Origin of the sequence: Pseudomonas sichuanensis, from assembly GCF_024749065.1 — a bacterium.
Taxonomy (GTDB): Bacteria; Pseudomonadota; Gammaproteobacteria; order Pseudomonadales; family Pseudomonadaceae; genus Aquipseudomonas; species Aquipseudomonas sichuanensis.
On sequence record NZ_CP087185.1, the window covers coordinates 2,726,897 to 2,842,239 of the forward strand.

Below are 115,343 nucleotides of genomic sequence, written 5' to 3' on the forward strand. Positions count from 1 at the left end.
CTGACCCAGCCCAGCGCCCCGCAGTTGCTCAGCGCCACCGCCATGCGCTGGCCGCCGGGGGTGTGCATGTGGCGCCAGGGTGCGGCGCGCAGCACCGGGCGCAAGGCATCGAGCAGGGCTTCGACCTCGCCCAGGGCGAAGTCGGGCAGCAGCACGGTATGGCTGGCCAGGCGTTGTGGCTGGGAGCCGAACAGGTCGAGGTCGGACTGGATCATCAGGTGGCGGCCGAGCAGGCAGGACAGGCGGCCAGTGTAGCGCTGTTGCCAGGTGAGGGAAAAAGGAACCGCGGCGCCAGGGAGAGCGGACACCGCAGTTCAAAGGGGGAGCGGGTCAGTGCTGGGTGACGGTGGCCATGTTGGTGTTGCCGTACTGGGTGATGCTGGCGGTCTGGCTGGCACCGGCTTGGTCGACGAAGGCCTGGTTGCCGTTGCCGCCCTGGGTCACGTAGGCGACGTTGACGCCGTCGGTCTGTTTGATGGTGGCCTGGTTGCCGCTGCCGTACAGCTGGTAGGTGTAGCTCTGGTTACCGCTGCCGGACTGGTCGATGTTGACGATGCCACCGTTGCCGGCGGAAATGCCTTCGGCGTAGTTGGCGGTACCGCGCTGGTCGGCAATCAGCAGGTTGTCGCTGCCGTTCTGCTCGAAATACAGCTCGTTGTTGGTATCGGCCTGTTTGGTCTCCATGGTGTTGCGGTTGCCGTTCTGGCTCAGCTTGGCGAACTGGCCGGTGTCCTTCTGGTTGAGGTTGACGCTGTTCTGATTGCCCACCTGGCGAATCTCGGCGCGCTGGTCGTTGCCGAACTGCCCACCGGATTTCTCGCCCTTCCAGTTGCTGGCCAGGATCTTGTTGCCGTTGCCCTGGGTGGTGATGGTCAGGCTGTGGTTGTCACCGGTCTGGTAGGTGAAGTGCAGGTTGTTGTTGCCGGTCTGCGTGATGCTGGTCACCGACTGGTTGGTCTCGAACTGGTCCGACCAGCTGGCGTTGGCGCGGCCGTTCTGGCTCAGGGTGGCACTGTTGCCCTCGCCGAAACTCTGGTCGATGTAGCCTTCGTTGAGCTGGCCGGTCTGGTAGACGCTGGCCTGGCTGGCGGTCTGGTTGTCCTGCCACACCTCCACGGAATGGCCGGTGCCGTACTGGTCGATGCCGATGGTGCCGCCGAAGCCGTTGCGCTGGTCACCGTAGGCCCAGTTTTCCCGGCCCTGCTGGTAGATGGCGATGTCGCCGTCCTGGTGGGTGAGGTGCTCGGCGGCGGCCTGGTTGTCGTTGCCGCTCTGGTTGATCAGGCTGCGGTTGTTGCTGCCGCCGAACAGTTGCTCGATGGTGGCGTCGTTGCGCTGCCCCGATTGCTGGGTGGTGGCCTGGCTGCCGAGTTGGGTGTCCTGCCAGATCACCGAGCGGTTGCCGGTGCCTTCCTGCATCTGCAGAGCCTGGTTGTTCTCGCCCACTGACTGGCTGGCGAAGGCGTCGTTGAGGGTGCCGCCGGACATCTGGGTGATCTGGCTGCCGTTTTCGAACAGCTGCTCGGCGTAGCCGGCGTTGAGCGAGCCGGTGGCGATCTGCTGGATATCGCTGGTGCTGTTGTCCTGCACGGCCATGTGGTTGTGGTCGCGGCCGGTCTGGCTCTGGCTGGCCGAGGCGTACGAGGCCTGGGTCTGTTTCACTTCGGCGATGTTCTTGTTGCCTTGCTGGGACTGGGTGGAAGTGCTGTCGTCGGCCATGACCTGGCCGGCCAGCGCCAGGACAATGGCGGCGCTCAGGGGGGCGAGCTTGTACATGGTGAAGCCTCCTGCGGTTTCGATGGCGTTAACGGTATTGGGTGATGTGCACTTGCTGGCCATTGCCGGCCTGGGTCACGGCGCTGGTCAGCCCCGTGCCGCTCTGCTCGATGGTGGCGGTGTTGTGGTTGCCGATCTGCTCGATGGCGGCCGTGTTGCCGCTGCCGTTCTGGCGGATCGACGCGTTGTTGCCGTAGCCCTGTTGGTTGATCGAGGCCATCAGGTCACTGCCTTGCTGCAGGATGTACGCCTCCTGCGCGCCCCCGGCCTGGACGATCTGGCCCAGCAGGGCCACACCGTTCTGGTCGAGGGCGGCACGGTTGCCGTTGCCCTGCTGCTCGATCACCGCCACCTGGCCGGCAGCGCTGGGCAGCAGCCGCAGCACCAGCGGCTCGCCCAGGTCGTTGCCGGCCGCGAGGTCGGCGTTGTCCATCAGATCGTCGGCCCAGGCCTGGCCACTCAGGGCCAGGCACAGCAGCAGCGGGGACAGGCGTTTCATGGCGCGCTCCTTTGGCTTACTGCACCACCACGTTGACGGTGCGCGTGGTGCCCTGGCTGCTGGTCACGGTTGCCGTAGGCGCCGCCGTCGGTACCGCCGTGGTGCTGTTGCTGACGGCCAGGCGCCAGCGGCCGGTGACCGGCACGGTGGTGGTACCCAGGGTCTGCACGCCGGTGGTGGTGGTCACCCGTACGGTGATGGTGTTGCCGGTGGTCACCGATGAGGTGCCGCTGATGTCCCAGTTGTAGCGGTTGTTGGAGCGGGCCGTGACCGTTGCCGCGGTGACCGCGAAGGTCTCCTGGGGTGGCCGTGGCGACACCTGCACGGTGACCGTGCCAGGGGTGGACAGGGCGCCGATCGAGTCACGCGCGATGTAGGTGAAGGTGGTGCTGAACGCTGCGGTGACCGTGGCCGGGGGCGTGTAGGTGATGGTGCTGCCGTTGGTGCTCACCGTGCCGCGCCCGGCCGGGATCGGCTGGGTGACGCTGGCGATGGTCAGCGGCAGGTTGCCCTCCGGGTCGGTGTCATTGGCCAGGGCGTCGATGGTCAGGGGAACGCCCAGGGTGGCGACACTGTCGGCCACTGCCGTGGGTGCCCGGTTGGGCGCGACGTTGACGGTTACCGTGGCCGGGTCCGACTTCAGCCCCTTGGCATCCATGGCGCGGTAGCTGAAGGTCGCCACCAGCGGGCTGGTGGCGCCGGCCGGTGGTGTGTAGGTAACGGAAGTGGTGCCGTTCATCACCACGCCGCCCAGGCCGGTGCCGGGTTGGGTGAGGTCGCTGATGGTCAATGGCAGGTTGCCGTCCGGGTCGCTGTCGTTGGCCAGCAGGTTGAGGGTGACCGGGACGCCGACACTGGTGCTGCCGCTGTCGGCCTGGGCCAGCGGCGGCTGGTTGCCGGCCGAGATCGGCGCGTTGCCGACCACCACCACCGGCTCGACGTCGCTGCCGCCATGGGCGGACTTGACGGTGATGCTGGCGGGTGGCTGGTTCAGATCGTTGACCGTCAGGCTTTGCAGCACGCCGGCCTTGGACATGCGCCCGTAGCCCTGCACCACCAGGTCTGGCACTGCCACCTCGTCGCTGGAGCGGGCCTCGACCAGCAGGCGCTTGGTGACCCAGTCGTAGCGGGCGTTGGTGACCCGTACCACGTCGCTGAGCTTGCTCGACACGGCGGTGGGTTTGGTGGTGCCGCCGCTGCTGCTGGCGGTGACCACCACCACCGGCGGTGGCGCGGCCTGGCTCAACTGCTGGCTGAAGAACAGCCCGTTGTTGTCTGGCAGCAGGTTGAACTGGCAGGGCGAGGGTGGCGAGCCGACCAGCGCCAGGCCATTGCGCATGCATACGCTGGCGGTGTTCGGGGCCTTGGCGAAGACTTCGACGCGGGTGCCGACGCCGCTACGTGAATAGGTGGCGCGCTCGAGGGTGACCGGGGTCTGGGCGCGTTGGTCGAGGACCTTGCCGGAGACCGTGAAGACGTTGGTCTGGATCGTGCCCGCCGGGCCTTGGATGCGCACGAAGTTGGTGTTGTTCGGGCTGCCGGTCACCGCTTCGGTGGTGTTGGGGTCGCCGACGAAGGTTTCGGTGGCGCCGGTGTCCGGATTGACTTCGGTGTACGGGCCGCCGACACCGCGCAGGAACGGGCCGATGTTGCCGTTTAGCGCACCACTGAAGTTGCCTGGGGCACCGATGCCGATGTCGCGGGTGATGTTGACCGCGCGGCGGCCCACCTGGTTGGCGGCGACGGTGACGGTTTCCACGCCATAGGGGTGGGTGATGGTGTAGGTGCCTGCGGTGGGTATCGAGGCGCGGATGCGGATGCGGGCGAAGCTCTGCTGGTCGCCGTCGACCGGGTTTTCGGCGGCGAAGGCCGCCTCCACGCCGGCCACATAGACTTCCAGCTCGTAGCCACTGTTGCCTACTGCAGGGATCGAGGTCTCGGCGAGGAACCAGAACATCTCGGGCGGCCAGTTGTCGGGGAACACCAGCGGCAAGGTGTCGTCATAGACCCCAGGCTCCGGCAGCAGGGTGCACATGTAGGCCGGGGCGCCTGGCGCACCGGGGAAGCGGGTACTGGTGGCACGCGACTGGCACAGCTCCAGCGACAGGTTGGTGGCGTCCTTGTACCACATGGGGTAGCCCCCGGTGGCGAAGGTGTAGGGGCCCGGGTCGACCTCGGTCAGCACGGCCCAGGCCGCGCTGCTCACGCTGAGGCTGAAACCGGCGGCGCACAGCGCCCGGCGTGACCAAGTATTCATGCTGCCTCCTGGAAGTCTGTTCATGGCACCAGCACCACGGGTTCGCTGTCGCTGCCGCCATGGCTACTGCTGACTTGCACCGTGGCCGGTGGTATCGGCGTCAGCCCGGTGGTCAGGGATTTCACCGCGCCGCTGCCGCTGAGGTTGCCGATCAGCGCGCCGTTGCCGGTATGCGCGGTCAGGGCTGGAGGGCTGGTCTCGTCGCTGCTGCTGGCCACCAGGGTCAGCTGGCCGCTGCCCAGGCTGTATTCGGCGCGGCTGATCACCACCAGGTCGGTCAAGGGCATCGGCGTGGTGGTCGGGGTGCTGGTGGCGATAGCCAGGCTGTTGTCGGCGGTGACCTGCAGGGTCACTGGCAGGGTGGGGTTGAGCACGGACTGGGCATACCAGCTGCCGGTGCCGTTGGCTTCGCCCAAGGCCAGTGCCGGGGTCTGGCTGCTGAGGGTGACGGTGGCCGGCGCCGGCGGCGCCATGACGAACACATCCTGCTGGGCGCGCAGGTTGCCGTTTTCGGTATGCCGGGAGTAGGTGCTGCGCTGCGGGATCAGCGGGGTTGGCCGGTTGACCTCGGACAGCTTGCCGGACACGCTGAAGACCGTGGTGCGCAGGTCGATGCCGTTGGGGCCTTCGATGCGCACGAAGTTGGTGTTGAAGGGGCTGCCAGTGACCGGCTCGTCCAGGTTGGGGTCGCCGATGAAGCGTTCGTTGCCTTCGGTATACGGGCCGTTGACGCTACGCAGGAACGGCCCGACATCGCCCTTGAGTGCGCCACTGAAGTCGCCCGCACCGGCGATACCGATGTCGCGGGTCATGTTGATTGCCCGGCGCCCGCCAGCCGGCACGTCGAACACTTCGACGCCATAGGGGTGGGTGACGGTATAGGTGCCTGCCACCGGGACATCGACGCGAATGCGCACCCGGGCGAAGCTGACCTGGTCGCCGGCGATCGGCTCTTCGGCGGCGAATGCCGCTTCGATGGCCGTGCCAAAGCTCAGGTCGATACCGCGGGCGGCGTCGACGATCGCGGCATCGGCGGTGAACCAGAAGGCTTCGTCGGGGAAATTGGTGGGGAACACTATGGGTTGGGTGTCATCGAACACGCCGGGGGTGGGCAACAGCGTGCACATGTAGGCTGGCGCGCCGGGCGCACCGGCAACCCGAGAACTCACGGCCTTGGTCAGGCACAGGTCGAGGGTGCGGCCATGGCTGTCCTGATACCAGGCTGGGAAGCCGCTTGCGGGCGCGGGTGGGTAGGGACCGGGGTCGACCGCATACAACGCAGCCTGGGCCGGTAGCTGGAGCAGGCCGGCGACGATCGCGATGGCCAGCGGACGGGGTGTCGGTCGGTGCATGAGTCGATTCCTCCTGCAAACGGGCCCATGGGTTGGGGCGTCTGGGGAGGAGTCGGCAAGTGTTGTGCCAGGTTGATCGAGATGCTCTGCAAGCCTTTAACGGCAGGGCCTGCAGCCTGTATGGCCATCAACATGCTGGGAAACTCGGGTGGGCAGCTGGCCCCAGCTTTGGGGAATCGGGGCGTGCACTGGCGATGCTTCACAGGTCTTCAGACATGCACCAAGGCGGGCGCCGCCTCTTTCACAGGACTACATCGCCCGAAACAGATGTGGGAGCTGGCTTGCCAGCGATGCGCCGCGCGGGCGGCGCTCGATCTTGAGGGCGCTGCAAGAGTGTCGCCATGCACCTGGTGGCCCACATCTGATCCCAGGGCGGGCGCTGGGCGCCACACTGTTGGCCCTGAAAATTAGTATTCGGTGATGACCACTAAGTGCTTGTCGGGATATCGCTTGATGGCTGCCAAGTGCTCGCAGGTATTTTTGCAGCGCCTATGAAATCGAGCGCCGCCCGCGCGGCGCATCGCTGGCAAGCCAGCTCCCACATTTGTTTCGGGCCAGTTACTTCTGTGGCTTCATCGCTGTCCGCCTTGTTGGCATGGCGCTACATCGAGGTGGGCGCTGTTACTGCGCCTTTCAGCGCTCGCGCATGAAGAACCCGGCCACGTACTTGCGGAAGGTCTCCAGGCTCTTGAAGTCGGCGTAGCGCTTGAAATGCTCGGTGTCCGGCTCCGGGCCGACCGGCTGCTCCAGCAACGACACCGACAACACACGGTCATGGTCCGAGGTGAGCACCAGTTCATCCATTACCTGGCCGCCGATTACCGGGCGACGCATCAGCACCTTCACGCCTTTGCCGGCCATCCAGTCGATCAGCGACACCAGCGCCTTGAGCGGTTCGCGCTCCTCGTCGCGGTACACCGGGAACAGCTGTGCGCGCGACAGCACCGGCACGCTGGCCACGTGGATCATTTCGTAGAAGTGGCTGCCGGCAGTGGCCGGCGAATACAGCGCCAGGGCCAGCAGTGGGCCGCTGGTGCGGTTGCCACCCCAGTACTGATGGTGGCCCTGGAAGTCGAAGCCGTCCTCGCTGCGCGCATTGATCACCTTGCGCCCCTTGATCTGCTCCACGCAGTCGAGCAGCAGGCCATGGCGGCGGTGGTTGCCGAACACCGTGGCTTCGCGCAGGCGGGCTTTGAGCATCATCATGTGCTTCATGTCCAGCCGCGTTTCCAGGTAGTTGCTGGCCGGCACCCGCTCCAGCAACGGGTAGCGAGCGGCCACGCCACGCAGCTCGGCGAACTGGGCGGTGAGGTCCTTCTTCAGGTGGGTGGCGTAGACGTTCAGGCCGCTGGCCTCGATCCAGGTCAGCAGCAGCGACAGCAGGCGCTGCTGTTCACGGCGCTCGCCGGGTGTGCGCGGGCTGGCTTGGCTCGCTTCGCGCTCATCGGCACGGCGGTAGTCGCCGATCAGCCGCAGGGGCGTATCCGGGGCCAACCAGGCGGCAGGTTGGTTGGCTTCCTCGCTACGCTCGGCGGCTTCGCGTTCATCCTTGCTGAACGGGCAGCCGGGGGCGTGCTCGGGGGTGTCGGGGTTGTTGCGCAGGAACAGCGTGCCGGTGCTGCCGTTCAACGAGATGTTGAGCACCGGCAAGGCATCCTTGCGGCAGTCGCAGGCCAGCCACTGGTTGGCGCCGCGCACTTTCATCAGCCACTGGTTGGCCTGCAGCAGTCGGGGGCCGGCGAGGGTGCCGTTGACGAAGCCGACCAGCAGCTCTTCTTCGGCGGCGGTCAGGCTGCGCACTTGCGCGGCGGATTTTTCGATGATTCGCATTGAGGGGCAGCTCCAAGCTACGAGCTGCAAGCTTCAAGCAAAGCCGCGTGGGATTCAACTTGAAGCGTGCAGCTTGAGGCTTGCAGCTCAATTGCCGCCGAACATTTTCGCCGCGCGGGCGCGGATTTCCTCGACGCTCAGGTCTTCCTTGTGGGTAGAGATGAACCACATGTTGTTGAACGGATCCTTCAAGGTGCCGCTGCGGTCGCCGTAAAACTGGTCCTTCACCTCGCTCAACTGCTGGGCGCCAGCGGCGATCGCCTGGGCGAAGACCTTGTCGCAGTCCTCGACGTACAGGTGCAGGCCGACGGCGGGATGCTCGATGGTCTGGCTCGGCTTGAGGGTGTTCGGCATGTCGCAGGGGTCGCCGAGCATCAGCGAGGAATCGCCGATTTTCAGTTCGGCATGGCCGACGCGGCCCTGGGGGTCTTCAAGGCGGAACATCTCGACCGCGCCGAAGGCCTTCTTGTAGAACTCGATGGCCTTGGCGGCGTCCTTGATGCCGAGGTAGGGGGTGATGCTGTGCTGGCCTTCGGGGATGGGCTTGACTGCCATTTGCGTACTCTCCTTTCACCTGGGTGGGCCATGTGCGCGTTGCGCCACGGTGGTGACTTAGAGTCGTACAGGCGGGCAGGAAATCGACCTGAGGTTTAGATCGATTGCCTATAAAAAACGCGCCGCCCCCGCGTTATGCAAACGCGGGGGCGGGGCGTCGATCAGAAGATGTAGTCGGTGGTGAGGAAACTCGACTGCCGATTGCGGATGATCTCGCTGATCAGTTCCTTGTTCGCCTCCTGGAACCGGGTCGCCACCAGCGTGCGGATGGAGAACACCCGCAGCGCGTCATGCACCGACAGCGTGCCCTCGGCGCTGTTCTTGCGGCCATTGAACGGGTAGGTGTCCGGCCCGCGCTGGCACTGGGCATTGATATTGATGCGGCCAACCTGGTTGGCGAAGGTGTCGACCAGCGCGCCGATGGTGGCGGGGTCGTTGCCGAACAGGCTCAGTTGCTGGCCGTAGTCCGAATCGAGCACGTAGTCGATCACGGTCTGCAGGTCACGATAGGGCACCACCGGCACCAGCGGGCCGAACTGCTCCTCGTGGTAGACACGCATGTCCTGGCTGACCGGGTAGAGCAGGGCGGGGTAGAAGAACGAACCACGGCTGAGGCCACCGCCTTCATTGAGCACCCGCGCGCCTTTGCCGGTGGCATCGGCCACCAGGCCGTCGAGGTAGTCGAGCTTGCCCGGCTCGGGCAGTGGCGTCAGCGCCACGCCCGGCTCCCAGGGCATGCCGGGCTTGAGCGCGGCGAGCTTGCGCTGGAACTTGTCGAGGAACGGCTCGACCACGTCTTCATGAACGAACAGGATCTTCAGCGCGGTGCAGCGCTGGCCGTTGAACGACAGCGCGCCGGTGACCGCCTCTTCGACGGCATTGTCCAGATCGACCTGGGGCAGCACGATGCCGGGGTTCTTGGCATCCAGGCCCAGCGCTGCGCGCAGGCGGTGCGGGCGTGGGTGCAGCTTTTTCAGGTCGGCGGCAGCCTTGTGGGTGCCGATGAAGGCGAATACGTCGATCTTGCCGCTGGCCATCAGGGCGCTGACGGTTTCGCGGCCACGGCCATAGATAACGTTGATCACCCCGGCCGGGAAGCTGTCGCGGAAGGCTTCGAGCAGCGGGCGGATCAGCAGCACGCCGAACTTGGCTGGCTTGAACACCACGGTGTTGCCCATGATCAATGCCGGGATGAGGGTGGTGAAGGTTTCGTTGAGCGGGTAGTTGTAGGGGCCCATGCACAGCGCCACGCCCAATGGCGCGCGGCGGATCTGGCCGAGGGTGCCTTGTTCCAGCTCGAAGCGGCTGGAGCGGCGGTCGAGGTCTTTCAGGGCGTTGATGGTGTCGACGATGTAGTCGCAGGTGCGGTCGAACTCTTTCTCGGAGTCCTTGAGGTTCTTGCCGATCTCCCACATCAGCAGCTTGACCACTGCCGTGCGCTGTTCGCGCATGCGCGCCAGGAAGGTTTCGACATGCTGGATGCGCTCGGCCACGCGCATCGTCGGCCAGGCGCCGCGGCCCTTGTCATAGGCCTGGACCGCGGCGTCCAGTGCCGTGAGGGCGGTGTCGGCGTCGAGCAGAGGGGCGCTGCCGAGGATCACCTGGCGCTCGCCGTCACTGTGCTTGAGCCACACCGGGCTGCGCACCGTGGCCAGCGGGCCGTCCCAGTGCCTGAGTTCACCGGCCACCAGGTAGTCGCGTTGCTCCAGGGGCTCGCCCAGGCGCCATTGCGCGGGGATGTCGTCAGGGGTGGGGAACAGCGAGTCGAGCAGACGTTCCATGGGGCTAGCACCTCTTGTATTTGGCTGGGTGAAACGCTTCAGCATGCGAGCATGCACCCCGCGCAGGAAAAAAACCAGTCTGGCTCAACATTGCCCGGGGTGCGCCGATACAGGATGAATCGACTCCGATGTCAGGCCTATGACCAGCAACAATCGCCCCGCACTCGATGACCCTTTGCCCGAACAGGGCGCCCTGCGCCGCACCCTCAATCGCATGCTGCCGGTAGGTTTCGCCGTGGTCGGGATCGGCCTGTCCATGGTGCTCGGCCACCTTGATGCCCAGCGCGAGCAGGCCGAGCAGGTGGCCAACCTGGCCGCGCGCCTGTCCGGTGTGCGCGGGGCGCTGGAGGCGCAGTTGCGCGCGGCGTTCAGCGAGGCCGAGGGCATCGCCCAACTGATCAGCGCCGACGGCAGCATCAGTGTCGAACATTTTCACGGCATGGCCCGGGATGCCTTGGCTTCGGTGCCTTACATGCGCCATATCGCCCTGGCGCCGGGTGATGTGGTGAGCGATGTCTACCCGCTGGAGGGCAACGAGCGGCTGCTTGGCCTCGATTACCGGCTTTTGCCGCTGCAGTTTCCGCTGCTGGTGTCGGCGCGTGACCGGCAGGCTCCGGTGCTGGCAGGCCCGCTGCAACTGCTGCAGGGTGGCCGGGGGCTGATCTACCGGCGGCCGATCTTCGTCACCGGCAAGCGCGGGGTGAAGTTGTACTGGGGCAACCTCTCGGTCGTCGCCGACATCGATCGCCTGCTGCTCACCGCCGGCCTGCGCCCGGAGGCGGGCTTCGAACTGGCAGTGCGTGGCAGTGATGGCAAGGGCGCCGATGGCGAGGTGATCTGGGGGGATGCGCAGTTGTTCGAGGCGCCCCAGGTTAAGATCAGCGTGGACGTGCCGGGCGGCCTCTGGCAACTGGTGGCCGCGCCGCGTGGCGGCTGGTCGGCGCTCAATCTGTTTGCCTCGCCGCTGTTCCTGTTTGCCTTGACCACCACCGGCCTGTTCAGCCTGTTCGTCGCCCAGCTCAACCGCAAGCAGCGCCTGCTGGCGCTGCGTAACCGCGAGCTGCGTCAATACCAGGCCCAGCTGGAGCGGCTGGCCCACTACGACACCATCACTGGGCTGCCCAACCGCGTGCTGTTCCTGCAGCAGTTGAGTGCGGCCATCGAACAGGGCCATGGCCTGGCCGTGCTGATGCTCGATATCGACGGTTTCAAGCAGGTGAACGACAGCCTCGGCCACCCCATGGGCGACCTGTTGCTGCAGCAGGCCACCGCGCGTTTCCTGCAGGAACTGGACACGCAGGACCGGGTTTGCCGGCTGGGCGGCGACGAGTTCGTGTTCATGCTGCAGGGCACTCAGGGCCAGGTCAGCCACCAGATCCGCGCCGTGCTGCGTTGCCTGCAGCGCCCTTTCGACCTCAACGGCAATGCCAGCCTGGTCACCGGCAGTATTGGCCTGGCCTGGTCCCCGCAGCATGGCGAGGACGCCGACAGCCTGCTGCGCCACGCCGACACCGCCATGTATGCGGCCAAGGAGAGCGGCCGCAACGCCTGGCGTCCGTACCACCCGGACATGACCGAGCGCCTGCAGCAGCGCCTGGAGCTGGAGCGCAACCTGCGCCGGGCCCTGGAATACAACGAGTTCGAGCTGTGGTACCAGCCCAAGCTCGACCTGTTCAGTGGTGGCCTGGAAGGGGTCGAGGCGTTGTTGCGCTGGCGCGACCCGCAACACGGTCTAGTGTCTCCGGGTGAATTCATTCCGTTGGCCGAGCGCACCGGGTTGATCATTCCGTTGGGCGAGCGGGTGTTGGAACTGGCCTGCGCGCAGTTGGCGCAGTGGCGAGCACAGGACCTGCTGCCCGGGCCGCTGGCGATCAACGTGGCGGCGCTGCAGATCGAGCGCAGCGACTATGTCAGCGCCCTGGCCTGTGCCCTGGAGCTGCACGGGCTGCCGGCCAACCTGCTGGAAGTGGAGATCACCGAGAGCCTGCTGATGGAGAGCCAGCAACAGGCCTGCGCAGTGCTGGCGCAGTTGCAGGCGATGGGCGTGGCCACTGCGGTGGACGACTTCGGCACGGGTTATTCGTCGCTGGCCTACCTGCGCGCGCTGCCGATCGACCATTTGAAGATCGACCGCGCCTTCATCAAGGACCTGCCTGGCGACGACGACGCGGTGGCTATCGCCCGGGCGATCATCGACCTGGGGCATGCCCTGGGTTTCAGGATTACCGCCGAAGGGATCGAGACTCAGGAGCAGTACGACTTTCTGCGCAACGCCGGCTGCGACCAGGGGCAGGGCTTCTTGCTTGGCCGGCCGATGCCGGCGCCGGCATTGCAGCACTGGCTGGCCGAGCACCGCGACCGGCGGCGCCCGGCCAGGGAGTGAGGGACGCCGCTGCAGGTTGCGCTACATGGGTAGCTCAAGAATTCGCCAGGCGGCCTGGCTCATCGCGTAGTCATGCATCACCGGCTCGGCGTCGATGCGCTGCAGGCGCCGCCAGAGTTCCTGTCGCGCAGTATCCGGGTCATTCATGTAGGTATCGTTGACAAGAACGGCGCGCAGCCCGCGTCGGTAGGCAATGGGCAGCCGCTGCCAGATCGCCTGTTGGGCGGCATTGGTGCCCTCGAGAAGTTCTTCGTACTGGTAGTCGGCCACCAGCAGATCGATGCCATGCGCCTGGTAGTACGCATCGATCTGGCCCTGCACTGTCGGCGTCAGCCAATTGCTTTCCAGCTCCATCGCACGGGCGACGTGCTCCGGGAACACCACCCCCTGCGGCAGGGCCGTGAACTGGTTGTCGGAGAGGTCCAGCACTGACAGGCCGATGCCGCCGTTTTCTTCGGTAGGCGTTGACAGGTTGTCCAGCCCCTGTGGCAATTGGGTGAGGCTGGCATTGTCCAGGCTCACCACTTGCAGGCCACGCAGGTTGCCGATGTCGGGTGCGCGCAGCAGCGGGTTCTCGGAGAGGTCCAGGTGCAGCAGGTTGGGCGAGCGCTCCAGGCGCGCCTGGGCCAGGTCGTCCCAGGTGATGCGGTTGCCTTGCATGTCGAGCGAAATTAGCCGCAGTGGCACGGCCAGCTCCGGCAAGGCCGCGAATCGGTTGTCCCGCAGGTGCAGGCGCTCCAGCAGTGGGAAGCGCTCGAGGAACTCCGGGTGCAGCCAGCTCAACTGCGGGTTGCCACTGAGCTCGAGCTCCTCGACGTGCCTGAAGTCATCCGGTAGCGCGAGGCTGGCGATATCCTCGTTGGTCAGTTCGAGGCCCGCCAGGTCGAGCGCCTGGATGCCCAACTGCGGGGCGATCGGGCTGGGTGAGTCGCGGTGCCAGGCGTCGATGATCAGGCGCACGGCCCGCTGGCGCCGGGGTGAGCCGGCCGACCATTCGGCCAGGTCGTCGCGCAGCCGTTGCAGGCGCGCTTCCAGCCTGCCTAGCGCGATTTCCGGGGTAATGCCCTGGCGGTGCCAGCGCGACAGGTCGGCATGGAACTGTTGGTCATCGCTGCTGGGGTACAGACGCCGGTAGCGTCCACGGATGGCGCCACGCAGCAACGGCGGCGAGTAGCCGCCGCCTGCATCGCCGCCGCGCAGCCCGCCCTGTCGCCACCGCGCGGGAGCGCCGCCCCAGAGCCTTCTGGCCAGGCCCTGCCGATCATCCTGGGCCAGCGCCAGCACCTGCTCGCGCAAACCTTCGGCGCCCTTGATGCGCAGCCCCAACGCCTGTAACCGGGCGCTGGAAAAAACCTCGACCAGTGCGCGGCACAGGTCTTGATCGATCGTACCGGCTACCGGGCGCTCGCCGCGGTAAGCCTCATACCCTTCGGCGGACTTGATCAGGGTGTAGCGTTCGCTTGCCTGGCTGTCGCCGATGGTGCGCAGTACTGGTCCTTGGGGGCTGCCAGCGCGCAGTTCCAGGCGCAGCGTCGAGCGGCCGGCCATCCGCTCGACGCACATGAACAACAGGCGCTCGCTGTCGGTTGAAGCCAGGCGTGGTAACCACACGCCTTCCAGGGCACGGGTGAGGGGCAAGGCGCTTGCCACCTGGCGGGCGGCATTGTCGAGCCAGGCCGGCAGTTGGCCGGTGCTGCGCTCGCTGGCCGCCAGCCTGGCGACCAGGCGTATGGCCAGCGGCCGGGTCAGGCGTGGATGGTCGATCAGCAGTCGATCGACCAGCGGGTCAGCTGGGCTGGTTGGGTTGTAGTAACCCTCGAACAGTGGCGCGTGGGTGAGGGTGGCGTCCTGCGCCATCCGGACCACGGCCTGTTGCTCGGCACGCAGGCGTGCAAGGGTATCGGCCAGCAGCGGCGGGGCGGGCCTGGAACGCAGGTGAACCTGGCGCAGGGCGTCTTCGCTCAGGCCGCACACCTGGGTGGCCCGGCGCAGCTCATCATCAGTGAAACCAGTGAACTCCGGCCCCAGGCGCCGTATCAGGTAGACCAGGTCCCAGTCCTGGGGCTGTTCGTGCTCGGCATGCCAGGCGCCTTCGCCATTGTGCTCAAGCAGTGGCTGATAGGCGTCGTTGCGCTCCGGGTGGACAATGCGCCAGCGCTTGAGCTGTGGGTCGAGGCGCTGTTCATACAGATGCCCGTCGATGCGGATGAAGTACCTGCCGCCATGTTCGAACTGCCCGCTGGCGTTGGCTTGCAGCGTTTCGGGCAAGGCCATCGGGCTGCGGTAGGGGGCAAGCTCCGGGCGCCACAGCCGTCGGCTGCCGTCGGCCACTCGCACCTGATCGAGGCTTTCCATCAGCGGGCTGTTGAACAGCTTCGGCAACACCTTGCCGGCCACATGCAGGCCACCGATCAAGGCCAGGTTGAGCCCGACGGCCTCAAGGTGACGCATGGCCAGCTGGCGATCGCCGATGTTCCATGCCTCATAACCCTCGTAGGCCTCGTCCAGCAGTTGGCAGGCGATGACGGCAAGCATCAGGGTGCCGACCCCGGGGACAAAAAAGCCGGCAACGGTCAGTACATCCATGCCAAGGCTCAGCCACTCGTCGAGACGGCGCTTGCGCGCCTGCGCGTCGGCATCGGCGGTCGGGACTGCCAGCAGGCGGGCTTCGGCCTTGAGCCGGGCCAGGTGCCGATCCTGAAGGAAACCGAATACTTCGGCAGACACCGGAATGAGGGTAAGGTGCAGGTTCGCCGGGCTGGCACTGACCCAGGTCTGGTCACTGAGGCCGAGGCCGCTGGCGTCGAGATTCTGGCGCAGCAGGTCGAGGAACTGTGCGTGCTGGTCAAGTGACAGGTAGGCCAGGAAGCGCCGGCGGGCTTGTGGCTCGATCAATAGTTGCGCCAGCGCGGCCTCCACTGCTTGCTGATCCTTGCATGGTTGCAATGCCGGGCTGTGCCCCGGCAGGTATAGCAGCAGGCCGGCCTTGCCAGTGTCGATCAGCAGCACCTCATGCAAGGGGATGCCAAACAGCGTGAGCGTCCAGCAGTTGCCGGGGTCACCGTTGAGCAGGCGCTCCACTTCATCGCGGGCGTTGCCGCTGAGGGCATGGCGCAGGTAGCCGACATCGGCCTCCACCCGCAGACGGTCGCGCTGCACCGTAATGGCCAGGGTACGTAACCGTGCCTGTTCGCTGCCGTCGAAGATCTGCTGCAGGTGCTCCTGGTAACGTTGGCCCAGGTCAAGTTGCCTGCAGCTGCTGGCAAAGGCCTGGGGCGTGAGGGGCAGGGCGTTGACCTGATAGGCCTCGGATGTCATCTGAAACGCAGCACCTGGGGTATCGAAACCGATTGGCGCGAAACCTTCGACGGTGATCGGCTGCACGCTGATGTCGGCTGGGGCAGCAATGGCACTGTGGCTGTCGAACGACTCATCGCCGGCAAAGTTGAGCAATGCCGCCTGCAGCAGGCTGTGCCGTTCGCTGCTGTACAGGAAGCGGCTGCCGAGCCAGGACCACTGGCGTTGCACATGCAGCAGCTGGGTGTCACGTACGGGTGCAAACATGCCGTCTTGCGCAAGCTGTGCCTGCAGCAGCGGCTCGCAGAATTCGCTTATTTGCTGCAGCCCCTTGAGAGCGCGGGACAAGGCCTGTTGCGAGCGTGTCAGGCGGCTCTGGCTGGCCAGCAGGGTTTCGCGCAGGTCGGGGGGGGGGCATTGTTGAACCAGTCGGCCTCGGCCCCGGGTAGGCCTTGGGCGGGTTCCAGTGCGCCGCGCAGGGTTTGCCAATGTTCGTCTGGTAGCGGTTGGGTCCAGCCAGGAAGCTGTTGTTCGAGTAGCTGTTGATGCGGGTTGATATCCGGGTAGGGCATGCGCTGACTCCTGTTCGATCGAGCGAACAGCAGGCACCGAAAAGAATCAGCGGAAGCGGTAAATAGCTACTGACGGGGGCGATAGGCAGGCGGACCTGAAGACACTGTGCTTGGATATTAAATTGGCGCCAAGGAATACCTGGCCTTGATATCAATGTGCCGCTTGCAAAGTGATTTTCTTGCACCTTTAATTGTTTCTGAATGTGAATGCAGTTAATGACTTTATAAGTGTTGAATATCAGATAGTTAGGTTGGCGCTTCAAGCACTTAAGCGGTTCTCTTCAGGTGTGTCCATCCGACAACAGCAAAGGACGTTGACGCGCGATGAAACAGTACTTGGCGGCTGTTGCCCGTAAATTCATATCGCCCTCCATGCGTTATGAACTCAGGAATGTATCAAACAAGTTACGCGATTTTCTCGGGCGCGCCTGTTTTTGGCGCTGGGAAATAGCCAGGTTTCGCCTGCAACAGGAAAGCCCTTACGAAATTCTGTACATCGGACGCAAGCAGCGCCGGGAGATGGCCAAATTGCTCATTGGCGGCAAGGGGCAGGGCAATGCGCCCGCCGCCAACGAGCCAGTGCAGCCTGCAGCCTCGGGGCACGTGGTGGTGGTGAGCGAGATGCCGACCACAGGCGCCTTGAACGTACCGCATTACCTGAGCGCCGTGGTGCCGTTGGGGCGCCCGCTGGAGGAGATCACCGCGCGTTACGACAGTGAGTTGCGCCGCAGCATCCGCAAGAACCGGCCGCTCTATCAGATGCGCCAGACCCTGGACGATGACGAAATCGCCATGGCCGATCGCGATCTGCTGCGCCCTTACGCCTCGGCACGGCAGGGTATTCATGCCGCGCAGTTTCCCACCGACGATGTGTTCCGCCTGGCCAAGGGCGTCGGCCGGCTCGACCTGATCACGCTGGAGGGCGAGGTGGTTGCCTGCCACCTGGGGTGCGAGATCACCCGTGGCGGCAAACGTTACTGGAGCACCCTGCGCTTCGGATATTGCGAAGCGGTGTTCGCGGACGCGAAACGCCTGCGTGAGGTCAACTCGATCACCACCTACATGGCCCTCGAATGGGCCCTGGAGCAGGGCTACGACTATTACGACATCGGCCTATGCGTGGCGCGGCCGGATGACGGGCTGCTGAAATGGAAAAGACGGCGCGGTGGGGATATCGATGGCCTGAACAACCACGCGTACATGTTTGTCCGGCTGCCCAAGGCGGGGGTTGCCCAGTTTCTCTGGGACACACCTTTGTTTGCCGTTGAGGGCAACAAGCTGACGCTGCACCTGGGTGTGCCTGACGGGCCAAGCGATGAGGAAGTTGCCAGTCGATACCATGAAATGGTGTTCGGCGGCCTGCACAAGATCTACCTGTATGGCGCAAAAGGCGCGGGTGAGCAGTTTCTGGAAAACCTGCGCAGCCGTTACGCCAGCGTGCAGACACCGCCGACCATGGAGCGTGTCGTGTCCAGTTAAGTTTCAGGGTTCCACGCGCATGTTGCGCCAAGCCAGTGACGCTGTGCTCAAGCAGGGGGGACATCATGGGAAGTGGTATTTCTAATTTCAGCGCACCGCCCACCCGACATAACACCTGGACGTTGGCTGCGTACAAGAACATGGCCAGGAAGCGCCTTGGGCGCAAGCCGGACATCGACCTTAAAAGTATTGCGGACAAAAGCTGGGACATTGCCCCCGGGGAGTCCACGGTTTCGCCAGCGGCCTTCTATCTGCCAGGCCAGCTGGAGCGGGTGACCGGCTGGGAGGGCAAGCGTTTCTATCCTTACGTCCATCCCGCACAGACCATGGAGGGCGGGGTGTGCATCGAGCAGGGCGCAACCCGTGGCTACCTGATCAAAGACGCCTGGCTGGTCGACGGTGCGCTCTACAAGGGCAATGCCAGCCATTGGTTGTCGCGAAAACCCAGCACCTTTCCACGGATCAGCGTGGACCACGAGATCGAGCGTGGCGCCGTTTATTGCACGCAGAACGGCAATTCGTGGTTTGGTACCTGGCTGATGGAAGACTGCGTGACTTATGCCCTGGCCTGTGACGAGGGGGTGCCGGTGACCACCGCGCCGTCGGCGCGATTCCCGCTGTTCACCCAGGCCCCGGCCTATGAAGACTGGCTGGACATGCGACCGCTGCGCCTGCACAGTGCGTTTTTCCGCGAACTGGTTTTGTTCGACGACCACTGCAACAACCGCAGCCGGCATGCCCGCTACCGCGCGATGGGCGAGAAACTGCTGGCACATGTGGATGCAGCGCCCCACCCAGGGGTGTTCATCCTGCGTGGCGGCGATGGCGATTTGCGCTTGTTGCGCAATGAAATCGCGGTTGCCGAGCACCTGGCCAAGACCCGAGGCTTTCGCATCATCGACCCGCTGCGTGCCGATGTGCCGAGTATTGTCGCCGCCTGCGCGGGGGCGCAGGTGGTGATCGGCGTCGAGGGCAGCCAGCTGGTGCATGGCGTCAACGTGCTGCAACCAGGTGGCTGCGTGCTGACCTTGCAGCCGCCGAACCGGTTTGTCAGTTACTACAAGTACCTGACTGACCGCGATCACCAGCATTTCGGTTTTGTGGTCGGGTTGCCAGAGGGTGATGGCTTTCGGATCGATGTGGCAGAAGTGGAGCGCACGTTGGACTTGATGCCATTGTGAGCATGGCCCTGCGCTGATGCCGGTGGCTATGCAAGCGGGGGCGTTGATGTTTTGACTGTAAGCCGAACCATTAGCATTAGGCTTCTCATCGATGAAACACCTTAGCCGCTGCCTGGTCGCTTCAGGGACTTGATGGGCCCTTCAAACACTTTTGTGGTAATCCGAAAATAGCCGAAGTTAAACACCTTTCGCAGCCATTCGCTTGGGCTGTATCAATGCCAAATCTCTGCATATTTCATCTGGCGAGAAATTGACATGCACAGAGGTCTTCGATTGAGATTTATTATGGTGTCGGATCGTTGACGTAATATCAATGTGCCCATAAGCTCAAATTCAACAGCGATACAGTCTTTGTTCCCCAACAATAACGTTCATCCTCTTGTGCAGGAGGGGATTATGCGCTCGACACTCTTCATTAAATCGATTTTTCTGTTGGTCCTTTTGAGCGGCGCCGCACGGGCAGCCGATTCCTATATGAGCCATGCCAGCGTTATTCCTTTGGCGACGGCGGGTTGGCTGTTTGCTTTTGCGGTGATCGGTTTTGTTGCTGTTGCCAACAGAAGTAAAATTTGAAATGTGTCAATGAGTTGCGTGTGCCCTCTGTAGTTGTTTTAAAAGTTGCAATGCTTTTTGGTAATAAGCCAGTAAATTGACAGGTGAAATCTGTTGTTGGCGGCCCTGGCATCCTACAGAAGCTTGTCAATTTTCCTACCATTGCTATATTCCAGTAGCCGGCGAGCCGGACGCTGAGGTGTCAGCGTTCAGGCGCAAGACGGTACTGGCTTCCAGGATGATCGGGGCCATCGCGGCGGTGGTTGTCGCCGCGACCAGAGCGAGATGTAGTGCGTTGTTCTCAATCAGTGCTCTTTGCAGGCCATCAGGCCGGAGGGACCCCATGGTACGTCTAATGTCTGCTGTGCTGTGCGTGCTGATGCTGTGGTCTGGTGCCGGCCGTGCTGACCCATCCGCTACCCCCTATCTGCTGAGCCCTGGCGACCGGGTGATGATCTCGGTCTGGCAGGAAGAAACCCTGCGCCAGGAAACCACTGTCCTGCCTGATGGCAGCATCACCTTCCCGTTGGCGGGGCGGGTCAATGTGGCCGGGCTCGACCCGACCGCTGCCGCGCAAAAGATCAGCGCCGGTTTAAAGGCATACCTCGCCGAGCCTAATGTCAGCGTCGTGGTGACCGGTACTGCCGGCAATCTCGTCTATGTGCAGGGCAAGGTGATCAAGCCCGGCCCAGTGCCCATGGCAGGCCCCACCGCCGTGTTGCAGGCGCTGAGCATGTCGGGTGGCCTGGACAAATTCGCCGACGAAAGCGCCATCAAGGTCATTCGCGGTACGGGCGCGACACAAAAGGTTCTGCCGGTGCGTTACAAGGATCTGGTTTCCGGGCGTGACCTGTCTACCAACTTCCAACTCCAGGCGGGCGACACACTGGTCGTTCCCTGATCTGTCTGACTCAATATTAAGACCGCATAGTGCCAATTATTCGAACAACAAGCTTTGCAACGGCAATCATGATGATGCCGTTTTCCGGCCTGGTACAGGCCGCCAACTGGCAGTCTTCGGTCGTGGTTCCCACGACCGTCGAGTACGACAGCAACCCGCTGTTGCTGACGTCTGACGAGAAGGGTGTTATGCGCACACTCATCGAGCCCACTTACAACCTTGTCGGCACTTACGGCCGCGACCAGGTGAACCTGGGGCTCGGCGTGCATGTGCTGCGCTCGTCCGACACCAATGTGATGGGCAACCGTGAAGACCCCGATGTCAGCCTTGGCTGGCAACGCGATACCGACAAGGGGCGCTTCGGGCTCAAGGCGCAGTATGTCGAAAGCTCGACGCTGTCCGGCAGCGTCCTGGACACCGGTGTGGTGACCACCGACGGCACCCAGAAGATGACCCTGCTGACGGGCACCTGGACCCACGCCCTCACCGATCGCACCACCCTGGACAACCAGACCACCTACTCCCACGCCCGTTATGACATCACCACGCTGACGGGCTACGACGAGTATGCCAACGCCACTACCCTGACCTACGCCTGGAACGCCCGCACCGATGTGTTCACCGGCCTGCTGGTGCGCCGCTACGAACCCGAGCAGACCGACACGGCGCGGGCCACCAACAGCTATACCCCGACAGTCGGCGTGAAGTACCAGCTGACCGACCGGCTTGAAGGCACCGTGCACGCTGGCGTCAACCAGGTCTCCGGATCCGGGGGCGGGCGCCGTGGCGAAGGCGGGGTGTTGCTCAACTACAACGGTGAGCGTGCCGATGCCAGCTTCAGCGCCGAGCGCAGTACCGTCGCCAGCGCCGAGGGTGGTTTCGCCGAACTCGACATGGTGCGCGGGCTGTGGAGCTATGCCGTGAGCGAAACCAACCGTGTGGGCCTTGAAGCGTCCTGGCAGGACAGCAAGGGCCAGACGCCGAACACCCTGCAGACCTACAGCGCCTGGGCCAGCCATGAGTTCTCGCCGTTCTGGGACCTGCGCCTGTCGATGATGTACAAGGAACGTCAGCAGGACAACGTGCCGGATGCAGTAGCTACGATCATCGGATTGACCCTGACCTACAGACTCCCTGACCTTTGACTTTCAGCGTGGGCCCGCCATGAAGACTGAATACGAGATGTCCGTCAAAGATTACCTCGCCATCATCAAGGACCGGGCCCTGCTGCTGGGGTTGAGCATGATCGTCATCCTGGCGGTGACGGTCGGGATTGCCCTGACGGTGCCGCCCACCTTTCAGTCGACCGGCACCATCCTGGTGGAGTCGCAGCAGATCTCGCCAGAGCTGGTTTCGGCGAACAACAACAGCTTTGCCGATGAGCGCATCGAGGTCATTCGCCAGCGCGTGATGACCCGCGAGAACCTGCTGCAGATCATGGACAAGTACGGCTTGTTCAACGACAAGGGCCACCAGCTCAGTGAGTCGGACAAGATCGACCAGATGCGCAACGCGATCCTCGTCACCACCTTAAGCACCTTCGTCAAGGGGCGCGGCGAGACCACGGTGGCGTTCAACGTCTCGTTCGAGCACAAGCGCCCGGAAGTGGCCAAGGAAGTTGCCACTGAACTGGTCACCTTGTTCCTCAACGAGAACATGAAGCAACGCACCGAGCGGGCCAGTGAAACCACCGAGTTCCTCACCCAGGAAGCCAACAAGCTCGGCGCCGAGCTGGCCACCCTGGAGAACCAGCTCGCCGATTTCAAACAAGCCAACGCCAATGCCTTGCCCGAGAACCAGGCATTGCGCATGAGCATGCTGTCGCGCTCGGAGCTTGAGTACCGTGAAGTCGATCGCGACTACAAGAGCGCCCAGGAAGAGCTGCGCTACATGGAGCTGGAGCTGTCGGCGGCGAATGCGGGGCTTGCGACCAAGACCGATGGCGCACGTTCGAGTGCCCCCGACCAGATGCAGGACCTGCCCAGTCTCAAGGCAGAGTACGCCCGGCTGCTGACCCGCTACACCCCAGCGCACCCGGATGTGCTGGCGATCAAGCGCAAGATCGATGCGCTGCAGGCCAGCGGCAGCAAAGCCAACGCCGCCTCGGGCGTGAGCCTCGACGTTGCCCGGGCCCGGGCCAAGCTGGTAGCGGCCCAGGACCGGATTGCCTCGCTGGCCGAGCAGAAGCGCCAGCTGGGCAGCAAGATCGAAGGTTACGAAGCGGAGATTCTCCAGGCCCCGCAAGTCGAGCGCGGCCTGGTCACCCTGATGCGTGACCATGACAACGCGCGCAAGAAATACGAAGAGATCCGCGCCAAGGAAATGGGCGCGAAGATCACCGAAAGCCTGGAGCAGGAAAACAAGGCCGAGCGCTTCGTGTTGCTTGAGCCACCGCTGATGCCGGAGAAACCGGTAAAGCCCAACCGCAAGAAAATCGTCGCACTGGGCCTGGTGCTCGCACCTGCAGGTGGCGGGGCGTTGGTGATGCTGCTTGAGTTGCTCAATCAGCGGGTGCGTGGTGTCGGCGCCCTGGAGAGCGTGCTTGGCCGGCGCGTGCTGGTGGCCGTTCCATTCATCTCTACCCAGGCTGAACAGGCGAGACGCAAGAAGTTGCGAGTGTGGGGGATCATTGGCGCGTTGGTGATGGCGTTGGTCCTGCTGCTGCTTGTGCATCTGTTCTATATGCCGCTGGATCTACTACTGTTTAAAACTATGGCGCGGTTTGGCTAGGGAGCGCAGCAATGGACAGGAATACGCCAGCAATAGGCAAAGGCCTTCATCAGGTTCCACCTACCGAAAAACTGCCGGCACCGCTGGTTCAGCGAACCGACGTGCTTGGCCCGTTCGACTATGTGCAAACCAAGGTGGTGCCGCTGCGCGCGGAGCACCTTGAGCGCCATCGGATCGTGGCCTACAACAAGAACTCGAACATGAACTGGGCGTTCGACCTGCTGCGCACCCAGGTGCTGCAGACCATGGAAGAGAACGGCTGGCGCACCCTGGCAATCACCTCGCCGACGCCCGCGGCGGGCAAGACGGTGCTGGCGATCAACCTGGCCATGAGCATCGCCCACCACACCAACAAGACTGCACTGCTGGTCGATTTCGACCTGCGCCGGCCACGGGTCGGCAGCACCCTTGGCCTGCCTATGGATCGGGCGCTCAATGACCTGCTGGCCGACAAGGCGGGGCTTGAGGAGGTGCTGGTCAACCCGACGTTGCCACGTTTCGTGGTGTTGCCGACCCGGGAACCGATCCCGATGTCCACCGAGATGTTGTCCTCGGCCAAGGTGGGCAACCTGATCAACGACCTGCGCGATCGCTACGAGTCGCGCATCTGCATCTTCGACCTGCCGCCTTTGCTCAGCTCGGATGACGCGATCACCGTGCTGCCCAAGATCGACTGTGTGCTGCTGGTGGTCGCCAATGGCGTGAACAGCAAGAAGGATATCGAAGACTGCCTGTACCACCTGGCTACCGCCAACATGATCGGTGCCGTGTTGAACAAGGCCGAGCCCGAGACCCGCGACTATTACTGAGCAAAAGGGTGAAACGTACCCCTGGGGTCAAACCCAGGGGTATTTTTTTTCCCAGTTCCAGGCGTGACTCACGATTGCCTCAAGCGAGCTGTAGACCGGTTGCCAGCCGAGCAGCTGCCTGGCCTTGCCGGCATCGGCCACCAGCCGCGGCGGGTCGCCTGGGCGGCGCGGCGCGTCCTCGACGCGGACCTCGCGCCCCGTCACATCGCGTACGGTGTCGATCACCTGCTGCACGGAGAAGCCGAAGCCGTTACCCAGGTTGAGCGCGGTGCTGGCGCCACCGGCAACCAGGTAGTTCACTGCCAGCGCATGGGCCGAGGCCAGGTCGGCCACGTGGATATAGTCGCGAATGCAGGTACCGTCCGGGGTGTCGTAGTCGCGGCCGAACACGGTGATGGCGGGGCGACGCCCTGCGGCCGCTTGCAGGATCAAAGGGATAAGGTGGGTTTCCGGCTCGTGGCGCTCGCCACATTCACCCTCGGGGTCCGCCCCGGCGGCATTGAAGTAACGCAGGCACACCGAGCGCAACCCGTAGGCGCGGTCGAAGTCCTGGAGCACCTGTTCCACCATCCATTTGCTGCAGCCATAAGGGTTGATCGGCGCCTTGGGGTGTTGCTCGTCGATCGGGATATATTGCGGGTCGCCATAAACAGCGGCGGTGGAAGAGAAGATCAGCCGCCTTACCCCGGCGCGAACCATGGCCTGCAACAGCACCAGGGTCGCCGCCACATTGTTCTGATAGTACCTGCCAGGCTCTGTGACCGACTCGCCCACCTGGATGAACGAGGCGAAATGGAACACCGCATCGAAGGTGTATTCGGCGAACAGGGCATCCAGTGCAGCTGCATCGGCGATGTCGAGTTCCACCCACTTGACCTGGGGCCGTGTGGGCGCAAGGTCAGCCACCACCACGTCATGCCCCTCGGCCAGCAAGTGCTTGACCATGTGCGAACCGATGTAGCCTGCACCACCGACCACCAAGAACTTCATGCAAACCTCCTGGAAGCTGCTGCCCGTACGGACGTCCCTTTACGGCAACCGGGCGCGCCGGTTGCCGCAACAGGCCTTTGCAGACTCTAGATGGCTATTTGAGGAACAGCCAATTGGACATGCGCTGGCCATCGAAGCGGATGTTGTAGCGCCCATTTTGGTAGTCCGCCGGCAACTGTGTTTCTTCCCCATCGGCATTGCGCGCGAACAGTTTCAAGCCTGGCAAAGCCTTGACGCTGAGGGTGCCGGCGAGGGGTTCGACATGGAAGGGTGTCTTGTCATCCTCGCGGGGCACCGCGCGGGAGCCCAGCGAGATCAGCAACGACCGCGACTGACTCAATGGCTTGGCATCGAGGCTTTGCACCGCAACGCTGGCATAGGGGGTCTGTAGCTGGGCCTGGATGTTGCTCAGTTGGATTGACTGGCCACCCAGCCAACCGGTGGCGACCTGGGTCAGGGCGGTATCGATGGTGTATAGCCCTTTTTGCCAGTTGCGCCTGAGCTCGCCGGTGTCGCTGCTGGACTCGCTGGCGGTGGCGAGCAACAGCGACTGGTCTGGGTCATGCAGCACTTTCGCATCAGCCGGGATCACACTGGGCTGCAACCACGGCAGTTGGGGTGTGGCTGGCATGGCGATCTGCAGCCGGCCTTTCTCCCAGGCCGTGCGCAGCAGGGCCGAGTTGTTTGGGCTGATGGCACGGTTATAGAGAGTCTCGGGCGTGGGTGCGAACACGTAGCGGGTGGTGGCCTTACGCACATCCCCGCGTCGGTAGAGCAGGGCAGCGGCGGGGAGGGTGGCAAGCAGCGCCGGGTCGTTGTAGGCGTGCCAGTTGTCGGCGGTGCGCCAACCTTCGATGAATTTCTGCTGGCTGTAGGCGTACTGCATCAGCCCGTCCCAGCCCTGGTGGCTGGCGGTGCCGGCGATGTACAGCGGCAATGAGTGGCGATCGGGGGTGGGGAAGGGTTCGGCGTTCCATTCGGTCACCGTCATGGGCTTGCCGACCACCTGGGCCGCCGCAAGCCAGTCGAGCATGCCGTCGCTGGTCAATGGGTTGCGCTCCAGTTGCCCGCCGCCGCCATAGCTGTGGGCGTCGATCACATCACCCGTGGTCAGCGCCGGCAGCGCGCTCAGGCCATTGCCACCCCAGGTGCTGGTGGTGACGATCGGCACCTTTACGCCAAGCCCGCGCAGGTGCTGGATCATGTCGAGGTCGAAGCGGTGTTCCAGGTCGTTGAGGAACAGCTTCGATGGGCCTGGCAGCCAGGTCATCTGGATTTCGTCGACATTCAGGTGTTGGCGCTGGGCGAAGGCCTTGGCCTGGTCCTCGAACAACTTGTAGTGCCTGGGCACGTTCTTGTCTTTCAACAGGGCATTGCCGAAGTGCTGGGTGATGTCGTTCTCGTTGGTGATCAGCACCGCGGCGACCGCCGGGTCGTCCTTGTAGGCCAGGCCGGTATACGGGTTGACATGGGTCAGGTACTGCTCGGCGAAACCTTTCATGGCCTGCTGCAGGGTGATGTTGACATAGGCGTAGCCCTTGAGCCCTGCGGCGCCGTGGGTCTTGGGCAGCTCATCGAAGCCATAGATGTCATCCGCCGGGGTGATCGGGCGCTCCACGTGCAGGTCCAGCCACACATAAATCCCTTGGTCTTTCAGGCTCTTGATCCACAGGTCAAGCTTGCGCAGCGACTCGGCATTGAGCTGGCGCGTGTCGCGCAGGGCGGTCATGTCGCCGAAGATGTTCGGGCTGACCCAGGGCGAGTCGTGATGATGCAGGCGCACCAGGTTGAAGCCCAGGGCCGAGAGGCGCTCGGCCTGCACCTTGATCTCCTCGTCCGGGGTGCCGAACAAGGCGTAGGCCGTCAGGTTGGTGCCCCAGAAGCGTGCCGGCGTGCCATCGGCAAACTGCAACTGCTCGCCTACAGCCTTGACGAAGCCACGCTTGCCCGCCGGTATTTCCGGCGCGTTGAGAAACGACAAGTCGACCGGTGACTTGCGCCAGTCGAGTTGGTCGTCGGGCCAGCTGGCAGGGTCGACCATGCCGAAGCGCTCGGTGGGTGTCGGGCCGATGGCGATGTCGCCACTCACCTGCAGTTGCGCCTTGACCTGCTGGCGACCGGGCTCGATCGCCTCGCTGTAGAAGAACGCCCGGACTTCGCTGGGATTGCCGCGTTCGAAATACACCCTGGCCAACGCCGGCTCGAAGCGCATTTCCAGCCGACGCCCCTGCGCATCATTGCCCCATGACCAGCCGCGATTGCCGGGCAACAATTGCGGGGCGCCCATCTCTCCGGCGACCAGTGCCGGGTCGAAATGGAAGACCATGCCACCGCCCATCACCTTGGACTTTCGGCTATGGGCATCCAGGTCGAAGTTCCAGGCCAGGGTGCGTTCGCCGGGCCTGCTGATGTCCGCCCTGAGGTCGAAGTCCAGGTCCTTGTTCTTGCCTTCCAGGGTGTAGTGGTAGGGCGCGTTGACCTTGAGCGCGGCGTAGAATCCGGTCCAGTCCCAGTCAGCGCCCCAGAAATCGAACTTGGCGATCATCGCCGGCCCGCCGCCGCGGGTCACGGTCGGCAAGCCGTTCTGTTCCTCCACCTTGACCGTCCAGGCCGCAGCATGTGCCGCACAGGGAAGAATCATCAGGCCAGCAAGGAGCGTAACCCGCAGCAACGGGCGCAGAGCAGATGACTTCATTGTCGTTACCTGGGTTGGAGGCCGCGTTGGGCAATGGTTGCGGGTTGGGCCGCACGAAGCCTGCGGACCATCTGCATGTAGGCCACGCTCAGCCCGGCAACGGACCAGTACACCACGGGGATCACCGTGATGCTGCTGACCGTGAAGATGATCACCAGGATGCCCACCAGGGTGGCCAGCAGCGCCCGCCCCAGTTGGCGTTGTTCGTCATCCTTGTCCGGGAATGCCAGCATGGCCTTGCGAACCCCCCGCAGCACGCAGACGAAGAAGGCCACGAACAGTCCCAGGCCCACCAGGCCAACCCTCAGCGCAAGGTTGAGGTAGGTATTGACGATGTCGATGATGCCGTCGCCCTGGATCATCGACTGCATTTCCGGGGTATTGCGAAAATCGAACGAGCCGAACAGCGGGTTGCGCTGGATGACGATCCACGAGTTGTCCAGCAGGCGCTCGCGGTAGGTGATGTTCTCTTTTTCCAGGTTGCCGATGAACGGCAGCATGTCGAGCACCTTCTCGCCCCCCGGCACCACGGTCAGCAGCGGGATGGCCAGCACGCCGGCGACGGCCAGCAGGCTGAGGCGCTTGACCGCGCCCTTGCCGGTGGCAATGAACACGGCAACGATGATCGCCGCGCCGATCCATGGGCCGCGCGACAGAGGTGCGACCAGCCCGGCCGCCAGCAACAGCGCGCCCATGGCACGCTGCAAGGGGCTGCGCACATAGCTCTGGACGAACAGGAACAGGCCGATCGCAACGCTGATGACATAGCCCAGGGCGATGGCCTGGCCGGTGGTGACGCTGGCGCGCAGCGAGCCGCCGCGGCTCAGGTAGCTGGCCATGCTCCACTGCACGCCCATGGCCTCGAGCAGGGCGTTGTACAGCAGCCAATGGCGGACGAACTCGGCCACGCCGATCAGCGCCAGGACGAAGCCGGCCAGCACGAAGGCCAGCATGGCGTCCTTGAAGTCGCTGAGCTGGCGCAGGGCACGGCTGGCCACGTAATACGGCAGGAATACGTCGATATACAGGTAAAGCGCCTGGCGCAAGGTGTCGGTAAGGGTGGTTTCGCGCAGGTACAGCGCGCCTATCAGGACAATGCTGGCGGCCAGCAGGCGGTCGGGCCAGAGGCGCCCGAAGCCAGGTGTGTCGGCCTGCCTGCGCAGGGCCAGGGCTGCGGGCAGCAACACGCACAGGGTCAGCAGCCGGACGTGGTTCAGGTCGAACAGGTAGTTGATCACCCCGAAACCAGGTATCGGCACCGTGGCGGGGGGCATCACGAACAGCAGCATGAAGAACAGCGCCATGATGTTGCGCTCGCGCCTTCCTGCCAGGTACATGATGACCGCCGCAGCCCCGGCGTAAACCCAGAAACTGTACGAGAAGAAGGCCAGCAGCGTCAGGGCGAACCACAGGTTGCGCCGCCGCTTGAAATCGCGCTCGGGAATCAGGTCGCTGGCGGGGCCGCGTGCGAGCACGAACACCACGGTGGCGAGGAACAGAATGACGATCAGTGCACGAAAATGTTCAGGCATTGGCAACGGCACCTATCCGCTGGTAGAGGACAGCTAGCATCATGGCTAATTGAAACTATAGTGACTTCTTAGACATCCAGTCAGGGATTGAAGCCATGCCGTCTGTTGAAGTGTCTGCATCGGTGAGTCTTCGCAAGCGTGCATTAGGGGCCGGGGCCTGGAACCTGGTGTCGTTGATCGCGTCGCAGGTGATGCGCCTGGGCGGCAACCTGATCATGGCCCGTTTGCTGTTACCGGAAATGTTCGGGGTGATGGTCATCGCCACCACCGTTTCGGTACTCCTGCACTTGCTCTCCGATGTCGGCCTGCGGCAGAACATCATCCAGAGCCACCGTGGCGACGACCCGCTGTTTCTCAATACCGCCTGGAGCGTGCAGATCGTCCGTGGTTTCGTGCTCTTCGCGCTGACCCTGCTGCTGGCCCTGGCGTCCTGGTTGGCCCAGTTGGGCAACCTGTGGCCGGCAGACTCCACCTATGCTGCGCCCGAGCTGCCAGTGGTGCTGGCGGTGACCGGTATTTCGGCGGTGATCTACGGCTTCCAGTCAACCAACATAGATGTGGCGGTGCGTACTTTCCAGCAGAAGCGCGTGGTACTGGTGGAGCTGGCATCGCAGATCGTCGGGCTGGTCGTGATGCTGGTGATCGGCTACTTCACCCGCTCCATCTGGTCGCTGGTGATTGCCGGCCTGGCGGGCGCCCTGACCGGTACGTTGCTGGGCCACCTGGTGTTTCAGGGCCCGAAGAACCGCCTGCAATGGGACCGCAGCGCACTGAACGAACTGGTGGTGTTCGGCCGCTGGATCCTGTTGTCCTCGATCGTAGGCGTGCTGGCCATGTACGGCGACCGTATGTGGTTCGGCGCCAGCATGAGCGCTGCCGAGCTTGGGGTGTATTCGATCGCCGTGCTGATTCTGGGCTCGCTGCAGACCGGCCTGTTGAAACTGGTCGGCACGGTGGCGCTGCCGGCGTTCAGCGAGGCCGCCAGGGCCGGTGACCATGAGCGGCTCAAAGCGCTGTATTACCGTTTCAGGTTGCTGGTGGACCTGGCCATGCTGTTCACCTGTGGCGTGTTCATCACCGCCAGCCCACTGCTGATCGGCTGGATGTACGACGAGCGCTATGCTGGCGCAGGCACTATGCTCAGCATTCTGTCGCTGTCGTTCTTTACGCTGCGCTACACCCTGGCGCATCAGATCTGGATCGCCCAGGGGCTGACCAAGTACCAGGCCATGGACAACATCATCCGCCTCGTTGCGCTGTGGCTGGGGTTGCCGCTGTTGCTGGCCATCGGTGGCGTGCAATGGGCTATCTGGGGGGTTGCCCTGCACACGTTCCCGACCTTGGTACTGATTGTGTATGTCAATCTCAAGCTCGGTATCTTCAGTATCAGGCGCGAGCTCATGGTGTTACCGATGATCGCCGTTGGTGCACTGTTCGGTGAGTTGGCAACGCGTTTCTTCAACTGGCTTTGAACCCCTTGTAACAACGCGCGGTGCCCAGGCGTCGGCGACAGCGGTTTACCTGGTTTTGGCACAACAATGGTGGGGGCTGGGGATCATGGGCAAGCTTGTGTTTTTCACGCAGCTGTCGGGGCGCAGGGTGTTCTTGCGCAACTGTGCCGTGCTGGGTATCGGCGCAGTGGTGTTCGGCAAGACGGTGGCCGAAGGGCCTGTCACCCCTCCCGCTGATCCTGTCGGCAACGGTGCCCCGGGCGGGTTCGTGGTCATCAACGGCTGGGTCCTGCCTTCGGGCTATTTTCGGGACGGGCAGGCATGATCCGCGACTACCAGGCGCAGAAGACCCTGCGCGAGGACTATGACGTCTGCATCATCGGTGCCGGGCCCGCCGGCATTACGCTGGCGCTGCGCCTGGCGCAGTCTGGCTGGAAAGTGGTGCTGGCCGAGGGGGGCGGGCACGACTATTCGCCGCGCTCGCAGGCCCTGTACCAGTGCACCTCGACCGGCCTTGAGCTGTACCCCCATGAAACCCGCCTGCGCTACCTTGGCGGCACCTCCAATCACTGGGCAGGCCGTTGCCGTCCGTTCACGCCCTCCGATTTCGCGGTCCCGCCCCCAGGCGATCTCCCTGGCTGGCCCATCGCCTATGCCGAGGTGGAGCCATACCTGGCAGCGGCCATGGAGATTGTCGACCTGCCGCAAGGCGCACAATTCCAGGCAGAGAACGCTGGGCTCAAGGGCGGCGACTTCGAGCCGGACAAGTTCCTGCTCAGCCCGCCGACGCGCTTTGCGCAGAAATACGCTGCAGCGCTCAACGATACCGCCGGGCTGGACGTCTTCATCAACTGCAACTGCGTCGACCTCGAGTTCGAGCAGGCCACGGGACGCCTGGCGGCAGCGGTGGTGTCCGACTATGACCTGCAGCGCCAGCGGCTGGTGGCCAAGCACTTCATCCTGGCGACGGGGGCACTGGAGAACGCCCGGCAACTGCTCAACAGCACGTCCCTGCGCAAGGCAGGCGTGGTCACTCAGGATGGCCTGGTGGGGCGCTGCCTGATGGAGCACCTCAACGTCGAGATGGGCACCTTCATCCTCGAGGACGGCCAGACTGGCGAGCCGCGCCAGTACTACACCAGTGATGCCTTCGTCAGCGAATACAAGGCCGGCAAGGGCAATGTCTCGGCCACGGTGCTCGATGAAGTGCGCACCTTCGGCCGGACCGCCGAGGTCAAGCACTTCCTGGAAAACCTGCTCTGTGAGATGAACCTTGCCCACAAGGTCAACTTCATCGCCAATTTCAGCTGCCCGGGCGAAGGGGTGCTCAGCACCATGATCGAACAGTACCCCAATGCGCAAAGCCGGCTCTCGCTGCTCGAAGAGAAGGACGAACTGGGTGTGTCCAAGGCCAACGTCAACTGGGTGCTTACCGCAAACGACCGCCACACCATCCAGTGCATCGGCAGCGAGCTGGCCAAACAGTTCGTCGACACAGGCCTTGGTTTCGTCAGGCTGAACGAGTACGTGTACGACGCCGCGATACCGCTGAAGATGGAGCCTCACGCGCACCATATGGGCACCACACGGATGGCTGCCTCGGCGCAGTACGGTGTGGTCGACCGCGACTGCAAGGTATTTGGCACCGACAATCTTTATGTCGCCGGCAGCAGCATCTTCGCCACCGGCGGCGCCTCCAACCCGACCATGCCGCTGTTGCAGTTCGCCCTGCGGTTGGCGGATCACCTCGATGAAAGGCTGAAATCGGCGCGCGGTGCGCTCACCTGAGCAGTCGGCGCGGTGTCAGGGCAACAGCAGGGTGGGTAAGGGAGTGAGCGCGGGGCGGTCAGCATCAACAAGAACGAGACCGTATTCGCCTCAGGGACAGTCCAGGATCGCTTCACTTGCGAGGCTAGCAGCATGTATGGATGGATACGCAAAGCATTGGCCAACTACGCCAACTCGACCGGGCGCGCCGGCGCGACCTACAAGAAGTTCTGCAATCCGAATGCCCGTGACTGGGGCGCTTACCTGACCCGCTGGGGCCAGTTCTATTCCGTCGGCAGCAACGTCCATATCAACCCCGGGTGCAACGTCACCGACCCACGCCTGGTACGCCTTGGCAGCAACGTCGGGTTATCGGATTGCACGTTGATCGGCCACGACGGCGTGGTCGCGCTGATCGAGATCTGTTACGGCAAGCAACTCGATTCAGTCGGTTTCATCGACATCCGCGACAACTGTTTTATCGGCCACGGCGCAATCGTGATGCCGCGCGTGACCATCGGCCCGGACTCGGTGGTTGCCGCTGGGGCCGTGGTCACCAAGGATGTGCCGCCCGGTACCGTGGTCGGTGGCAATCCGGCGAAGTTCATCTGCACCACCGAGGCGTTGATCCGGCGCGTCGAGGAACGCTGCGCCGCCTACCCCTGGATAGACCTGGTCAAGCAGCGCCAGGGTGCCTATGACCCGGCATTGGAGCCGGCCCTCGCCGCTGCGCGGGGCCAGTACTTCTTTGGGGATGGCAGCAATGGCTAGCAAACCTGTCGATGTGATGGTGGTCAACTTCAATACCGCCGGCTTGCTCCAGCCGATGTTCGACGCCCTGCGCCAGGCCGACGGCGACAAGTTGGCGAGTTACCTGGTGGTGGACAACGCCTCGGTCGACGATTCGGTCGAGCGCCTGGCCAAGGTCTGCCCCGAGGCCGTAGTGGTCAGCAACCAGAAGAACGTCGGTTTCGGCCGGGCCAACAACCAACTGCTGGCGCACCTGAACGGCAAGTACGCGTTGCTGCTCAATACCGATGCGTTCGTCGCCAGGGACTCCCTGGACAAGACCCTCGAGTACATGGACGCGCACCCGGAATGCGGGGTGCTGGGCGTACGCCTGGTGGGGCGCGACGGTGACCTGCAACCCAGTTGTCGCTACTTCCCGACCCCCTTGAACGTGTTCGTGGCACGCACCGGGCTCGGGCGCTTCTTCCCGGGGTTGAAGATGGTCGACGAGATGAACTGGGACCACGGCTCGGTGCGCGAGTGCGACTGGTTGCCTGGCTGCTTCTACCTGGTGCGGCGCGAGGTGCTCGACCAGGTGGGCCTGTTCGACCCGCGCTACTTCCTTTACTACGAGGAAGTCGACCACTGCAAACGGGTCAAACAGGCCGGCTGGAAGGTGGTGTTCTATCCCCACACCACGGTGGTGCACATCGGCGGGGAAAGCTCCAAGTCGGTCGCTGAGCTTGAGGCGGCCAGCCGCCAGATATCGGCCTACCAGATCGAAAGCGAACTGCTGTATTTCCGCAAGCACCATGGGTTGGCAGGGTTGGCCCTGCATATGGCGCTGGTGACCCTCGGTGATCTGGTGCTGGCCCTTAAGGCTTTGTTGAAAGGGCGGGGGCGGGCAGCCATCACGGCTTGTTGGCGGCATTGTCGGGCCACCTGGGCACTGTTGTTCGATACCCGTTTCGCAAGCCAACCCACAAGGTAGGTGATGCCATGTTCGAGAATATTCGTGCCGATCTGCGGGCCCATGGGGGCGACTGGGGCGCCCAGGGCTTCTGGGTGTTGCTGGTCTATCGTTTCGGGCGCTGGCGCTACGGGGTGCGCCCGGCGTTGCTGCGCAAGCCGCTGTCGCTGGTCTACAAAGTGCTGTTCAAGTGGGTGCAGATACTGACCGGCGTCGAGCTGCCCTGTGAGGTGCAGATCGGCCGCAACTTCGTCATCGACCACTTCGGCGGCATCATCATCAGCGGCTATGCGCGTTTCGGCGACGATTGCCGGATCCGCAACGGCGTGGTGGTGGGGTTGAAGAATGTCAGCGAGCCGACCGCGCCGGTATTCGGCAACAACGTCGATATCGGCGCCGGCGCCAAGGTGCTGGGCAACATCCGCATTGGCAACAACGTAGTGATCGGCTCCAACGCCGTGGTGCTGGTGGACGTGCCGGACGACTGCCTGGCGGTCGGGGTGCCTGCGACCGTCAAGGCGCGCAAGCCCGCCGAAGCAGAGCCGTGCTCATGAGGCAGGCAACACTGCCCAGCGCCAGCAGGAGGGCGCCATGCTGACAGGGATTGGCGTTGTAGTGATCGGCCGCAACGAAGGCCAGCGCCTGCAGCGCTGCCTGGCGTCACTGGCCGGTTGCGCGCAGCAGGTGGTGTATGTCGACTCGGGCTCGACCGACGGCTCGCAGGCCTTGGCCCAAGGCCTGGGCGTCGAGGTGCTGGCGCTGGACATGACCCGGCCCTTTACCGCCGCACGGGCACGTAACGAAGGCTTCGCCTGCCTGCAATCTTTGTTGCCGACACTAGGCTACGTGCAGTTCGTCGATGGTGATTGCGAAGTCATGGACGGCTGGCTGCAGCAGGCCTGCGAATTTCTCGATGCACGGCCGGAAGTGGCGGTGGTGTGCGGTCGGCGCCGCGAGCGTTTCCCGCAGCATTCGGTCTACAACCTGCTGTGTGATCTGGAATGGGACACACCGGTGGGCGAGGCCCGGGCCTGTGGCGGTGATGCGTTGATGCGTGCCGATGCGTTCAGGGCCGTGGGCGGCTTTCGCGCGGGGCTGATCGCCGGGGAAGAGCCCGAACTCTGTATTCGCCTGCGCGGTCGCGGCTGGAAGATCTGGCGCCTGCCCGCCGAAATGACCCTGCACGATGCCGCCATGACCCGTTTCAGCCAGTGGTGGCGGCGCAGCCTGCGCGCAGGCTACGCGTTCGCCGAGGGCGCCTTCCTGCATGGCGCGCCGCCTGAGCGGCATTGGCAGCGTGAGTCGCGTCGTGCCTGGCTGTGGGGGCTGGGCATACCGCTGGCGATCGTGGCTGCGTGTGCACTGCTGGGCGGTTGGGGGCTGCTGCTGTTGCTGCTCTACCCGCTGCAGGCCGTGCGCCTGGCGCGCCGTGGTGGCCGCTCGGTTCGCGAGAACTGGCTGCAGGCGGTGTTCCTGGTGCTGGGAAAGTTCCCGGAGATGTTCGGGCAGGTGCGGTTTCTGTTGAACCGGTTCACTGCCGGCAAGACGGTGTTGATCGAGTACAAGTGAGAGGCCCATGGCGTTCAGATCGTTACTCAAGAGTGTGCTCACTTTGCAACCCGGCTATTCATTGCGGGCGTTGAACAACAAGTTCAAATTGCTGGTGCTGATCATCACCCAGTGGACCGACCTGCGGCCGTTCCTGCGGCACATGGAAGCTGCGCTGGGCAAGGAAGGCTTCGACAAGCTCGGTGTCGATTGCATCGGCATGGTGCAGTGGCCCTATGTCAGCAAGTGCTGGTCGGTGCGGGAACGTCTCGACGCCGTGGCTTCGCACTACCAGGTGGTGACGGCGCAGTTCCCGACCCTGTTGCTGCTGGGCCGGGACGAGCGGCGGACACTGTGCGATCTGTCAGGCATTTCTGCCGACTGCACCCTGGTGCTGGACCGGCCGATCTGGTTCAAGCGCGAAGGCGAATTGGTGCTGAACCTGTTCCAGGGCGACCTGCGCGTGGCGTCACTGGCCTTCACCCTGCAGCGCACGGCGGCGGGCCTTTGCTTGTTCATCGGCGCGGTGCAGGGCATCCACAAGGGTATCGACAGCGAGCGCTCGCTGGCCATTTACCGCGACCTGACCAAGGACTTCGAAGGGCTGCGCCCGCGCAGCCTGCTGCTCGAGGCGCTCAAATGCCTGGCCAGGGCGGTCGGGGCTGACGGCCTGTATGCGGTGGGCGACGCCTATCGGCACCATCGCCATCCCTACTTTGGCGCCGAAAAGTCCCAGGACCTGGCCGCCAACTACGACGCCATCTGGCTGGAGCATGGCGCAGTACCCAGCGAGCGCGAAGACTTCTTCAGCCTCCCGCTGGCGGCGGCGCAACGTGCGGCGGAGGACATAGCGCCGAAGAAACGCGCCATGTACCGCAGGCGCCAGGCCTTGCTCGAGGCGTTGTTCGCGCAACTCGAAGCGGCGCTGGCGGCCGGCGCGGACCCGCTGCAGGTACATCGGCAACGGCTGGGCTATGCCCTGGTGTTGCAGGAGGCCAGTGCGCCGACAGCCGCGCATTCGTGGTTGGCAAAGGCTGCGGGGTTGTTCCGTCAGGCCCTGCGCGAACCCCGGGCCGACCAGCGTTTTGTGGCGTACATACGCAAGGCCGGGCTGTATCCGACCTTGAGAAAGACCTGGCGGGAGCTGTTGCGCCATGGCCCGGCGCTGCTCTGGAAACCACCCGCCGAGCAGCGTCACGACCTGCCCCTGGACGCCCCTGGCGTGGCGGCCAGTACGCTGTTCCCCGGGCACGTCCTGATGATTTGCGAGAGCGACCCAGTACAAGCGCTCGATGGCCGCCCTGCGCAACTGCGGCAAATGCTGGTCGAGCTCGGCTACACCTGCACGGTGGCGGATTGGCGCAATCCGCAAGACTGCCTGAATGCCCTGCAAACCTGTGCGGCGGTCATCCTGCACCGTTTGCCTTACTGCGCGCAGTTGTCGAGGCTGCTCGAAGACGCCAGCCGCCTCAAGGTCACCTCTTGCTGGGATACAGACGAGTTGATCTTCGACCCGCAGGCGTATCGCCAGGGTAACGACCTGAACGGCTTGCGTGACACCGACGTGGGCAAGCTGATGGCGGCCGTGGCCCTGCACCGGCAGGCACTATTGGCGTGCGAGTGCGCGATAGCGTCGAGTGCGGTGCTGGCGGCGGCGATGCAAGAGGCGGGGGCCCGGCAAGTCACGGTGGTCGAGTGCAGCCAGCAGTTGGGCCAGGTCTTCCCGGCCTTATCCGGCGTTCGCCCACGCAGGCTGCTGTCGGCGAACATCTTCTTCGCCCCCAGGAGTTTCGGTGGCGCCACGGTCGTCGCCGAGCAGATGGCGCGGTTGCTGGCGGCCACTTCGCCCTGGCAGCAATTCGTGTTCACATCGCTACCGACGACCGACACGCCCGCCTACAGCCTGTTCCGGTACCAGGCGCAGCAGGCTGCGGTGCTTGGCATCGGCCTGCCTGACCAGCGTTCGGCCCTTGAGGACTTCGAAAACCGCGCAACCCTGCCGCTGTTCGACGCCGTGCTCGAGCGCGTCGCCCCGGACCTTGTGCACCTGCACTCGATCCAGGGGCTGGGTGCGCTGCTGGCCGAAAGCTGTGCGCGGGCGGGCATACCCTTCGTGGTGACCTTGCATGATGCGTGGTGGATCTGCGGGCGCCAGTTCATGATCAACGGCCAGGGGCAATACTGCGGGCAAACGCGTATTCGCGCCGAAGTGTGTGCCGCCTGTGTCGAGGATGCGCCGCTGAACGCCTACCGTCAGCAGGCCTTGGCCACCACCCTGCGCAAGGCCAGCCTGCTGCTGGCGCCAAGCCACTTCGCCCGCGACCTGTACGTGGCCAATGGCTTCGATGCGGCGAAGATCCGCATCAACCGCAACGGCATCCTCGCCCCCGGCGCGGGCTACCACAAGCAGCCGGGGGCATTGCTGCGCTTCGGTTTCGTCGGGGGCAACACAGCGATCAAGGGCATCAACCTGATCACCCAGGCGTTTGCCGGGCTACCCCGCTCGGACTACGAACTCAAGGTGGTCGACAACCTGCTGCACCTGGGTTTCCGCTCGTTCAACCGGCACAGCGTGAAGATTCCGGGCAGCGTCAGCATCATCCCCGGCTACACCCAGGACGACATCGACGCGTTCTTTTCCGGCATCGACGTGTTGCTGTTCCCGACCCAGTGGAAAGAGACCTTCGGCCTTGCCGTGCGCGAAGCGCTGGTGCGTGACGTCTGGGTAATCAGCACCGACGCGGGGGGCACGGTCGAGGACATCGTCGATGGCGTCAACGGCACCATCATTCCGTTGAGCTCCGACCCACGGTATCTGCGCGAGGCTCTGGCCGATGCGCTTGAGCACCCGGAGCGCTTTGCGCACCCACACAACGCGTTCAAGGGCAGCATCACGCTGTGCAGCGACCAGGCCCTGGAGCTCCAGGGCATCTATGCGGACGTCATCGCGGGCACTGCCACGGCAGACCCTGCGCCGTCAGCCATGAAAAGCCTGAAGTAGAGGGCCGGGTGCCGCCGGGGGCGGCCCAGCTCATTCATCACGCGGGTATGGACTCGGATTCCTATGCGCATTGCTTATTTCATCAATCAGTACCCCAAGGTCAGCCACAGTTTCATTCGCCGTGAAATCCTCGCGTTGGAGCGCCAGGGTTTCGAGATTCAGCGCATTGCCTTGCGTGGCTGGGATGCCGAACTGCAGGACGACGAGGATGTGCGCGAGCAGGGCAAGACCCAGTACGTACTGCAAGGCGGCGTGAAAGCCCTGCTCAAGCCCGCGCTGCAGGTGTTGCGCCAGCAACCCGGGCGCTTTTTCGCAAGCCTGTGGCTGGCCCTGCGCCTGGGCCGGCGAGCTGACCGGGCATGGCCCTACCACTTGATCTATCTGGCCGAGGCATGCCGTGTGCTGCAGTGGCTGCAGGCGTCGGGCGCGGTGCATGTACATGCGCATTTCGGCACCAACTCGACCGAGGTGGTGATGCTGGCCCGCGCCTTGGGGGGGCCGGCCTATAGCTTTACCGTGCATGGCCCCGAGGAGTTCGACAAGCCGCAGTTCCTGCATATGGGCGAGAAGGTGCGGCGCGCCGCATTCGTCGCTGCGGTCAGCTCTTACGGGCGCAGCCAGCTGTTCCGCTGGGTGGCGCACGAGCACTGGGGCAAGGTCAAGGTGGTGCACTGTGGCCTGGAGCGCAGCTTCCATGATGTGCCCGCCGTGGCTGTACCCAGCGCGCCGCGGCTGGTGTGTGTTGGTCGGTTGTGCGAGCAGAAAGGCCAGTTGCTGTTGCTAGAGGCCGCACGGCTGCTGGCGGCGCAGGCGGTGGAATTCGAGCTGGTGCTGGCTGGGGATGGCGAGATGCGCGAGCAGCTGGAAGCCCTGATCGCCCGGCACCGCCTGCAGTCGCAGGTGCGTATTACCGGCTGGATCAGCAGCGCACAGGTACGCGAGGAGATCCTCGCCGCCCGTGCGCTGGTCTTGCCAAGCTTCGCCGAGGGCTTGCCGGTGGTGATCATGGAAGCCATGGCCTTGCGCCGCCCGGTGCTGACCACCTATGTGGCGGGTATCCCCGAGCTGGTAACCCCAGGCGAGAACGGCTGGCTGTTCCCGGCGGGGGCCGTGGAGGAACTGGCCACGGCCATGGCCGATTGCCTGGCGCAACCTGCGCAAGTGCTGCAGCGCATGGGGGAGGCGGCGTACCAGCGCGTGCTGCAACGCCATGATATCGATACCGAAGCGGCCCGGCTGGCCAGCTACTTCAAGGCATCCGCATGATCAACCTATTGAGCTGGCTGTTGGGCGCCGCGGCGCTGCTGATCCTGTTACCGGTGCTGGTACTGTTCGTCCAGGTGTTGCTGGGCTGCCTGCCCGCCCGGCCGCTGCCCATGGCCACCGGCAAGCGGGCGCGGGTGGCGGTGCTGGTGCCGGCGCACGACGAGGCCTCGGTCATTGCTGCCACCCTCGCCAGCATCACTCCGCAACTGGCCGCAGGTGACCGCCTGTTGGTGGTGGCGGACAACTGCAGCGATGACACCGCCACGCTTGCCCGGCAGGCGGGCGCGCAAGTGGTCGAGCGCCAGGATGATCGATTGCGGGGCAAGGGCTACGCACTGGATTTCGGTGTGCGCTACCTGGCGGACGACCCACCGCAGGTGCTTATCGTCATCGACGCCGACTGCCTGGCGGACGCGGGCGCTATCGAGCGATTGACGCGTTGCTGCAGCGAGACTGCGCGGCCCGTGCAAGCCCTCTACCTGATGCATGCGCCAGCAGGTGCCGGGCTGAAGGTACAGATCGCCGAGTTCGCCTGGCGGGTGAAGAACCTGGTGCGCCCGCGCGGTTGGGCGTGGTTGGGCCTGCCTTGCCAACTGATGGGCTCGGGCATGGCGTTGCCATGGCGCGACCTTGTACTGATCGACCTGGCGCACGGCCACCTCGTTGAAGACCTGAAGATGGGGCTGGACCTGTGTCGCAACGGCAAACCACCGCTGTTCTGCCCGCAAGCGCAGGTCTACAGCCAGTTTCCGAGCAGTGACGAAGGCCTGGCAATACAGCGTACTCGCTGGGAACACGGCCACCTCGGCGTACTGCTCGCTGACGCCCCCCGGCTGCTGCTGAGCGCGTTGACTCGACGCAACGGGCGCCTGTTGGCCATGGCCATCGACCTGATGGTGCCGCCGCTGGCCCTGCTGGTGCTGACATTGATGGCATTGCTGGGCCTCACGTGGTTGGCGTATGCGCTGTTCGGCATGTTGTTGCCGGCATTGCTGGCCACGCTGGCCATGGTTCTGCTGGGTAGCGCGGTGCTGCTGGCCTGGCTGCGCTTCTGCCGTGAGCAGATGCCCTTTTCGGTGTTGCTGTATGCCCCTTGTTACGCGGCGAAGAAGATCCCGTTGTACCTGGGGTTTCTGGTGCGACGCCAGGTGGAATGGGTACGTTCGAAACGGGATGACAGCTGATGACGGATCGTACATGGCAACGGCGCTGGGCCACTGTCGTCGACAAACTGCAGGTGGTGGCTGACGCAGCTGATGAGCAACGGCTGCTCGACACCTTGTTGGCCCCGCAAGCACCCACTGTGCTGGGATTCGTCAATGCCCACGCCATGAACCTGATGGCGGGCAACGGTGAATTCTACAAGGCGCTGGTGGCCGCCGATGTGTTGCTGCGAGACGGTTCGGGCATGGGGCTGCTGTACCGCCGGCTGGGCCTTGCGCCAGGGGTGAACATGAACGGTACCGATTTCATCCCCCGTGTGCTGGCGGCCTGCAAAGGCCGACGGGTTGCCCTGTGGGGCACCCGGGAGCCTGCCCTGGCCCAGGCGGCGCAGCACTGCGAAGCCCGCTTCGGGGTGCGGCCGGTGTCGGTGCACGATGGCTTCGCCGACGTGGAGACCTATCTGAGCCTTGCCCGCGAACTGCAACCCGAGGTAATCGTGCTGGGCATGGGCATGCCCAGGCAGGAGCTGGTTGCAGCCCGGCTGGTGGCCGTTGCCGGGCCATGCCTGGTCGTGTGCGGCGGGGCGATCCTGGACTTTCTGGGGGGAGGGGTGGAGCGGGCCCCAGCCTGGGTGCGACGGCTGGGCATGGAGTGGCTGTACCGCTTATTGAAGGAACCCAGGCGCTTGTTTGGCCGTTATGTACTGGGTAACCCCTTGTTTGTTTTGCGCACCCTGGCCTGCAGCAAGGCGCGTGGCACAGCCGGTTCCAGTGTGCCGGGCAGTGAGCCCTGATCCGTCTTAATGGTGGCGCGCCGCAGCGATGGCGCAGTACTGCTACAGTGATATCAATCGCCGCCAGACAGCAAAAACAATAAACAGGCGAAGCATCAGCCCCTGAATGAACGCCATCCTGGTGGCCGGACGCTCAGGCGGGCTCTTGAATCAGGGGGGCTTGCCGCATGCAGGGATCGATAATGCGCGCTCATGTTTACGCCATCCGTGGCACCTCAATCACAGCAGTGAAATACAACGTCGGCAGGCTTGCCGGGGTGCGACCGCTATCGCCTGTGGCCATGCCGCTGCCCAGGGTTGCCTGGGCAAAGACGTCCGTTGATTTTGTATCGTGTTCAGCCTGATGCAAGGGTGTTCGCCACGCTCACATTGATCGCTCACATTGATGAGGCCTGACAATGGTTTTGGAACCCAGAAGCAGTCGTCCCGTACTCCAGCGCAGAAGCAACGTCAGCAACGCGGTGCAGGCGGGCCTTGACGGTATTGCGGTGACCGGTGTCGCCTGGTACCTGATCTACGAACAGTTTGGCTACATCACCTCCGACTACGTGATCATGCTGCTGTTGCTGATCGGCGCGTTGGCGGTCATCTACGACCACTACGCCATCTACCGCACCAACGTCGGCTTGACGGTCAAGGCATTCAGGCTGTTCAAGGCCTGGTCGGCGACGTTCTGCTTCCTGGTGGTGATGGCGTTCCTGACCAAACAGAGCGAATCCTATTCGCGGCTGCTGGTCGGGGAGCTGTTCGTCATCGGCTATTTCGTCCAGCTGTTCCTGCACATTGCCGTGCGCGAAGTGCAGAAGCGCTTCATGGCCCATGCGTACCGCATGGAAAACGCGCTGATCATCGGCAACGGTGAACTGGCCGATTTCCTTTATCGCAAGATCAGCAACAACCCCTGGTTCGGCGAGCGGGTGGTGGGTTGTGTGTTGTTCGACGAAGCCGATGCAGTGCCGCGGGCCGAGGGGCAGCAGGGGCCGCCCGTGCTTGGGCATATATCCGCGCTCGATGAGATCGTCGCGCAGCACGCCATACGTACGGTGTACCTGGTAACGCCGCTCGGCGGTTCCGAAGTGATCAACGATATCTACTTGAAGCTGCTGGAAAAATGCATCGCCGTGAACTGGGTGCCGGATATCTTTTCGCTGCGCCTGATCAACCACAGCGTTCGCGAAATCGCCGGGATTCCGGTATTGACCTTGTCCGAGACACCTTTGACCGGCATGAGCCTGTTCCTCAAGAATGTCGAGGACCGGGTGCTGGCGGCGCTGATCCTGCTGTGCATTTCGCCGGTACTGCTGGTTGTCGCCCTGGTCATCAAGCTCGATAGCCCTGGGCCTGTGTTCTTCCGCCAGGAGCGTATGGGCTGGACCGGCGAATCGTTCCGTATCTGGAAGTTCAGGAGCATGCATGTGCACCAGCCTGAAGCCGGTGTGCTCCAGCAGGCCCAGAAGAACGACCCGCGGTTGACCCGGGTGGGCGCCTTCATCCGCCGTACCAGCCTGGATGAGCTGCCCCAGCTGTTCAACGTGCTGACCGGGGAGATGTCGCTGGTGGGCCCGCGCCCCCATGCGCTGCAGCACGACACCCAGTACTCCCAGGACATCGTCGACTACTTTGCCCGCCACAACATCAAGCCCGGCATGACTGGCCTGGCCCAGGTACGTGGCTTCAGGGGCGAAACCAAGGACATCGCGCAGATGGTCCAGCGCGTCAATTCCGATATCGAATACATCAACAACTGGTCGCTGTGGCTCGACTTCGTGATTCTGGTGCGCACGCTCAATGCCTTCACCGGCAAACACGCCTACTGAGAAGTGTCGAGCTGACCGGCGGGCCGACGGCCGGTCACACATCCCGGCATGCAGCACTACACTTGCCCGGTGATGGCGACCTGCCTGCATCGGCCTGGTCGCCCCTTCAAGGATGAAAGACCCAGTCACTGTCGGTCCGCAGCGCGGACCGGCGGTGTCCTGCAAGGAGACGCAGGTCGATGGTCATCAAGCGAACGAGCAAGGTTCGCGTGCCAGCAATGGCCCGTGAGCCGTCGAAAAGTGGCAATGAACTCCAGGGAGCGGTCGAAGGGTTGCTGGCAAGCCCGCTGTTCGTCAAGTCGCGGCGCCTGGGCAGCCTGCTCAGTTACCTCGCCCAGCGCAGCCAGCAGGGCGGCGAGGGCATCCCCAGCGAATACGATATCGGCATCGCGGTGTTTCGCCGGGATCCTGCGGTGTACTGCACGGGCGACGACCCGGTGGTACGGGTGCAGATCGGTCGCCTGCGGCGCAAGCTTGCGGACTATTACGCCACGCATGGGGCTCATGAGCCGTTGCGCCTGAGCGTGCCTGCCGGAGGTTATCGGCTGTGCTGCGAACGGTGGGGCGCGCCGTTGGCCGATGGTCGGCCGGCGGTACTGTGCGTGCGGCCGTTCAGTTGCCTGACCAGCCTGGGTGGGGCGTTCGCGCGGGGGTTGGGCGAGGAGTTGTGCGACTTGCTGTTCCATGGTTTCGAGCGTGCCTCGGTGCGCGTGCGCTTACCACGGGGGGCTCCGACGCCAGGCGAACTCACCCATGAGCATGCTTACCTGCTTGAGGGCAGTGTGCGGGCCGAAGCCAACCGTGTGCGGGTGGCGGTGCGTCTGCTCGACGTGGGGGCGGGCAGCCTGCTCTGGTCGGCCCGTTTCGACCGAGGCGGACCATTGCTTATCGCAACCGAGCAGGAGCTGGCCGAGGCCATCTGCCACTGCGTGATCGGTCAGTTCGTCCGGCACGCAGGGTGATACCGCCGGGGCGAACCCCGGCGGCCAAGGCTCAGGAAGGGATGATCCACTTCTGGTCGGAGTACATGTAGGTGGCGCTGTTGGCGAAGGTCAGGTCGATCTCCTGGGCATTGGAGCGTGAGCTGCTGAACATGGTGCTGGTCTGCACGTCCTGTTGGAACCACACCAGGATGCTTTCCTTCGGCGTGAGGCTGGTGCTGCCCTGTACGACCGCACTGGTGGCCACGTAGATCGGTGTGCTCACCTGCTTGCCGTCGATGCCGGTGGACAGCTGGTTGACGCCCGGATGGATCGAGCCGTACTTGTTGATCAAGGTGACCGCCGTTTCCGGTCCACCGGTGGAAGGCGCCCCGAGTATGCCTGCATCGTCGAGGATCGATTGTTGCCCGAGGCCGATGGTGACGATATTGGTGGCCGTGGTCACCGTGACATTGTCCTGGAAGGTGTTGGTGCCAAACAGCTGGTACTGGGGCGTCCAGCTGAAAGTGTTGTTCATCAGGTACTTGTCGTAGGACTGCCAGACCACGTTGTACGCAGCGTCTCCGACCTTCTTGGCGAAGCACAGCTTGTACTTCCCGTCCTTGAGCGTACGCAGGTCATCGGCGGCAATCTGGATGTTCACCGATTTGGTAACGGCATCGGTGATGGTGCGGAACAGATTGGCGTAGTGGCTCTGCTCCAGGGGCTGGGTTCGGCCAAGCAGGGCCTTGACCGCTTGTTGCACCTGTTCCTGGCGCTGCTGGGCGACGGCGAGCTGTTGTTTGCTTGCGGCATTCGAATTGCTCATGATGTCCCTCTGTCCTTGTTGAGTGATGATTGCCGAATTCCGGCCTGTGCCGGCGTGTCGACCAGGCCACTCTAGGCGGGGCAGGAGGGCCGGCGAAGTATCACGGTGTTACAAGGCAGCGGCGGTCATGCCGCCCACTCAAATGAACAAGGGCCGCGATGCGGCCCTTGTTGCTAGGTTATGTACGAAAAGTATGGTCATCCTGCGTTGTGGGAGCGGGCTTGCCCCGCGATCTGCCGCAACGCGGCAGCCTACGGCATCTCTGACACCATTTGATATCGGGTAAAGGAGCGCTTCGCACTCCATCGCGGGTCAAGCCCGCTCCCACAAACTTTTCGCACAGAGCCAAGAGCAGATGCGCAAGCAAGGCTCAGGCAGTGCTCTTCACGTTGGCGTCGGCCCAGGTGAAGTTCCAACTGGTGCGCTTGCCCTTGGCCACTTCGATGAGCTTGTTTTCGTAGGTCGTGTGGCTGATCTCGCCGGTGAACGTCAATGTGCGTGCGCTGTTGTTGCCTGTGACTTCGCCCGGCGTGCCATTGCTCAGGATCATCGCTTTCTTGAGGTCTTCCGCGGATGGCGCGCTGGCCTGGTTTTTCTCTACGGTTACGAAATGCATGGTTACACCTCCTGTGTGGTTTGAACCTCGGCACGGCGCGGCGCGCCGGCCGAGGGGCACACTGTAGGCGCGTGGTGGGCAGGGGCTTAAGTTACAAGGCAGGCGTCGAAGTAACAGGGCGTAACTCCGTGGTGGATACCCCGGGTGGCCTTACGCACCAGGCAGTGACAACGGGTGCAACGCCCTGAATCCCTGCGCCTCTTCCACCAGCCAGTCATGCACTGCCCGGGCGCCGGGCTGGGTCAGCCCGCCGGGCGGGTAGTGCAGCACGTAGCGCTTGTGGTTGGCGATCGGTACGCCGAACGGCACGATCAGCGCACCGCGCTCAAGCTCATCGTTGAGCAGGGTGCGCCGGGCGATGGCCACGCCGACACCGGCAATCGCCGCCTCGATGGTCAGGTGGTTGCGGTTGAAGGTGTGACCACGACGCACGTCCAGCCCGCCGGCGCCGATACCGTCCAGGTAAAACTCCCATTCGGCATATTCCGAGCTGCCGCGCCAGGCGGTGATGTCGTGCAGCAGCGGATAGTGCACAAGGTCCGTCGGCCCGTGCAGCGGCGGGCGGCCGCGCAGCAGTGCAGGGGAGCAGACCGGGAAGATCTGTTCGTCCAGCAACGGGGTGGACAGCATGCCCGGGTAGCTGCCGTCGTTGAGGTCGATGGCCAGGTCGAAGTCATCCGGGTGCAGGGCCTGGTTGCTGTCCTCGGCCACCAGGCGCAGCTCGATGTCGGGGTAGCGCTGTTGGAAGCGCGGCAGGCGCGGCGTGAGCCATTTGGCCAGGAACGACGGGATCGAGCGCAGGCGCAAGGTGCCACGGATCTCGCCGGCATCCAGGCGCAGCAGCTCGGCCTCGATGCTGCCATAGGCCTCGGCCACGGTCTGCGCCAGGCGCTGCCCCTCGGCCGACAGCTCGACGCCGCGGGCGCGCCGCAGGAACAGGCGATAGCCCAGGCGCTCTTCCAGTTGGCGCATCTGCTGGCTGACGGCGCCGGGGGTGATGTGCAGCTCTTCTGCACAGCGGGTGAATGACAGGTGCCGCGCCGCGCAGGCAAACACATGCAGCCAGACGTACACCTGGCCGTTGAGTGGACCTTTCATTGTTTAGTCCTGCTAAAGGCTTGTGTAGGAAGTTTCGTTGGTCATGCCGACCTGGGCGCGTCAGTATCGCCCAACTTTGTAATACCGTTCAATTTTTCCAGAGATCCGTGGTGTGCGTTGTACGGCTGCCACGGTCAGGCATTAGCATGGCTATCAGTGTTTTCGACCTTTTCAAGATTGGCATCGGCCCATCGAGCTCCCACACCGTCGGCCCCATGCGCGCCGCGGCAACCTTCGCCCTGGCCCTGCGCGAGCGCGGCCTGCTGGCCCAGGTGAGCCGGGTCGAGGTCCGTCTGTACGGCTCGCTGTCGGCCACCGGGGTTGGCCATGCCACCGACCGTGCCTGCCTGTTGGGCCTGATGGGCCAATGGCCGGATCGCATCGACCCGCACAGCATCGAGCCACGCATCGACCAGTTGATGCAGGAGCAGTGCCTGATGCTCGATGCCAGCCATCCGATCGAGTTCCAGTACAGCCGTGACATGCGCCTGCTCGACGAGAGCCTGGCCTATCACCCCAACGCCATGACCTTGGAAAGCTTCGGCGCCCAGGGCAGCCTGTTCAGCCAGACCTACTATTCGGTGGGTGGCGGATTCATCGTCGAGCAAAGCGAAATCGACGCACCCCAGGTTGGCGGCGCCGAGGTCGAGCTGCCTTATGAGTTCTCCAGCGCAGAAGAGCTGCTGGCGCTGTGCAAGCAACATGGGCTGAGTGTCAGCCAGCTGATGCTGGCCAACGAGCGCGCTTGGCGCTCGGAAAGCGAGATACGCGAAGGCCTGCTGAACATCTGGGCCGCCATGCGCGAGTGCGTGGTCAACGGCCTGCGCAATGAAGGCATCCTGCCCGGCGGGCTCAAGGTCAAACGTCGCGCCGCGCGCCTGCACCGCAGCCTGCAGGAGCTGGGCAAGCCCAACGTGATCGGTTCGACCCTCAGCGCCATGGAGTGGGTCAACCTGTTCGCCCTGGCGGTCAACGAAGAGAACGCCGCTGGCGGACGCATGGTCACCGCGCCCACCAACGGTGCGGCGGGGATCATCCCGGCGGTTCTGCACTACTACATGAAATTCAACCCCGGCGCCTGCGACGACGACGTGGTGACTTTCCTGCTGGCGGCGGCCGCGGTGGGCATCCTGTGCAAGAAGAACGCCTCGATTTCCGGCGCCGAAGTGGGCTGCCAGGGCGAGGTCGGTTCGGCCTGCTCGATGGCTGCCGCCGGCTTGGCCGAGGTGTTGGGCGCCACGCCGTCGCAGCTGGAAAACGCCGCCGAGATTGCCCTGGAACATAACCTCGGGCTGACCTGCGACCCGGTCGGTGGGCTGGTCCAGGTACCGTGCATCGAGCGCAACGCCATTGCGGCGGTCAAGGCGATCAATGCCGTGCAGATGGCCTTGCGTGGCGATGGTGAGCATTTCATTTCCCTAGACCAGGTGATCCGCACCATGCGCGATACCGGTGCCGACATGCACGCCAACTACAAGGAAACCTCACGCGGCGGCCTGGCCGTGGCGTTCGTCGAGTGCTGACAGCACGCCAGGCATGCACTTGACCACTGTAGGAGCAACTGTCTCGCTCAACTGCTAAAGCCAGCGCGATCCCTGTGGGAGCGGGCTTGCCCCGCGAACACGGGCGAAGCCCGTGCCACCCCGCGCGGCACAAGGCCGCTCCTACAGAAGCTATGCAACACATGAGGCCGGCAAGCCGGCCCCACCCTGCAACACCCGCTGTACCTGCGACAAAAACAACTACAAGGCGATACCCATGACTGATGTACAAAGCACCACGACCCTTCGTGCGGATTCGGCTGCCCCGGCTACGGCCTCGGGCTCGACCACCTGGAACCGCCACGACACCACCTGGGCCCTGGGCCTGTATGGCACCGCTATTGGTGCCGGCACCCTGTTCCTGCCGATCAACGCTGGCGTCGGCGGCTTCTGGCCGCTGCTGATCCTGGCGCTGCTGGCGTTTCCCATGACCTTCTTCGCCCACCGCGCGCTGACCCGCTTCGTGCTGTCCGGGCGCAAGGGCGGCAGCGAAGACATCACCGAGGTGGTGGAAGAGCACTTCGGCGTTGGCGCCGGCAAGCTGATCACCCTGCTGTATTTCTTCGCCATCTTTCCGATCCTGCTGGTGTACAGCGTGGCGCTGACCAACACCCTCACCAGCTTCTTCGAACACCAGCTGCACCTGAACGCGCCGCCCCGTGCACTGCTGGCGCTGCTGCTGATTTGCGGCCTGATGATCATCGTGCGCTGCGGCCAGCAGCTCATCGTCAAGGCCATGAGCCTGCTGGTCTACCCCTTCGTCGCTTCGCTGCTGTTGCTGGCGCTGAGCCTGATCCCCAACTGGAACGGTGCGTTCTTCGCCCAGGCCAATGAGGGCCTCAGCGCCTCGAACCTGATGCTCACCCTGTGGTTGGCGATCCCGGTGATGGTGTTCTCGTTCAACCACTCACCGATCATCTCGGCCTTTGCCGTCGACCAGAAACATCGCTACGGCGTTGACGCCGACCGCAAGAGCGGCCGCACCCTGGCCACTGCCCACGTGATGATGGTGCTGACGGTGATGTTCTTCTGCTTCAGCTGCGTGCTGGCCCTGAGCCCTGAGAACCTGGCTGAGGCCAAGGCGCAGAACATCTCGATCCTGTCGTACCTGGCCAACCACTTCCAGACCCCGGTGATCGCCTTCGTTGCGCCGCTGATCGCGCTGGTGGCGATCACCAAATCGTTCCTGGGCCACTACATCGGCGCCAGCGAAGGCTTCCAGGGCATGATCGTCAAGAGTCTGCGCGGGCGTGGCAAAACCTGGCCGGCCAAACGCCTGGAACGTGCCACGGCGCTGTTCATGGTGGTGACCTGCTGGGCGGTGGCCACACTCAACCCGAGCATCCTTGGCCTGATCGAAGGCCTGGGTGGCCCGGTGATCGCCTGCCTGCTGTTCCTGATGCCGATGTATGCGGTGCACAAGGTGCCGGCGCTGCGTCAGTACTCGGGCAAACTGTCGAATGTGTTCGTCGTGTTGATTGGCTTGATCACGCTGTCGGCGATCGTCTACAGCTTCGTCGCCTGATCTTCCGTCGCCAGATGCAACAAGGCCGCTGTTCCTGCCGGGCAGCGGCCTTGTCGCATCTGGCGACGGCAGCGGGCTACTTGGTCTTGTGCTGCAGCGCCACGAAACTACGGCGCATGTCGCTGGCCCAGCCATCGAGTACCGGCTTGACGTCGGCCAGGGTGAGTTTCTGCGTGTCGTTTTCCAGCTCCTTGCCACTGCCTTTGCGCACCACCTGGGCCAGCACTTTCTGGCTGGCGCCATCGAGGAAGGCCGCCTCTACCGCGATGTCCACATCCTGGTCACGCCCACCGGCGGCGGTGTTGACCGCTGCTGCCACCAGGGCGATGGGGATGACTTCGTAGGGCTTGAGGCCTTCGTTGCTGGTGGCCACGGCGGTGATCGCCGGGCGCACCACGATGGTGTTAGGCCCAGGCTCCTTGACCAGCGTCAGCACACTGCCCAGCTCGCGGCGCATGGCTTCGTTGAAGTAGCGGGTGATCTCCTGCAGGGTCTGCGCCGAGATCACGTTGGTCGGTTGTGGTTTGGGGTAGAACTGGCTCGGCTCGATGAACACCTTGGTGTACTGGCTGGCTTTCAGGTTCGGGTCGACCCAGCGCATCACCGGCGCGCCAGAGACACTTTCAGCCGGCTTCAGGCGGCTGTAGTCCTTGAGAAAGCCAGAGTAATCCTTGGGGTCGACGCGGTTGCTGGAGCAGGCAACCAGGGCAAGCAGGGCTGCGCACAACAGGGTGCTGCGAGACAGTTGCATCATGATGGCGGTGTCCATGAGTGAATTGGCCAGAACAACGCTAGCAGGTGCTTGGCGGAAGGCCAGCATCCCGCTCGATTCTGATAGCCGTTTCGGACATCCATGCCCGAAGCAGCCGACTTTCATTGAATACGGAAGCTGGAAAAGTATGCCCTTTACGGGTATGGTTTGGAGCGTTGGATATGGATGTCTATAAAAGAAGGGCGTTCGCTCGTTGGCAGCTTGGGCTGCGGTGTACTGATGGAGGTCCACTGTGACCAGCAAACTCATTGAATCATTGCGTGATGACCTGTGTGCCCTGGAGCGGGCGGGCGCGGTCGGCAAAGTCACGCTGCGGGATTTCGAAGCAATTTGCCCGGCGCCCGTGCGGGCATTCACCGCTCAAGACATCAAGCAATTGCGTGAAGCCCTCAATTTCAGCCAGCCGGTGTTCGCCCTGCACCTGCATACCAGCGCCTCCACGGTGCGCAAGTGGGAGCAGGGCGAAACACGTCCGGCGGGGCCTGCGTTGAAACTGCTCAATGTCATCGCTGACAAAGGCCTGCAAGCCATCCTTTGAGCAAAACCCGTCAGCCTAACGCCTCGCGCAGTCGGTACCACAACATCCCCAGTGCCAGCAGCGGCGAGCGCAATGCCTTGCCGCCGGGGAAGGTCAGGTGGGGCACCGAACTGAATACGTCGAATCCGTAACTGGCCTGGGTGGCGATGGCCTCGGCCAGCAGTTTCGCGGTCCAGTGCGTAGTGTTCAGGCCGTGCCCGGAATAGCCCTGGGCATAGAACACATTGGGGTGCTGGCTGAGCCTGCCGACCTGCGGGAAGCGGTTGGCGGTGATGCCGATCATGCCGCCCCATTGGTAGTCCAGGCGCACATCGGCCAACTGCGGGAACACCTTGAGCACCTTGGGCCGCATGTAGGCGCCGATGTCCTTCGGGTCACGCCCGGAGTAGTGGCATGCGCCGCCGAACAGCAGCCGATTGTCGGCAGTGAGGCGGTAATAGTCCAGGCCGACTTTCTGGTCGCACAGCGCCATGTTCTGCGGGATCAGCGCCCGGGCAACGTGCTCGGGCAGCGGTTCGCTGGCTACTACATAGCTGCCGGCAGGCAACACTTTGCCGCTCAGGCGCGGTTCCAGTTCGTCGAGGTGAGCGTTGCAGCCCAGCACCAGGCTCTGGGCGCGGACCTTGCCGCGCGCGGTGTGTAGGGTCACGGTGCTGCCATGTTCGATGCGCAGCACCGGGCTCTGCTCGAAGATCTTCACGCCCAGGCCATGGGCGGCGCGGGCTTCGCCCTGGACCAGGTCGAGCGGGTGCAGGTGGCCCGAGCCCATGTCCACCAGGCCACCGGCATACTGGTCGCTGGCGACGATCTCATGCATACGGTCGGCGCCAACCAGCCGGGTTTGGTGGCGGTAGCCGAGGTCGGCAAGTTCGCACTGCTCGTCTTCGAAGGCGGCAAACTGCGCCGGGGTGTTGGCCAGCTCGCAGAAGCCCCAGCGCAGGTCGCAGTCGATGCCGTACTGCTCGATGCGCCGGGCCACCAGCGCCACCGAGTCGATGCCGGCCTGCTTGAGGTAGCGCACGCCGTCCTGGCCGACGTGCCGGGCAAAGCCCGAAACGTCATGGCCGATGCCGCGGATCAGCTGGCCGCCGTTGCGCCCGCTGGCGCCCCAGCCGATGCGCCGGGCCTCCAGCAGGATCACCGTGAGGCCGCGTTCGGCCAGCTCCAGGGCGGCGTTGACCCCGGTCAGGCCGCCGCCGACCACGCACACGTCGGCTTGCAGGTCCTGGTCGAGCACAGGGTAGGGGGCTGCCTTGCGCGCCGTGGCGGCGTAGTAGGAAGCGGTGTGTTCAGTCATGTGAGGCATGGGCGTGCTCGACTCATCGGTTGGACTTGATCTTGCTCCAGGAGCGGGTCATCTGCCGCAGGATCGGCGGGCTCGGCATGGTGGAGACATACAGTTTGTCCAACACCTCCTGAGGCGGGTAGATCTCGGGGTTGTTCACCAGCGCCGGGTCCATGTCGGCCTTGGCATCCGGGTTGGCGTTGGCATAGCCGACCGTGGCGCTGACCTTGGCGATCACCTTGGGGTCGAGCAGGTAGTTGATGAACGCCAGGGCTTGCTCGGGGTTCTTGGCATCCTTGGGGATGGCCAGCAGGTCGAACCACAGGTTGCTGCCTTCCTTGGGGATGCTGTAGGCGACCTTGACGCCGTTGCCGGCCTCCTCGGCACGGTGGGCGGCCTGGAACACATCGCCGGAGTAACCGAAGGCCACGCAGACATCACCGTTGGCCAGGTCGGATACGTACTTGGAGGAGTGGAAGTAGGTGATATAGGGGCGCAGCTCCAGCAGCCGTGCCTCGGCCTTTTTATAGTCGTCGGCCTTCTCGCTGCGCGGGTTCATGCCCATGTAGTTGAGGATGGCCGGGAACAGTTCGTCGGGCGAATCCATGAACGCCACGCCGCATTGCTTGAGCTTCTTCAGATTCTCTGGCTCGAACAGCACGGCCCAGGAGTCGATCCTGTCGATGCCCAGCACCGCCTTCACTTTATCGACGTTGTAGCCGATGCCGTTGGTGCCCCACAGGTAAGGCACGGCGTACTGGTTGCCCGGGTCGTTCTGCTCAAGCTGCTTGAGCAGTTTCGGGTCCAGGTGCTGCCAGTTTGTCAGCTTGCTGCGGTCCAGCGGCAGGAACGCGCCGGCCTGGGCCTGGCGGGCGAGGAAATGGTTGGACGGCACGACCACGTCGTAGCCGGTGCGTCCGGCCAGCAGCTTGCCTTCCAGGGTTTCGTTGGAGTCGAACACGTCATAGACCACCTTGATCCCGCTGCTGGCCTGAAAGTCCGCCAGGGTGGTATCACCGATGTAATCGGTCCAGTTGTACACGCTCACCGTCGGCTGGGCCTGGACGGCAGCGCCGAACAGCAGGGCAAAGGTTGCGGGGATCAGGGCTTGCGGATGACGCATGTCGACACCTCGTTGGTCTTGTTCTTCGAATTCGGTGGTGTAGGGGCTGCTGCGCAGCCCATCGCCGGCAAGCCGGCTCCCACAATGGAAACGCAATCACTGTGGGAGCTGGCTTGCCAGCGAAAAGGGGCGCGCAGCGCCCCCCGGGGCGGATTACACGCTCAGCAACAGGAACTCACGCTCCCACGAACTGATCACCCGCTTGAAGTTTTCGTGCTCGGCGCGCTTGACCGCCACGTAGCCCTGGACGAACTGCTGGCCCAGGTACTGCTGCACCACTTCACAATCTTCCATGTGCTGCAACGCGTCCTCGATGGTGATCGGCAGGCGCAGGTTGCGCCTTTCGTAAGCGCGGCCCTGCACCGGCGCACTCGGCTCGAGCTTCTCGACCATGCCGATATAGCCGCACAGCAGGCTCGCGGCGATGGCCAGGTACGGGTTGGCATCGGCACCCGGCAGGCGGTTTTCCACGCGCATCGCCTCGGGGCTGGAGGTCGGTACGCGCAGCCCGGCGGTGCGGTTCTCTTCGCCCCACTCGACGTTCACCGGCGCCGAAGTGTCGGGCAGGAAGCGGCGGAACGAGTTGACGTTGGGCGCGAACATCGGCAGCAGCTTGGGGATGTATTTCTGCAGGCCGCCGATATGGTGCAGGAACAGCTCGCTCATGCTGCCGTCTTCGTTGGCGAAGATCGGCTTGCCGGTGGCGATGTCGACCACGCTCTGGTGCAGGTGCATGGCACTGCCCGGCTCGTCGGTGATCGGCTTGGCCATGAAGGTGGCGGTGACGTTGTGCTTGAGCGCCGCCTCGCGCATGGTGCGTTTGAACACGGTGATCTGGTCGGCCAGGTCCAGTGCGTCGCCATGGCGGAAGTTGATCTCCATCTGCGCCGGGCCGTCTTCGTGGATCAGCGTGTCCAGGTCCAGGCCTTGCAGTTCGCACCAGTCGTAGACGTCCTCGAACAGCGGGTCGAATTCGTTGGCGGCGTCGATGGAGAACGACTGCCGGCCACTTTCGGCGCGGCCCGAGCGGCCCAGCGGCACCTGCAGTGGCAGGTCCGGGTCTTCACAGCGCTGCGTGAGGTAGAACTCCATCTCTGGCGCGACGATTGGTTGCCAGCCCTTGTCGGCGTAAAGCTTGAGCACCTTTTTCAGCACGTTGCGCGGCGACAGCTCGATGGGGTTGCCCTGCTTGTCGAAGGTGTCGTGAATCACGATCGCGGTGGGTTCGATGGCCCACGGGATCTGGTACACCGCGGTGGGGTCGGGGCGGCAGACCATGTCGATGTCGGCTGCGTCGAGCAGGCTGTAGTAGATGTCATCGTCGACGTAGTCGCCGGTCACGGTCTGCAGCAGCACGCTCTCGGGCAGGCGCATGCCGCGCTCGTGGAGGAACTTGGCGGTGGGGGCGATCTTGCCGCGGGCGATGCCGGTCAGGTCGCTGATCACGCATTCGACTTCGGTGATCCGGTGTTCTTTCAGCCAGGTGGATAGCTGATCGAAGGGGGCGTTCATACAAACCTCTTGGTTGGGTAGTTGTGGTGGGAAGCATGGCGTTCATCGCGTAGGGCACTTCCCACAGGTGACGCTGAGGACTATCTTGGGCGCAGCCCCCCGGGCTGATCTATCCACTTTCTTCGTCAATGAATGCACCAAAAGAGTGCAACTAGGACAGCGCGTGACAACGCCAATCGCCTTGCAGGTTCAGGATTTCCGCACCACCGATGTGACCGAACAGACCCGCGTCACCCCCGGCTGGCAGCAGCAGTACCGGCAGATGTCCCCCGGGCATTTCAACGGCCAGCTGCGTTGGCTGGGGCTCGAGGGCGTGGAGGTTTACGAGGAGCGCCTGAACACCCGTGTCGAACAGTTCTTCCGTGCCCCCAGCGGCGCCCTGGCGTTCTGTTTCGACCGCAGCGAGAACAGCCTGTACCTGCTCAATGAAGACAGCCGCAACATCTGGATCACCCCGGAGAACTACCAAGAGGTGGCGGTGGTGTTCGAGCAGCCGTTCCTGGCCAGCCACGGGTTGGATGTGGAGCGCTTGCGCGGGCTGTTCATGGTGCCGCTGAGCTGTCAGCAGAATGCCTTGTTCGGCAACTGGCTGAGCGCCACCCTGACCCGCCTGGGCCAGGCCGATTGCCCGCTGGAGGGCAGGGCGCTGGCGGAGCAGTTGCTGGAGGACTGCCTGTTCATCCTCGACAACGCCGGGCAGCGTCTGCAAGGCGATGCCCTGGGTCGGCGCGACGAGGAACGGGCGATCATGCGCCGGGTCAGTGAATGGGCGGCCGATTGCCCCGACGAGACCCTCAACCTGGTGCAGTTGGCCAAGGTTGCCGGTGTTTCCGTACGTCAGTTGCAGCAGGCGTTCAAGGGTTTTACCAACCTGCCGCCGGCGCACTGGTTGCGCCTGCGCCGCTTGAACGGGGCGCGGCGGGACCTTCTGGCGGGGGATGCGACCGTGGCCGAGGTGGCTATGCGCTGGTCGTTCTGGCACCTGGGGCGATTCTCCGAAAGCTATCGGCAGTTGTTCCGCGAATTGCCGAGCGAAACGCTAAAGCGCGCGCGCGGCGCCTAGCGCCTGGAGCTGTAGGAGCGGCTTTAGCCGCGAACATCGGCGAAGCCGGTGCCATGCACGGTGTCGTCTGCTTCGCGGCTAAAGCCGCTCCCACAGGGGCCGTGCATTGCCCAGGATTGCACAGTACCTGTGGGAGCGGCTTTAGCCGCGAAGATGACACCTCGGTGCCCGGCACGGGCTATGCCCGTGTTCGCGGGCGAACCGCCGCTCCCCCAGGGGGTACTGTCCTGTGCCGCAGCCAGATGATCTTCCACGACAGTAAAAAACTGCTAGGGTGCCCACCGCAGCCCTTGTCCAGGTCAGGTATGGATACCGAACAAGCCCCACGCTTCACCTACCAGAAAGTCCACCGCTACCTCAGCCGCTGGCTCGATGCGCGAGCACCGGGGCAAGCGCACCGCTTGCCATCGCTGCGCGAGGTCGCCCGGCAATTGCAGGTGTCGCTGTCCAGCTGCAAGCAAGGCTTCGCCCTGCTCGAGTCCCAGGGCCGCATCCAGGCGCGGCCCAAGGTCGGCTATTTCAGCGTCGTCCAGGCGTCCACGGTACCGCTGCCAGCCACGGCCAACCTGCTCGATCGGGTCTTCGCCAGCGCCCGGCAGCCGGGGATGCTGGCCTTGAGCAGCGATGCCCCGGCCATGCTGGGAGCCCTCGATGGCCCGCTGCTGTTGCTCGAGCGCGAGTTGCAGCGCCGCACACCAGCGGCTGAACTGCCGCCGTTCCAGCCGCTGGGCGAGCCGCAGCTGCGGGCGGCGCTGGCACGCGATTACAGCCAGGCCTCATCCGAGCCGTGGCAGGCCGACCAGGTGTTCATCGGCCCGGACCTGCGCAGCGTGTTCGATCTCGCCCTGCAAGCGTTGATCCCGGCAGGTTCTGTGGCGCTGGTGGAGTCGCCGTGCTCCTGGTTGATACTGGGCCGGCTGCGTGCGGCGGGCCTGCAGGTCATCGAGGCGCCGCTGGACGGGGAGGGCCGGATGGACCTCGATGCCGTGGCCCAGATGCTGGAGACCACGCCCGTGCGCGTGGCGGTGCTGTCATCCCGGGTCAACACCCCACAGGGCAACGCGATGCCGGCAGCCGACAAACGACGCCTGTGCGACTTGCTGGCCCGGCGTCGGGTATGGCTGTTCGAGAATGACAGCTACGGAGGCTTGTGCGCCGACCTTCCGGCGTACCGGGAACACGCCGACCCGCAGCGGCTGCTGGTGTTCGCCAGCTTCGACAAATGCATCGGCGCCGAGGCCCCATTCGCCTACCTGTTATGCCGCAGCGCGACGGCGCCCCTGGCCGAAGCGTTCTTCGCCCGTGGCTTTCGCCTGCCAACCTATCGCCAGCGGGCCATCGCCGGGCTGTACGGCTGCGCGCGCATCGACCGACAGCGGACGTTGCTGGGTCGACAACTCGCCGCCAGCGCGGGGCGCATGGCCGCGCTGCTCAGGCAACATGCCGGTGACTGCCTGCAAGGCGCCATGCCCCTGGCCGGAGCCACATTCTGGCTACGCGCCACGCGCCCGGTGGACATGGACGCGGTGTGCGAAAAACTGCTGGCCGAGGGCATTGTCATCGCCCCCGGCTCGCTGTTCAGCCAGGCCGGCCATTGGCGCGACCACCTGCGCCTGAGCGTTACCGTCGATTGGCGCCAGGATATCGAAGGCGCGCTGGTGCGCCTGGCCCAGGCCGTTCGCCAGGCGCCTCAGCTGCCGTAGCAGTGCGCAAGCTCTGGGAATTCGCCCTGGCGCACTTCGTTGGCGTAGCGCGCGCAAGCGACCCGGATTACCGCGGCCAGGTCGGCGTACTGCTTGACGAAGCGCGGCTTGCGCGGCCCGCCCAGGCCAAGCAGGTCTTCGGTGACCAGGATCTGCCCGTCGCAGGCGGGGGAGGCGCCAATGCCGATGCACGGCTGGCTGCTCTGCTCGCTGATTTTTCGCGCCAACGGCTCGGCCACGCCTTCGAGCAACAGACTGAAGGCGCCTGCGGCCAGGTTGGCTCGCGCATCGTCGGCAATGGCCACGGCGCTGGCCGGGGTCATCCCTTGGGCCTTGTAGCCGCCCATCACATTGACGAACTGCGGCATCAGCCCGACATGGGCCATCACCGGGATACCACGTTCGACCAGAAAGGCCACGGTGGGGGCTAGAGCTCGATTGCTTTCCAGCTTCACGGCGGCGCAGCCGGTCTCGGCCAAGACTTGTGCACAGTTGTGAAAGGCCTGCTCGGGTGAGGCCTGATAGCTGCCAAAGGGCATGTCGGCGATCACGCAGGCGTGTTCGGTGCAGTCGACCACCGCGCGGGTGTGGCTGATGGTCTCGTCCAGGCGCATGGCGAGGGTGGAGCGTCGGCCATAAGCGACCATGGCGGTCGAGTCGCCGACCAGGATGAAGTCCACCAGCGGGTCGATCAGGCGGGCGATGGGGGTGCTGTAGGCGGTTAGGGCGACGATCTTCTGTCGGCCTTTCATGGCGGCCAGCTCGGGTGGGGTCAGGCGTTGGTTGGGGGTGTGGGGGCTCATCGATACCTCCGTGGGCTGGGGAGGTTTCCGATTATTGGCTTGCGCGAAGGTGAAACAAGGTACAGATCAGCGCGTGATTGCAGCTCAGATGGCGAACAGGGTCACGACACTGGTGCAGCTGATATTTTTGCCAGTTGTTGCACTGTCCAGGTGGCGCTTTGATAGGGCATCCGCCGGACCGGGGCGGCCTCGCTGAGACTGCCGGTTGTCGGTCCTTGTCGCCTGCCCGATCAAGGAAGCCATCATGCCTGCTACCAGCACCGTCAGTGTTTCTCACGCCATCGCTGCAACCACCAGCGTGCCGTTCATCCTCACAACACGCCTGGATGGCTACCTGCCGGACATGGCTGGCTTTGAGCAACAGGATCTGGGTTCACCAAAGCGGGGCTGGCACAGCCTGTGCCCGATCCGCGCCGGCCGGGACCTGGTCGAAGGCGAGGTGCTCAGCGCCTGCCGGGTGCGTGGGCGTGACGGTGAATTGCTCCAGATCGACTACACCGCGGTCAAGGCGGACCTCAAGGCCAGTCAATGGCCGGCCGCCTTTGCCCGGCATCTGCGTGAGCAAGGTGAGCAGCAGGGCTTGTGCGCCGGTGGCTGGACGTCCACCGGTGAGTTGACCCACGAAGGTGCAGACCTGCGCCTGTGGTGCCTGAACGGCCACCGCGCCTTCAGCACCGCGCCATTTGCTGGCAACCTGGTCCAGGCGCTGGCCTGCAATGACGAGCACACCCCGGTCGAAGGGCAGGTGCTGTGCCTGCAGGTGCGCGATCTGAAGACCCAGCACCTGTACGAGAACCATTTTTTCACCGTCCCCAAGGGCGCGGTCTGGAGCAAGGGCCTGTGCGAGCAGCTCAACCGTGACAGCCGGCTGGTACGGGCCGGAGTCTTGAGCGAGAGCACCTGCAAGGTCACGCCGGCGGACAAGGGCAATGCGTTCTGGGTGCCGCAATGCGCCGAGTTGTGCGTGACCTTGGGCGAGGCGACCTGGTCGGCCAGCCGAGAAGTGGAGGGGACGCAGCAGGCACTGGTGGCGGGGCAGGCGATCGAAGCCTGGGTCTATGATGCCTACTCCCATCGCCTGATGGACAGCTTCAGCTGGACGCCGCAGGCCTCGCAGCGTGCTGCGGGCAAGTGGCTGGAAGCCTGGGCGAAGGCGTTGAATGCTTCCTCGCTTAACAGCTGGTTGTGTGCGGGTGGCAGCGGCTTAGGCGCAGATACGACAGACACTGCCGGGGCGAGTCGATTGACGTTGTGGCAGCGGGGGGAGGGGGTGCGGATCTTCACGTCATTGCCGGATCGGGAAAACTGGGTGGCGGGACCTCGTTTCGACTCGGCCTGGGCTAATGCTAACGATGTCGTGCTGGTGACGGTGCGGCACCCTTACAGTCGGCAGCTGGTGGATCATGTCGTGTTCAAGCCATCACCGCTGGACGACCAGGCTGCGTGGGAGGCAGCACTGGCAAAATGTGTACGGGACAAGGGATGGATGAACGTTCGTGCGGAGCGCGAGGGTGAGGGCGGTTGGCTTGGTCAGGGCAACGACGGGAAGGGAGCATGGCGCTTGTGGTTGCCAAGGTTTGGCGGATTTTTGGTCGAACTGGAAAATCTGGGAGATGGCAAGGTGTGGGAGGCCGAGAGGCTGACGCGTTACTTGCTGCCTACTGACGACGTCCCCATTAAACCGGCGAGCACGCTGACATTGATGCAGCGTTGTGATGCAGCGGATCTATCTCATTTTCAAGAGCACAGTGCAATTGTCATCAACCGATCTAAGGGGGAGGTGGTGTTTCGCCTGAGCGATGCGGCCCGAGATAAAGGCTACCGAGTCGCGACCTGCATTTGGACGAATGATGACAATGTAATAAACACAAGCGCAATTACCAAACAACGTCCACCTATGGATATTAGCGTGAAGGCCTTCACGGGCGACTCTGTGATCTTCGGCAAAGGTGGCAAAACGGCATTCCGCCTGGTGTTCGACTTCCCGGAAAGCGCACGGGATGGAAAGACGCTTGACGTAGGTCACTTCGGCTATCTGGACGACAACTATTTGTGGCAGAAGGTGACCGTCGTGCCGTTCACGCCGCCTGCGGCGCTGCCTGCTTATCGGGCCAGCAGCCCGCTGTGCGAAGACTACGGCAACACTATGGGCTCGGAAGTGTTCGACACCGGTGGCGACAGCGAGACCGGCGTCGACCCACGCACCGGGCTGTTCCATGCCCATTACCCCGTAGCAACGTTGCAGGGCCTGCGCGGCCTTGGCCCGGTGTGCGACCTGACCCTGCACTACTCGCCGCTGCGGGGCAACGAGGCAGGCCTGGGCGATGGTTGGGCCTGGCGCTTCAGCAGCCTGGATGTTCGCGACCGGCGCCTGAGCCTTGCCGACGGCGTGACGCTCTCGTTCACGGACGAGGAGTGGACGCAGCTGAAGAACGGCCAGGTGCTGAAGAACAAGGCGTGCTTCGTTCGAAGCAACCCGGACTACAGCCAGTTCACCCTCGACCTGCCCAGCGGGCGCCAAGAAATCCTGAGCAAGCCGGCGGCGCCGGAGAGTGACGAAGACGAACCCAACGACGAGTTCCTCAAGGAAATCATTCGCCTGCTGCAAGCGATCAAGGCGAAGTCCAAACCGGTGTTCCCGGTCAAGCCATCCAGCGCCACCGAATGGGCATTGGCCGTGCTGTGTGTCCAAGCCTACAGCGGGACGGCCGCCGCCGATTATGCAGAGGCGGTCAAGAAGTGGGAAAGCAACGTCAAGGCGATCGACGAACGGATTGCCTATTATCGGCGGCCATTCGTGCAGTTGATGCCTTCAAAGATCGTCTCGCCCTACGGCGAGGCATTGGCGCTGAGCTGGAAGCGACAGCAAGGCCAGTTCCTGCTGAAGCAGGTCAAGAGTGGCGAGACCGAGCTGTTCCGTGCCGACTACACGGCCACCGCAGTGACCATGGATATCTGGCCGGGCCAGTCGGAAGCGTATGCCGTGTCCTTGGCCCTGGAAAACTACCTGTTGACGGAGCTACGGCGGACTCAGACCCGCTTGCCGCAACTGCTGCAGCGAGTGCGCTGTGGCTACACCGAGGATCCGACCTTGGACCGGGTGTTGTATCGCCTGGAAGAGCTCGATGGTTCGGTAGAGCGGGTGGAGTACGCTACCAGGTCCGCTGTCTTTTCGGATAGGCGCCCCGCATTGCCTCGAGTCATATCTCATGTTTTTATTGTGGGTAATTGTACGAGGAGCAATGCTACAACTTTCACCTATAAGGGTAGTTATGTTGCGAGTGCCGGTGGCTACGGAGTTGTTATCGGAGAGGGGGTAAGCAAGCGCATGATTTGTTACGGAAATGATCACGCGGTCATTGGTTCGGTCGAGTATCAGGCTGGTGGAGTTAGATTATCAGGTACAAGGTTTTTCAGGAGTGGGCTATGTGAGGAGGGGGGAACTACGGCTGGGGAGCTATTTGATATTTTTTATAGTGCACTTTCTGAGATGGAATTGACTGGTTCTGAAATAGGTAGGATTGGTGAGCTGTTTTCGCGAGTTGCCGATGATTCGACAGTGGCTGATGCAGTGGCAGCTGTGGCTGCGAGCATGTTTTTTATGCTGCATAGAAAACATAAAAAAATTTATCTTGTAGCTGGTTCAGGTGGTCCCTTCAGTTTTCTTGGTTGGGCTGGAAGTTCAATGAATTCTGAGAAGGAGGCGCGTAAAAAAGGTGTTCCTAAAGTAAGTGTGCTCATTGCTTATTTGCTGTTTATGGTTTATCTACGGCGCAGGAGCTCCTTGTCTTTCTCTGGGCTGAAAAATATGTTTGATGAGCATTGTTGGTTTCGGTTGGTAGATGAGGAGGCCAAGTGTGTTGCAGTTGCTGTGTTTCAGCTTATTGCGTGTGGTGGGGAAGGGGGCGCTGGGCTAAAAAATTCTATTGAATACGCTGGCTTTTTGCGGAAGACCGTTGAGAGGAAAAGGTGCAGGCAATCGGTGGGCTTTGATTTGTATAGTGAATTGATTAGGTATAATAGTAAATGTGATATTTTAAAATGCACTAACGACGATGGGGTCTCCCGGTATCGTTGCTACTACGATAATGTCGGGAGGAGCACCATGAAATGTGGCTCGCTGGTCGACAATTTTCCTGAGCTATTTTGTCCTCGCGTTTCCGAGTACGCACCGGCGCCACTTATGGCCGAATACGAGTGCGATAAGGATGGCAACCCTCTGGGCCTGACGTTGTATGGCTACCGCTCGGTAACCCGCAACGGCCGCGAGGTGTTGGAGACCGCGACCATCGTCACTGTCGAAGGGATCAAGGCCACGCTGGTCGACGATCGCCTGGATGAAAGGACCACCTGGGCACTGACCGTTACTGACAAGGCCCAGGTGCTGTGCCGCGTCAACAGGACAGAGTCCTCAACCCCGGAGCTTAAGACTGGCAACGCAGGCTGCAAGGTGATGCAGTGGACGGTCACCTCTGAACAATCCACCACCTTGGGTGGGCAGACCATGACCCTGAAGACGAAGCAGGTCTTCGAGGACAACCCGGTCTATGACGGCCTCGACATCCGTACCACCTGCACCACGTCCTCCAGCGAATCGTCCACGTCGGCGTCCCAGGAAGTCACCCGCGAACGCCGCTCGCGCTACAGCCGTCGCTGCCTGCAGAAGACCAGCGACGGTGTGGAAACGCACTGGCAGCACGACGGCCTGGGCCGTGTGATCGAACAAACCCGCTACCGGCTCAAGCCTGGGCAGAACGCCAAGGCCGAAGATGCCAAGCCTGACGATAGCCAGAAGAGCCAATATGAGGTCAGCTATGACGGCATCCGCCGCGAACTGACGCACAAGGACGGCAGCCAGACCTGGGAGTATCTCGACGGCCTGCAACGGGTCTGCCGCATGCAGTGGAGACGCCGAGACAGCGATCCGTTCATCCCGCTGGGCACGCGCCAGTTGCAAGGCCTGGGCAATGACGACGAAGTGTCCAGCCAGCTGTGGGACTACCTGCCAGGCGGGCAGGCGATCATCGAGCCGGGCCAGCCGGTGCAACTGCCGGGCTGGCAACCCTGGAGCAAGGACCTGCTCGATGAGGCAGGCACTGTCGAACAGGGCGTCGGCCCGCATACCTTGTTGCGCAGCACCCGCGCCGTGCAGGCCAACGCGGACGGCAGCTTCAACAGCCGCGAGACCCTGTGCAGCACCTCGGGCGTGGAACGCGCCGGGGTCGAGCGCCAGTACGACGCCGCCGGGCGGTTGGTGGCGATGACCCGCCGGCTGGGCGACCAGGCCAGCACCTGCATGATGACCCGTGACGCACTGGGCCGGGTGAACGACATGACCCGCCCGGACGGTTCGGTGATCAACCGCAGCTACCACGGCCTGAGTCAACACATCAAGGAACTGAAGGTGGCCGGCAAGGTGATTGCCACCCAGACAGTCAAGGACATCTCGACGCTCCAGGGCCGCAAGGTGGGCACTCGAGCCTACACATTCGCCGACGACCAGGTGACCCTGCCGGACAACACCGTGCTGGATACGACGGCCGACGGGCAGTACAAGGCCGGCAGCGAGCTGCTGTCGAGCCTCCGCCGCACGGAGGCGGTGACCACCCTCGCCAGCGAGGCAACCGTGGAGGTCGGTACATTCAAGACCGGCCGCTGGCAACACAGCCTGACTGCCGTCAACCTGCCCGGGCGCCAGCGCCTGGCCGAGAACACGCCGCGGCGCACGGCCAGCGGTGAGTACTGGCAGTCGCTGCGCGGGGTGACGGTGGCCGCGCTGCGGGCCGACGGCCACTGGCAGCGGCAGTTCTTCGACCACGCCGGGCGCCTGTTGCGCAGCTGGCACGACCATGAAGACATCCTGTATCGCTACGACGACCAGGACCGCCTGGTGGAGCGGCGGGTGCAGGCCCGCCAGGCCGGGGCGTTCTGGCAGGTGCTGAGCGAGTACGACGTGTTCGATCAGGAAACCCGCCGCACCTTCTGTCACAACGGCCGCCCGGTGTTCGCCCAGGCCCTGGAGTGGCGGGGTGACGGCAAACTGCTGGCCAAGCACAGCGAACGGGACGGGCAGCGCGTACGTAGCGAGGCGTTCAGCTACGACAAGCTCGATCGGCTGGCCAGCTATGCCTGCACGGCCGGCACTGCCGAAGATTGTCCCCGTGATGGCGAGGGCAAGGCGGTCAAGGCGCAGACGTTCCAGTGGGACGCCTTGAGCAACCTGACCGAATGCGTGACCACCTACGCCGACGGCAAGACCCGCAAACAGACGCTCGCCTATGACGCCAGCAACCCGACGCGGCTGACTGCGGTCACCACGGGCAGTGCCAAGGCCGCACTGAGCTGGAACGGCAACGGCTACCTGGTTACCGACGAGGCAGAGCGCAAGCTGAGGTACAACGCCGGTGGGCAGTTGAACGAAGTGCGCGACAACAGCGACCAGCTGCTCACCCGTTATGCCTACGATGGCTACCAGCGCGTGGCCGCGCAGTACCTGGCCAGCGACCAGAGCACCCGCGAGCTGCGTTACGACGGCGACACACTGATCGGCGAAACCTGGTTCGACAAGGACGGTGCCGTGACGGCTCGGCGCAGCCTCAACCCCGGGCTGGCCGAGTACGACACCCAGGCGACAGGCGTGCGCTGGCTGATCGACGACCCGCAGGTCGGCATCGCCGGGCAGTTCGGTGAGCAAGGGTTGGTGCTGACACCGTTGCTGCCATTCGGCGAGGGGGCGGTGGCGGAAGGTATTGGCAGTGGCTACAACGGCCTGCGCCAAGACCCGGTGACGGGTAGCTATCAGGCGGGCAATGGCTACCGCTGTTACCACCCTGGCCTGTGCCGCTATGCCCAGCCCGACTGGCTGAGCCCATTCGGCGAAGGCGGCATCAACGACTACGCCCACTGCCCGGACCCGGTGAACTTCCACGACCCCAGCGGGGCGATCATGATGAGCCGCTGGGGGCAGGACAGGATGCTGGCGAGCTTGCAACAGACCTTGCGCGACACCCAGCCGATGCCGGTGGGTAGCCGCTGGCGGGGGATCGCATTGTCAGCAGTGTTGACTGTGGTGGGGATTGCAGGATCGATCATGACGGGAGGGACAGCATCGATGCTGGTGTTCGCGGCCTTGACTACGTTGAGTGTGGCCTCGCTGGCGCTGGAGGTGGCTTCCGTGCTGGTGGAAGACAGCAATCCGGAACTGGCCAGGCGGCTAGGCATAGCCAGCGCCGTATTAGGACTTGCTTCGATAGGTAACTTTGCGGGCATCTTCAAGCAAGGCGCCAAGCTGTTGCGTTCGATGGCAAAACTTGCGACAAGCCTGGCGAGCCGTATCCACAGCGGCGCTCGTGCAGGCCTGCGGTACCTGCAAAACCTCAGGCGTTTCGGTCTTGGCTATGCACGCCAGGCCTTCGTCTCTACACGAAAGGTCGGCCAGTTGCCGGGGCAAGTTGCCGAGGGCTTCGCGCGCGCAGCTCGGACTACCGTGGATGATGCGCTAGGCGCCTTGGTGACGCGGGATTTCGCAATCGTCGAAAAAGACTGGTTGCTGAAAGTCCTGACGGGGAAGACGCATCACGTGCTGACCGGTTGGCAAGCGCGTTTGTATTGCCGCGCCACTCAGCAGCCACGTTTGGTCAGCTTGCTGGCACAGGCCAAGACCGAAGCAATCACTGCGAACGTTTATCGAAGTGCCGTTGATACTTTCTCATCGGCACAAGAGGCGGACTCCGGACCGGCCTATGGATTTGGCGGGCAAAACTCGATTGCATTCGAACCTTACATGAGAGGTGCTGCTACAGCCTGAGGCGCTGAAGGGTGGTGTGCAGCGCTTGTCTGCACACCAGCCGATGCCTCAGTTGCGATCCAGCCACACGGTCTGGGCATTGGTGAACTCACGCACACCAAAGTGCGACAGCTCGCGGCCGAAACCACTCTTCTTCACGCCGCCGAAGGCCACACGGGGGTCGGAGGCGCAATAGCCGTTGATGAACACGCCACCGGTGTCCAGTGCGCTGGTCATGCGCTCGGCCAGGGCGTAGTCGGCGGTGTAGATGGTCGCGGCCAGGCCAAAGTCGCTGTCGTTGGCCAGTTCCACCGCATGGTCGGCGTCACGGGCAGTGATGATTGCCGCTACCGGGCCGAACAGCTCCTGCTTGAACGCGGTCATGTCCGGGGTGACGTTGGCGAACACGGTCGGGGCGTAGAAGTTGGCCGCGCCTTCGACCTTGTGGCCGCCCAGCAGCAGGGTGGCGCCTTCGGCCAGCGTGGCCTGCACTTGGCCGTCGAGCTCGTCGCGCAGGTCATAGCGGGCCATTGGGCCGATATAGGTGTCGTCCTGGAGCGGGTTGCCTACCTTGAGCGCACGGGTGGCCTCGACGAACTTGGCGGTGAATGCCTCGACGATGCTTTCTTCGACGATCAGGCGCTTGGCCGCGGCGCAGACCTGGCCGGTGTTCTGGTAGCGACCGATCACGGCAGCCTTCACGGCGGCGTCCAGGTCGGCGTCGGCCAGCACGATGAACGGGTCCGAGCCGCCCAGCTCCAGCACGCACTTCTTCAGCGCGGCACCGGCCTGTGCACCGATGGCCATGCCGGCGCGCACGCTGCCGGTGAGGGTGATGGCGGCGATGCGCGGGTCGTTGATGGCGCGGGTCACGCCCTCAGGGGTGACGTTGAGCACTTCGAACACGCCTTCAGGCAGGGCGGCACGCTTGAACAGGTCGGCCAGCAGGTAGGCGCTGCCCATTACGTTGGGGGCGTGCTTGAGCACGTAGGTGTTGCCGGCCAGCAGGGCGGGCACGGCGCCACGCAGCACCTGCCAGATCGGGAAGTTCCACGGCATCACGGCGAGGATCGGGCCCAACGGGCGGTATTCGATACGGGCTTTCTCGATCTGCGTAGGCTCGGCGGCGAGCATGGCCGGGCCGTGTTCGGCGTACCACTGGCACAGGCCGACGCACTTGGCGACTTCGCCACGGGCCTGGCTGATCGGCTTGCCGATTTCGCGGGCGATCATCTGGGCGAAGGCTTCGGCGTTGGCCTGCAGGGCGTTGGCCAGGGCGATCAGGTATTCGCTGCGCTGACCCAGCGACACCTTGCGCCACTGGTTGTAGCCAACCTTGGCGCGTTGCAGCGCCGCTTCCAGTGCGGCGTCGGTGTCGAAGGCATAGTGGCCGATCTGCTCGCCGGTGTAGGGGTCGACGGAGATGGCGTGGGTCAGGCTGCTGATCTCGCTCATGGCAGGACTCTCATTGTTTTGAAGGGGTGAGCCCAGACTAGTGGTGGCGCGCTTTAATGAAAACTGAATAATAATGAGCGAAACATTCACGTTTGGAGAATGACCTGTGGACCTGGTGCAACTGGAGATCTTCAAGGCGGTGGCCGAGCACGGCAGCATCAGCGCTGCCGCCCAGCATATCCACCGGGTGCCGTCGAACCTGACCACCCGTATCAAGCAGCTCGAAGAAGACCTCGGCGTCGAACTGTTCATCCGCGAGAAGAGCCGCCTGCGCCTGTCGCCGGCCGGCTGGAACTTCCTCGAATACACCCGGCGCATCCTCGACCTGGTGCACGAAGCGCGGCTGACCGTGGCGGGGGAGGACCCGCAAGGCACCTTCGCCCTGGGCTCGCTGGAGAGTACCGCGGCGGTGCGCATCCCGGCGTTGCTGGCGGCCTACAACCAGCGCTATCCCAAGGTGGACCTCGACCTGTCCACCGGCCCGTCGGGGACCATGCTCGAAGGCGTGCTGTCCGGGCGCCTGGTGGCCGCCTTCGTCGATGGCCCGGTGCTGCACCCCACGCTGGAAGGCATGCCGGTGTTCGAGGAGGAGATGATGGTCATCGCACCGCTGCACCATGCGCCGGTCACCCGCGCTCGCGATGTCAACGGTGCGAGCATCTACGCGTTCCGCGCCAACTGCTCGTACCGCCATCATTTCGAGAGCTGGTTCGTTCACGACCAGGCCGTGCCGGGCAAGATCCACGAAATGGAGTCCTACCACGGCATGCTCGCCTGCGTCAGCGCAGGTGCAGGCCTGGCGATGATGCCGTGCAGCATGCTCGACAACATGCCCGGTTGCAGCACGGTCAGCGCCTGGCCGATGGCCGAGGACTTCCGTTACCTCAAGACCTGGCTGGTGTGGCGCCGGGGCACGGTGTCGCGCAGCCTGAGCATGTTCATCAAATTGCTCGAGGAGCGCCGGGCCGAGTCGCTGGCGGGTTGAGTGCATGCCTGTGCTGGCCTCATCGCCGCGGTTCGTCGCCACGACAAGCCGGCTCCCACATGTACTGCACGACATCTGTAGCAGCGGCGTTATACCTGTGGGAGCGGGCGCAGCCCATACCCAGACTAACGGTCTGAAACCTCGCGAACGCGCGCTGCAGCCAGGCATCAAAACTGTGTAGACCATCCCTCCAAGGGAGGAATGCACCATGCGTACTCATCACTACGGGCTTTGCGCGGCACTGCTGGTAACCCTGGCCATGCCCTGGACCTTGGCCGCCGCCGCCGACCTCAACGCCCCCATCGACCCACAAGCCGTGCACCTGCAGCCGCAGGAGCAGAACGGCATCCGCTACCTGCAGGGCGGCATTGGCCAGGATGAGGCCAACGCCTTGCGCCGTACTCCCGGCTACGACCTGCACATCACCCTGTCGACCGGTGCCGAAGGCAAGTTTCAGAGTGGCGCGGCGCTGGACATCCAGTCTGCCCAAGGCAAGTCGGTGCTGGCCTTGCAAGACGTCGGACCACTGATCTTCGTGCAGCTGCCACCTGGGCAATACCGTGTGACGGGCAATGCCGAAGGCCAGAGCGTGCAGCAGCAGGTCAATGTCGACGGCAAGTCGCCGGCACGGGTGGACCTGAACTGGCGCTGAGCAATCAAGAGTACAAATGTGCTCATGGCCCGTGGAGGGACACTGATGAACCCGCTTGAGTCCCTCCACGAGCAGGGCTTCGCCCTGATACCCAGCGTGCTCGACCCCGCGCGCGTCGCTTTGCTGCGCAGTGCCATCGACGCCCTGCAACCGCTGCATTGGGACTACCAGGGCCTGCTCGAACACTACAAGTGTGTGTTCAACCGCGACCCGCTGTGGCTGCCGTTTCTCGACCTGCCACCTTTGATCGAACTGGCCGAAGCGGTGCTGGGCAGCGACTGCCACATCATCGGCCAGACCGCCTGGCGCAGCCACCCGGGCTACCCGGGCATGGGCCTGCACCTGGACCATCTGCCCATGGCATTGCCGGCCGAGCTGCGCGGTCGCTTGCGCCTGCCCGCGCAGATTCTCACCGCGCAGCTGTATCTGTGCGATATCGACCTGCAAGTGGGGCCGACCCTGATCATCCCCGGTAGCCACAGCGCAGGTCGCGCCCCCCAGCCGGGCGAGGACAACTGGCAAGGGCAGGGCCTGCGCCCGGTGCTGTGCCAGGCGGGGGACGCGCTGGTGATGCGCAGTGATGTCTGGCACAGCGGCGGCGCCAATCGCAGTGCCGAGCGGGTGCGCGACATGCTGCAGGTGCATTACGGCCGCCGCATGGTGGCGCAGAAGTTCTCGCCCTATCTCACCTGGCGTTTCAACCCCGAGGTGCTCGCTGCGGCCACGCCGCGCCAGCGGCGGTTGCTGGGCGAGCATGAAGAATCGGTCTATGACTGAACGAGGCGTTGGCCAGTAGTGGCAAAGTACTTCCAACCTGTGGCGTGTTCAGACAATAATCGCGAAAACTATTACCACTTGTGACCTGGTTGGATGCGCCAGCTCACGGGTGCATAACGAGGGGCCCAAGCCCCCATTTGCCGCAGGCCTGCGCACGTCAGGCCGGGCCTGTTCGTGAAGACCCTCAGGAGTAGTCATTGATGAACACCCGTCTTGCCAGTTCCCTGGCCGCTTTCGTGCTGGCGTTCGCCGGCGCCAACCTGGCCCAGGCCGCACAGCTGTCCGGTGCAGTCGGCGCCACCAGCCAGGGCGACATGACCTACCGTCTCGGTGCGTCGTTCGACTGGGACAAGCGTTGGTTGGAAAGCAGTGCGGGCCACCTGACGGGTTATTGGGATGCGGCCTACACCTACTGGGAAGGTGGCGACTACAGCGGCGCCCATTCGCTGTCATTCAGCCCGGTGTTCGTCTATGAGTTCAGCGGCTTCACCTATACCCCGTTCATCGAGGCCGGCATCGGCCTGGCGGCGTTCTCCAAGACTAAGGTCGGCGACCAGCGCCTGGGCTCTGCGGTCAACTTCGAAGACCGCATCGGCTTTGGCCTGAAACTGCCGGCTGATCAGAAGATCGGCATCCGCGCCATGCATTACTCCAACGCCGGCATCAAACAGCCCAACGACGGCATCGAGTCGTACTCGCTGTTCTACAGCAAGGGCTTCTGAGCCACCGCGGGGCAAGCCAATTTGCCCCCGCTCAGCGCACCGCCTTGATCGCCAGCACGTTGCACAGCGGGTGCTCCAGCACGTGCGACGTCGTCCCGCCGAGGAAGGTGTGCAGCGCATCATGCCGGTGAGTGCCCATGACGATCACGTCGATGCGGCTGTGGCTGACGTACTGGGCGATCGCCTTGATCGCCGGCCCTTCGAGGAAATGCCTGCGCTCCAAGGCGATCTCATAGTGATCGCCCAGGCGGTTGAACGCCGCGCGCTGGGCGGCGCGTACGCTGCCCTCGAAGCCGGGCATGGTCACGGTGCCGGCGCCGAAGTCGGCGATATGGGTTTTTGTCGCGTCGCACACGTGCAGCAGGTGCAGTTCGGCGTTGCACTGCAGGGCCAGGGCGTGGGCGCTGCGGAACACCTGGTCGTCCAGGTGCTCGCCGGCGCCATGCAGGTTGAGGTCGACCGCTGCGGCGATCTGGCGGGGCAGGGGCAGGCGGACATCGCTGACCAGGTGCACGGCCACGGGGCTGTCCTTGAGCAGTTGCCAGTCCAGTGGCGTGACCAGCAGGCGCTTGAGCACCGGTTCGTGCTGCACGTCCTTGACCAGCAGGTCGCAGCCCAGGCGTTCGATCTGTTCGATGGCACTGCCCAGCGGGTCGCGGGTCAGCAGTAGTTCGGTCGACACATCCAGCCCGTTGTCGGCCAGTTGCTCCTTCGCATCCGCCAGCCATTGCCGGTTATCGGCGAGCAGCCGTTCGCGCTCGCGGCCATCGCTCATCAGCCCGAAGGTATCGACGTCGTCGACGAATACATTGATGTCCAGCAGGGCCCCGCTGGACTCGGCCAGTGCCGCGGCCCGTTGCAGGGCAGGGCTGTAGCGCATCTGCGGGCCGAGCATGACGAACAAACGCTTGAACTGGCTCATCGCACACCTCCACGTGTGGTAGCCCCCCGTTCAGGTTTGGCCCGGACCGTGCGCTGCGGTGCGGGTGTAGTGCGTTTAGTCTAGCCGTTGTGTTGATGAGCAGGTGGGAGCAACTGCCTGGCACTGTTTGTATCGGCCTCATCGCCGGCAAGCCGGCTCCCACAGGTACAGCGCATTCCTTGAGTTCAGCGCTGTCACTGTGGGAGCCGGCTTGCCGGCGATGAGGCCAGAACAAGCAACACAAGGCAGTGACTTCAACCTGGATGCAATGGCATCAGATCGAATAGTGCTTCAACTCCCGCGCAATAAGCATGCGCTGGATCTCGCTCGACCCTTCGTAGATCTGGGTAATCCGCGCATCGCGGTAGTACTTCTCTACCGGGTAGTCCTCCAGGTAGCCGTACCCACCATGCACCTGGATCGCCATCGAGCACACCCGCTCAGCCATTTCCGAGGCGAACAACTTGGCCTGGGAGGCCTCCGACAAACACGGCTTGCCGGCCGTGCGCAGCCGCGCGGCATGCAGGATCAGCAAGCGCGCAGCGTTGATCTGCACCTGCATGTCGGCCAGCAGGTTGGCGATGCTCTGATGCTCGTTGATCGGCTTGCCGAACTGAATGCGGTCACGGGAATACAGCAGCGCCGCCTCGAACGCCGCACGGGCGATGCCCAGGGCCTGGGCGGCGATGCCGATGCGCCCACCTTCGAGGTTGGAGAGGGCGATCGCCAGCCCCTTGCCACGCTCACCCAGCAGGTTGGCGGCAGGGATACGGCAGTTGTCCAGGGTGACCGCGCAGGTGTCGGAGGCGCGGATGCCCATCTTGTGTTCGCTGCGGTCGACCTTGAACCCCGGGTTGTCGGTGGGCACCAGGAACGCCGACAGGCCTTTCTTGCCCAGCTCCGGGTCGGTCACCGCGAACACGATGGCCAGCTTGGCGCGGCGGGCGTTGCTGACGAACTGCTTGGCCCCGTTGATCACCCACTGGCCATCGACCAGCTCGGCGCGGGTGCGCAGGTTGTGGGCTTCGGAACCCGCCTGGGGTTCGGTCAGGCAGAAGCAGCCGATCACTTCACCGCTGGCCAGCTTCGGCAGCCAGGCCTGTTGTTGCTCAGGGTTGCCGTAGGCCAGCAGCGGGCCGCAGCCCACCGAGTTGTGAATGCTCATCAGCGCCCCGATGGCGCCGTCACCGGCCGAGATTTCCTCCACCGCCAGGGCGTAGGCCACGTAGTCGGTGTAGCTGCCGCCGAACTGCTCTGGTGCGACCATGCCGAGCAGGCCCAGCTCGCCCATCTTGCGCACCACCTCGTCATCGATCCAGCCGGCCTTTTCCCAGGCCTGGGCGTGGGGCGCGATCTCGCCACGGGCGAAATCCCGCGCCATGTCGCGGATCATGATCTGTTCTTCGCTCAGTTCCAGGTCTTGCATCTGCGTACTCCCGGCCTTACAGGCCTTCGAAGAATTGGTCGACCCGCTGGGCATTGAGCGCCGCCAGGGTCGGCGGGTTCCAGCGCGGTTGCTTGTCCTTGTCGATGATCAGGGCGCGCACGCCCTCGATGAGGTCGCCGTGGTCGAACCACTGGCGGTCGATGTGCAGCTCCATGGCGAAGCAGTCTTCCAGCGCCAGGTGGCGGCCGCGGCGCAACAGCTCCAGGGTCACGGCCATGGCCAGCGGCGAGCGGGTCTGTAGCAGGTCGGCGGTGTCCAGCGCCCATTGGTGGCTGTCACCGATGCTCACCGCGCGCAGCTGCTCGATGATGCTGGGCAGGTCGGGCAGGGCGAAGAAGTGGTCGATCACCGGGCGCAGTTTGGCCAGCGGTGCATCGCCCAGGGTCTGGGTGCCGAGCCGTGCGAGCAGGCCTTGCAGGTCCTTGAGCGGGTGGTCGCCGAATGCCAGGTGGTCGAGCCCCTCATCCAGCGCGGCCAGTTTGCCGCTGTCCAGGTACCAGTCGGCGAGGCCGCAGTACAGGGCGTCGGCGGCCTTGACCTGGGTGCCGCTGACGCCCAGGTAGATACCCAGCTCGCCGGGCACGCGCGGCAGGAAGTAGCTGCCGCCGACATCGGGGAAGTAGCCGATGCCCACTTCGGGCATCCCCAGGCGGCTGCGCTCGGTGACGATACGCAGGTCGCAGCCCTGGGCCAGGCCCATGCCACCGCCCAGGGTGAAGCCGTCCATCAGCACCATGACCGGCTTGCGGTAACGGTGGATGCACAGGTCGAGGGCGTATTCCTCTTCGAAGAAGTCCAGGTGCAGGCGCTGGCCGGCCTTGTAGCTGTCATGCAGTGAGCGGATATCGCCACCGGCGCAGAAGCCCTTCGGCCCTTCGCCGCGCAGCACCACGGCCTGCACGTCGGCGTCCTGGGCCCAGCGATGCAGGTGTTTTTGCAGGCTGCGGACCATGTCGAGGGTGAGGGCATTGAGGCCGGCGGGGCGGTTGAGGGTGAGGTGGCCGATATGGTTACGGACCTCGGCCAGTACATGATCCGTTGCCGAGGTGTGAGCGTGCGCGGTCATCGCGTTCTCCCTGCTTTGTTATTGATTTTCCAAGTGAAGCCTGGAATGCGCGGGCGGGTCGCAGGATCCTGTCATGCGAATTTGCCTTGCACAATTGGCAAATCTGCAGGGTGAGGCTGCATTTTTACCTTGGGTGCGCGCCTTCTGGCCGGGCTGGTTTCACTTTAACCCGTTGGCCCTCACGGATCCTGCGGATCATGCCCCAACGACTGCAGGAACAACGAAAACAACTCCGACTGCGAGGAAATATCCAGCTTGGCGTACAGGTGCCGCCGATGCACCTTGACCGTCTCCGGCGAGATCGCCAGGCGTTCGGCCATGGCCTTTGACGAGTACCCCCGCAACACCAGCCGGGCGATCTCCAGCTCGCGCTCCGACAGCACCTTGGCGCCGAACAGGCTCATGGCATCGCGCACCTGGCTGGCCATTGCCGGGGCCGGGCGCTGGCTTTGCTGTTGCCAGTGCTGGCCGAGCAGCGCCAGCACCCACGGGCAGACCATCACCAGCAAGCCATGCTGCGCCGTCTCGAAACGCTGGCGGCTGCCCAGCGACAGCGACAGGGCGCCGCTGTCGCCCAGTTGCACGATGAACTGCATTTCGTCTTCCAGCACATGGTCATGGAAGTAGGTGAGGTAGTACTCGCTCTGGCGGAACTGGTCCGGCGCCACTTCTTCCAGACGGTGCAGGCCATCGCCGATGCCCTCCTGGCAGGCCTGGTAGAAGGGGTCGAGCTGGTACAGCCCGCTCAGATACAGGGCCATGGCCTCGGGGTTGCCCTCGCCGCGGGCATCGAAGATCTCCAGCGCCCGCGGCAGGCCGGCGCGCGGGTAGAACATCGCCAGGGCATTGTCGAACGGCACCCAGTGCTGCAACAGCAGCATCAACTGGCGCCAGAAGCGTGGCTGGCCTAGCTGCTCGACGGTACGGGCCAGGCCCGCGTGGGCGCTGGCTTCGGTGAACAGGTTGTGCATGCGAGGGCTCTTGTGGGAGCGGGTTCACCCGCGAAAAGGGCCACGCAGTCTTGGAATTTTTCTGTCATCCAGTCAAGGGGCGTACCCCCATAGGGTAATTGGCGCCCAGCGCCCACCCGCCTACAGTCCAGCCAGGTCCAGCGGCCGCCCGACCACGGTTTTGCCCTCACTACCAATAACAATCAGAGGAAAAACGCCATGAGCTCCAGCGAAGTGCCCGCGAGCGCACTCAAGCAGCGCCTGGGTATGCCCGATGTCGTCGCCATCACCGTTTCTGCGGTCACCCCGGCCAGTTCCGTGTTCGTCATCGCCCCGTTCGCCATCCAGCAGGCCGGCAGCGGCGCGTTCCTGTCCTTTCTCATGGCGGCGCTGCTGGCACTGATGTTCGCCTGGTGCTACGCCGAGCTGGGCCGTGCCCACAGCACCGCCGGCGGTGAGTACGTGTACGCCAAGCGGGTGTTCGGCGGGCTGGCAGGCTATGCCACCTTCCTCACCGTGCTGGCCTCGATGCTGTTCATCCCGCCGGTGCTGGCGGCCGGTGCCGCCACCTACCTCAATAACGCCTTGGGCACAGGCTTCGATACCCAGAGCGTGGCCCTGGTGATCGTGGTCGCCAGCTATGCCCTGGGCATTCTCAATATCCGCCTCAATGCCTGGATCACCGGGCTGTTCCTGATCTGCGAGGTGGCCGCCTTGCTGGTGATCGTCACCCTGGGCTTTGGCAATGCCAGCCAACCGGCGGCCAGCCTGCTGCAGCCGCAGGTGCTGGAGCAAGGGGCCCTGGTGGCTGCCCCCTGGGCGCTGGTGCTGGGCGCGGTAGGCATGGCGTTGTTCGCCTTCAACGGCTACGGCGGCGCGGTGCTGCTGGCCGAAGACATGAAGGACGGTGGGCGCACCGTGCACCGGGCGGTGTTGTGGTCGCTGGTCGTGGTGGTGGCCATCGAAGTCATCCCGCTGGCTGCACTGCTGATCGGTGCGCCGTCGCTTGACGCGATGCTGGCCAGCGGCGACCCGATCGGCTACCTGCTGACCACCCATGGCAACGAAACCCTCGCACGGCTGGTCAGCGCCGGGATCTTCCTGTCGGTGTTCAATGCCATCGTCGCCATCGTCATCCAGGTTGGCCGGGTGGTGTACAGCAGCGGCCGCGATGCCATCTGGACACCGGCCCTCAACCGCGCCTTCACCGTGATCCACCCGCGCTGGGAATCGCCGTGGCTGGCCACGCTGTTCCTGGCCATCCCCTCGGCCTTGCTGAGCCTGTCCGGCAGCCTCGAAGAGCTGACCTCGTTCACCGTGCTGTTGCTGCTGCTGATCTACCTGGTAGTGGCCGCTTGCGCCCTGTGCAGCCGGGTACTGCGCCGCGACCGCGAACACCCGTACCGCATGCCGCTGTGGCCCTTGCCGGCGCTGCTGGCCGTGAGCGGCGCCGGCTGGCTGCTGGTGGCCCTGCTGCAACAGGCCTCGCTGCGCGACCTGCTGATCCTGTTCGGGCTGCTGGCGGTGTCGGTCATCCTCTACAGCACCCACGGCCGGCTCAGCCCGACCTTCCAGAAATTGTGAGCATCCAAGGAGTAGACATGCGTGCGCGTCAATTGGGCATTACCCTCGGCCACGGCACCCCGGGCCCGTTCAATGCCATCACCGATGTGCCGGGCGTGCGGGTTGGCCACAGCACCCTGCTGGATGAACAACGCCCGGCGCCGATCCGCACCGGGGTGACCGTGATCGAGCCGCGCCCCGGTGCCGCGCGCCTGGCACCGTGCTTTGCCGGCTGCCATGTGCTCAACGGCAATGGCGATGCTACCGGCCTTGAGTGGATCCGCGAGGCGGGGCTCTTGACCACGCCGATCGCCATTACCAACACCCACAGCGTCGGCGTGGTGCGCGATGCACTGATCGCTGCCGAGCGTGAGCGCCTGGCGGATGACGCCGTGTACTGGTGCATGCCGGTGGTGATGGAAACCTACGACGGGCTGCTCAACGATATCTGGGGCCAGCACGTGACTCCGTTGCAGGTGCGCCAGGCGCTGGACAACGCTGCCCCCGGCGCGGTTACCGAAGGCCCGGTGGGCGGCGGCACCGGGATGATCTGCCACGAGTTCAAGGGCGGTATCGGCACTGCCTCGCGGCAGTTGCCAGCGCAGCAGGGCGGCTGGACGGTGGGGGCGTTGGTGCAGGCCAACCACGGCCAGCGCCAGGAGTTGCGCATCGATGGCTACCCGGTGGGCCGCCAGCTCGGGCACCTGCCGTCGCCCTTCGCCGAGCGTGAACAGGGCACCCCGGGCATGGGCTCGATCGTGGTGGTGATCGCCACCGACGCACCGTTGCTGCCGCACCAATGCCAGCGCTTGGCGCAACGGGCGTCGATCGGGATTGCCCGCACCGGTGGCGGTACCGAGGACTCCAGTGGCGATATCTTCCTGGCGTTCTCCACCGGTAATCAGGGCTTGCCGCCGGCTGACTACGGGCGCAAGGAGCTGGCCCAGTGCACGCAGGTGCGCATGCTCAACAACGACCATATCTCGGCGCTGTTCATGGCGGCGGCGGAGGCGGTGGAGGAGGCGATTGTCAATGCGCTGCTGGCGGGGAGGGCGATGGTCGGTAAGGGCGGGGCGGTGGTGCCGGGGCTCGATGGCGACACATTGCTGACTGCCTTGCATGAGGCAGGGTGGAGAGCCCAGTCCCAGCATTGAAAGCATCGCGGGGCAAGCCCGCTCCCACGCTCCAGAATTCTGGGACTTCAGGACTCCAGGACTCCAGCGTGGGAGCGGGCTTGCCCCGCGATCGATTTTGCTAGCGAGCGCGAGCGAACGCGGGATTACCCGAACGCGAAACCCGCAGCGCCACCAGGCTACCGACCACGATCAATCCTGCCAGGGCATACAGCGCCGCATCGGTCGACCCGGTCTGGTCCTTGATGAACCCCACCAGGTACGGGCTGAGAAAGCCCGCCATCTGCCCGACCGAGTTGATCACCGCCAACCCCGCCACGGCGGTACCGGCGCTAAGCAGCGCGGTCGGCATCGGCCAGAACATCGGCAGGCCGGTCAGCGCACCCATGGTGGCGATCGACAGGCCGAGGATGGCAATGGTCGGCTGGGCGGCGAAGTTGACCGCGATCAGCAGGCCCAGGGCGCCCATCAGCATCGGCACGACCAAATGCCAGCGCCGCTCGTTACGCAGGTCTGCCGAGCGGCCCACCAGAATCATGAACACCCCGGCCAGCAGGTACGGAATGGCGCTCAGCCAGCCGATCAGCAGCGGGTTGTCGAAGCCCATGTTCTTGATGATCGACGGCAGCCAGAAGTTGATGGCATACACGCCGCTCTGGATGCAGAAGTAGACGAAGCCGAAGGTCCAGATCAACGGGTTGGTCAGCACGGCGAGCACGCCGTCACCGCTGGTGGCCGGTTTGCTCGCGGCATCGGCCGTCAGGTCTGCCTCGATCAGCTGGCGTTCTGCCGGGCTCAGCCAAGGGGCTTTCTGGTAGCCGTCGCTAAGCAGCACGATGGCCAGCGCACCCAGAGCCACGGTCGGCAGGCCCTGGATCAGGAACATCCACTGCCAACCGGCCAGGCCACCCTGGCCTGCCGCGAAGTGCTGCAGGATCCAGCCGGAGAACGGCCCGCCCAGCAGGCCGGACACCGGGATCGCCGACATGAACAGGGCCATGATCCGGCCACGGCGCGCCGCCGGGAACCAGCGCGAAAGGTACAGCACCACGCCGGGGAAGAAGCCCGCCTCGGCGGCGCCGGTGAGCAGGCGCAAGGCATAGAACTCGGTGGGGGTGGTGACGAACAGCAGGCAGGTACTCAGGCTGCCCCAGGCGATCATCATCAGCGCGATCCAGCGGCGCGGGCCGAAGCGGTTGAGCGCCAGGTTGCTGGGCAGGCCGCACAGCACGTAGCCGATGAAGAAGATACCGGCGCCAAGGCCGTACACGGTTTCGCTGAATTTGAGCGCGTCGAGCATCTGCAGCTTGGCGAAGCCGACGTTGACGCGGTCCAGGTAGTTGAACAGGTAGCAGATGAAAATGAACGGAATCAGCCGCAGGGTGATGCGCCGGTACAGCGCGTTGCGGGTGACGTCGTTGCCTTGGTCAGGGGCGGGGCTGTGTGCCATGATCGGGTTCTCTTTTGTTATGGTTGTCACCGCGTCGCCTGTCTCGGCGCTCGCCCTGACGAGTCTCGGGGAGTGTAGCGCCACTGTCTTTGTGCTTTTGCACAGCCCCAGCCAAAGCCTGCTGTGCCGCCGACCAACCCCAGGCAACCTTAAGGACCTGCTCATGTTCGAACTGGACCACGACCTGGCCCAGGACATCGTCGACCGGGCGATGGCCATCCTGCCGTGCAACGTCAACGTGATGGACAGCCAGGGGCTGATCCTCGGCAGCGGCGAGCCGGAGCGTATCAACACCCGCCACGAAGGCGCCCAGCTGGTACTGGCCAACGGGCGGATCGTCGAGCTCGACGTGGACGCCGCGAAGTGCCTGAAGGGTGTGCAGCCCGGGGTCAACCTGCCGCTGATGCTCGATGACCGGCTGATCGGCGTGCTCGGCCTGACCGGCGACCCGCAGCAACTGCGCACCTACGCCGAGCTGGTGCGCATGACCGCCGAAATGCTCCTGGCCCAGCGCCATTTGCAGGTGGAGCAGCAATGGCGCCGCCAGCGTTGCGACGACCTGCTGGCCCTGCTGCTCGGCGGCAGCGGTGAATCCCCCCGGCTGGTCGATGAGGCCCAGCAGCTCGGGCTCAAACCCAACCTGCCACGCATTCCCTGCCTGTTCGAGCTGCAGGCCGGCCCCCCGGCCGAAGCCTTGTCGGCCTGGCTGATGAGCCGCTATCCAGACAGCTGGTGTGTAAGCCCCGCGCGCCAATCGCTGCTATGGTGCCGCCCGGCCAACGTGGCGTTGGACGAACCGCGCTTGCTGGAGCGCCTGCAACGCCATGGCTGGGTGGCCGAACGCCTGGCCCTGGGCAGCCCGGCGCAAAGCCTGGAGCAACTGCGCCGCGGCTACCGGCGGGTGCGCGACCTGTTGGCCTACGGGCGCGAAGTGCTGCCAGGCGAGCGCCTGCTGTCGCTGGCCCGCTACCGCCTGCCGGCGCTGCTCTGGCGCCACCGCAACGACGATGCCCTGGACGAGCTGCTCGAACCCTTGCTGCGCGTGCGCGCCAAGGATGCCAGCGGCCAGCTGCTGGCCACGCTGCGCGCCTGGTGCTCCCATGACGGGCAGAGCCAGGCCTGCGCCGATGCCTTGGGGATTCACCGCAACAGCCTGCGCTATCGGCTTGAACGCATCGCCGAGCTGGGCGAAGTCGATCCGCTGCGTCTGGAAGGCATGCTCAGCCTGTACCTGGGCTTGCAATTGTTACCCGCAGACTGAATGCTGCGCCGCGTTTTTCATGGAGATGTGCATTGGATTCACTGACGCAAGCTGTACTCGGCGCCGCCCTGCAAGGCGCTGTGCTGGGCCGTATTCAAGGTCGCCGTTCACTGTTTTACGGCGCCGCCCTGGCCACCTTGCCGGACCTCGACGTGCTGATCCGCTACGCCGACCCGGTGTCGCAGATGACCTTCCACCGAGGCTTTTCCCATTCGCTGTTCGTCCTTACCGGGCTTGCGCTGTTGATGGCCTGGACGGTCGCCTGGTTAGGGCAGCGCTACTGGCCGCACAAGGGCTACCGCTGGCCGCGGTTGTTCCTGGCGTTCTGGCTGGTGCTGGTCACCCATCCGCTGCTCGATGCGTTCACGGTGTATGGCACCCAGTTGCTCTGGCCCTTGCAGCCCACGCCGCAAAGCTGGGCAGCGGTGTTCATCATCGACCCGGTGTACACCGTGCCGTTGCTGCTGGCGGTGCTGTATGCAGCGTTCAAGGGGCTGCAGGGCAGGGCGGTCGGCGTGCTGTCCCTGGCGTTGGCGTTCAGCACGGTTTACCTGGGCTTTGGCCTGGCCGGGCGCATGGCCGCCGAGCAGCGCTTCAGCCAGGCATTGGCGCAGCAGGGCATCGTTGCCAGCGAGGTACGCGCCGTGCCGATGGCCTTCAACAGCCTGGTCTGGCGGATGTTGGCGAAAACCCCGGATGGCGATTACTACGAGGGCGTCAGTAGCCTGTTCGACCGTGAGCCGCCCGAGATGCTGCGCCAGCCGCGCAACCTCGAGGCCGGCAAGGTGCTGGCCAGCGTGCCGCTGCACGAACGCCTGCGCTGGTTCACTGGCGACTGGCTGCGTTACGACGTGGTCGGTGACGCGCTGGTGGTCACCGATCTGCGCATGGGGGTGCCGGGCAACTACAGTTTCCGCTTCCAGATGGCCCAGCGTGATGCTGCCGGCCAATGGCAGGTGATTGTGCCCAGGGGCTGGATCGGCGGCGGCGCGGCTTCGCTGTTCGATGGCGCCAAGCTGAGCCTGATCTGGCGGCGCATCCTCGACCAGCAGCCACCCTTGCCGCTGGCAGCCTGGGCCAGCCAGTCGCTGGGGCATGCCGCCGAGGCCGGGCGCTGAAGGCGGCGGCCTTGCAATCTGCGGTTGCGCACCCATTTAGCTGGCTTGTCTTGTTCGGGAATACAGCATGGAACCCAACCGCTTCGGCGATATCGCCGCCTTCGTCAGCGCCGTGAAGGCCGGCAGTTTCACCGCTGCCGCCGCCAGCCTGGGCCTGACTCGTTCGGCGGTGGGCAAGAGCATCGCCCGGCTGGAGGCACGCATGGCGGTGCGGCTGCTCAACCGCACCACGCGCAAGCTGAGCCTGACCGACGAGGGGCTGGTGGCCTTCGAGCGCTGGCGGCAGATCCTCGACGACCTCGATGAAGTCGAGTCGACCATGGCCCAGCGCCGGGGCCAGCCCACCGGCACCTTGCGCCTGACTGCGCCGTTGTCGTTCGGCCAGCGCCATGTGCTGCCGATCCTCGACCGCTATCTCAAGCTGTGGCCCGAGCTGCGCGCCGATATCCGCTTTACCGACCGCTTCGTCGACCTGGTCGAGGAGGGCGTCGACGTGGCGGTGCGCATCGGCGCGCCGAAAGAGGACTCGCAGCTGCTGACGCGCACCGTGGCCTGGCAGCAGTTCGTCACCTGTGCCTCGCCCGACTACCTGCAGCGCCACGGCACGCCGCAGGTGCCGGCTGATTTGTACGGGCATGACAAGATCGCCTTCCTGGCCGGTGAAAAGTCCAGCCCGTGGCGTTTTCGCACCGACGCCGGGCTGCACCTGTGCGAGGAGCCGGGGCGGCTGAACATCGACAGCTCCGAGGCGATGCTCGATGGCGCGCGAGCCGGGTTCGGGCTGATTCACCTGCCCACTTACATCACCGGCGATGACCTGCGCACCGGGACGCTGGTCGAAGTGCTGCACGACTATCGCCCGCCGGCCGACCCGATCCGCATCGTCTACCCCAGCAAGCGGCACCTGTCGCCGCGGGTGCGCGGCTTCATCGACCTGCTGGTCGAAAGCTGGCAGGCCGGGGTGCCCTGGGAGACCTGATCTGGGCCACTGGCCTCATCGCTGGCAAGCCAGCTCCCACAACAAGGATCATTGTTTCCCTGTGGGAGCTGGCTTGCCAGCGATGAGGCCCCTCAAGCAAACCCTGCCTTTTGGGGAATCCAAGGCCCCAGTCCCGGGCCGGCCACCGGGTTTATCTCCCCGCACCCACCCCGGACACTCTGCTGTCACGCAAAATCCCACTGGAGCTCCCATGACAGCCCTGTCCGTACTGGACCTGGTCATGATCGGCGAAGGCAAGACCTACGCCGACGCGATCGAAGAAACCCGCCAGCTTGCCCGCCACGTCGAACAGCACGGCTACCGCCGCTACTGGATCGCCGAACACCACGACATGCCCGGCATCGGTTCTGCCGCCACGTCGCTGGTGATCAACGAAGTTGCCAACGCCACCCGGCAGATCCGCGTCGGTGCCGGCGGCATCATGCTGCCCAACCATGCGCCGCTGGTAGTGGCCGAGCAGTTCGGCACCCTCGATACCCTGCACCCCGGGCGCATCGACCTGGGCCTGGGCCGTGCGCCCGGTACCTCCGGCCCGACCATACGCGCCTTGCGCGGCGCGGCGCCCGAGCGCGACTTTGAAACCGATATCGGCGAGCTGCGCGACTACCTCGCCGACAACGGCCAGCGCCCGGTGCGCGGTGTGCCCGGGCAGCATGACGTACCGATCTGGATCCTCGGCTCCAGCCTGTTCGGCGCCGATCTTGCGGCCAGGCTCGGCTTGCCCTACGCCTTCGCCTCGCACTTCGCGCCGCGCTACCTGCTGCAGGCCGTCGCCCATTACCGCGCCAACTTCAAACCCTCGGCGCAACTGGCCAGGCCCTATGTGATGGTGGGTGTGAATATCTTCGCCGCTGGTAGCGATGCCGAAGCCGACTACCTGGCCAGCTCGCACCGCAAGTGGATGCTTGACCTGCATGTGGGGCGTTACGGGCTGTTGCCCAAACCTCAGGAGGGGTATGTCGAAGGCCTGCCTGGCCATGAGCGGGCCGTGCTGGAGCAGGTGATGGCCTGCACCATTGCCGGTGGGCCGGAGCGGGTGAGGGAAGGGTTGCGCTCGCTGATCGAGCAGACCGGGGCGGATGAATTGATGATCGATTGCCGTATTCATGATCCGCTGGCGCGGCAGCGCTCGCATGCCCTTGCCGCCAGCGCGTTGGCGTCTTTGCAATAGTGCAAGGCCCGGCTATCGGGCCTTTGACACCTGATAGAAATGTCAGTAGCGATTTTGCTTTGTGGCGCCCATGATCAGTCTCGACTTGGTGCTCTGTGCGCACCAGGCATGAACGCAGTCATCAAAGGTGAACAACATGTCCAACAGACAAAACGGGACTGTTAAGTGGTTCAACGACGAGAAAGGATATGGATTCATTACCCCAGCCGGCGGGGGGGACGATCTGTTCGTGCATTTCAAGGCAATCGAGTCGGATGGGTTCAAATCCCTGAAAGAAGGGCAGCCAGTCACCTTTGTTGCCGAGAGGGGGCAAAAGGGCATGCAGGCGGCACAAGTGAGGCCTGAGTAACTCGCCAATGTATGGCTCTGCGCAACCAGCTGCGATGGGAGGTGAAGATCATGGCAACAAAAGCTGTGCATTCTGGCCCCACTACCGTTGCAAAAGTGGATACGGGCCAAGTTGTGCCAAGTGAAAGCGAGGTTATTTTCTTGCAAAGTGCGGTGGGCGATGGCACCGCGATAATCCGTGAAGGCCAGCTGGTCAGCTACGATCTGGCCCAGGGGCCGGATGGCCTTTGGTATGCCGTCAACATCGTTATCGAAGATGAGCCGTACTTGAACTAGCACCGCGTCTGCTCCAGGCGCTGCACAACCGGCCAAACGTATCGCGGGGCAAGCCCGCTCCCACGAAGTTTGGAGGCAATCCAAACGCTGCGTGGGAGCGGGCTTGCCCCGCGATTTGGCCCGAACAGGCTATGCCTGGCGCAGGAACGGATAGTCCGTATACCCCTCAGCCCCATTGGCATAGTCGAACTGCGCCCGGTGCGCATTCAGCGGCGCCTGCTGCTGCAGCCGTTCGACCAAATCCGGGTTGGCAATGAACGCCCGGCCAAAGGCCACCGCATCGATCAACCCGCGTGCAAGCAAGTCTTCTGCCTTCTCGGCGGTGTAGGCGCCCGCAGCGACGATCACCCCGGGATAGGCAGCGCGGATCGCCTCTCGGAACTCATCGCGCAGCGGCTTGCCACCGGCCCAGTCCGGCTCGGACAGGTGCAGGTAGGCCAGGTTGCGCTTGGCCAGTTCGCCGATCAGGTAAAGACCGGCGGCCTCCTGGTCTTCACCATTGTCGATGCCATTGAAACCACCGAGCGGGAAGACGCGGATACCCACGCGCTCGGCGCTCCACTGGGCAATCGCGGCATCGACCGCTTCGAGCACGATGCGCGCACGGTTTTCCACGCTGCCGCCGTAACGGTCGTCGCGGGTGTTGGCGCTGGGGGTCAGGAACTGGTGCAGCAGGTAACCGTGGGCCGCATGCAGCTCAATGAAATCGAAGCCGGCTTCGCGGGCATTGGCCGCTGCCTGGCCAAAGTCGGCGACGATGCCGGCGATCTCGGCTTCGCTCAAGGCGCGTGGGGTTGAGGTGTCGACGCGGATGAGCTGGCTTTTCTCGTCCCGCAGCGTGGTGCGCGCATTGGCCGGCAAGGCAGAAGGCGCCACCGGCGCTTCGCCACCTGGTTGCAGCGAGGTGTGCGACACCCGCCCGGTGTGCCACACCTGCACTGCGCTGTGCCCGCCGCGCTGGTGGATGGCCTCGTTGACCTGGCGCCAGCCGGCGATCTGCTCGGCGGTGTGGATGCCGGGCGAACCGGAATAGCCCTTGGCCTGGAACGAGATCTGCGTGGCTTCGCTGATGATCAGCCCGGCGCTGGCCCGCTGGCCGTAGTACTCGGCCATCATCGCGGTCGGCACGTCGCCCGGCTCCAGGCTGCGCAGGCGGGTGAGAGGGGCCATGAAGACCCGGTTGGGCAGGGTCAGAGGGCCGAGTTTGAGAGGTTCGATCAGTTTCATTGAGGGCTCCATCGGAAGTGCTAGACGATGGCGCGCACGATACCGAGGTGATTGGGGAAAGGGGCTCCCGATACCCCGGCATGGCGCTCCCCAATGCTTCGCAAAGGCATCAAGGATGCAGTGTCGGCGCCATCATTCGCTCAAGCCCCGCGTAATCCTTGTGCCCCACCGGCACCAGCCCGGTGGCGTCCTGGGACGCCACGAACCCGGCCAGTGCCTTGGGGTCATCGAGCATCGCCCGGCGCAGGCGTTGCTTCAGCGCCGGGCACAGGCTGGCGCTGAACACGTAGGGGTCGTAGCGGATTGGCGCCGAGCGCCACAGCACGCGCAGCTTTGCCGGGTCGAGGGCGTGGCTGGCCAGGTAGGCGTCCGCCCGCTCGCTGGCGACAAAGGCGGCATCGACCCGCCCTTCGAGCAGCGCATCGAGCGCCTTGTCATGGTTGCCGGCGTACACCAGCGCCGCGAAGTAACGCGGCAGTGGAGTGCTGACCAGGGCGGCGAACTCGACGCTGGGCACCAGGCTGCCCGAAGTGCTGGCCGGGTCGCTCAGCGCAACCCGCGTGCCGCGCACGGCGTTGAGGCTGGTCGGGCCGTCGGCGCGGGTCAGCAGCAGCGCCTGGTAATGGTTGCCCGCCGGGGTATAGGTGCCAGCGGCGAGGGTGTAGGTGGCGAACGGCTCGATGCGCCGGTCACGCTGGCGGGCAAGGATATAGGACGCCGGGCCCAGCCGGGCGATGTCGGCGCCGCCGGAGACGATGGCATCCACCACGCTTTCGTAGGAGGCACTGATCACCAGTTCCACCGGCACGCCGGCAGCTTTGCTCAGGCGCTCGACCAGCGGCTGGTGCTCGCGGGTCATGGCTTCGACGTTTTTGATCGGGATCACCGCCAGGCGCAGGCTGTGGGGCGTGCAGTTGGCCAGCGCGGGGCCCGCCAGCAACTGCGCCAGCGCCAGGGCGCCGAGGGATTTCAGTACACGCATGCCTTGTCCTCGTTGCCGATGAAGGGGGGGTATTCGTGCAACTGGGCCGGCGACAGCGGCCGGCTGAAATGGTAGCCCTGGGCGATGTCGCAGCCGGCGAGTTTCAGGCACACCAGCTGTTCGCGGGTCTCGACGCCCTCGGCCACCACTTCCAGGCCCAGGCGCTTGGCCAGGATGATGGTCGAAGACACGATCGGGCTGTCGTCGTAGCTGTTGCACAGCGGCGCGATCAGCGAGCGGTCGATCTTCAGCCTGGACAGCGGCAGTGCCTGCAGATGGGCAAACCCTGCATAGCCACGGCCGAAGTCGTCCAGGCTGATACCGATGCCGGCGGCGCGCAGGCGGTGCAGGTGCTCCACCGCAGTGCCCTGGGGTTCGAGCACGGTGGTTTCGGTGATCTCCAGCTCCAGGCGCTGGGGGGTGATGCCGTAGTAATCGAGCTCGGCCAACAGCCGGTCACTGAAGTCGCCCTGGCGCAGTTGCAGCGCCGACACATTGACCGCCAGGTGCGCGGTCTGATCGCGCGCAGCCCAGCGTGCCAGCTCCTCGCAGGCCAGGCGCAGGACCTCCCAGCCCAGTTCGACGATGAACCCGCTGCGCTCGGCCAGGCCGATGAAACGGTCGGGGTAGAGCAGGCCGAACTGCGGATGATCCCAGCGCACCAGCGCTTCGTAGCCCAGCACCTGCAAGGTGTCGAGGCGGATCTGCGGCTGAAAGTGCAGGACGAACTGGCGCTCGCCCAAGGCGCTGCCAAAGGCCTGCTCGAGGGTGAACGCCTGGATGTCGGAGAGATTCAGCGACGGGTCGAAGAAGCGGTACTGGGCACGCCCGGCCTGCTTGGCCGAGTACATGGCGGCGTCGGCGCAGCGGATCAGCGCGTCGATGTCCTGGCCGTCGCGGGGGCAGATGCTCACGCCCACGCTGGGGCTGGTGTTGACCTCCTGGCCGTCGAGGGCGTAGGTGGCCGAAAGTTTCTCCACCAGGGCACGCACCCAGCCGTCGATCTGCTCCTCGCTGCGCTCGCCGGCCAGCAGCACCACGAACTCGTCGCCGCCAAAGCGCGAGGCCTCGTCGCCCGGCTCCAGCAGGCGCTGGATACGCCCGGCCACGGCCTGCAGCAGCAGGTCGCCGATCTTGTGCCCGAGGGAGTCGTTGATCGACTTGAAGCGGTCCATGTCGATGAACAGGATGGCCAGCAAGCGGCGCTTGCCGCGTTGGCGAGTGAGCGCCTGGGCGGCCACCTCGACGAACTGGCGGCGATTGTGCAGGCCGCTCAAGTGGTCGGTGGCGGCGGCATGGCTGCTGCGCCGGTGCTCGTCTTCGAGGCGGCCGATCAGTTGCTGGTTGACCTGCTGCGCGTACTCGAGCTCGGTGAAGGCCTCCTGGCGCTTGTGCAGCAGGCGCAGGCCCCAGGCCAGGCTGGTGAGGATCAGCAGGGTCATGCTCAGGTTCAGCCAGAACTGGCGATTGGTGGTGCGGCTGGCGGGGCGAGGATTTCGTCCTGGCGCTGGCTGACCATCACGCTGAAACCGCGCTCGGGCATGCGCCGGTACAGGCTCTGGAAGGCGCCGTCGAGGCTGTACTGGGTGAGCTGGCCGGCGTCTTCGCCGCTGCCCGGCAGCCCGGGTACCAAGGTCTGACCGGCCACCACCACGCCGCTGCTGTCGATGCGCAGACGTTCCTGGCCGTCGTCCTGCAGCAGGCGCACCAGGCCGCTGCGGCCCAGGTCGATGTGCTGGAACAGTACCGCCAGGTAGCCGATGTCCAGCTGCACCACGAGGATGTTGTCGATCTCGCGGCCCGGCAGGTCGGTCAGCGGCAGCAGGAACGGCAGGCGCCAGTTGGGCAGGGTACTGTTGCCCGTCGGCAGGGCGCGGGGCAGGAAGGCCTTGAAGCCGTACTGCCCGACATGGCGCTTGAGCTGGTCGAGCCAGGCGTCGGGCAGTTGCTCGGGCTCGTCGGCATGGCTGGAGGAGAGCAGCCGGCCATGGCGGTCGTACAGGCTCATGCGCTTGAACACCGGGTCTTCGGCCAGCAGCCGGGCCAGGCTCAGGTTGCCCTGGCGCAGGCGCTTCATGTCGTCCTGGGTGACGCGGCCCACGGCCTGGGCACGGTCCACCAGCTGACGCAGGTTTTCGCCGACGATACTTGCCAGGTTCAGATGTTCGGCAGCTTTTGCCGACAGTGCATCCTGGCGCGTGGCGGCTTTCTGGTTGATGTGCAGCCCCCAGAGGAAGGTCAGGGTGACGGCGCACAGCATCAACAGCAGCAGCGGCAACAGCCCTGCGGATGAGAGAGAACGGCGGATCACTGCTGGTTTTCCCCTGCCCTGGGTGAGCGCTGAAAAATACGACAGAAAGATGACAGGCTAATGACTGGTGGCACATTGCCTCATGGCAACCACGGGGCCCTGTAGGAGCGGCCTTGTGTCGCGAAAGGGGTGCGCAGCGCCCCCAGGATCGTAGATTTACCTCAAGTTTGCTGGGGCTGCTGCGCAGCCCTTTCGCGACACAAGGCCGCTCCTACACACACAAACTGCGGACCCTGGGCGTGCCGCGACAAGTTGTCTGCTTGACTTCAAGCGATGTAACAAGAGTTGTATCTTGACTTGATAGTCAATTTTTGTGATCGTGCGCGCCCTTCGCGCTTCACAAGCACCAGAACAAAGCATGGGCAGCGCCTGACTGCCCAGAGGATCAACCATGTCCAACCGTGAAATTTCCCGGCGTTCGTTCCTGCAAGGCGGGCTGATCGCCGGTGTCGGCGTGACCATGGCGCCGCTTGGCAGCCAGGCCTTCGCCGCCCTGATGGAAGACCGCGTCACCACCTCACCGCAAAAGTGGATGAACCACGACGGCAAGGCGCGCTTCCGTAACGACGCGCTGTCCAAGGTGTGCGGCAACAAGGTGTTCGCCCGTGACATCCGCGCCAAGGACATGCCCGGCTGGCCGCAGCAGCAGGGCCACGCCATGCTGCTCAAGGCCACCAAGGCCGACCGCATCTACGCAGGCTACGACCTGTCGCTGCTGGGCGCCGAGCTGCAGCCGGACCGCATCGTCACCGCCGACGACCTGAAAAAGGACGGCATTGCCTGGCCCGAAGCCCACTCGCCGGACCCGCTGCTGCCCCCCGGCCAGGTGCCGATGTTCATCGGCCACCCGGTGGCGATCCTCATCTGGAACGACTTCGAACGCTTCCGCAAGGCCAAGCTCAAGCTGCAGTTCAACGACCAGGCCATCCGCTACGGCGCCCAGGCCCCGTTGTACCAGCGCGACCCTTACGGCAGCTTCCGCTTCGTGCGCGTGGGCGGCAACACGCCGTTCGACGAGGACGAATACTCGAGCCTGAAGAACACCATGCTGTTCCCCACCATCCTCGCCCGCAAACCGGTGTGGACCGCCGAGCCCAAGCAGCACGGCAACCTCACCGAGCAGGGGATGTTCTACGCCCAGCGCATCGACGAGCAGCTCAAGCAGCCGCCGGAAAACTGGCTGCTGTTCGACGAGCGCTACAAGACCCCGTCGATCGAGCCGGCGGCGCTGGAGCCGGACAACGGCAACGGCTGGTACGACCCGGCCACCGGCACCCTGCATTTCGTCGTGGCCACCCAGTGCCCGTTCGAAGTGGCGCAGGAATGCGTGCACATGATCAAGCCGTCGCGCTTCGGCCTGAAGAACCTGAACATGCACCCCGGCTACACCGTGGGCTACGGCTCCAAGGACAACAACATCTTCGTGTTCTACGCCGCCGTCGCTGCCTTGTACGGCGCGGGCGTGCCGATCCGCCTGGCCAACGACCGCTATGAGCAGTTCCAGAGCGGCATCAAGCGCCATCCGTTCGACATCCGCTACCAACTGGCGGTGGACAAGAACGACCTGAGCTTCAAGATCTTCCGCGCCGACATGAGCGTCGACGGCGGCGGGCGCATCAACTACAGCCCGTCGGTGGCGGCGGTGGGTGCTACCGCGGCGCAGTCGATCTACTACATGCCGCAGAACGACTTGTCCGTCACCGCCTACCACTCCCGTGGTGTCGAGGCTGGTTCCATGCGCGGCTACGGCACCCTGCAGAGCATGGCCGCCACCGAGATGATGGTCGATGAGATCGCCGACCGCCTGGGTGTCGATGCCATCGAGCTGCGGCGCAAGAACGCGCTCAAGTCGGGCATGAAGAACACCCAGGGCGCGGTCCCGGCCGGTGCCCTGCGCCTGCACGAGATCCTCGACAAGGCCAGCGCCCATGAGTGGTGGAAAAACCGCCATGAGCGCAAGCGAGCCATGGACGCCAAGGACCACGACAACTGGTATGGCGTGGGCTTTGCCATCACCCAGAAAGACTTTGGCACCGGCTCGGAAGCGCCGATGGCGGCGGTGGAGTTCACGGCCGACGGCCAGATCACCCTGCGCCATATCGGTACCGAGCTGGGCACCGGCATGTCGACCTCCCAGGCCCTGGTCGTCAGTGACTTCCTTGGCCGCGTTGCCGACCAGGTGCAGACCGCCCAGACCGAATGGCCTGAGCTGCAACTGAGCACCAGCGGCAACCCCTACCTGATCAGCCAGGCCGAGCAGGACGCCGCGCTGCGCAACCCGCGCTGGGTCGGCAAGCTGGCGTCGCCGTCGTCGGCGACCAACTCGGCGTTCTACTTCAGCCACGCCACCCGCGAAGCGGCCCGCGTGCTGTTCAACCACGGCCTGTGGCCGGCGGCCATGGCCCTGTGGCGCCAGGGCCCTTATGGCGGCCAGGCCAACCCGCTGGTGGTGCGCCGCGAGAACGCGGTGTGGGTCAATGGTGAACTGACCGGCAACGGCCTGGCACCGATTCCGTTCGCCACCCTTGCCAGGAAGGCCCATGAAATGGGCCTGGTCACCGGCGTCAGCGTGCACGGCTTCAACCGTTGGAGCTGGGCCGAGGCCGACTTCGTCATCGACGGCGTGCGCGAGCGCCTGCCGCTCGATGCCCTGGCGGTCAAGTACGGCGACGGCGCGGTGAACGCCAAGAAGGCGCAGATGAACAGCGCCGGTTTCCACCTGCTCGACCGGCAGAACGCCGCGTACCCGGCCACCCAACTGAACAACGCCATGGTCACCTACTACAGCCCGGTGGCGACCATCGTCGAGGTGAAGGTGAACAAGGGCAGTGGCGAAGTGAGCGTGCTCAACCACCACAGCTGGGTCGAGTGCGGCCGGGTGCTGGTGCCCGAGCTGGTCAAGGGCCAGCTCGAAGGCGGCATCGCCATGGGTATCGGCCACGCATTGCTGGAAGAAATGCCCTTGTACGAGGGTGGCCCGGGCGAGGGCGACTGGAACTTCAACCGCTACCGCCTGCCGATGGCCAAGCATGTGGCGGTGTGGCAGCAGACCTCGGAAATCCTGCCGCCGTTGTCGCCCACCGACCCGTCCAAGGGCATCGCCGAAGTGGTGATGATCCCGGTGGTCGGCGCCATCGGCAACGCCGTGGCCCATGCCATCGGCAAGCGTGTCCGCGACCTGCCCATCACCCCCGCCCGCGTCAAGGAGGCCCTCAATGGCTGACCGCAAGCTGCAACTGACCCTCAACGGTCAACCTGTCGTCACCGAAGTGGTCCCCGATGACCTGGCGATGCTCGACTATCTGCACGAATACCAGAACCTCACAGGCTCCCGCCTGGGCTGCGGCCAGGGCATCTGCCATGCCTGCGTGGTGATCGTCGACAACCCCGACGGCACCAGCGAGGAAGTGCGCACCTGCATCACCGGCGCGCATTACTTCGAGGGCAAGAAGGTGCGCACCATCGAAGGCCACGCCAAGCGTGACGAGGCCGGCAACCTCACCGAGCTGAACCCGATCCAGCAGAAGTTCGTCGACCGCTTCGCCTTCCAGTGCAGCTACTGCGCCCCGGGCTTCGTCAACGCCGCCACCGTGCTGGTGGAGAAGGCCCAGCGCAAGCCGCTGAAAAAGAGCGAGCTGGAAGACGCCATCGAAGCCAGCCTCGGCCACCATGTGTGCCGCTGCACCGGCTACGTGCGCTACTACGAGGCGACCCGCGATGTGCTGGGCGACCTCGGCCTGGTCAAGGAGGGCTGAGCATGTCCCGTGTTTTCAATGGCCTGGCCCTGGCTGTCGGCCTGGTGCTGGCGTGCGGCGCGCAGGCGGCGGATGAGCAACTGGTCAAGCGCGGCGAATACCTCGCCCGCGCGGCCGACTGCATGGCCTGCCACACGGCCGAAGGCGGCGCGCCCTATGCCGGCGGCCTGCCGATCCATTCGCCGTTCGGTACCATCTACGGCACCAACATCACCCCGGACAAGCAGTACGGCATCGGCAACTACAGCACGGATGAATTCTTCGCTGCCCTGACCGAGGGCAAGCGCAAGGATGGCGCCAACCTGTACCCGGCCATGCCCTACACCTCGTACCACCTGGTCAAGCGTGAGGACTCGGACGCCATCCACGCTTACCTGATGACCGTGGCACCGATCAATCGCCCGGCGCCGGAAACCAGCCTGAGCTTCCCGTTCAATGTGCGCACCGGCCTGATGGGCTGGAACATGCTCTATGGCAAGAGCGTGCAACTGGAAGAGGGCAAGGGCAACAGCGAAGCCTGGAAGCGCGGCCAGTACATGGTCGAAGTGCTCGGCCACTGTGGCGAATGCCATACCCCGCGCAACCCGATTGGCGCGCTGCAGCAGGACAAGCGCCTGACCGGCGGCCTGCTGCTGGGCTACCTGGCGCCGAGCCTGCTGGCCAAGGACCTGGCCGAACGCGGCTGGAACCAGGCGGACCTGGCCACCTTCCTCAAGCACGGCATGAGTGCCCAGGGCAGCATGTTCAACGAGATGTACCCGGTGGTGCACCACAGCACCCAGCACCTGGAAGACAGCGACCTGTCGGCCATGGCCACCTACCTGCTGGGCGACCAGCCGCCGGCGGCCAAGGTGGTGCAGGCGGTGGCCCATGAAACCCTGGGCGAAAGCGCCAAGCGCGGTCGCCAGCAGTACCTCAACGTCTGCGCCGGCTGTCACGGCGTCGATGGCGAGGGCAAGCCACACATCGCCGTGGCCATGCAGGGCAACACCGTGCTGCGCCAGGCCGACTCGCGAAACCTGGTCAAGGCCATCGTCGACGGTATCCGCGAACAGCAGTTCACCGGCTTCGAGCGCATGCAGCCGATGCCGGGTTTCGCCGACAAGCTCGACGACCAGCAACTGACCGACATGGTCAACTACCTGCGTGAAGCCTGGGGCGGTTTGCCGGGCGACCTGAGCACCCAACAGCTGGCCCAGCTGAAGGCGGACTGACGTGCAGCATCTCGACCTGCAGGTGGTGCAACAGGCGGCGCAGTGGTCGCGTGACGGCTTGCGCGTATGGCTGTGCACCGTGCTCTGCACCTATGGCTCGGCGCCTCGTGCGCCGGGCTCGCTGCTGGCCGTGAGCGAGGGCGGGCACTGGGTGGGGTCGCTGTCCGGCGGTTGCGTCGAGGAGGACTTCCTCGAACGCGTCGCCGCCGGCGAGTTCGTCGATGCCGTCAGCGTGGTGCGCTATGGCGACGGCAGCGACACGCGTTCGAACATCCGCCTGCCCTGTGGCGGCATCCTCGATGTGCTGGTCGAGCACCTGCCGGGCGATTGCGACACCCAGGCTCACCTGGCGCAACTGGAGTCGGCGCTGCTGGGCCGGCGCCGGTTGTTGCGCGAGGTGAACCTGCGCAGCGGTACGCGGCAACTGCACGATGATCTAAGCCAGGGGCCGCGGGTGGAGCAGGGCGAAGCCAGCGTGCGCCTGCGCGTTGGCGCCGCCCAGCGCCTGCTGCTGGCGGGGTATTCGAGCGTCGCGCACTTCTGCGCCGAGTTCGGCAAGGGCCTGGGCTTTGAGGTAGTGCTGTGTGATCCGCGTGACGAGGTGATGGACAACGTGGTGCTCGACGGGATAGAAATCCGCCGGGAACTGCCCTCGCTGTTCATCGCCAACGGTGGCTGCCACCGCGACACGGCGGTGGTGGCGCTCACCCACGACCCGAAGATCGACGACCTGGCCATGCTCGAAGCCGTACAGACCGAAGCTTTCTATATAGGCGTGATGGGCTCACGCGCCACCTCGGAAAAACGCCGTGAACGCCTGCGCCGCATCGGCGGCCTCGGCGATGCCGAGATGGCCCGCATCCATGCGCCCATCGGCCTCAACCTGGGCAGCAAGACCCCGGCGGAAATCGCCCTGGCGGTGCTCGCCGATATCCTGCGTACCCGCAGCGGCATTGGCCGCGAGGCACTGTGACGGTCGTCGCGCTGGTACTGGCGGCGGGGCAGGGCTCGCGCTTTGGCGCCGACAAGCGCCGCGCCGTGCTCGCTGATGGCCGCAGCTTGTTGCAGCACAGCGTCGAGCGGGCCCTGGCGGTGTTCGACGAGGTGCGGGTGGTACTGCGCGACGGTGAGCGTGCCAACATGCTGGGGTTGCCTGGCGCTTGTTGCATCGTCCCTAGCCCCGATGCGGGGTTGGGCATGGGGCACAGCCTGGCGGCCGGTGCGGCTTCGTTGAGTGACTGCGATGCTCAGGCGGTGGCCATCGTGCTGGGGGACATGCCCTGGATCTTGCCGCAAACCTACCGTCGCCTGGTCGAGGCGGCGGATCCGGCAGCCATAGTGGTGCCGCGCTACCAGGGCCAGAACGGCCATCCGGTGCTGTTCGGCCGCGATTATTGGCCTGAGCTGGCCGCGCTGTGCGGTGATGAAGGGGCGCGCTCGGTGCTGCAACGGCACCGTGATCGCGTACGGGTGTTGGACGTGGACGACGGTGGGGTGTTGCGCGACGTCGATACACCTGCCGCGCTCGACTAGACTGCTTCGGGTCGTTCAAGGCCCATCGCGGGGCAAGCCCGCTCCCACGCAGCGGGCTTGCCCCGCGATGGCTGTTAAGCAGCATCGTTCACCGACGCCACCTTTGCGGTGGCCTCCTAGCAGGGACCCAATTACCCACCCCAGGCACAGGAGCACAGCAATGACTACCTCACCTGACGACAAACGCCCACAACCAGACCCGGCCGAAGACAACGCCTTCTTCCCGTCGCCGTATTCCCTCAGCCAGTTCACGTCCAGCAAGTCCGACCTCAGCGGCGCCGACTACCCAGCCCCTTATAAAGGCGGGCGCTGGAAAATCCTGCTGATCGGCGCCGATGAGCGCTACCTGCTCACCGACAACGGCACGCTGTTCTCCACCGGCAACCACCCGGTGGAAACCCTGCTGCCCATGTACCACCTGGACAAGGCCGGCTTCGCCTTCGACGTGGCCACCCTGTCGGGCAACCCGGTCAAGTTCGAATACTGGGCCATGCCCGGTGAAGACCAAGAGGTGCTGGGCCTGTTCGAGCGCTACCGCACGGCGTTCAAGCAACCACGCAAGCTGGCCGAGGTACTTGAAGGCTCGCTGGCCGACTACATCGGTGTGTTCATCCCCGGTGGCCACGGCGCGCTGATCGGCCTGCCGCACAGCAAGGAAGTCGGGCAAGTGCTGCAATGGGCCGCCGACCACGACAAGTTCGTCATCAGCCTGTGCCACGGCCCGGCCGCGTTGCTGGCCGCCGGGCACCTCTACAAGGGCTACAAGATGTGTGCCTTCCCCGATGACCTGGATGCCAAGACCCCGGACATCGGCTACATGCCCGGCCACCTGACCTGGAAGTTCGGCGAGCGCCTCAAGGCCTGTGGCGTTGAAATCATCAACGACGGTATTTCCGGCGCCGTTCACCAGGACCGCAAGCTGCTCACCGGCGACAGTCCGCTGGCGGGCAATGCGCTGGGCAAACTGGCCGCCGCGGCGCTGCTCAAAGCTGCCAACGGCGGGTGATCGGCACGCTTGCTACCACAGTGGCGCTCTGGGCGGTTCAGCCCTCGTGCGCCACGCTCAACACCACCTTGCCGATATGCCGGCCCGATTCCATCAATGCATGGGCCTGGCTGGCCGCCGCCAGCGGCAGGGTGGCGTGGATCAGCGGCTTGACCGCGCCACTGTGCACGTGGTGCCAGACCTGAGCCTGCAGCTCGGCGAGAATTGCCGCCTTGTCGTCGGCACTGCGCGCGCGTAGGGTCGAGCCGATATGGGTCAGGCGCTTGGTCAGCATGGGGAACAAGTTCACCTCGCTGGCCGGCCCTTTGATCACGCCGATCTGCACGATGCGCCCGTCCATGGCGGCGGCCTGGAAGTTCCGCGCCACGTAGTCGCCGGCAATGATATCGACGATCACATCCACGCCCTTGCCCTGGGTGTGCAGCATCACCTGCTCGACGAAGTCTTCGCGGGTGTAGTCGATGGCCACATCGGCGCCCAGTTCAAGGCTGGCGGCTTGCTGGGCAGCATCCTTGACCGTGGTGAAGATTTGCGTTGCGCCAAAGGCCTTGGCCAGTTGGGTGGCGGTGGTGCCGATGCCCGAGGCGCCGCCATGGATCAGGATGCTGTCACCGGCCTTGAAACCGCCGCGCTGGAACAGGTTGACCCACACGGTCATGAAGGTTTCCGGCAGCGCCGCCGCCTCGATCATGCTCAGCCCCTGGGGCAGGTGCGCGGTGGTGCGCTCATCGGCCACGGCGTATTCGGCATAGCCGCCACCGGTTACCAGGGCCAGCACGGCATCGCCGAGGGCGAAGCGACTGACCTGTTCGCCCAGTGCCACCACCTTACCTGCGATTTCCAGGCCGGGAATGTCCGAGGCACCCGCGGGCGGATCGTACAGGCCCTTGCGTTGCAGCAGGTCCGGGCCGTTGACGCCGGCGGCGTGGACCTCGATCAGAACTTCGCGCGGGCCAGGCCGTGGCGTGTCGCGGGTGGTCGGCTGCAGCACCTGCGGGCCGCCGGGCTGGGTAATCTCGATGGCAGTCATGTGGCGGGGGAGGATGTGACGCATGGTGACCTCTGTCATTCTGAACAACGTGCCGCACAGGGTAGGCAACAACCTCCCGGCGGTCGCGCGGCGTTTTTGCGGCGCACCGTTGCAGATTTTCTTCGAGGAACGCGCTGATGAATTGGGATGACGCACGCATGCTGCTGGCACTGAGCCGCGAACGCACCTTGCGCCGGGCGGCCCGGGTGCTGCGGGTCGATCAGGCCACGGTGGGGCGGCGGGTGGCGGCGCTGGAGGCCGACCTGGGCTCGACCCTGTTCCTGCGTACGCCCGCGGGTTATCAATTGACCGCCAGCGGCGAGCTGGCGGCGGAACTGGCGCAGCAGATGGAGCGCGCGGCGCTGGAATTGGCCGCACGGCTGCAGGGCACCGACAACGAACTGGCCGGTGAGGTGCGCATAGCGACCACCGATTCGCTGGCCTGCGATTTTGTCTTGCCGGCCCTGGCGCAATTGCAGCAGAGCCATCCGCAGATCCGGGTGATCCTTGCCAGTGGCTCGGAGCTGGTCAACCTGTCCCAGCGCGAAACCGATATCGCCATCCGCAACCTGCGCCCCGACAACCCGGACCTGGTCCTGCGCAAGCTGGCCAGCTGGTCGCTGGGCCTGTTCGCCAGCGACAGCTATGTGCAGCGCCGTGGCGAGCCGGGCGAGGGCGAGGGTTTCAGCGGTCATGAGCTGGTGGTCTACGAGCCGTACTGGCGCGGCAACCCGTCACCGACTTTGGTGGATGAGCCGATAGGCCAGGCGCGGGTGGCGCTGGCGGTCGGCTCGAACCTGATGTTGCGGCGGGCGATCGCCAGCGGCTTGGGCGTCGGCGAAATCCCCATCGAGCTCGGCGAGCGCGACGGCCTGCGCCGGCTGTGGCCGACCCGTGCGCGACGCAAGCCCTATGAGGTGTGGTTGGTCACCCATCAGGACTTGCGCCACACCGCACGGGTGCGGGTGGTGATCGAGGCGCTGGTGCGTGCCTTCGCCATGCCTTCGGCTGGCTGACGAAAGCACCCGTTCAGCTGCGCACGAACGCCAGCAGATCGGCGTTGATGGTCTCGGCATGAGTGGTCGGCATGCCATGGGGGTAGCCCTGGTAGAGCTTGAGCGTGCCGTTGCGCAGCAACTCGGCCGAGCGCACCCCGGCGTTTTCATAGGGCACGATCTGGTCGTCATCGCCATGCATCACCAGTACCGGGATGTCGATACGCTTGAGGTCTTCGCTGAAGTCGGTCTGGGAGAAGGCGACGATGCCATCGTGGTGCGCCTTGGCGCTGCCCATCATGCCCTGGCGCCACCAGTTCAGGACCACCCCTTCGTCCGCTTTCGCCCCGGGCCGGTTGTAGCCGTAGAACGGCCCGGCGGGCACGTCGTGGAAGAACTGCGCGCGGTTGGCCGCGACCTGGGCCTGGAAATCATCGAACACCGATTTCGGCAGGCCGCCGGGGTTGCTCTCGGTCTGGACCATCAGCGGTGGCACGGCGCTGATCAGCACGGCCTTGGGCACCTTGTCCTGGGGATGGCGGGTGAGGTAGCGGACCACCTCGCCACCGCCGGTGGAATGGCCGACATGCACGGCGCCCTGGCTACCGAGGTGGTTGACCACGGCTGCCACATCGTCGGCGTAGTGGTCCATGTCGTGTCCATCCCACACTTGCCTTGAGCGGCCATGGCCACGGCGGTCATGGGCGATCACTCGGTAGCCGCGTGCCAGGAAGTAGAGCAGTTGGGCATCCCAGTCGTCGGCGCTGAGCGGCCAGCCGTGGTGGAAGTGAATGGCCTTGGCGTCCCGTGGCCCCCAGTCTTTGTAGAAGATTTCCACGCCGTCTTTCGTCGTGACGTAGCCCATGATCGCTTCTCCTATGTGATGAGCCTGCGCAGGCAGCCTGAGTTGTCAGGCCGTCGAACAACTGTAGGAGCAAACGGCGTTTGCCTATGACCTTTCGTCTTGTAATGAACCCCGCGCGGGTGCAGAATTCACGCCAATTACGTAATACGTACCACGCTACGAAGTATCGGAGACAGCATGGCCCGGGCCGGCATCAGCAAAGCGCAAGTTCAGCAGGCTCAGCAATCGCTGATCGCCAGGGGCGAGCATCCCACCATCGATGCAATACGTATCGAGCTCGGCAATACCGGCTCTAAAACCACCATTCACCGGCACCTCAAATCCCTTGAGCAGCAGCCCGTCGGGCTGGCTGATAGCAGCAGCCTGAGCGAGCCGCTGACGCGGCTGGTCGCGCAACTGGCGGCGCAACTGCAAAAAGAAGGGCAGGCGCGCATCGACGCGGCCGAGGCGCAGCACAACGAACAGTGCGCGCAGTTGCAGCTGCAACTGCAACTGAGCCAGCGCGCATTGGCCGCTGCCCATCAGCAGCACCAGGTTCAGGCCAGTGCCTTGCAGGCCGCGTCGGACAAACTGGCCACCACCCAGGCCAGCCTGCAGGCGGAACTGTTGCGCAGCGCCAGCCTTGATCAGGCGCTCGGTGAGCTGCAGTTGCGCCTGGCCGACAAGGATGCGCAAATTCGCTCGCTTGAAGACCAGCAGCGGCGTGTCGACACCCAGGTGCGGCAGTTGCAGGGCCAGTTGCAAACCCTGCAGCAGGGTGGCATCGCCCGTCAGGAAGAGCTGACCCGCCTGCACCGCGACAACGAACGCCTGCTGGCCGAGCAGCGCCAGGCGGTTGCGCAATGCACGCTGCTTGACGGCCAGCTGGAGCAACGCGATGCCCAGGTGCAGGGCTTGCGCGCGATCCTTGCCCAGGCCCAGGGTGCCGGCGAAGAGTTGCGCCGTCAGTGCGCCGAGCGTGACCAGCAACTGGCCCAGCTGCGCGCCATCCAGCAGGGGGCTGCGCCCCCCTGAGCTGCCACCGGGCAGGCTATAGTCATTGCCGTCGAGAGTTGGATGACAAGGGATCCAGATGTGCGCAGCCAGGAAGCAGACTGAGGAGGGCGCCTTTGCCGTGACCGGCGAGGGCCGTGCCGTGGCGTTGTTCCGCCTGGTGCTGGGTTTCATGGCCGTGGTGATGTTGGCCTTCATGCTGATCGAGGGCTGGCGGATCTGGCGCGATTACCGCCAGGCCTTTTTCAACGCCGAGAACGCGGTGACCAACCTGGCCCGGGCCACTGCCCAGCACGCCGAGGATGCCATCCGCCAGGTCGACGCCATTACCGCGGCGCTGGCCGAGCGCCTGGAGGGCGATGGCTTCGAGCACATCGACCGGCCGCGCCTGCATGCGCTGCTCAAGCAGCAGGCGCAGATCATGCCGCAACTGCACGGGTTGTTCGTCTACGCGCCGGACGGCAGCTGGGTGGTCACCGACCAGGACGTGGTGCCGGCCAATGCCAACAACGCCGACCGTGACTATTTCATCTACCACCGCACCCACGCCGACCGCCAGGTACGCATCGGCGAGGTGGTGCGCAGCCGCTCGACGAATGACCTGATCATCCCCATCTCGCGCCGCCTGGACTACCCTGACGGCCGCTTTGCCGGGGTGCTGCTGGGCACCATCAAGGTCGATTGGTTCGTGCGCTATTACGGCGACTTCAAGATCGACGAGCGCGGCGCCCTGGTGCTGGCCAAGCGCGATGGCACCATCCTCGTGCGCCGGCCATTCGTCGAGCAGGTGATCGGCCGCAGCCTGGCGGGCAGCGATATCTTCCGCAAATACCTGCCCTATGCCAGCGAAGGCGTGGCCGAGGCGGTGGCGGTGGTCGATGGCACGCCACGCTTGTATGGATTTCGCGCGTTGTCGAGCTACCCGCTGGTGGTGGAGGCGGGGTTGTCCCGCGAGTCGATCATCGCGCCGTGGCGCCACGACATGCTCAAGTCGCTGGTGGTGCTGGTTTTGCTGTTGGTCGGGGTGGCCGGCTTTGGCTGGGTGGTGCTGCGTCAGTTACGCGAACGCATCGTCATCGAGCGGGCGTTGCACCAGGCACACCAGACGCTCAAGGCGCTGGCCCTCACCGACAGTTTGACCGGGCTGGGCAACCGCCGGCGGCTGGACGCGGTGCTGGAGCCGGAGCTGCGTCGGGCGCGTCGGCAGGGCTATGCGGTGGCGCTGGTGATGCTCGACCTCGACTATTTCAAAGCCTACAACGACCGCTATGGGCACCTGGCCGGCGATGAGTGCCTGCGCCGTTTCGGCGGGCTGTTGAAGCAAGTGCTCAAGCGCCCGGGCGACCTGGCGGTGCGCTATGGCGGCGAGGAGTTCACCCTGTTGCTGCCCAATACCGATGCCCAGGGCGCCAGCCAGATCGTCCAGGAAGTCCTGCAACTGCTGCGCCGCCAGGCCATCGAACACGCTGGCAGCCCGCTGGGACAGGTGTCGGTCAGCGCCGGCATCGCCGTGGGGGCGCCTACCCTGGAGGCGGTGACACCAGAAAACCTGATGGCTGCGGCGGATGCGGCGCTGTATCAGGCCAAGCACCAGGGCAGGGACAGGTTTTGCCTGGCGGGCAGCGTGGAGGTCGGCGTGCAGCCCTGAGCGTCTAAACGGCTAGCCGCATGGCGCAACGATCTTCAAGCCCATGCGCCCGTTCGCCTGCCAATATCGTTTTGAGGCGCTGATCCAGCGCCGCATCCCCCAGCCGCTCGAACCCATAACGCTGGTAGAACGGCCCATTCCACGGCACTTCGCCAAAGGTGGTCAGTGTCACCGCCTGCAGCCCGAGCTGGTGCGCCGCTGCCACCGCCCGATCCAGCAACTGCCGGCCAAGGCCTTGGCCCTGGGCGTCCTGGCGGACCGACAGCTCATCGATGTGCAGCACCGCGTCGACATGCTTGGCACACAGGAAACCCAATGGCCGGTCCTGTGCATCCACCGCCACCCAGCTGGTGCCCGCCAGGAAAAATTCGGCATGCGCTGCTTCATCCATGACCTCGCTGTCGGCCAGCCAGGCCAGAGTCGGGTACTGCCTGAACGCCTGGGCGGCGGAGCGTTCGATGGCGGGCAGCAGGGGGAGGTCGGTGGCGAGGGTGGGGCGAACGGTCATGGCAGGGGCTCGAGGTGGGTAGTGGGATTGTGCCCTAAAGCCAGAGGTGATCAAGATCGATGCTGGCCTGGGCCGGCCTCATCGCTGGCAAGCCAGCTCCCACAGGGTTATGCGATCGAGGTAGGAGCAGCTGTATTTGTAGGAGCGGCCGTGCAAGTTCGTTGTGTGGGAGCTGGCTTGCCAGCGATGAGGCCTGTCGAGAGTGCTTGCATTGTAATTGTTATAACGTAACATTTACTGCTCTCACCGACCAAGGTCTCCCTCCGTGATCCGCAGAAACCCTTCCGGCCATCTCCCCGAAATCGCCGCTTCGGCCTACATCGACCACACCGCGATCATCTGCGGCAAGGTGATCATCCACGACAACGTGTTCGTCGGCCCCTACGCGGTGATCCGCGCCGACGAGGTGGATGCCAGCGGCGACATGCAGCCCATCGTCATCGGCGCCAACTCCAATATCCAGGATGGCGTGGTGATCCACTCCAAATCCGGCGCCGCGGTGCGCATCGGCGAATTCAGCTCCATTGCCCACCGCTCCATCGTGCACGGCCCGTGCGAGGTCGGCGACCGGGTGTTCATCGGCTTCAACAGCGTGCTGTTCAACTGCAAGGTGGGTGACGGCAGCGTGGTGCGGCACAACTCGGTGGTCGATGGCCGCGACTTGCCGGCGCGTTTCTACGTACCGCCCACCGAACACATCGGCCCGCACACCGACCTTGCCAGCTACCCACCGGTGAGCGTTTCGGCCTCGGAGTTCTCCGAGGACGTGGCGCGCACCAACATCGACCTGGTGCAGGGCTACAAGGCCCTGCACAACGAGTTCTGAGCATGGACACGTTGCTGGTACGCAATGCCCGGCTGGTCAACGAGGGGCGTGAGTTCGACGCCGATTTGCTGGTGCGCCACGGCCGCATCGAGCGGATCGACGCAAGCATCGACAACGTGCGCGCAGATCGGGAGATCGACGCCAAGGGCGCCTTCCTGCTGCCGGGGATGATCGACGACCAGGTGCATTTCCGCGAGCCGGGCGCGCCGCACAAAGGCAGCATCGCCAGCGAGTCGCGGGCGGCGGTGGCCGGGGGCATCACCAGTTTCATGGACATGCCCAACACCAGCCCGCCAACCCTGACCCGCGAGGCCCTGGCCGACAAGCGGCGCCGGGCGGCGGCGGGGTCGCAGGCCAACTATGGCTTTCACTTCGGCGTCAGCCGCGACAACCTCGACACCATTGCCGCCCTCGACCCACGCGAGGTGGCCGGGATCAAGGTGTTCATGGGGGCGTCCACCGGCAACCTGCTGGTGGACGACCCGCAGGTGCTGGAGAAACTGTTCGTCTATGCGCCGACCATCGTGCTTGCCCATTGCGAACACACGCCCAGCATCCTCGACAACGAGGCCTGGTGGCGTGACCGACACGGCGAATTCATCCCGCCGGCCGCGCATCCGCTGATTCGCGATGCCGAGGCCTGCTATCGCTCGTCCAGCCTGGCCGTCGAGCTGGCCAGGCGCTTTGGCACCCGGCTGCACGTGCTGCACCTCACTACCGCGCGGGAGCTGGCGTTGTTCGAGCCCGGCCCGCTGGCCGGCAAGCGCATCACCGCCGAAGTGTGCCTGCACCACCTGCATTTCGACGACAGCGACTACGCCAGCCTCGGCCACCTGATCAAGTGCAACCCGGCGATCAAGACCGCCAGCGACCGCGAGGCGCTGCGCCGGGCGCTGGCCGAGGACCGCATCGACGTGATCGGCACCGACCATGCGCCGCACACGCTGGAGGAAAAGCGCCGCACCTACAGCCGCGCGCCGGCCGGCTTGCCGCTGGTGCAGCACGCGCTCCCGGCGGCGCTGGAGCTGGTCAGTGAGGGGGCCTTGAGTTTGCCGCAGGTGGTGCGCAAGACCAGCCACGCAGTGGCCGAGCTGTTCGCCATTCGTGAGCGGGGCTTCTTGCGTGAAGGGTATTGGGCCGACTTTGCCCTGGTAGAGCGCCTGGCTGCACCGCGCCCGGTGGCGGCCGATCCGGTGCTGGCCCATTGCGGCTGGACGCCGTTTGCGCAGCGCAGTTTTCACCATGTGGTGCGCAGCACGGTGGTCTCCGGGCAATTGGCTTGGCATGAAGGGCAGGTGCAGGACGGCTGCCAGGGGCTGCCATTGATGTTCGAGCGCTAGCCCAACCGCCGGCGGCGCGGTCGGTGTGGGAGCTGGCTTGCCAGCGATTGGGGCGCAAAGCGCCCCCCAAATTTCACAGGAGTACACCAATGACCGAAGACGAACTGCTGCGCCAGCCTGTCAGCGCTTACATGAACGAACCCCAACGCCAATACTTCCGCAACCTGCTGCTGGCCGAACGCGACGCGCTGCAGGCCCGCATCGACCAGGAATTCCGCGCCCTGCGCGAGCAGGAGGTGCACAGCGACCCGGCCGATATCGGCAGCGCCGAGGAAGAACGCCATTGGCAGCTGCGCTCGCTGGAACGCGAAAAGAAGCTGCTGGACAAGATCGACCAGGCGCTGGAGCGCCTGGCCCGTGGCGAGTACGGCTGGTGCGAGGAAACCGGCGAGCCGATCGGCCTGCGCCGCCTGCTGCTGCGGCCCACCGCCAGCCTGAGCATCGAGGCCAAGGAGCGCCAGGAGCTGCGGGAGCGGCATCTGCGCCACGACGCTTAATCGCTGTTCAGCGCGAGGGCCTGCAACTGCCAGCGCACCGAGCTCACGCCTTTCTCCAGGCTCACCCGGCTGACCAGGCGTTCCAGCGTGGCGGGTGCCTGCGGGTTGCCCAGCAGTTCGGCACGCACTTCCAGGCGCGCCGGGTCAGCCAGGTCCTCACTGTGCAGCGACTGCAGGCGCAGGCCTGGGTCGCTGAGGCTGTGCAGCATCAAGCTGCGCACCTGGATCTCGTCCTCGGCGCGGCAGACGATGCGCACTTCGAAACGCTGCTCGACCTCGCTGGCCGGCACCACCTCCTGGCGGTCCAGGCGTTGGGCGATGTCACGCAGCAGGATATTGGCGCACAGCACCACCAGGCTGCCCAACGCGGCCTCCAGCAACAGGCCAAGGCTGCACAGCACCCCGACCGCGGCGGTGCACCAGAGGGTCGCGGCGGTGTTCAGGCCGCGTACGTTGAAGCCGTCGCGCATGATCACGCCACCGCCCAGAAAGCCGATGCCCGACACCACATAGGCGGCGATGCGCGAGGCATCGCTGGGGCTCATGCCCGGCACGGCCTGGGTCATGAGCACGAACAGGCAGGCGCCGGTGCTGACCAGCGCGTTGGTGCGCAGGCCGGTCAGGCGCTGACGCAGTTGCCGCTCGGCGCCGATCAGCGCGCCGAGTACCAGGGCCACGCTCACGCGCAGCAGAAAGATCTTCCAATCCATAGCGAACCTCGTTCCACAGGCCTTGGCCCATGCAGGCGCCGCTTGCACAGCGGCGCGGTTGAAAACGGTGAATGCGCAGGACCACGGGCCGGCACGCCAACGAAGTGGCGGGGCGGGGAAGAGGAGGAGGGGTAGGCCGTCTGAGACCTGAGAAAACCACCGTCTACCGAGTGCGGCGAGACAGTGGCAGGGACACTGCCGGACTAGCTCGCCATGTGGGCCTGTCGCAAGCGACTGGGGCTACTGTCCAATGCAGGGGTCTCCTTTGCGGGGGATGCTTGAATGCGCGGCGGACCTTACGCCTTGAACCTGGCAGGGTCAAGGCTGGGCGCATGACAATTGTGTTACGGCGGGCGCGTGCAGGTGGGCGGCCTTCATGGAACATCGGCGCTGGGCAATGGTACCCTTGCGCTTTTCGTTGCCAACCCCCGGACCGTCCCATGCTGTTCAATCTCGCCGTGCTGTTCGGCACCCTGGTGGCCATGGAGGGCGTCGGCACGCTGGCCCACAAGTACGTCATGCATGGCTGGGGCTGGTGGCTGCACCGCTCGCACCATGAACCGCAGCTGGGCATGCTGGAAACCAATGACCTGTATCTTGTCGCCCTGGGCTTGATCGCCACGGCGCTGGTGGCACTGGGCAAGGCCGGGCACGCGCCTTTGCAGTGGGTGGGCGGCGGCGTGGCGGGGTATGGCGTGGCCTACGTGCTGGCCCATGACGGCTTTTTTCACCGGCACTGGCCACGGGCGCCGAAGCCGGTCAACCGTTACCTCAAGCGCCTGCATCGGGCGCACCAGTTGCACCATGCGGTGAAAGGCCGCCAGGGCAGTGTGTCGTTCGGGTTCTTCTATGCGCCGCCGTTGCGGGTTTTGAAACAGCAGCTCAAACGGCGTCGGGGCTGACTTATCGCGGGGCAAGCCCGCTCCCACGTTGCAGCCACTGAACTTGAGCGTGGGAGCGGGCTTGCCCCGCGATGGGCTCAGTTCGCAGGTTGGCCAGCTGCCTTCTCCACCCCATGGCCCCGGCTCACCCACCAGCCAAAGGCCCCTGCGGTAAAGAACATGATCAGGCTGTAGATCGCCGCTGGCACTGCCATGGTCGCGTTGTTCAACAGCGAAGGGCTCAGTGCCAGGGCAATGGCCAGGGTGCCGTTGTGGATGCCGATCTCCATGCCGATGGCGATCGCCTGGCGTTTCGGGATGCTCAGCAGCCGTGGCAGCCAGTAACCCACCCCCAGGCTGAGCACGTTGAACAGCAGCGCGGCACCACCCACGATTGGTGCGTACTCGACCACCGTCTGCCAGTCCTTGGCCAGCGCCAGGACGATGGTGAAGGCCAGGAACAACGCCGCCACCAGCTTCATCGGTTTTTCCATGCGCGCGGCAAAGCGCGGTGCCCAGTGGCGGATCAGCATGCCCAGCGCCACCGGCAGCAGGACAATGGCGAACACCTGCATTACCTTGGCGAATTGCAGCGGGATGGCTTGGTCCGACTCCATGAACCAGATCAGCGACAGGTTGACCAGCAGCGGCATGGTGAGGATGGCGATCAGCGAGTTCACGGCCGTGAGGGTGATGTTCAGGGCCACGTCGCCATGGGCCAGGTGGCTGAACAGGTTGGCGGTGGTACCGCCAGGGGAGGCGGCCAGCAGCATCAGGCCCACTGCGAGCGCCGACTCCAGGCCAAAGCCGTTGGCGATCAGGAAGCACACCAGGGGTAGCAGCAGGATCTGGCAGGCCAGGCCGATGACCACGGGTTTGGGGTATTTCACCACCCGGGCAAAATCGGCCAGGGTCAGCGACAGCCCTAGGCCGAGCATGATGATGCCCAGGGCCAGGGGCAGGATTGCGGTGAGCAGCGGCGAGGCAGTCATGGGTGGTCTCTCGGACGAAGGATCTCGAGCAGTCTAGGTGGCGGCTGAACGATAGCTAATCGCAAAGGGCCATACTTGGTAACCATTTATTACCAAAGCCACGGGCACAGCGGCCCTGCGTCGCGTTGCGATGCTGCGCCTGGCGCAGTAGCATCTGCGTTTTGCCGAAGGATTAGCCTGTCATGCCGTTCCAGCAAGGTCTGCTTGCCACCCCGGTGCCGGCCCATGCCCGCCACCTGTTCTTCGCCCTCGATTGCCATGAGGCCTTGCCATCCGTGCTCGACCAGCTGATCGCCGAAGTCGATGGGCAGAGCCTGATCCTGTGCGTCGGCGCGCCGCTGGCCAAGGCCCTGGGCCGCGAAGTGCCGGGCCTGCGCAGCTTCCCGCAACTGGACGCCGTGGTGGAGAACCCGGCGACCCAGCACGCGCTGTGGTTGTGGCTGCGTGGCGAGGAGCGTGGTGAGCTGTTCCTGCGTGCCCAGGCGCTGCAAGCGATGCTGGCACCGGCGCTGCGCCTGGTCGATAGCGTCGATGGTTTCCTGCACCGCGGCGGGCATGACCTGACCGGGTACGAGGACGGTACGGAAAACCCGGTGGACCAGGACGCGGTCGATGCCGCCATCGTTCCAGGTGACGCACCTGGCCTGGCGGGCTCCAGCTTTGCCGCGTTCCAGTTGTGGAAGCATGACCTGAACTATTTCAAGGCGCTGCCGCAGGAAGAGCAGGACAACATCATCGGGCGGCGCCTTAGCGACAACGAGGAGCTCGATGACGCGCCGGAGTCGGCGCACGTCAAGCGTACGGCCCAGGAGAGCTTCGAACCCGAGGCGTTTGTCGTGCGGCGTTCGGTGGCTTGGGCCGATGAGCGTGGGGCGGGGCTGGCGTTTGTTGCGCTGGGCTATTCGCTGGATGCGTTCGAGGTGCAACTGCGGCGTATGAGTGGGCTGGAGGATGGGGTGGTTGATGGGCTTTACCGCTTCAGCCGGCCTTTGAGTGGGGGTTATTACTGGTGTCCGCCGATGGGTGAGGCGGGGGCTGATTTGCGGGTTTTGTTGGGGTGATTCTGGTTGCCATTAGCCATTAGCCATTAGCCATTAGCCATTAGCCATTAGCCATTAGCCATTGGTTTGTTGGTTTTGAAAGTTGTATGCGCATTCATTTGCGATGTCGACGCGTAGTCACCTTTCCGCCCTTACGGCGGCCTACTTTGGTCTTGGCCAAAGTAGGCAAAGCCGCTCGCTCCCATCATACGGCCCCTACGCTGCGCTTCGGGGTCCCTTCGCTCCGGCGTCCTCCGGGCCCGCGCGGCCTCCGACTTGCTGCGCAAGTCTACATCTCGCGCCTTCGGCTAACGCCGAAGGGTGCTGCGCACCAGGGCCCTCCAGACGCCTACGCTCAGCCTCCTGAAGTCGCGAAGTTAGGGGTGGCGCCTGGGCTGGCGTTAGCTGCCGCTAGTTGGATTGGCTGGGAACTCTGGATTGCAATCGCTGGCAAGCCAGCTCCCACAAGTTAGAGCGAACTTTCAGACTTGCGCTGTACCTGTGGGAGCCGGCTTGCCGGCGATAGGGCCCGAATAAGCAATACATAAACAACAGCCAAATCTAGATAGCCGCATTACTGCTCTTGATCTGCTCTTGATTTTGCTTCTAAGCGCGCAATAGTCCAGGCAACACAAATTGCGACTTCAGGAGGCCGAGTGGAGGTGACTGTAGGGCCCTGGTGCGCAGCACCCTTCGGCGTAAGCCGAAGGCGCGAGATGTAGACTTGCGCAGCAAGTCGTAGGCCGCGCGGGCCCGGAAGGCACCGGAGCGAGGGGACCCCGGAGCGCAGCGCAGGGGCCGTATGATGGGAGCAGGCGGTTTTGCCTACTTTTTCCAAGAAAAAAGTAGGCCGCCGTAAGGGCGGAAAGGTGACTAAAAGTCGCCATCGCCGCTGAATGCGCATACATCTATCAAAACAAGCACTCTGAAAGCCGAAGCCGAAGCCGAAGCCGAAGCACCCACCTACACCCTCAAAACGGCACCGCCACCGTCAACTGGCTATAAACATTGGTCCCACTCCCCACCTGATTCCCCCCATTGCTCTCATCCTTGCGCGGCTTGAACAACCCCACCAGCGGCGTAACGATCAGGTGCTCATTCACCGCCCACTCCACATACAGATCCAGCTCCTGGGCATCGAGATCGAGCGTGTCCCGCGTACGCACCGTATTGAAGTCAAAGAACAACGCCCCGACCGTGACGTTGTCCCGTGGCGTGGCCTTGAGCCCGATATGGTGAATCCCGCTATTGGTATTGAACGGCCCGGCATAGTTGCCCGCCACTTCACCCTGTATCCAGGTGCCATAACCACTGGAAAGCCCGGTAAACAGCAAATCCCAGCCTGCTGAATAACGCGTGTAGCGGTAGGTCAGTTGCGGCGCCCAGGGCGCCTCGGCGAAGGTGTAGCCCGCCTCGGCGTACCAGGCCGTTTCGTGGCCGCCACGCTTGTCCTGCCAGGCGTACTCAAAGGCAAGCCGGGTGTTCTCAATCCCGGCACTGCCTTCGCCACGCAAGCTGTAAACGTCCATGCCTTCGCGGGCCTTCTGGAACTCGCTGGCCCACTGGTCGGCAACGTCGATCCCGTGGATGTAGGTCAAACCCAGGGTGCCGAGCTCATTGGTGTAGTCCAGGGTCCCGGCAGCCAACTCGGTCTCGGCCTGCGCTCGGTTATCGGACTTCAACCACAACACACTGCCGTGCAGCCCCTCGTTACCGCCCAGGCGCAACATGGCCGTGCGATCGAACGCGTGACGGGCACCCAGGTAGAAGCCACCACCGCGGTTCAGCTGGCCATCGGCCGGGCCCTTGCCGAGGTTGGGGCCGTCATCGTTGATCAGGAAACCGTTGCCCAGCTTGATCACCTGGCGGCCGCCGGAGACATCCACGCCATCCTTGCCCAACAGCGGGAACAGGTCGCCCGAGCGCCAGCCCAGGTAGGCATCCTCGATCTTGGTGGTGCGTTCGCTGCCATCCTGGTTGCCGCCGGCATCGCCATCGCCCCAGGCACCGGAACTGACCCAGTTCAGCGCGCCATACAGGCTGCCATTGCCGGCCAGGCCCTGGTCGCCGCTCAGGCCGTACTTGATGAACCCTTCGCGCCAGGTCGAGCCGCCGGGGGTGCCGTCGTAGTTGTGGCGGCTGTTGAACATGCCCCACACCGCCAGCATGTCGGCGTTCAGGTGGGTGTCGTCGTCGGCATACAGTTCGTAGGCCGAGCTGGCCTGGCCGTTGACCAGCAGCGCCAGGGCGGTGGCCAGCGCGGTGCGACGTGGAGTGAGACGCATGGATCGATCCTCGTTTGTTGTGTGCGGTCTTGAGTGCCGCGTTGTTGTGGAGGCAGAGGTGTCTGAAGCGACGGGCCATTAGCGCGTGGATCGCCGGGGCGGGTCTTGCCCGTGGCTGCCAGCCCACTTGCACGTCGCCGCCAGGGCGGTTCAGGGGCTGGCCAGGGTTTCGGGCAGGGTGGCGCCGCCATCGACGATCAGGGTCTGGCCGGTGATGTAGGCCGCCGCGTCCGAGGCGAGGAACAGCATCGCCGCCGCGATATCGCTGGGTTCGCCCAGGCGCCCGAGCGGCACCCCGGCCGCGATCCGCGCATTGAGGGCCGGGTCGCCGAGGTTGCCCATGGCCGGGGTGCGCACCATGCCCGGTTCGACGCCGTTGACCCGCACGTTCAGGGGGGCCAGCTCCAGCGCGGCATTGCGGATGAAACCATTGACCCCGGCCTTGGACGCGGCGTAATGGCTCAGGCCTGGGTAGGCCACCCGCGGGCCGGTCACCGATGAGGTGGCCAGCACGCAGCCGCCGCCCTGGCGACGGAACAACTCCAGCGCCGCCTGGGTCAGCCAGAACAGCGCGCCCAGGTTGACCGCCAGCGTGCGTTGCAGCAGTGCCGGGGTGATGTCGGTGAAGGGAGTGAGCGGAAAATACGCCGCGTTGTGTACCAGCACGTCCAGGCGTTCCAGCCCGGCCAGCAGGGTTGCGATTGCCTGCTCGTCAGCGAGGTCCACGGCCAGCCCCTCGACCTCATGGCCCAGGGCGAGCTGCACCTTGACCACCTGGCGCAGTGCCGCCGGGTCGAGGTCCATCGCAATCACCCGCGCTCCAGCATGGGCAAACCCTTCGACGATGGCCTGGCCGATGCCACCCGCAGCACCGGTCACCAGCACCGTGCGCCCTTGAAAATCGAAGCGGGCGCTCATGGCTGTGGCGCCAGGCGGGTGTAAGGCAGGGTGGGCACATCGACCACGGTCGCGCCGCCGTCGGCGGTGAGTACCGCGCCGGTGACGATGCTCGCCGCCGGGCTGACCAGGAACTCGCACACGGCGGCGATCTCGTCGCTGCTGGCCGGGCGACGCAGCGGCACGTCGGCCGTGACCCTGCGATAGGCCGCGTCGAGGTCTTCCCGGTGATGGGCCATCAGCACCTGCATTTCCTCATCGGCCATGGGCGTGCGCACCCAGCCTGGGCATACACAGTTCACCCGTACGCCGGCCGGGCCGTAGTCGCGGGCCAGCGAACGGTTCAGGCCGACCAGTGCGTGCTTGGCCGTGGTGTAGCCGCACACCTCGGGCCCGGCGGCCAACGACGCGATGGAACCCAGCAGCACCAGGCTGCCGCGCCGCCGCATCAGCAGCGGCAGGCAGGCGCGAGCAGTTTGGAAGGCGCTGTCGAGGTTGCTGCGCAGTGCCGCCTGCCAGGCTTCATCACTGGTCTCGGTGGCCCGACCCAGGCCATGGCCGCCGGCGCAGGCGATCACGGCGTCCAGCCCGCCGAAACGCGCATCCACCTGTTCGATGAAGCCGCGCCAGGTGGCGCTGTCGGCCGCATCACCCGCCAACACCAGGCCTGCGGTGGCCTGGGCGACACGCTCCAGCGCCTCGCGGCGACGGCCCACCAGCGCCACCTGCCAGCCCTGGGCTGCCAGGCGCAGGGCGCAGGCTTCACCGATGCCGCTGCCGGCCCCGGTGATCAGTACGCTGCGGCTCACTGCGGGTACTCCGTGCGGTTGACCACCCGGCAATACGACGACACGGGGAAGTTGGCCAGGGCATCGAAGCTGCCGCCCTCGTAGCCGAAGATCTTGCCGTCGCTGCGGTGCTGCTGCAGGTCGATCATCACCAGGCCCAGGGTCGGCACGATCTTCTCGCACCAGACGAACAGGTACAGCTGTTCGGCGATCTTGTAGTAGTGGGCGCGGTCGGTGTCGCACAGCCCTTGCTCGACACCCTTCAGGCACTGCCAGCTGTAGTAGTCGGGGTTGAGGTAAATGTGCTCGTACTCCTCGGTCGGGCTGTAGCGGTAGTGATTGCGCAGGCCCACCAGCTCGCGGGTCGGCGCGTGTGGGCAGGCACCATCCTGCCAGGGGCGGTCGAGGGTGCCGTGCAGGAAGGTGGCCTCGACGCCGGTCAGTGCCTCGCCGGCCAGGGCCAGGTCGTACAGGCCACGCTGGGTGCGGGCCTGGCCCGGCAAGCGGCCAAGCACGGCAGTGAAGGATTGGCTGAGGGTGTCGAGCACCAGCGATACCGACCAGGCCTGGCCGCCTTCGTGCTTGATGAAATCCACCAGGTAGATGCCGTCGCGCACCGAGGTGGCGCGGTAGCTGGCCGTGCCCTGGCTATGGCCGTCGGCGGCGTGCCAGTGCAGTTGATCGGTGTCGAAACGGTGCTCGATCAGCCAGCCATTGGCGAAGTGCAGGGTGAGGCTGCGCCCGCTCAGGTCGGCGCGTTGCGGCAGGATGAAGGCTTGCGGGGCGAAGCCCTCGGCAAGGGCGCCTACGGTGATCCAGTCGGAGGGTTTGGACATGTGCGTGACTCCTGGGGTTTAGGTGCCCACAGGGTGCAACGCGGCGCGGCGGCCCGGTATCAACCGGAAGGTTGAGTCACAGGAACAGCAACGCCACCAGCTCGGTGCGGTTGCTCACCCCGAGCTTGCGGAACAGGTTGATCAGGTGAGTCTTGACGGTGGGCAGGCCGACCTCCAGCGCCCGGGCGATCAGCTTGTTGCTGTGGCCTTGGCGCAGCAGTTCGGCGATCTGCCGTTCGCGGGGGGTGAGTTCGACCGCTGCCGGCCTTGGCGCCATGGGCTGGCTGGCCACCGCCAGTTGCATCAGCCCGTGCAATGGCAGCAGGCGCTGCAGTTCGTCGGGGCGAAACTCGCCCTGGCTTGCGCAGCGCAACAGCGACACTCCGGCCAGCGGCCGGCCGCCGACCTGGGCAATGATCTCCACCACATCCACCACCTGGTGCCGGGCCAGAAAACCCCGGTAGGTGTTGCCCTGGGCTTCGGGCAGGTGGGCCAGGCCCTGGCGCAGCGATACCACCGGCGTGCCGATGGCCAGGCAGCGCGCCGGTTGCAGTGGGTCGTAGGCGCGGTAGTGCTGCAAGTAGCGCGCATGCATGGGCGCCTGCAGGTCCTGCAACAGGAAATCGCAGGCCTGCTGCCTGGCATCGATGCGGTAGAACGCCGCCAGCGCCGCCGGCACCTGCTGGCTGAACGCCTGCAGGCAGTAGCGGCCCAGGTTGTCGTGCAGGTTCAATAGCGGATCATCACGGACTTGAGTTCGGTGAAGTCGTCGATGAACGCCGAGCCGAACTCACGGCCGATGCCGGAGGCCTTGATGCCGCCGAAGGGCACCGCCGGGTCGAGCAGGGTGTGCATGTTCACCCATAGCGTGCCGGCCTGGATCTCCGGGATCAGGCGCATGGCCTTGCCCAGGTCGTTGCTCCACAGGCTGGCGGACAGGCCGTAGGGCGTGGCGTTCATCAGGTGCAGCAGTTGCTCTTCGTCGTCGTACGGCAGGAAGGTCGCCACCGGGCCGAAGGTTTCCTGGTTGAGCAGGGTGTCGGCGGCACTGTTGGCGAGGATCACCGTAGGCTCGACAAAGCAGCCTGGGCCGTCGC

93 protein-coding genes and 2 pseudogenes (2 of these 95 running past the window's edge) are annotated in these 115,343 nt (G+C 64.6%); 55 read left to right on the plus strand and 40 right to left on the minus strand.

What is annotated here, in order from left to right; genetic code table 11:
- The 8 genes from alkB to LOY51_RS12495 form a co-directional block, all read right to left on the minus strand.
- Positions 1-215, minus strand: partial view of a DNA oxidative demethylase AlkB gene (gene alkB, locus LOY51_RS12460; RefSeq protein ID WP_258646629.1) — the 5' end (the start) only. Its footprint begins 430 nt before the window's first position; 215 of the gene's 645 nt are visible here — the first part of the coding sequence; its start codon is at positions 213-215; the stop codon falls past the left edge of the window.
- A gap of 115 nt (positions 216-330) precedes the next feature.
- On the minus strand, positions 331-1,776 hold the full coding sequence (locus tag LOY51_RS12465; RefSeq protein ID WP_125858477.1) for a curlin: 1,446 nt from the start codon (positions 1,774-1,776) through the stop codon (positions 331-333).
- 28 nt (positions 1,777-1,804) lie between these two features.
- Positions 1,805-2,275 (minus strand): curlin, encoded by a 471-nt coding sequence (locus LOY51_RS12470; RefSeq protein ID WP_125858478.1) that lies wholly within the window; start codon positions 2,273-2,275, stop codon positions 1,805-1,807.
- A gap of 16 nt (positions 2,276-2,291) precedes the next feature.
- Positions 2,292-4,532 (minus strand): Ig-like domain-containing protein, encoded by a 2,241-nt coding sequence (locus LOY51_RS12475; protein WP_125858479.1) that lies wholly within the window; start codon positions 4,530-4,532, stop codon positions 2,292-2,294.
- 20 nt (positions 4,533-4,552) lie between these two features.
- A complete protein-coding gene (locus LOY51_RS12480; protein WP_125858480.1) occupies positions 4,553-5,884 on the minus strand; it encodes a hypothetical protein in 1,332 nt (443 codons plus the stop codon).
- Between the two features lie 633 nt (positions 5,885-6,517).
- Entirely contained in the window at positions 6,518-7,714 is a 1,197-nt protein-coding gene (locus tag LOY51_RS12485) for a DUF8534 domain-containing protein (RefSeq protein ID WP_258646405.1), read from the minus strand.
- An 87-nt stretch (positions 7,715-7,801) separates the two neighbouring features.
- On the minus strand, positions 7,802-8,269 hold the full coding sequence (locus tag LOY51_RS12490; protein WP_258646406.1) for a VOC family protein: 468 nt from the start codon (positions 8,267-8,269) through the stop codon (positions 7,802-7,804).
- 161 nt (positions 8,270-8,430) lie between these two features.
- Positions 8,431-10,050, minus strand: a complete 1,620-nt coding sequence (locus tag LOY51_RS12495; RefSeq protein ID WP_125463929.1) for an NADP-dependent glyceraldehyde-3-phosphate dehydrogenase — start codon at positions 10,048-10,050, stop codon at positions 8,431-8,433.
- A 139-nt stretch (positions 10,051-10,189) separates the two neighbouring features.
- On the opposite strand from LOY51_RS12495, the gene LOY51_RS12500 reads away from it, so the two are divergent.
- Positions 10,190-12,433 carry a putative bifunctional diguanylate cyclase/phosphodiesterase gene (locus LOY51_RS12500; protein ID WP_125463930.1) on the plus strand — a complete coding sequence of 748 codons (2,244 nt, stop codon included), beginning with the start codon at positions 10,190-10,192 and terminating at the stop codon, positions 12,431-12,433.
- Between the two features lie 21 nt (positions 12,434-12,454).
- Here LOY51_RS12500 and LOY51_RS12505 read toward each other — a convergent pair whose 3' ends face one another.
- A complete protein-coding gene (locus LOY51_RS12505; protein WP_309475591.1) occupies positions 12,455-16,339 on the minus strand; it encodes a dermonecrotic toxin domain-containing protein in 3,885 nt (1,294 codons plus the stop codon).
- Between the two features lie 287 nt (positions 16,340-16,626).
- Between LOY51_RS12505 and LOY51_RS12510 the strand changes: the two genes are divergently transcribed.
- From LOY51_RS12510 to LOY51_RS12540, 7 genes are all read left to right on the plus strand, one after another.
- Positions 16,627-17,781: a GNAT family N-acetyltransferase gene (locus LOY51_RS12510; protein ID WP_258646411.1), complete on the plus strand. Its 1,155-nt coding sequence runs from the start codon at positions 16,627-16,629 to the stop codon at positions 17,779-17,781.
- 65 nt (positions 17,782-17,846) lie between these two features.
- Complete coding sequence (locus tag LOY51_RS12515; RefSeq protein ID WP_125858486.1) at positions 17,847-18,962, plus strand: glycosyltransferase 61 family protein; 1,116 nt, start codon at positions 17,847-17,849, stop codon at positions 18,960-18,962.
- Positions 18,963-19,358: 396 nt separating this feature from the next.
- Positions 19,359-19,535 carry an EPS-associated small membrane protein EppA gene (gene eppA, locus LOY51_RS12520; protein WP_178125794.1) on the plus strand — a complete coding sequence of 59 codons (177 nt, stop codon included), beginning with the start codon at positions 19,359-19,361 and terminating at the stop codon, positions 19,533-19,535.
- Positions 19,536-19,857: 322 nt separating this feature from the next.
- Positions 19,858-20,415, plus strand: a complete 558-nt coding sequence (locus LOY51_RS12525; protein WP_125858487.1) for a polysaccharide biosynthesis/export family protein — start codon at positions 19,858-19,860, stop codon at positions 20,413-20,415.
- A gap of 74 nt (positions 20,416-20,489) precedes the next feature.
- Positions 20,490-21,560, plus strand: coding sequence for a hypothetical protein (locus LOY51_RS12530; protein WP_374046949.1), 1,071 nt, complete (start codon positions 20,490-20,492; stop codon positions 21,558-21,560).
- Between the two features lie 19 nt (positions 21,561-21,579).
- Complete coding sequence (locus tag LOY51_RS12535; protein ID WP_125463936.1) at positions 21,580-23,145, plus strand: GumC family protein; 1,566 nt, start codon at positions 21,580-21,582, stop codon at positions 23,143-23,145.
- 11 nt (positions 23,146-23,156) lie between these two features.
- On the plus strand, positions 23,157-23,954 hold the full coding sequence (locus LOY51_RS12540; protein WP_110992631.1) for a CpsD/CapB family tyrosine-protein kinase: 798 nt from the start codon (positions 23,157-23,159) through the stop codon (positions 23,952-23,954).
- Positions 23,955-23,981: 27 nt separating this feature from the next.
- Here LOY51_RS12540 and galE read toward each other — a convergent pair whose 3' ends face one another.
- The 3 genes from galE to LOY51_RS12555 all read right to left on the minus strand — a co-directional run bounded on the left by galE (position 23,982) and on the right by LOY51_RS12555 (position 29,171).
- Entirely contained in the window at positions 23,982-24,944 is a 963-nt protein-coding gene (gene galE, locus LOY51_RS12545) for a UDP-glucose 4-epimerase GalE (protein WP_258646416.1), read from the minus strand.
- 94 nt (positions 24,945-25,038) lie between these two features.
- Positions 25,039-27,639 carry a glycoside hydrolase 5 family protein gene (locus tag LOY51_RS12550; RefSeq protein WP_258646417.1) on the minus strand — a complete coding sequence of 867 codons (2,601 nt, stop codon included), beginning with the start codon at positions 27,637-27,639 and terminating at the stop codon, positions 25,039-25,041.
- A 5-nt stretch (positions 27,640-27,644) separates the two neighbouring features.
- Complete coding sequence (locus LOY51_RS12555) at positions 27,645-29,171, minus strand: O-antigen ligase family protein (RefSeq protein WP_258646418.1); 1,527 nt, start codon at positions 29,169-29,171, stop codon at positions 27,645-27,647.
- A 95-nt stretch (positions 29,172-29,266) separates the two neighbouring features.
- Between LOY51_RS12555 and LOY51_RS12560 the strand changes: the two genes are divergently transcribed.
- The 14 genes and pseudogenes from LOY51_RS12560 to LOY51_RS12620 all read left to right on the plus strand — a co-directional run bounded on the left by LOY51_RS12560 (position 29,267) and on the right by LOY51_RS12620 (position 44,639).
- A complete protein-coding gene (locus LOY51_RS12560; protein WP_125463940.1) occupies positions 29,267-30,643 on the plus strand; it encodes an oligosaccharide flippase family protein in 1,377 nt (458 codons plus the stop codon).
- Positions 30,609-30,947 (plus strand): hypothetical protein, encoded by a 339-nt coding sequence (locus LOY51_RS12565; RefSeq protein WP_258646419.1) that lies wholly within the window; start codon positions 30,609-30,611, stop codon positions 30,945-30,947. Before LOY51_RS12560 ends, LOY51_RS12565 begins: the two co-directional genes overlap by 35 nt.
- Entirely contained in the window at positions 30,944-32,410 is a 1,467-nt protein-coding gene (locus tag LOY51_RS12570; protein ID WP_125858492.1) for an FAD-dependent oxidoreductase, read from the plus strand. Before LOY51_RS12565 ends, LOY51_RS12570 begins: the two co-directional genes overlap by 4 nt.
- 132 nt (positions 32,411-32,542) lie before the next feature.
- The gene (locus tag LOY51_RS12575) at positions 32,543-33,160 is read left to right on the plus strand and encodes an acyltransferase (protein ID WP_125858493.1); all 618 of its coding nucleotides are present in this window, start codon (positions 32,543-32,545) and stop codon (positions 33,158-33,160) included.
- Positions 33,153-34,109: a glycosyltransferase family 2 protein gene (locus LOY51_RS12580; protein WP_125858494.1), complete on the plus strand. Its 957-nt coding sequence runs from the start codon at positions 33,153-33,155 to the stop codon at positions 34,107-34,109. The genes LOY51_RS12575 and LOY51_RS12580 overlap by 8 nt, the downstream gene beginning before the upstream one ends.
- An 8-nt stretch (positions 34,110-34,117) precedes the next feature.
- On the plus strand, positions 34,118-34,642 hold the full coding sequence (locus tag LOY51_RS12585) for a serine O-acetyltransferase (protein ID WP_125858495.1): 525 nt from the start codon (positions 34,118-34,120) through the stop codon (positions 34,640-34,642).
- Positions 34,643-34,679: 37 nt separating this feature from the next.
- Positions 34,680-35,657: a glycosyltransferase family 2 protein gene (locus LOY51_RS12590; RefSeq protein WP_258646420.1), complete on the plus strand. Its 978-nt coding sequence runs from the start codon at positions 34,680-34,682 to the stop codon at positions 35,655-35,657.
- A 7-nt stretch (positions 35,658-35,664) separates the two neighbouring features.
- Positions 35,665-36,564: pseudogene (locus LOY51_RS26975) on the plus strand (DUF535 family protein); the annotation flags it as partial.
- A 729-nt stretch (positions 36,565-37,293) separates the two neighbouring features.
- A complete protein-coding gene (locus tag LOY51_RS26980) occupies positions 37,294-38,637 on the plus strand; it encodes a glycosyltransferase family 4 protein (protein WP_309475595.1) in 1,344 nt (447 codons plus the stop codon).
- A gap of 63 nt (positions 38,638-38,700) precedes the next feature.
- Positions 38,701-39,903 (plus strand): glycosyltransferase, encoded by a 1,203-nt coding sequence (locus LOY51_RS12600; protein WP_125858498.1) that lies wholly within the window; start codon positions 38,701-38,703, stop codon positions 39,901-39,903.
- Positions 39,900-41,087, plus strand: coding sequence for a glycosyltransferase family 2 protein (locus LOY51_RS12605; protein ID WP_258646423.1), 1,188 nt, complete (start codon positions 39,900-39,902; stop codon positions 41,085-41,087). The genes LOY51_RS12600 and LOY51_RS12605 overlap by 4 nt, the downstream gene beginning before the upstream one ends.
- Positions 41,087-41,860 (plus strand): WecB/TagA/CpsF family glycosyltransferase, encoded by a 774-nt coding sequence (locus LOY51_RS12610; protein ID WP_125858500.1) that lies wholly within the window; start codon positions 41,087-41,089, stop codon positions 41,858-41,860. Before LOY51_RS12605 ends, LOY51_RS12610 begins: the two co-directional genes overlap by 1 nt.
- 398 nt (positions 41,861-42,258) lie before the next feature.
- Positions 42,259-43,677, plus strand: coding sequence for an undecaprenyl-phosphate glucose phosphotransferase (locus LOY51_RS12615; RefSeq protein ID WP_125463950.1), 1,419 nt, complete (start codon positions 42,259-42,261; stop codon positions 43,675-43,677).
- Between the two features lie 179 nt (positions 43,678-43,856).
- Positions 43,857-44,639 (plus strand): hypothetical protein, encoded by a 783-nt coding sequence (locus tag LOY51_RS12620; protein WP_223277205.1) that lies wholly within the window; start codon positions 43,857-43,859, stop codon positions 44,637-44,639.
- 31 nt (positions 44,640-44,670) lie between these two features.
- Here the strand turns inward: LOY51_RS12620 and LOY51_RS12625 are convergent, their stop codons facing one another.
- From LOY51_RS12625 to LOY51_RS12635, 3 genes are all read right to left on the minus strand, one after another.
- The gene (locus LOY51_RS12625; RefSeq protein ID WP_110992647.1) at positions 44,671-45,426 is read right to left on the minus strand and encodes a hypothetical protein; all 756 of its coding nucleotides are present in this window, start codon (positions 45,424-45,426) and stop codon (positions 44,671-44,673) included.
- 370 nt (positions 45,427-45,796) lie between these two features.
- On the minus strand, positions 45,797-46,042 hold the full coding sequence (locus tag LOY51_RS12630) for a hypothetical protein (protein ID WP_125858502.1): 246 nt from the start codon (positions 46,040-46,042) through the stop codon (positions 45,797-45,799).
- 150 nt (positions 46,043-46,192) lie between these two features.
- Entirely contained in the window at positions 46,193-47,140 is a 948-nt protein-coding gene (locus tag LOY51_RS12635; protein WP_125463953.1) for a LysR substrate-binding domain-containing protein, read from the minus strand.
- Positions 47,141-47,286: 146 nt separating this feature from the next.
- On the opposite strand from LOY51_RS12635, the gene LOY51_RS12640 reads away from it, so the two are divergent.
- Both LOY51_RS12640 and LOY51_RS12645 read left to right on the plus strand, forming a co-directional pair.
- A complete protein-coding gene (locus LOY51_RS12640; protein ID WP_258646424.1) occupies positions 47,287-48,663 on the plus strand; it encodes an L-serine ammonia-lyase in 1,377 nt (458 codons plus the stop codon).
- Positions 48,664-48,898: 235 nt separating this feature from the next.
- Positions 48,899-50,206 carry a serine/threonine transporter gene (locus tag LOY51_RS12645; RefSeq protein WP_125858503.1) on the plus strand — a complete coding sequence of 436 codons (1,308 nt, stop codon included), beginning with the start codon at positions 48,899-48,901 and terminating at the stop codon, positions 50,204-50,206.
- Between the two features lie 76 nt (positions 50,207-50,282).
- On the opposite strand, the gene LOY51_RS12650 is transcribed toward LOY51_RS12645, so the two are convergent.
- Positions 50,283-50,960 (minus strand): DUF3313 domain-containing protein, encoded by a 678-nt coding sequence (locus LOY51_RS12650; protein WP_125463956.1) that lies wholly within the window; start codon positions 50,958-50,960, stop codon positions 50,283-50,285.
- A 250-nt stretch (positions 50,961-51,210) separates the two neighbouring features.
- Here LOY51_RS12650 and LOY51_RS12655 point away from each other — a divergent pair, with 250 nt between their 5' ends.
- Entirely contained in the window at positions 51,211-51,516 is a 306-nt protein-coding gene (locus LOY51_RS12655; protein WP_125858506.1) for a helix-turn-helix domain-containing protein, read from the plus strand.
- A 10-nt stretch (positions 51,517-51,526) separates the two neighbouring features.
- Here LOY51_RS12655 and LOY51_RS12660 read toward each other — a convergent pair whose 3' ends face one another.
- The 3 genes from LOY51_RS12660 to LOY51_RS12670 form a co-directional block, all read right to left on the minus strand.
- Positions 51,527-52,822, minus strand: coding sequence for an NAD(P)/FAD-dependent oxidoreductase (locus LOY51_RS12660; protein ID WP_258646425.1), 1,296 nt, complete (start codon positions 52,820-52,822; stop codon positions 51,527-51,529).
- Between the two features lie 13 nt (positions 52,823-52,835).
- Positions 52,836-53,924, minus strand: coding sequence for a polyamine ABC transporter substrate-binding protein (locus LOY51_RS12665; protein ID WP_258646426.1), 1,089 nt, complete (start codon positions 53,922-53,924; stop codon positions 52,836-52,838).
- A gap of 153 nt (positions 53,925-54,077) precedes the next feature.
- A complete protein-coding gene (locus LOY51_RS12670) occupies positions 54,078-55,436 on the minus strand; it encodes a glutamine synthetase family protein (RefSeq protein ID WP_125463961.1) in 1,359 nt (452 codons plus the stop codon).
- Between the two features lie 163 nt (positions 55,437-55,599).
- Here LOY51_RS12670 and LOY51_RS12675 point away from each other — a divergent pair, with 163 nt between their 5' ends.
- Complete coding sequence (locus LOY51_RS12675; RefSeq protein WP_125858509.1) at positions 55,600-56,499, plus strand: helix-turn-helix domain-containing protein; 900 nt, start codon at positions 55,600-55,602, stop codon at positions 56,497-56,499.
- 305 nt (positions 56,500-56,804) lie between these two features.
- The gene (locus LOY51_RS12680; RefSeq protein ID WP_258646429.1) at positions 56,805-58,202 is read left to right on the plus strand and encodes an aminotransferase-like domain-containing protein; all 1,398 of its coding nucleotides are present in this window, start codon (positions 56,805-56,807) and stop codon (positions 58,200-58,202) included.
- Here the strand turns inward: LOY51_RS12680 and panB are convergent.
- On the minus strand, positions 58,190-59,005 hold the full coding sequence (panB, locus tag LOY51_RS12685; RefSeq protein WP_258646430.1) for a 3-methyl-2-oxobutanoate hydroxymethyltransferase: 816 nt from the start codon (positions 59,003-59,005) through the stop codon (positions 58,190-58,192). The two genes, LOY51_RS12680 and panB, sit on opposite strands and share 13 nt — an antisense overlap.
- A 244-nt stretch (positions 59,006-59,249) precedes the next feature.
- Between panB and LOY51_RS12690 the strand changes: the two genes are divergently transcribed.
- A complete protein-coding gene (locus LOY51_RS12690) occupies positions 59,250-66,812 on the plus strand; it encodes an RHS repeat-associated core domain-containing protein (RefSeq protein WP_258646432.1) in 7,563 nt (2,520 codons plus the stop codon).
- Positions 66,813-66,860: 48 nt separating this feature from the next.
- Here the strand turns inward: LOY51_RS12690 and LOY51_RS12695 are convergent, their stop codons facing one another.
- The gene (locus tag LOY51_RS12695; protein ID WP_258646434.1) at positions 66,861-68,246 is read right to left on the minus strand and encodes an aldehyde dehydrogenase family protein; all 1,386 of its coding nucleotides are present in this window, start codon (positions 68,244-68,246) and stop codon (positions 66,861-66,863) included.
- Between the two features lie 106 nt (positions 68,247-68,352).
- Here LOY51_RS12695 and ptrR point away from each other — a divergent pair, with 106 nt between their 5' ends.
- The 4 genes from ptrR to LOY51_RS12715 all read left to right on the plus strand — a co-directional run bounded on the left by ptrR (position 68,353) and on the right by LOY51_RS12715 (position 71,382).
- Positions 68,353-69,231: a putrescine utilization regulator PtrR gene (ptrR, locus tag LOY51_RS12700; RefSeq protein ID WP_258646435.1), complete on the plus strand. Its 879-nt coding sequence runs from the start codon at positions 68,353-68,355 to the stop codon at positions 69,229-69,231.
- 208 nt (positions 69,232-69,439) lie between these two features.
- Positions 69,440-69,883, plus strand: a complete 444-nt coding sequence (locus LOY51_RS12705; RefSeq protein ID WP_125858514.1) for a carboxypeptidase regulatory-like domain-containing protein — start codon at positions 69,440-69,442, stop codon at positions 69,881-69,883.
- A 45-nt stretch (positions 69,884-69,928) separates the two neighbouring features.
- Positions 69,929-70,660: a phytanoyl-CoA dioxygenase family protein gene (locus LOY51_RS12710; RefSeq protein ID WP_125858515.1), complete on the plus strand. Its 732-nt coding sequence runs from the start codon at positions 69,929-69,931 to the stop codon at positions 70,658-70,660.
- A gap of 200 nt (positions 70,661-70,860) precedes the next feature.
- Positions 70,861-71,382: an acyloxyacyl hydrolase gene (locus LOY51_RS12715; RefSeq protein ID WP_258646437.1), complete on the plus strand. Its 522-nt coding sequence runs from the start codon at positions 70,861-70,863 to the stop codon at positions 71,380-71,382.
- A gap of 31 nt (positions 71,383-71,413) precedes the next feature.
- Here the strand turns inward: LOY51_RS12715 and LOY51_RS12720 are convergent, their stop codons facing one another.
- The 4 genes from LOY51_RS12720 to LOY51_RS12735 form a co-directional block, all read right to left on the minus strand.
- Positions 71,414-72,304: a universal stress protein gene (locus LOY51_RS12720; RefSeq protein ID WP_125858516.1), complete on the minus strand. Its 891-nt coding sequence runs from the start codon at positions 72,302-72,304 to the stop codon at positions 71,414-71,416.
- Between the two features lie 274 nt (positions 72,305-72,578).
- Positions 72,579-73,730 (minus strand): acyl-CoA dehydrogenase family protein, encoded by a 1,152-nt coding sequence (locus LOY51_RS12725; RefSeq protein WP_258646439.1) that lies wholly within the window; start codon positions 73,728-73,730, stop codon positions 72,579-72,581.
- A gap of 16 nt (positions 73,731-73,746) precedes the next feature.
- On the minus strand, positions 73,747-74,817 hold the full coding sequence (locus LOY51_RS12730; protein ID WP_258646441.1) for an enoyl-CoA hydratase/isomerase family protein: 1,071 nt from the start codon (positions 74,815-74,817) through the stop codon (positions 73,747-73,749).
- Between the two features lie 179 nt (positions 74,818-74,996).
- Positions 74,997-75,788: a helix-turn-helix transcriptional regulator gene (locus LOY51_RS12735; protein WP_125858519.1), complete on the minus strand. Its 792-nt coding sequence runs from the start codon at positions 75,786-75,788 to the stop codon at positions 74,997-74,999.
- A gap of 198 nt (positions 75,789-75,986) precedes the next feature.
- Here LOY51_RS12735 and LOY51_RS12740 point away from each other — a divergent pair, with 198 nt between their 5' ends.
- Both LOY51_RS12740 and LOY51_RS12745 read left to right on the plus strand, forming a co-directional pair.
- A complete protein-coding gene (locus tag LOY51_RS12740) occupies positions 75,987-77,351 on the plus strand; it encodes an APC family permease (protein WP_258646444.1) in 1,365 nt (454 codons plus the stop codon).
- Positions 77,352-77,368: 17 nt separating this feature from the next.
- Positions 77,369-78,484: a DmpA family aminopeptidase gene (locus tag LOY51_RS12745; protein WP_125858521.1), complete on the plus strand. Its 1,116-nt coding sequence runs from the start codon at positions 77,369-77,371 to the stop codon at positions 78,482-78,484.
- 100 nt (positions 78,485-78,584) lie between these two features.
- Here the strand turns inward: LOY51_RS12745 and LOY51_RS12750 are convergent, their stop codons facing one another.
- Positions 78,585-79,913 carry an MFS transporter gene (locus tag LOY51_RS12750; protein WP_258646446.1) on the minus strand — a complete coding sequence of 443 codons (1,329 nt, stop codon included), beginning with the start codon at positions 79,911-79,913 and terminating at the stop codon, positions 78,585-78,587.
- Positions 79,914-80,076: 163 nt separating this feature from the next.
- Here LOY51_RS12750 and LOY51_RS12755 point away from each other — a divergent pair, with 163 nt between their 5' ends.
- The 6 genes from LOY51_RS12755 (at position 80,077) to LOY51_RS12780 (ending at position 85,087) form a co-directional block, all read left to right on the plus strand.
- On the plus strand, positions 80,077-81,174 hold the full coding sequence (locus LOY51_RS12755; RefSeq protein WP_258646447.1) for a sugar diacid recognition domain-containing protein: 1,098 nt from the start codon (positions 80,077-80,079) through the stop codon (positions 81,172-81,174).
- A 32-nt stretch (positions 81,175-81,206) separates the two neighbouring features.
- Entirely contained in the window at positions 81,207-82,292 is a 1,086-nt protein-coding gene (locus tag LOY51_RS12760; protein WP_258646448.1) for a metal-dependent hydrolase, read from the plus strand.
- A 67-nt stretch (positions 82,293-82,359) separates the two neighbouring features.
- Complete coding sequence (locus LOY51_RS12765) at positions 82,360-83,271, plus strand: LysR family transcriptional regulator (protein ID WP_125858525.1); 912 nt, start codon at positions 82,360-82,362, stop codon at positions 83,269-83,271.
- A gap of 211 nt (positions 83,272-83,482) precedes the next feature.
- Positions 83,483-84,463, plus strand: a complete 981-nt coding sequence (locus LOY51_RS12770) for an LLM class flavin-dependent oxidoreductase (RefSeq protein WP_125858526.1) — start codon at positions 83,483-83,485, stop codon at positions 84,461-84,463.
- Positions 84,464-84,599: 136 nt separating this feature from the next.
- A complete protein-coding gene (locus tag LOY51_RS12775; protein WP_125858527.1) occupies positions 84,600-84,812 on the plus strand; it encodes a cold-shock protein in 213 nt (70 codons plus the stop codon).
- 50 nt (positions 84,813-84,862) lie between these two features.
- The gene (locus tag LOY51_RS12780; protein WP_125858528.1) at positions 84,863-85,087 is read left to right on the plus strand and encodes a cold shock domain-containing protein; all 225 of its coding nucleotides are present in this window, start codon (positions 84,863-84,865) and stop codon (positions 85,085-85,087) included.
- A 129-nt stretch (positions 85,088-85,216) separates the two neighbouring features.
- Here LOY51_RS12780 and LOY51_RS12785 read toward each other — a convergent pair whose 3' ends face one another.
- The 3 genes and pseudogenes from LOY51_RS12785 to LOY51_RS12795 form a co-directional block, all read right to left on the minus strand.
- A complete protein-coding gene (locus tag LOY51_RS12785) occupies positions 85,217-86,314 on the minus strand; it encodes an alkene reductase (protein ID WP_258646449.1) in 1,098 nt (365 codons plus the stop codon).
- A 109-nt stretch (positions 86,315-86,423) separates the two neighbouring features.
- Entirely contained in the window at positions 86,424-87,296 is an 873-nt protein-coding gene (locus LOY51_RS12790) for a phosphate/phosphite/phosphonate ABC transporter substrate-binding protein (RefSeq protein ID WP_258646450.1), read from the minus strand.
- Positions 87,284-89,607 (minus strand): annotated as a pseudogene (locus LOY51_RS12795) (putative bifunctional diguanylate cyclase/phosphodiesterase). Before LOY51_RS12795 ends, LOY51_RS12790 begins: the two are co-directional and overlap by 13 nt.
- Before the next feature lie 391 nt (positions 89,608-89,998).
- Between LOY51_RS12795 and LOY51_RS12800 the strand changes: the two are divergent.
- The 6 genes from LOY51_RS12800 (at position 89,999) to hchA (ending at position 97,115) form a co-directional block, all read left to right on the plus strand.
- Positions 89,999-92,830, plus strand: coding sequence for a xanthine dehydrogenase family protein molybdopterin-binding subunit (locus LOY51_RS12800; protein ID WP_125463987.1), 2,832 nt, complete (start codon positions 89,999-90,001; stop codon positions 92,828-92,830).
- The gene (locus tag LOY51_RS12805) at positions 92,823-93,362 is read left to right on the plus strand and encodes a (2Fe-2S)-binding protein (protein WP_110992682.1); all 540 of its coding nucleotides are present in this window, start codon (positions 92,823-92,825) and stop codon (positions 93,360-93,362) included. Before LOY51_RS12800 ends, LOY51_RS12805 begins: the two co-directional genes overlap by 8 nt.
- Positions 93,363-93,364: 2 nt before the next feature.
- A complete protein-coding gene (locus LOY51_RS12810; RefSeq protein WP_258646453.1) occupies positions 93,365-94,576 on the plus strand; it encodes a cytochrome c in 1,212 nt (403 codons plus the stop codon).
- A 1-nt stretch (position 94,577) separates the two neighbouring features.
- Entirely contained in the window at positions 94,578-95,549 is a 972-nt protein-coding gene (locus LOY51_RS12815) for an XdhC family protein (protein WP_125858534.1), read from the plus strand.
- The gene (locus tag LOY51_RS12820) at positions 95,546-96,109 is read left to right on the plus strand and encodes a nucleotidyltransferase family protein (protein ID WP_258646454.1); all 564 of its coding nucleotides are present in this window, start codon (positions 95,546-95,548) and stop codon (positions 96,107-96,109) included. Before LOY51_RS12815 ends, LOY51_RS12820 begins: the two co-directional genes overlap by 4 nt.
- Positions 96,110-96,269: 160 nt before the next feature.
- Positions 96,270-97,115 (plus strand): glyoxalase III HchA, encoded by an 846-nt coding sequence (hchA, locus tag LOY51_RS12825; protein WP_258646456.1) that lies wholly within the window; start codon positions 96,270-96,272, stop codon positions 97,113-97,115.
- A gap of 37 nt (positions 97,116-97,152) precedes the next feature.
- On the opposite strand, the gene LOY51_RS12830 is transcribed toward hchA, so the two are convergent.
- On the minus strand, positions 97,153-98,145 hold the full coding sequence (locus tag LOY51_RS12830; RefSeq protein ID WP_258646631.1) for an NAD(P)H-quinone oxidoreductase: 993 nt from the start codon (positions 98,143-98,145) through the stop codon (positions 97,153-97,155).
- Between the two features lie 22 nt (positions 98,146-98,167).
- On the opposite strand from LOY51_RS12830, the gene LOY51_RS12835 reads away from it, so the two are divergent.
- Both LOY51_RS12835 and LOY51_RS12840 read left to right on the plus strand, forming a co-directional pair.
- Positions 98,168-98,296, plus strand: a complete 129-nt coding sequence (locus LOY51_RS12835; RefSeq protein ID WP_258646458.1) for a hypothetical protein — start codon at positions 98,168-98,170, stop codon at positions 98,294-98,296.
- A complete protein-coding gene (locus LOY51_RS12840) occupies positions 98,283-99,161 on the plus strand; it encodes a LysR family transcriptional regulator (RefSeq protein WP_258646460.1) in 879 nt (292 codons plus the stop codon). Before LOY51_RS12835 ends, LOY51_RS12840 begins: the two co-directional genes overlap by 14 nt.
- Before the next feature lie 13 nt (positions 99,162-99,174).
- On the opposite strand, the gene LOY51_RS12845 is transcribed toward LOY51_RS12840, so the two are convergent.
- Complete coding sequence (locus LOY51_RS12845) at positions 99,175-100,005, minus strand: alpha/beta fold hydrolase (protein ID WP_258646462.1); 831 nt, start codon at positions 100,003-100,005, stop codon at positions 99,175-99,177.
- Between the two features lie 177 nt (positions 100,006-100,182).
- Between LOY51_RS12845 and LOY51_RS12850 the strand changes: the two genes are divergently transcribed.
- Together LOY51_RS12850 and LOY51_RS12855 are read left to right on the plus strand one after the other, a co-directional pair.
- The gene (locus LOY51_RS12850) at positions 100,183-101,019 is read left to right on the plus strand and encodes a DNA-binding protein (RefSeq protein WP_125858539.1); all 837 of its coding nucleotides are present in this window, start codon (positions 100,183-100,185) and stop codon (positions 101,017-101,019) included.
- 58 nt (positions 101,020-101,077) lie between these two features.
- Complete coding sequence (locus tag LOY51_RS12855) at positions 101,078-102,646, plus strand: sensor domain-containing diguanylate cyclase (protein WP_258646463.1); 1,569 nt, start codon at positions 101,078-101,080, stop codon at positions 102,644-102,646.
- Between the two features lie 4 nt (positions 102,647-102,650).
- Here LOY51_RS12855 and LOY51_RS12860 read toward each other — a convergent pair whose 3' ends face one another.
- Positions 102,651-103,154 (minus strand): GNAT family N-acetyltransferase, encoded by a 504-nt coding sequence (locus tag LOY51_RS12860; protein WP_258646464.1) that lies wholly within the window; start codon positions 103,152-103,154, stop codon positions 102,651-102,653.
- 265 nt (positions 103,155-103,419) lie between these two features.
- Here LOY51_RS12860 and LOY51_RS12865 point away from each other — a divergent pair, with 265 nt between their 5' ends.
- The 3 genes from LOY51_RS12865 to dksA all read left to right on the plus strand — a co-directional run bounded on the left by LOY51_RS12865 (position 103,420) and on the right by dksA (position 105,817).
- A complete protein-coding gene (locus LOY51_RS12865; RefSeq protein WP_110996531.1) occupies positions 103,420-103,980 on the plus strand; it encodes a gamma carbonic anhydrase family protein in 561 nt (186 codons plus the stop codon).
- 2 nt (positions 103,981-103,982) lie between these two features.
- A complete protein-coding gene (locus tag LOY51_RS12870; protein WP_258646466.1) occupies positions 103,983-105,320 on the plus strand; it encodes a dihydroorotase in 1,338 nt (445 codons plus the stop codon).
- A gap of 89 nt (positions 105,321-105,409) precedes the next feature.
- Positions 105,410-105,817, plus strand: a complete 408-nt coding sequence (dksA, locus tag LOY51_RS12875) for an RNA polymerase-binding protein DksA (RefSeq protein ID WP_125858544.1) — start codon at positions 105,410-105,412, stop codon at positions 105,815-105,817.
- Here dksA and LOY51_RS12880 read toward each other — a convergent pair.
- Positions 105,814-106,527: an MgtC/SapB family protein gene (locus tag LOY51_RS12880; RefSeq protein WP_125464000.1), complete on the minus strand. Its 714-nt coding sequence runs from the start codon at positions 106,525-106,527 to the stop codon at positions 105,814-105,816. The genes dksA and LOY51_RS12880 overlap by 4 nt on opposite strands.
- A 440-nt stretch (positions 106,528-106,967) precedes the next feature.
- Between LOY51_RS12880 and LOY51_RS12885 the strand changes: the two genes are divergently transcribed.
- Positions 106,968-107,429, plus strand: coding sequence for a sterol desaturase family protein (locus LOY51_RS12885; protein WP_125858545.1), 462 nt, complete (start codon positions 106,968-106,970; stop codon positions 107,427-107,429).
- Between the two features lie 77 nt (positions 107,430-107,506).
- Here LOY51_RS12885 and LOY51_RS12890 read toward each other — a convergent pair whose 3' ends face one another.
- On the minus strand, positions 107,507-108,400 hold the full coding sequence (locus tag LOY51_RS12890) for a bile acid:sodium symporter family protein (RefSeq protein WP_125858546.1): 894 nt from the start codon (positions 108,398-108,400) through the stop codon (positions 107,507-107,509).
- A gap of 182 nt (positions 108,401-108,582) precedes the next feature.
- On the opposite strand from LOY51_RS12890, the gene LOY51_RS12895 reads away from it, so the two are divergent.
- Positions 108,583-109,461 carry a Dyp-type peroxidase gene (locus tag LOY51_RS12895; protein WP_258646469.1) on the plus strand — a complete coding sequence of 293 codons (879 nt, stop codon included), beginning with the start codon at positions 108,583-108,585 and terminating at the stop codon, positions 109,459-109,461.
- Between the two features lie 950 nt (positions 109,462-110,411).
- Here the strand turns inward: LOY51_RS12895 and LOY51_RS12900 are convergent.
- From LOY51_RS12900 to LOY51_RS12925, 6 genes are all read right to left on the minus strand, one after another.
- Positions 110,412-111,725 carry an alginate export family protein gene (locus tag LOY51_RS12900; protein WP_258646471.1) on the minus strand — a complete coding sequence of 438 codons (1,314 nt, stop codon included), beginning with the start codon at positions 111,723-111,725 and terminating at the stop codon, positions 110,412-110,414.
- A gap of 150 nt (positions 111,726-111,875) precedes the next feature.
- Positions 111,876-112,643 (minus strand): SDR family oxidoreductase, encoded by a 768-nt coding sequence (locus tag LOY51_RS12905; protein ID WP_258646473.1) that lies wholly within the window; start codon positions 112,641-112,643, stop codon positions 111,876-111,878.
- Positions 112,640-113,431: an SDR family NAD(P)-dependent oxidoreductase gene (locus LOY51_RS12910; protein ID WP_258646475.1), complete on the minus strand. Its 792-nt coding sequence runs from the start codon at positions 113,429-113,431 to the stop codon at positions 112,640-112,642. The genes LOY51_RS12905 and LOY51_RS12910 overlap by 4 nt, the downstream gene beginning before the upstream one ends.
- Entirely contained in the window at positions 113,428-114,246 is an 819-nt protein-coding gene (locus LOY51_RS12915) for a molybdenum cofactor biosynthesis F family protein (protein WP_258646476.1), read from the minus strand. The genes LOY51_RS12910 and LOY51_RS12915 overlap by 4 nt, the downstream gene beginning before the upstream one ends.
- Before the next feature lie 76 nt (positions 114,247-114,322).
- Complete coding sequence (locus LOY51_RS12920) at positions 114,323-114,979, minus strand: helix-turn-helix transcriptional regulator (protein WP_258646477.1); 657 nt, start codon at positions 114,977-114,979, stop codon at positions 114,323-114,325.
- Positions 114,976-115,343: the 3' end of an aldehyde dehydrogenase family protein gene (locus tag LOY51_RS12925; RefSeq protein WP_258646478.1), read on the minus strand. The gene runs 1,120 nt beyond the window's last position; 368 of the gene's 1,488 nt are visible here — the last part of the coding sequence; its start codon lies off the right edge, out of view — the gene reads right to left on this strand; its stop codon occupies positions 114,976-114,978. The genes LOY51_RS12920 and LOY51_RS12925 overlap by 4 nt, the downstream gene beginning before the upstream one ends.

Coding starts and splice junctions, on each gene's coding strand:
- LOY51_RS12640 (WP_258646424.1), top strand. CDS start 47,287: ATGGCTATCAGTGTTTTCGACCTTTTCAAGATTGGCATCGGCCCATCG.
- LOY51_RS12560 (WP_125463940.1), top strand. CDS start 29,267: ATGCCGTCTGTTGAAGTGTCTGCATCGGTGAGTCTTCGCAAGCGTGCA.
- LOY51_RS12615 (WP_125463950.1), top strand. CDS start 42,259: ATGGTTTTGGAACCCAGAAGCAGTCGTCCCGTACTCCAGCGCAGAAGC.
- LOY51_RS12475 (WP_125858479.1), bottom strand. CDS start 4,532: ATGAATACTTGGTCACGCCGGGCGCTGTGCGCCGCCGGTTTCAGCCTC.
- LOY51_RS12525 (WP_125858487.1), top strand. CDS start 19,858: ATGGTACGTCTAATGTCTGCTGTGCTGTGCGTGCTGATGCTGTGGTCT.
- LOY51_RS12840 (WP_258646460.1), top strand. CDS start 98,283: ATGAATTGGGATGACGCACGCATGCTGCTGGCACTGAGCCGCGAACGC.
- LOY51_RS12645 (WP_125858503.1), top strand. CDS start 48,899: ATGACTGATGTACAAAGCACCACGACCCTTCGTGCGGATTCGGCTGCC.
- LOY51_RS12465 (WP_125858477.1), bottom strand. CDS start 1,776: ATGTACAAGCTCGCCCCCCTGAGCGCCGCCATTGTCCTGGCGCTGGCC.
- LOY51_RS12515 (WP_125858486.1), top strand. CDS start 17,847: ATGGGAAGTGGTATTTCTAATTTCAGCGCACCGCCCACCCGACATAAC.
- LOY51_RS12690 (WP_258646432.1), top strand. CDS start 59,250: ATGCCTGCTACCAGCACCGTCAGTGTTTCTCACGCCATCGCTGCAACC.
- LOY51_RS12600 (WP_125858498.1), top strand. CDS start 38,701: ATGCGCATTGCTTATTTCATCAATCAGTACCCCAAGGTCAGCCACAGT.
- LOY51_RS12885 (WP_125858545.1), top strand. CDS start 106,968: ATGCTGTTCAATCTCGCCGTGCTGTTCGGCACCCTGGTGGCCATGGAG.
- eppA (WP_178125794.1), top strand. CDS start 19,359: ATGCGCTCGACACTCTTCATTAAATCGATTTTTCTGTTGGTCCTTTTG.
- LOY51_RS12895 (WP_258646469.1), top strand. CDS start 108,583: ATGCCGTTCCAGCAAGGTCTGCTTGCCACCCCGGTGCCGGCCCATGCC.
- LOY51_RS12870 (WP_258646466.1), top strand. CDS start 103,983: ATGGACACGTTGCTGGTACGCAATGCCCGGCTGGTCAACGAGGGGCGT.
- LOY51_RS12510 (WP_258646411.1), top strand. CDS start 16,627: ATGAAACAGTACTTGGCGGCTGTTGCCCGTAAATTCATATCGCCCTCC.
- LOY51_RS12680 (WP_258646429.1), top strand. CDS start 56,805: ATGGATACCGAACAAGCCCCACGCTTCACCTACCAGAAAGTCCACCGC.
- LOY51_RS12580 (WP_125858494.1), top strand. CDS start 33,153: ATGGCTAGCAAACCTGTCGATGTGATGGTGGTCAACTTCAATACCGCC.
- LOY51_RS12720 (WP_125858516.1), bottom strand. CDS start 72,304: ATGAGCCAGTTCAAGCGTTTGTTCGTCATGCTCGGCCCGCAGATGCGC.
- LOY51_RS12725 (WP_258646439.1), bottom strand. CDS start 73,730: ATGCAAGACCTGGAACTGAGCGAAGAACAGATCATGATCCGCGACATG.
- LOY51_RS12890 (WP_125858546.1), bottom strand. CDS start 108,400: ATGACTGCCTCGCCGCTGCTCACCGCAATCCTGCCCCTGGCCCTGGGC.
- LOY51_RS12900 (WP_258646471.1), bottom strand. CDS start 111,725: ATGCGTCTCACTCCACGTCGCACCGCGCTGGCCACCGCCCTGGCGCTG.
- LOY51_RS12790 (WP_258646450.1), bottom strand. CDS start 87,296: ATGCGTGTACTGAAATCCCTCGGCGCCCTGGCGCTGGCGCAGTTGCTG.
- LOY51_RS12835 (WP_258646458.1), top strand. CDS start 98,168: ATGGTGACCTCTGTCATTCTGAACAACGTGCCGCACAGGGTAGGCAAC.
- LOY51_RS12880 (WP_125464000.1), bottom strand. CDS start 106,527: ATGGATTGGAAGATCTTTCTGCTGCGCGTGAGCGTGGCCCTGGTACTC.
- LOY51_RS12635 (WP_125463953.1), bottom strand. CDS start 47,140: ATGAAAGGTCCACTCAACGGCCAGGTGTACGTCTGGCTGCATGTGTTT.
- LOY51_RS12800 (WP_125463987.1), top strand. CDS start 89,999: ATGTCCAACCGTGAAATTTCCCGGCGTTCGTTCCTGCAAGGCGGGCTG.
- LOY51_RS12500 (WP_125463930.1), top strand. CDS start 10,190: ATGACCAGCAACAATCGCCCCGCACTCGATGACCCTTTGCCCGAACAG.
- LOY51_RS12540 (WP_110992631.1), top strand. CDS start 23,157: ATGGACAGGAATACGCCAGCAATAGGCAAAGGCCTTCATCAGGTTCCA.
- LOY51_RS12755 (WP_258646447.1), top strand. CDS start 80,077: ATGTTCGAACTGGACCACGACCTGGCCCAGGACATCGTCGACCGGGCG.
- LOY51_RS12550 (WP_258646417.1), bottom strand. CDS start 27,639: ATGAAGTCATCTGCTCTGCGCCCGTTGCTGCGGGTTACGCTCCTTGCT.
- LOY51_RS12695 (WP_258646434.1), bottom strand. CDS start 68,246: ATGAGCGAGATCAGCAGCCTGACCCACGCCATCTCCGTCGACCCCTAC.
- LOY51_RS12905 (WP_258646473.1), bottom strand. CDS start 112,643: ATGAGCGCCCGCTTCGATTTTCAAGGGCGCACGGTGCTGGTGACCGGT.
- LOY51_RS12605 (WP_258646423.1), top strand. CDS start 39,900: ATGATCAACCTATTGAGCTGGCTGTTGGGCGCCGCGGCGCTGCTGATC.
- LOY51_RS12785 (WP_258646449.1), bottom strand. CDS start 86,314: ATGAAACTGATCGAACCTCTCAAACTCGGCCCTCTGACCCTGCCCAAC.
- LOY51_RS12575 (WP_125858493.1), top strand. CDS start 32,543: ATGTATGGATGGATACGCAAAGCATTGGCCAACTACGCCAACTCGACC.
- LOY51_RS12650 (WP_125463956.1), bottom strand. CDS start 50,960: ATGATGCAACTGTCTCGCAGCACCCTGTTGTGCGCAGCCCTGCTTGCC.
- LOY51_RS12775 (WP_125858527.1), top strand. CDS start 84,600: ATGTCCAACAGACAAAACGGGACTGTTAAGTGGTTCAACGACGAGAAA.
- LOY51_RS12770 (WP_125858526.1), top strand. CDS start 83,483: ATGACAGCCCTGTCCGTACTGGACCTGGTCATGATCGGCGAAGGCAAG.
- LOY51_RS12530 (WP_374046949.1), top strand. CDS start 20,490: ATGCCGTTTTCCGGCCTGGTACAGGCCGCCAACTGGCAGTCTTCGGTC.
- LOY51_RS12855 (WP_258646463.1), top strand. CDS start 101,078: ATGTGCGCAGCCAGGAAGCAGACTGAGGAGGGCGCCTTTGCCGTGACC.
- LOY51_RS12670 (WP_125463961.1), bottom strand. CDS start 55,436: ATGAACGCCCCCTTCGATCAGCTATCCACCTGGCTGAAAGAACACCGG.
- LOY51_RS12495 (WP_125463929.1), bottom strand. CDS start 10,050: ATGGAACGTCTGCTCGACTCGCTGTTCCCCACCCCTGACGACATCCCC.
- LOY51_RS12745 (WP_125858521.1), top strand. CDS start 77,369: ATGCGTGCGCGTCAATTGGGCATTACCCTCGGCCACGGCACCCCGGGC.
- LOY51_RS12830 (WP_258646631.1), bottom strand. CDS start 98,145: ATGACTGCCATCGAGATTACCCAGCCCGGCGGCCCGCAGGTGCTGCAG.
- LOY51_RS12660 (WP_258646425.1), bottom strand. CDS start 52,822: ATGCCTCACATGACTGAACACACCGCTTCCTACTACGCCGCCACGGCG.
- LOY51_RS12805 (WP_110992682.1), top strand. CDS start 92,823: ATGGCTGACCGCAAGCTGCAACTGACCCTCAACGGTCAACCTGTCGTC.
- LOY51_RS12625 (WP_110992647.1), bottom strand. CDS start 45,426: ATGAGCAATTCGAATGCCGCAAGCAAACAACAGCTCGCCGTCGCCCAG.
- LOY51_RS12490 (WP_258646406.1), bottom strand. CDS start 8,269: ATGGCAGTCAAGCCCATCCCCGAAGGCCAGCACAGCATCACCCCCTAC.
- LOY51_RS12705 (WP_125858514.1), top strand. CDS start 69,440: ATGCGTACTCATCACTACGGGCTTTGCGCGGCACTGCTGGTAACCCTG.
- LOY51_RS12665 (WP_258646426.1), bottom strand. CDS start 53,924: ATGCGTCATCCGCAAGCCCTGATCCCCGCAACCTTTGCCCTGCTGTTC.
- LOY51_RS12850 (WP_125858539.1), top strand. CDS start 100,183: ATGGCCCGGGCCGGCATCAGCAAAGCGCAAGTTCAGCAGGCTCAGCAA.
- LOY51_RS12630 (WP_125858502.1), bottom strand. CDS start 46,042: ATGCATTTCGTAACCGTAGAGAAAAACCAGGCCAGCGCGCCATCCGCG.
- LOY51_RS12845 (WP_258646462.1), bottom strand. CDS start 100,005: ATGGGCTACGTCACGACGAAAGACGGCGTGGAAATCTTCTACAAAGAC.
- galE (WP_258646416.1), bottom strand. CDS start 24,944: ATGAAGTTCTTGGTGGTCGGTGGTGCAGGCTACATCGGTTCGCACATG.
- LOY51_RS12740 (WP_258646444.1), top strand. CDS start 75,987: ATGAGCTCCAGCGAAGTGCCCGCGAGCGCACTCAAGCAGCGCCTGGGT.
- LOY51_RS12590 (WP_258646420.1), top strand. CDS start 34,680: ATGCTGACAGGGATTGGCGTTGTAGTGATCGGCCGCAACGAAGGCCAG.
- LOY51_RS12710 (WP_125858515.1), top strand. CDS start 69,929: ATGAACCCGCTTGAGTCCCTCCACGAGCAGGGCTTCGCCCTGATACCC.
- LOY51_RS12610 (WP_125858500.1), top strand. CDS start 41,087: ATGACGGATCGTACATGGCAACGGCGCTGGGCCACTGTCGTCGACAAA.
- LOY51_RS12735 (WP_125858519.1), bottom strand. CDS start 75,788: ATGCACAACCTGTTCACCGAAGCCAGCGCCCACGCGGGCCTGGCCCGT.
- LOY51_RS12750 (WP_258646446.1), bottom strand. CDS start 79,913: ATGGCACACAGCCCCGCCCCTGACCAAGGCAACGACGTCACCCGCAAC.
- dksA (WP_125858544.1), top strand. CDS start 105,410: ATGACCGAAGACGAACTGCTGCGCCAGCCTGTCAGCGCTTACATGAAC.
- hchA (WP_258646456.1), top strand. CDS start 96,270: ATGACTACCTCACCTGACGACAAACGCCCACAACCAGACCCGGCCGAA.
- LOY51_RS12470 (WP_125858478.1), bottom strand. CDS start 2,275: ATGAAACGCCTGTCCCCGCTGCTGCTGTGCCTGGCCCTGAGTGGCCAG.
- LOY51_RS12780 (WP_125858528.1), top strand. CDS start 84,863: ATGGCAACAAAAGCTGTGCATTCTGGCCCCACTACCGTTGCAAAAGTG.
- LOY51_RS12480 (WP_125858480.1), bottom strand. CDS start 5,884: ATGCACCGACCGACACCCCGTCCGCTGGCCATCGCGATCGTCGCCGGC.
- LOY51_RS12765 (WP_125858525.1), top strand. CDS start 82,360: ATGGAACCCAACCGCTTCGGCGATATCGCCGCCTTCGTCAGCGCCGTG.
- LOY51_RS12570 (WP_125858492.1), top strand. CDS start 30,944: ATGATCCGCGACTACCAGGCGCAGAAGACCCTGCGCGAGGACTATGAC.
- LOY51_RS12485 (WP_258646405.1), bottom strand. CDS start 7,714: ATGCGAATCATCGAAAAATCCGCCGCGCAAGTGCGCAGCCTGACCGCC.
- panB (WP_258646430.1), bottom strand. CDS start 59,005: ATGAGCCCCCACACCCCCAACCAACGCCTGACCCCACCCGAGCTGGCC.
- LOY51_RS26980 (WP_309475595.1), top strand. CDS start 37,294: ATGCAAGAGGCGGGGGCCCGGCAAGTCACGGTGGTCGAGTGCAGCCAG.
- LOY51_RS12555 (WP_258646418.1), bottom strand. CDS start 29,171: ATGCCTGAACATTTTCGTGCACTGATCGTCATTCTGTTCCTCGCCACC.
- LOY51_RS12810 (WP_258646453.1), top strand. CDS start 93,365: ATGTCCCGTGTTTTCAATGGCCTGGCCCTGGCTGTCGGCCTGGTGCTG.
- LOY51_RS12730 (WP_258646441.1), bottom strand. CDS start 74,817: ATGACCGCGCACGCTCACACCTCGGCAACGGATCATGTACTGGCCGAG.
- LOY51_RS12535 (WP_125463936.1), top strand. CDS start 21,580: ATGAAGACTGAATACGAGATGTCCGTCAAAGATTACCTCGCCATCATC.
- LOY51_RS12915 (WP_258646476.1), bottom strand. CDS start 114,246: ATGTCCAAACCCTCCGACTGGATCACCGTAGGCGCCCTTGCCGAGGGC.
- LOY51_RS12715 (WP_258646437.1), top strand. CDS start 70,861: ATGAACACCCGTCTTGCCAGTTCCCTGGCCGCTTTCGTGCTGGCGTTC.
- LOY51_RS12620 (WP_223277205.1), top strand. CDS start 43,857: ATGGTCATCAAGCGAACGAGCAAGGTTCGCGTGCCAGCAATGGCCCGT.
- LOY51_RS12860 (WP_258646464.1), bottom strand. CDS start 103,154: ATGACCGTTCGCCCCACCCTCGCCACCGACCTCCCCCTGCTGCCCGCC.
- LOY51_RS12585 (WP_125858495.1), top strand. CDS start 34,118: ATGTTCGAGAATATTCGTGCCGATCTGCGGGCCCATGGGGGCGACTGG.